Source organism: Terrabacter sp. NPDC000476, assembly GCF_040300125.1.
Classification (GTDB): Bacteria; Actinomycetota; Actinomycetes; order Actinomycetales; family Dermatophilaceae; genus Terrabacter.
The window spans coordinates 1170597-1284599 of sequence record NZ_JBEPDF010000001.1; the positions used below are offsets into that span (position 1 = coordinate 1170597).

Here is a 114003-nt window from a genome sequence, read left to right on the forward strand (position 1 = left end):
GCCGAGCAGCGCGTCGGTCCACCGGTTGAGCGCCTGCCCCGGGCTCGCGACGAGCGCCGCGATGACGATGCCCTGCACCGCCGACTGCGTGACGACCACGGGGCCGCCGTCGAGCAGCGTCGCGAGCGCCATCGAGACGAGCACGACCGCCGCGATCTGCCACGGGCCGCTGCCGGCCAGGTGGACGAAGACGTCGGCCGTGAAGACCCCGACGGCCACCCCGACGGCGACCTCGAAGACGCGCCGGAGCCGCTGGCCGTAGGACATGCCGAGGCAGATGACGGCGACGATCGGCGCGAAGAACGGCGACGGGTGGCCCACGACGTCGGTCGCGAGCCACCACGCGACGCCCGCCGAGACGGCGCACTGCACGAGCAGGAAGCCGCGGGCGCGTACCCTCGACAGCCGGGTGCGCACGCTGAGCCGGCTCCGGTCCCAGGCGCGGTCGAGCGCCTCGACGACGGGAGCGTCGCTCCTCAGGTAGTCGTCCACGACTCTCACCTCTCGGTCGGGCGGCCTACAGCTTCAGGGCAAGGATGGCATCGAAGATCTTCCGCACCGCAGGGGCCGCCACCTTCGAGCCCGAGCCACCCTGCCCGACGACGACCACGACGGCATACTTCGGCCGGGTCGTCGGCCCGTACGCCGCGAACCACGCGGTCGCCTCCTTGCCGAACACCTCGCCCGTGCCCGTCTTGCCCGCCACCGGGTAGCGGTCCTGAGGGAACCCGGTGAAGGCGCTGCCGGCCGACCCGCCGGGGCGCGTCACCTCGCCGAGCGCCGAGCGCACGTAGGCGAGCACGTCGCGGCGCAGCGGCACCGTGGCGACGCGGCGGGGCGCGACCGGCGTCGTGGCCCCGGCCGGGGTGCGGTAGGCGGCGGCGAGCTGCGGCTGCCACAGCGTGCCGCCGTTCGCGATGGCCGCGTAGACCCCCGCCATCTGGAGGATCGTCGTGGCGGTGTCGCCCTGGCCGATCGAGAAGTTCACGGCGTCGCCCGCCCGGTACTGGTAGCCCGCGGTGCAGTTCTCCCGGGCGAGGCGTGTGAGGTAGGCCGCGCGCGCCGGGTCGGTGCGCGCGACCTCGGGGTAGCCCGTGCCCGCCCGGCGGCACGTGTCGGCGCGGGTGGCGAGCCAGTACTGCTCCTTCCACGCCCGGTCGGGCACGCGTCCGGCGCTCTCCCCCGGCAGGTCGACCCCGGTGCGCCGCCCGAGCCCGAAGGCCCGCGCCATCGAGACGAACGGGTCGGGGGCCGCGACGGGGGCGGCGAGGCCGCCCTGCTCCACCCAGGCGGCATACGCGAGGCGGTAGAAGACGGTGTCGCACGAGACGACGAGCGCGCGGTGGAAGTCGATGGGGCCGTAGCCACGCGACTCGAAGTTGTGAAAGACCCGGCCGCCCACGGTGACGCTCGGCGAGCAATCGTAGGTGCCGTCGAGGCGCGCCCCGGCGTTGACGGCCGCGGGGACCGAGACGACCTTGAGGGTGGAGGCCGGCGGGAAGGTCTCGGCCGTGAGGCGTGAGCGCAGCGGCGTGCCCGCGCCCTCGTCGGTGAGGCGGGCGAGCTCGGCCGAGCTGATGCCGCCGGAGAAGACCGAGGGGTCGTAGCTCGGGTAGCTGGCCGCGGCGACGACGGCGCCGTTCGTCACGTCGAGCACGACGGCGGCGCCGGTGTCGGCAGGCAGGCGCTGCGACCGGGCGGAGGCCACCGCCGACGCGAGCGCGGCCTCGGTGCGGGCCTGCAGGCGCGCGTCGAGGTGGGTCACGACGTCGCGCCCGGGCACGGCCGGCGTCGTCCCGACGGTCCGCGTCACGAGGCCGCGCGGGTCGACCGCCACGACCGTGCTGCCGTTCGTGCCGCGCAGCACCGCGTCGTACTGCTCCTCGAGGCCCGAGCGGCCGACGACGTCGTCGGCGTCGATGCGCCCCCGGCCGCCCGCCACGTCGTCGGCGCTCGCGCGGGCCACCCAGCCGAGCACGTGCGGTGACCGGGCGCCCAACGGCTCGGGGTAGGCCCGCACCGGACGGCTCGTCACGCCGACGCCGGGGTAGCGCTCGGGGCGCTCGAGCAGGCTGAGCGCACGCTTCGCGTCGACGCCCGCGGCGAGCGGGATAGGCACGTAGGGCGAGCCGTTGAAGCAGGCGGGCGCGCGCGGCGCCCCGGCCGTGCCGCAGAGCTTCGTCTTGTCCCACAGCCGCGCGAACGGCAGCCCGAGCGCCGTGGCCACGGACCGCACCAGGGCGGCCCCGCCGTCGGGCGCACCGACGAGCGTCGAGCGCTCGACCGTGACCACGGTGTCGAAGGTGTCGCGCACGAGGGGCGCGCCGGTGCGGTCGAGGATGCGCCCGCGCAGCGCGTGGTCGGTGACGGTCCGGGTGTTGGCGGCCGCCGCCGCGCGCGCCTGCTGCGGCCCCTCGACGAGCTGCAGCTGCCCGAGCCGGCCGAGCAGCAGGCCGAAGAGCGTCAGCAGGAGCACGAGCACCACGCCGGCCACCCCGACGCGGCGGCGGGCCCTCACCCGAGCCTCCGGCGCACGAGGGTCCGGTCGACGCCGAGCAGCGCCGGCAGCAGCGCCGCTCCGACGACGACGGTGGCGACGAGCCGGGTGAGGTCGTCACCGGGCTCGAGCCTCCCCTGCGCGAGGACGGCCACGACGACACGGGCGACGAGAACGACGGTGGCGGCCGCGACCAGGGCGAGCGGCGCGCGCCACCGCGACCTGGACGAGCCGCGCCGCAGCAGGCCCGCGGCGAGCCCTGCGAGCATCATGACGAGGGGCGTCAGCCCGACCGGGCCGGAGACGGGCGGCACGAGCTCGACGACCCAGCCCGCGAGGAGTCCGGTCAGGGCGCCGTGCACGGGGCCGCGCAGCACGGCGGTCGCCACGACGCCGACGAGCACGAGGTCGGGCACCCACGGGGCGGGCACGCCGAGGCGCGGCAGCACCGTGGCCGTCCCGAGCGCGGCGACGACGACGTATGCCGTCCGCAGCAGTCCCAGCAGCGTCGGCCTCACCGCGTCCCTCCCCCGCCGCCCGACGTGGCGGCGCCCGACGTGGCGGCGCGTGGCGTCCGGCGGGACTGCGGCACGACGATCCCGACGACGTCGAGCGCGTCGACGTCGACGGCCGGGCGCACGGTCGCGGTGCGGGTGGGCTGCCCGAGGTCGGGGTCGACGTCGGTCACGGTGCCGACGACGATGCCGGCGGCATACGGGACGTCGTCGACGCTGCCGAGCGTGCGCACGGTGTCACCGACGACGGGCGCGCCGGGCGCGATGACCGACAGCGTCAGCGCTCCGCGGGGGCGGGGCTCGGCGTCACCCGGCGCGGGCGCGGCCACCGTGCCCAGGGTGCCCGCCGGGCCGGTGCGCACGGCGACGACGGAGCCGGTGCTGCCGACGACCTGGACGTCGCTCGTCCACGGCGAGACCGACACGACGCGGCCGACGAGGCCGTCGGCCGCGACGACGGTCGAGTCCGCGCGCACCCCGTCGCGCGACCCGGCGTCGACGGTGACGCTCCGGCCACCGAGGGGCGCCACCGTGGTCGCCACGACGCGGGCGGCCACGAGCCGCCGGTCGGCCGTCGGCCCCGACCCGAGGAGGGTGGCGAGCCGGGCGGCGGCGTCGAGGCGCTCCTGCTGGTCGGCCGCGAGCGCACGCAGGCGCACGTTCTCGCGCTCGAGGTCGGCGAGCTCGTCGCGGGGCGCCGCGGCCAGCGCCCGCTGCACGGGCCCCAGCAGCACCCCACCGGCCCGGCGCACACCGTCGGCCACCCCGGCCCCGGCGAGGTCGGCGAGCAGGAGCGCGAGGGTGAGCGCGGCGAGGACGACGAGCAGGCGCCGACGCGCGAGCTGACCCATGGCCTAGAGGCGGTGGTCGCCGACGAGCACGCGCTCGAGGCCGGCGAAGTCGTCGACGCAGCGGCCGGCGCCGCGCACGACGGCGCGGATGGGGTCCTCGGCCACGCGGACGGGCACCCCCAGCTCGTGGCGCATCCGCTCGTCGAGCCCGCGCAGCAGCGCGCCACCGCCCGTCAGGGTGATGCCGCGGTCGAGGATGTCGCCGGCCAGCTCGGGCGGGCACACGTCGAGCGTGGCCCGCACGAGCTCGATGATCTGGAGCACCGGTGCCTCGATGGCGCGGCGCACCTCGGCGGAGCCGACCTGCACCGTCTTGGGCAGGCCCGTCACGAGGTCGCGCCCACGCAGCCGCGTCGTCAGCTCCTCGCGGAGCGGGAACACCGAGCCGACGGCGACCTTGATGTCCTCGGCGCTGCGCTCACCGACGAGGAGCGAGTACTCGCTCTTGACGTGGCTGATCAGCGCCTCGTCGATCTCGTCGCCGGCGATCCGCAGCGAGGTCGACGTCACGATGCCGCCGAGGCTGACGACCGCGACGTCGGTCGTGCCGCCGCCGATGTCGACGACCATGCTCGCGGCCGTCTCGTAGACGGGCAGCCCGGCGCCGATGGCCGCCGCCATCGGCTCCTCGATCATGTAGACGCGACGGGCGCCGCAGCGCGTGGCGGCGTCCTCGAGGGCGCGGCGCTCGACGCCCGTCACCTCGCTCGGGACGCACAGCACCATTCGCGGACGCACGAGCCGCGACGTGCGCACCTGGTCGATGAACCAGCGCAGCATGCGCTCGGTCTCGTCGGCGTCGGAGACGACGCCGTCGCGGAGCGGCCGCACGGCGCGGATCGTGCCCGGCGCGCGGCCGAGCATCTCCTTGGCTCGCGAGCCGGCCGCGACGAGCCGGCCGGTGCCGACCTCGACGGCGACGACGGAGGGCTCCTCGACGACGACACCCTGCCCACGCACGTGGATCAGGGTGTTCGCCGTGCCGAGGTCGACCGCGAGGTCACGCCCGAGGGGCCGCAGCCACGGTCGGGTGGTCATCGGCGAGGGTGCCCCGTCAGGCGCCGAGGTGCGGGAACCAGATCGCGATCTCGCGCGCGGCGGAGTCGGCGGAGTCCGAGCCGTGCACGATGTTCTGCTGCACCTTGGTGCCCCAGTCGCGACCGAGGTCGCCACGGATGCTGCCGGGGGCGGCCTCGGTGGGGTTCGTGGCGCCGGCGAGCGAGCGGAAGCCGCGCACGCAGTCCTGGCCCTCGATGACGACCGCGGCCACCGGGCCGGAGCTCATGAACTCGACGAGGGGCTCGTAGAACGGCTTGCCCTCGTGCTCGGCGTAGTGCGCGGCGAGCTGCTCGCGGGTCGGCGTGACGACGGCGAGGGCGGCGAGCGTGTAGCCCTTGCCTTCGATCCGGCGCAGCACCTCCCCGGTGAGGCCGCGCTTGAATCCGTCGGGCTTGACGAGGACGAGGGAACGTTCGGTGGTCACCCGTCCACCCTATCGGCCGCCGGGTCGGCCTCCGCCGCGGCTCGGCGCGCCATCTCGGCGTCGATCTGGGTGCCCTTGACGAGGCAGGTGACCCACAGCGCGAGGAAGAAGACGCCGACGACGAGCATCATCGGCACGACGAGCGCGCTGAGCAGCGTCAGGGCGTGGACGACCCAGCCGAGGGTGACGCCCCACGGCCGGCGCAGCGTGCCGGCGGCCACGACGCAGAGCGCGCCGAGCCCGAAGCCGACGACGAGGTATGCCGTGCCGCGGGCTCCCCCGTCGTCGCTGGCCGCCACGCCACGGGCCACGAGGGCGCCGAGCAGGATGCAGATCGACTGCCCGCCGAGCACCGTGGCGAGCATGCGCCAGGTGAACTTGCCGGTCTGGCCGTAGAAGATGATGGAACGCATTCGTGGTGCCCTCGTCCGGTGGTGGTCAGTAGTCCTGGGTCGTGTCCCAGGTGCGGATGATGGCCTGGGCCTCGGTGGGGCTCGCGCCCGTGGCCTCCGCGTAGAGGCTCATCGCGTCCTCGCGGCGTCCGGCGAGGATGAGCTCGCTGATGCGCGCGCGTGCGGTCTCGGTCAGGCGCCCCTCGCCGAACGAGGCCGCGGCGTCGCGCACGCCGGGCCCCTGCCCCGGCACGAACCAGGCGTCGACCGCCCGCTTGGCGTCGGCCAGGGGTGCCCCGGTCGCGTCGCGGTAGAGCTTGATCGCGTTGATCTTGTGGCCCGCGCTCAGCTCGCGGCTGATCCGGGACCGCACGCCGTCGGTGAGGCCGACGAGGCTGCGGTCGGGGTCCTTGCGCCCCATGACGCGCCCCCAGACCACGACGACCACGGCGACGACGACGAGGATGAGGACGAGCTTCATCAGGGGGTGCATGGTTCCAGCCTAGGTGCGGTGGCGGTCGGGAGGGCCGGGGCTCAGACGTCGGTGCGGCCGAGGAGCATCCGCACCTCGCCCGCCGTGATGACCGAGCCGGTCGCGATGACGCCCCCGCCCATGCCGTCGGCCTCCGCGAGCGTCACGGCCTGCTCGAGCGCGTCGGGCAGGTCACGCACGACGGTCACCCGCGACTCGCCGAAGATCTCGACCGCGAGCTCGCCGAGCTTCTCGGGGGCGAGCGCCCGCGGCGACGAGCTGCGCGTCACGACGATGTGGTCGAGGGCCGGCTCGAGCACCTCGAGCATGCCGGCGGCGTCCTTGTCGGCCACGATGCCGACGAGGCCGACGAGCGTCGTGAAGGCGAACGCCTCGCCCATCGCCGTGACGAGCGAGCGCGCCCCGTGCGGGTTGTGGGCCGCGTCGACGAGGACGGTCGGCGAGCGGCGCACGATCTCGAGGCGTCCGGGCGAGGTCATGGCCGCGCAGGCCGCGGTGAGCACCTCGGCCTCGACGGCCTGGGTGCCGCCGCCGACGAAGGACTCGACCGCCGCGACCGCGGTCGCGAGGTTGCTCGCCTGGTGCGCGCCGTGGAGCGGCAGGAACAGGTCGGTGTACTCGCCCGCCAGGCCGCGCAGCGACACCTGCTGGCCGCCGATGGCGACCTCGCGCGCGAGGACGCCGAAGTCGTTGCCCTCGAAGACGATGCGGGCTCCGCCGACCTCCTCGACGCGGTCGAGGAGCACGCGCGCGACGTCCTCGTCCTGCACGCCGCTCACGGTGACGGAGTCGGCCTTGATGATGCCGCTCTTCTCCTCCGCGATCGACACGACGTCGTCGCCGAGCAGGTGCGTGTGGTCGAGGTCGACCGGGGTGATGACGGCGACCTGCGCGTCGACGACGTTCGTCGCGTCCCACGAGCCGCCGAGGCCGACCTCGATGATCGCCACGTCGACGGGCGCGTCCGCGAAGGCCGCGTAGGCGAGGGCGACGAGCACCTCGAAGAAGTTCATGCGGCGGCCGCCCGACTCGAGCGATCGCGCATCGACGAGCTCGACGAGGGGGGCGATCTCGTCGTAGGCGGCGATGAACTTGTCGCGCGGGATCGGCTTGCCCGACAAGCTGATCCGCTCGCGGATGTCGTGCAGGTGCGGCGAGGTGAAGCGGCCGGTCGACAGGCCGCTCTCGCGCAGGATCGTGTCGATCATCCGGCTCGTCGACGTCTTGCCGTTCGTGCCGGTGAGGTGGATCGAGGGGTAGCTGCGCTGGGGGTCACCGGCGAGCTCCATCACCGCCCGGATGCGCTCGAGCGACGGGCCGATGTCGTTCTCGGGGGCCCGCGCGAGGATCTCCTCCTCGATCTCGCGCACGCGCTTCATCTCGTCGAGGTTGCGGGCGGCCTCCTGGGCCGCCTCGTCGGGACGACCACTCATGACTGCTCCCTCTCTCCCAGCTCGCGGGCCATCCACACGCTCTCGGGCAGGCCCGATCCCGGCGTCTCGCGGTGCGTCTCGGTGAACCCGCGCCGCGTGTAGAACCGGGCGGCCTGCTCGTTGCCCTCGAGGTAGGAGAGCGTGATCCGGTCGTGCCCGCTCTCCCGGGCCTGCTCGACGACCTCGTCCATGAGGCGCGAGCCGATGCCCAGGCCGTGGTGGCCGGGCAGGACGTAGAGCTTCCACAGCACGACGGCGTCGTCCTGGGGGCCGAAGGTGGCCACCCCGACGACCTCGTCGCCGAGCACGGCCACGAGGGTGCGGCCCTTGCGGATCGCGTCGGTGACGACGTCGCTCGTCCACCACTTGGCCAGCCCCATCGCGACGTACTCGGGCCCGGCGATGGGCTCGTAGGTCGCGAGCCAGGTGCGGTGCCCCACCGATATGATGCCGGCGAGGTCGTCACCGACGGCCCCGCGCACGACGACCTGGTCGTCGACGGCGCCGCGCTCGAGGTCACCGTTCGTGGCGATCATCGCTTCACCACCAGGATCGAGGCCGGGTGGTTGTCGCCGACGACCACCTCGGCCGGGCTCAGGCCGGCGGGCAGCGGGTGCTCGGGGCCGGCCGATGCGAACTGCGTGGCGAGCGTCTCGCCGACGATGAGGTCGCGGTGGGTGACGGTGGCCTCGAAGACCTCCGGGCCACCCTGGATGGTCAGGCTGATCCGGTCGCTGACGTGCAGGCCGGTGTCGCGCCGCGCCTGCTGCACCGCACGGACGAGGTCGCGCGCCACGCCCTCGGTGGCGAGGGCCGGGGTCACGTCGGTGTCGAGCACGACGAAGCCGCCCGAGGCGAGCATGGCCGTGGCGCCGTGGTCGGCCGCGTCGCCGGCCACGACCGTCTCGAGGGTGAACTCGCCGTCGGCGAGCTCGAGCCCGCCGGCGGTGACGGTGCCGTCGTCGGCGACCGACCAGTCGCCCGACTTGCTGCCCTTGATGGCGCGCTGCACGTCCTTGCCGAGGCGGGGCCCCGCCGCGCGGGCGTTGACCGTGAGGCGCTGGCTGACGCCGAAGTCGGCCTCGCTCGCGGTGGCGACGTCGACGAGGGTGAGCGCCTTGACGTTGAGCTCGTCCTGGATGAGCGCCCGGAACGGCTCGAGGCTCGCCGGGTCGGCCGTAACGACCGTCAGCTCGGCGAGCGGCAGCCGGGCCCGCAGGCCGCGGGCCTTGCGCAGGCTCGACCCGACGGAGCAGACCTCGCGGGCCCGGTCCATGGCCACGACGAGCTCGTGGTCGGCGGGCAGCTCGGCGGCCGCGGGGTAGTCGGCCAGGTGCACCGACCGGCCGCCGGTCAGGCCGCGCCAGATCTCCTCCGTGACGAGCGGCAGCAGCGGGGCGATGGCGCGGGTCACCGTCTCGAGGGTCGTCCACAGCGTGTCGAACGCCGCGAGGGACTCCTCGGACTCCCCGCCCCAGAAGCGGTCGCGCGAGCGCCGGATGTACCAGTTGGTGAGCACGTCGAGGAAGCTGCGCATGGTGTCGCAGGCGGCGGCGATCTCGTAGTCGTCGAGCTGCTCGGTCATGTCGCCGACGAACTCGCTCAGCTTGGCGAGCAGGTAGCGGTCGAGCACGTCGGTCGAGGCGGTCGACCGCTTCGCCTCGTAGCCCGCGCCGTCCCGCGCCGTGTTGGCGTAGAGCGCGAAGAACGACCACGCGTTCCACAGCGGGATGAGCACCTGGCGCACCCCGTCGCGGATGCCCTGCTCGGTGACGACGAGGTTGCCGCCGCGCAGGATCGGGCTGCTCATGAGGAACCAGCGCATGGCGTCCGCGCCGTCGCGGTCGAAGACCTCGCGCACGTCGGGGTAGTTGCGCAGCGACTTGCTCATCTTCTGGCCGTCGGAGCCGAGCACGATGCCGTGGCTGACGCACGTCTTGAACGCGGGCCGGTCGAAGAGGGCGGTCGCGAGGATGTGCAGCGTGTAGAACCAGCCGCGGGTCTGCCCGATGTACTCGACGATGAAGTCGCCGGGGAAGTGGTGCTCGAACCACTCGGCGTTCTCGAACGGGTAGTGCACCTGCGCGAAGCTCATCGACCCGGAGTCGAACCACACGTCGAGCACGTCCTCGACGCGGCGCATCGTCGACCGGCCCGACGGGTCGTCGGGGTTCGGTCGGGTCAGGCTGTCGATGAAGGGACGGTGCAGGTCGGTGACCTCGACGCCGAAGTCACGCTCGAGCTCCTCGAAGGAGCCGTAGACGTCGAGGCGCGGGAACTCCGGGTTGTCGGACTTCCACACGGGGATCGGGCTGCCCCAGAAGCGGTTTCGCGAGATCGACCAGTCGCGTGCATTGGCGAGCCACTTGCCGAACTGGCCGTCCTTGATGTGCGACGGCGTCCACTCGATCTCCTGGTTGAGCTCGAGCATCCGCTCCTTGATCTTCGTCACCTCGACGAACCACGACGAGACGGCCATGTAGATGAGGGGCTCGCGGCAGCGCCAGCAGTGCGGGTAGCTGTGGTCGTAGGTCTCACGACGCAGCAGCACCGTGCCGGGCGTCACCGAGCCCGTCTCGCCCTCCCCCCGGGTCGCGGCCTTGAGGTGGTCGATGATGTGGGCGTTCGCGTCGAAGACGTGCATGCCCTCGTAGTCGGTGACGGGCCAGAGGAAGCGGCCGTCCGGGCCGACCGGCACGACGGGCTCGATGCCGGCCGCATCGGTGACGATCTTGTCCTCCTCACCGAACGCGCCTGCGGTGTGGACCAGCCCGGTGCCGTCCTCCGTGGTGACGAAGTCGGCCGGGAAGACGCGGTGCGCGCGCTCGTGGCCCCGGTAGTAGCCGAACGGCGGGGTGAACGAGCGCCCGAGCAGGTCGGCGCCCGTGAGCCGCTCGACGACGCGGTCCTCGAGCGAGCCGAGGTCGACGTCGCTGCCGAAGAGGTCCTTGGCGTAGGCCGCGAGGCGCGCCGCACCGATGACGTAGCGCTCGGTGGTGCCGGTGACGTCCGACTCGACGACGACGTAGTCGATGTCGGGGCCGACCATGATGCCGAGGTTCGCCGGCAGGGTCCACGGCGTCGTCGTCCAGACGAGCGCGAGCTCGCCCGTCTCGAGGCGCAGGCCGATCGTGACGGCCGGGTCCTGGCGCATCTTGTAGACGTCGTCGTCCATGCGCAGCTCGTGGTTGGACAGGGGCGTCTGGTCGTTCCAGCAGTAGGGCAGCACGCGGAAGCCCTCGTAGACGAGGCCCTTGTCGTGCAGCTGCTTGAAGGCCCAGATGACCGACTCCATGTAGCCGGGCTCGAGGGTCTTGTAGTCGTGGTCGAAGTCGACCCAGCGGGCCTGGCGCGTCACGTAGTCGCGCCACTCGCCCGTGTACTTGAGCACCGAGCTGCGGCACGCGTCGTTGAAGCGGTCGATGCCCAGCTCCACGATGTCCTGCTTGGTCTTGAGCCCGAGCTGGCGCTGCGCCTCGAGCTCGGCCGGGAGGCCGTGGGTGTCCCAGCCGAAGCGGCGCTCGACGCGCTTGCCGCGCATCGTCTGGTAGCGCGGCACGATGTCCTTGACGTAGCCGGTCAGCAGGTGGCCGTAGTGCGGCAGGCCGTTGGCGAAGGGCGGACCGTCGTAGAAGACGAACTCGTTGTCGCCGTCGGTGCCGGCCTCGCGGGCCTCGACCGAGGCGATGAACGTGCCGTCCTCGTCCCAGTACCGGAGCACGCGCTTCTCGATCTCGGGGAAGCGCGGGTTGGACGGCACGCCGGCGTTCGTCGCGCCGGTGGCGCCGTCGTCGTTCGTGGTGACCTTGGGGTAGGTCATGCTCGTGGTCTCCTGCGGTCGCGTCGGGTGTCGCTCGGTCCTGACACGAGGACGACTGCCTGCCCGGCTGCCGCGGTACCACCCCGCTTGCCGCACCGCACCGCCCGAGGGAGGCACCGCGTACGACCGCTCTTGTCCCGGGCTCTGACGGGCCCACCCGTCCGGTTCTACTGGGGCCCCGTGCGTGACGGGACCCGTTCTTCCGGAGGCTCGCCGCTGATGACGGCTCGAACGCCTGTGCCCCGAGTCTAACGTGTCGCGCGGGCAGGTCGCCCCGAGCGACGGCCCGGATGCGACGCCGTCGTGGCTGGGTCGCAGGCGGAGGCGCGGGTTAGCGTGGTGGATGGCCGCCCGCCCCGCCGCCCTCCTCGCCACCGCGCGCGCTGCTGTGGTGGCGCTCGCGGCTGCGGTCGTGCTCGCCGGGTGCACGCAGCCCGCAGGGCCTCCCGCGGCCTCCGGTGCCACCTCACCCGCTGCCACGCGCGCTGCCACCTCAGCCGGAACCGCCGCGACCCCGAGCATTCCTGCTCCGACGGACCCGACGGGCCGGACGCCCGTCCCGGTCTCCCCCACCCCGCGCCCTCGACCGGCCCGGCCGTTCGACGCGGACCGCGTGCTCGCCGGCATCCGAGCCCTGGCCGCCATCGGCCCCCGCGACGCGGCCTCCCCGGCGAGCGACCGCGCGGCGGCCTACGTCGCCGACCGGCTGCGCGCCGAGGGCTACCGGGTCTCCCTCGTGCCGTTCAGGGTGCCGGCCGGGGTGTCGTGGGGCGTGCGGGTGCCCGCGGGCACGTCCGTCGACGTCGTCGCCGACCCGCCCGGCTTCGACCCGCTCGCGCCGCACGTCGTCGTCGGGGCGCACCTCGACACGGTGCCGCAGTCGCCGGGCGCGGAGGACGACGCCTCGGGGCTCATGGTGCTGGCCGAGCTCGCCCGGATGGCGCGCGAGCAGCCCGGGCGACTGCCGGTGCGCTTCGTCGCCTTCGGCGCGGAGGAGGCCCGCGGCGGTCGCGGCACCCTGTACGCGTTCGGCTCGCGCCACCTCGTCGGCACGCTGGACGCCGCCGGACGTCGCGCGGTGCGGGGCATGGTCGCCCTCGACCGCGTCGGGGTCCGGGCCGCGGCGGTGCCCGTGTGCCACGTCCCCGGTGGCGACCGCGCGCTCGCCGACGCGATCCGCCGGGCGGCGCCCGTGCGGACGACCGCGTGCGAGAACCGCGCGAGCGACCACGTGTCCTACGCCCGCGCGGGCATCCCCGCCGCGCGGCTCGGCAGCGTGCCGTATGCCGGCTACCACTCCGAGCGCGACGTGCCCGCGGTCGTCGACCGGGGACAGCTCGCGAGGTCGGGCGCCGTGGTGTGGGCCTGGCTCCGGTCGGTGCGGTGACCGCGCCGGCTCGCGTGGACCCCGACGGCATACGGCCCGCCGGTTTGACAGGATGGGTCCATGAACGAGACCGAGACGACGGGCGCCTGGCTGAGCCGCGAGGACCTCGAGGACGCCCGCGACCGGCTGCCCATGCTCTACGTGCACGCCGTGCCGGTGCGCGTCGACGACCGCGGCCAGGTGACGCACGTCGGTCTGCTGCTGCGCGCCGACAGCGACGGTGGCATCGGGCAGGAGGTCGTCGGCGGCCGCGTGCTCTACCACGAGCGCATCCGCGACGCCCTGCTGCGGCACGTCGAGGCCGACCTCGGCCCGATGGCGCTGCCGCGCATCCCGCTCTCGCCGCAGCCGTTCACCGTGGCCGAGTTCTTCCCGACGCCCGGCGTGACGCCGTTCCACGACTCGCGCCAGCACGCGGTCTCGCTCGCCTTCGTCGTGGCCGTCACGGGCGACTGCCGCCCGCAGCAGGACGCGCTCGACCTCTCGTGGGTCACCCCCGAGGAGGCCGCGTCGCTCGCGGCCCGCGGCGAGATGCCCGGCTCGCACGGCGTGCTCGTGCGGCAGGCGCTCGCGCACGTCGGCTACCCCGTCTGAGTCGGCCCGTCCCCGAGGGCGCACGGGTCGGTGGTCGAGGTCCTCGCGCCGCTGACGGTCGCGAGGTAGACGAACCAACGGCCGTCGTGGTTCGCGGCCAGCCGGCACCGCGGCGCCCAGCCGGCGACCTCGAAGACCGGCGACCCGGCGGGCACGAAGCCGGCCGAGTGCTCCGTCTCGGGCGGGAGCTCGGACCGGGTGAGCTCGTTGAGGGTCTGGAACGTGCACGTGACCCGGAAGACCTGGCCTCCCCGGCGCGGCTCGGCGTCGGCCGGTGCCTGCAGGTCGGCCTGGTACTCGACGCCCCCGTGGACGAGGAAGTCGCTGTAGTCGGCGACGACGGAGCGTCCCGGCACGATCGTCACGGCCGGGCAGCCCGGCACGACGGTCGTGCTCCGCCCCTCCACCGGCACGACGCGGGCCTCCGGTGCCACGCACGCGCCTGCAGCAGCGGCCGCCAGCACGAGGGCTGCGGCCGGTCCCACCGAGCGACGGATCACCCTCCGAGCATAGGAGCCGCTGAGGTGGCGGTCTCTCCCCCAGTTCAGTCGAGGGTGGCGCGCAGCGCCGGGTGCGCCGTCGGGGTGAATCCCGCCCGCTCGTAGAGGCTGCGACCGTCCTCGGTGGCCATCAGCTCGACCCGCCCGACGCCCGTCGACGCGGCCCAGGTCATGACGGCCTCGAACGCCGCCCGCCCGTGGCCCCGACCGCGGTGGGCAGCGGTCGTGCAGACGTTGCTGACGAGCACGTCACGGCCGGCCGGCGCGCCCGGTGAGGGCGCGGCGTCACGCACGGCCCCCATGGCGCACGCGACGACGCTGCCGTCCTGCTCGACGACGAAGATCCCGTATGCCGGGTCGTCGAGGCGGGCGCTGAACCACCCGTGGGCGTTCGCGAGCCACGACGTGTCGGCGCCGGCCACCCCCATCGCCTCGAACATCTGCGCCCGCAGCGAGACGAGGGCGTCGAGGTCGGGCGGCCCGGCCCGGCGGGGTGCAGCGTCCATGCGGCCCAACCTAGACGCGCCGCCACCTTCAGGACGACCGGGCTGCTGGCGCACGGGGCAGGGCCCGCGTCCTCGACGCGGACCCCGCCTCTTCGGGTGGTGCTCAGCTGCCGGACGACTCGGTGCTCGTCCCCGGCGCCTCCGGGGTCGTCGGGGCCGCGGGGGCCGCAGGAGCGGCCGGCCGGCTGCCCTGCGTGCCGTCCTGCGTCGTGCCCTGGCCGCCCTGCGTCGTGCCCGGGCCGCCCTGGGGCCCCCCGGCAGGGGGCGTGGGCGCCTGGCCACCCGTCGGCGGGGCAGGCGGGGTCGGCGGGGTCGGCGCCTGGTCGCCGGTCGGCGGCTGGGGCGCCGTGTCGCCCGTCCTGTCACCGGCCTTGTCGCCGGCCTTGCCACCGGTGGGCGGGGTCGGCGCCTGGTCGCCCGTCGGCGCCTTGGGCGCCTTGTCACCGGCCTTGGGTCCGGCGGGGCCACCGGCCTTGGGTCCGGCCGGGCCACCGGCGGGCCCGCAGCCGGGACCACCGGCCGGCGGGGCGGGCGGCGTCGCGGCGGCGCTTGCGTCGCCGGATCCGCCACCCGCACCGGGTGCGGCCGGGGCGTCGCCCGCACCGGTGCCGGTGCCCGAGTCGGTGGTCGAGCCGGAGCCCGAGCCGCTGTCCGTGCCGGTGCCAGAATCCGTGCCGGTGCCGGAGTCGCTCGTCCCGGAGTCGGTCGTGCCGGTGCCGGTGTCGCCACCGGCCACGAGCGAGGCGGCGGCCGGCCTCGAGGCGCTCGACTCCGGCGCGGAGCCCTGCGACGCGATGGCGGGAACGGCGATGGCCACCGCGATGCCGGCGACGCCGCCGATCGCGAGGCCGCGCCACAGGCCGCCGGAACGACCTCCGCGCCCGCTCGGTGACGCCGGCGAGAAGGCCGACACGGGCGGGGTGTCCTGCTCCCGCTCACGGGCCCGGCGCTCGGCCATCCTGCGCAGCTGCTCCCTGGGGTCCTCGGTGCTGGTCATGGGTCTACCTCCGTCGATGGTGCGAAGTCGGCACGGTCCGTGCCTCCACACACCGTCGGCGGCCCCACTCAAGACGACCTCAAGCACAGGTGGGTCACGGCTGGTTCTTGAGGAACTCTTGAGTTGCGCACGATGACATGGGCGGATGGGACGAGCACGGATCCTCCTCGTGGAGGACGACGACAGCATCCGCACGGCCGTGGGCGCCGCCCTGCGCGACGTGGGCCTCGACGTCGAGGCCATCCCCTCGGGGCACGGCCTCGAGCAACGGCTGGCCGCGTGGCGCCCGTCCCTCGTCGTGCTCGACTGGATGCTGCCGGGCCGCGACGGGCCGGAGCTGGCCCGGGTGATCCGCTCGGCGGGCACGGCCGGCATCATCATGCTGACGGCGCGCGAGGGCATCGACGACCGGCTGCACGGGTTCGCGACCGGCGTCGACGACTACGTGGCCAAGCCCTTCGTCATGGCCGAGCTCGTCGCGCGCGTGCGCGCCCTGCTGCACCGGCTCGGCGCCGTGCCGGCCACCGTCGAGGTGGCCGACCTCGTCGTCGACGAGGTCGGCGGCACGGCCCGCCGCGGGCCCTCGGGCCTGACGCTGACCGCCACCGAGTTCCGGCTGCTCGCCTACCTCGCCGAGAACCGGGGCCGGGTGCTCTCGGGCACCCAGATCCTCACCCAGGTCTGGGGCTACGACGACTACTCCGACAACCTCGTGCAGACCCACGTCAGCTCGCTGCGCCGCAAGATGGAGGAGCACGGCCCGCGCCTCGTGCACACGGTGCGCGGCCTCGGCTACGTGCTGCGGGAGACGGCGCCGTGAGGACCCCGTCGCTGCGGCGCCGCGTCACCGTCGTCGTGCTCGTGCTCGTCGCCCTGATGCTCGGGGTGCTGACGGTGACGACCGACGTCGTGCTCCGTTCGCGCCTCGAGTCGCAGCTCGAGCAGCGCCTCGTCGACCGCGCCACGGTCGGGGCCTCCCTCGCCGACCAGCTCTCCCCGGCCGAGCTCGCCAAGCGCCTCGAGGGCAACGGCATCTCGGTGCTCGTCGTCGACAAGGACGGCCAGGCCTACACCGAGGGGCCCCCGCCGGGCTCCGCCGACGGAGGGCCGGCGAAGCCCCCGGGCAAGCCGACGCCCCCGAAGGCCGATACCGCCACCCCGGTGCAGCGCTCGGGCGACACGCTCGAGGTGACCCGGGCCGTCGGCGACGGCGCGACGCTCGTGCTGACCGCCGACGCGGGCGACGTGCGCCGGGTGGTCGACCAGACCCGGATCGCCCTGCTCGTCGGCGCACTCGCGGTGCTGGCGCTCGCGGCCCTGCTCGTGCGGCCGGTCGTCGCGCGCACCCTCCAGCCGCTCGACCGGATGACCTCGCTCGCCAAGGGCATCCGGGCGGGTGACCGCGGCGCCCGGTTGAAGCCGGATCGGCCGGGCACCGAGCTGGGCTCCACCGCGCACGCGTTCGACGAGATGCTTGACGCCGTCGAGGGCGCCGAGCAGCACGCCATCGACGCCGAGCAGCGCCTGCGCCACTTCCTCTCCGACGCCGCGCACGAGCTGAGGACGCCGATCGCGGGCGTGCAGGCCGCGAGCGAGCACCTGTTGCGCGCCGACCCGCCGCGCGAGGAGCGCGAGCAGACCCTGACGACGCTCGTGCGCGAGGCGCGCCGCGCGGGACGGCTCGTCGACGACATGCTGCTCATGGCGCGCATCGACCGCGGGCTCGCGCTGCGCCCCGTGCCGGTCGACCTCACGGCGCTCGTCCACTCCGCGGTCGAGCCACGACGGCTGCGCCACCCCGGCGCCACGCTGACGGTCGAGGGCGCCCCGCTCGTCGTCACCGCCGACCCCGACCGCGTCGTGCAGGTCGTCGGCAACCTCGTCGACAACGCCGTGCGGGCCGCCGGCCCGACGGGCCGGGTGCACGTCGCCGTCCGCCCGAACGGCACCGCGGCCGGCACCGCAACCGGCACCACATCCGGCACCGCAGACACGGGCACCACCAGCCGCACGACCGACGGCACGAGCACGGATGCCGTCGTCACCGTCGAGGACGACGGGCCCGGCATCCCCGCCGGCGACCGCGAGCGCGTCTTCGAGCGGCTCGTGCGCCTCGACGACGCGCGCGCCCGCTCCGCCGACGCGACCTCCGGCGTCGGCGCCGGCCTGGGCCTGACGATCGCGCGCGGCATCGCGCGCGCCCACGGCGGCGACCTCGTGGCCACGGCGCCGACGGGCGGGGCGGGCGCCTGCCTGCGGCTGCGCCTGCCCCTCCGCCCGCCCGTCAGTGCTGGTGCTCGAGCAGCTCCTGCCGGCCCGATCCCAGCACCGTGAGCGGCAGCAGGGTCTTGCCGGTCGGGCCGATCTCGATCTCGGTGCCCATCTGGGGGCAGACGCCGCAGTCGAAGCACGGCGTCCAGCGGCAGTCGTCGACCTCGGTCTCGTCGAGGGCGTCCTGCCAGTCCTCCCAGAGCCAGTCCTTGTCGAGGCCCGAGTCGAGGTGGTCCCAGGGCAGCACCTCGGTCTCGCCGCGCTCACGCGTGGTGTACCAGGCGAGGTCGACGTCCCACGGCATGGCCGCGAACTGCTCCTCCGCGCAGCGCATCCAGCGCTCGTAGGAGAAGTGCTCGCTCCAGCCGTCGAACCGGCCGCCGTCGCGCCACACGGCCTCGATGACCCGGCCCACGCGGCGGTCGCCGCGCGAGAGCAGGCCCTCGACGATGCCGGGCTGCCCGTCGTGGTAGCGGAAGCCGATCGAGCTGCCGTAGCGCTTGTCGGCCCGGATCGCCTCGCGCAGCTTGAGCAGGCGTGCGTCGGTCTCCTCGACGCCGAGCTGACCGCACCACTGGAAGGGCGTGTGCGGCTTCGGCACGAACCCGCCGATGGAGACGGTGCAGCGGATGTCGCGGCGGCCCGACACCTGGCGCCCGGTCTCGATGACCCGCTTCGCGAGCTCGGCGATCTGCAGCACGTCCTCGTCGGTCTCGGTCGGGAGGCCGCACATGAAGTAGAGCTTCACCTGGCGCCAGCCCGCGCCGTAGGCGGCCGCGACGGTGTTGATGAGGTCCTCCTCGGACACCATCTTGTTGATCACCTTGCGGATGCGCTCGGAGCCGCCCTCGGGCGCGAAGGTCAGGCCGGAGCGGCGACCGTTGCGGGTCAGCTCGTTCGCGAGGTCGATGTTGAAGGCGTCGACGCGCGTCGACGGCAGCGACAGGCCGGTCTGGGTGCCCTCGTAGCGGTCCGCGAGGCCCTTCGTCAGGTCGGCGATCTCGGAGTGGTCGGCCGAGCTGAGCGAGAGCAGGCCCACCTCCTCGAAGCCGGTCGCCGCGAGGCCGCGCTCGACCATCTCGCCGATGCCGGTGATCGAGCGCTCGCGCACCGGGCGGGTGATCATGCCGGCCTGGCAGAACCGGCAGCCGCGCGTGCAGCCGCGGAAGATCTCGACCGACATGCGCTCGTGCACCGACTCCGCGAGCGGCACGAGCGGCTGCTTCGGGTAGGGCCACGCGTCGAGGTCCATCACCGTGTGCTTGGCGACCCGCCACGGCACGCCCGGCGCGTCGGTGGCCGGGGCCACGCGCTGGATGCGCCCGTCGGGCAGGTACGACACGTCGTAGAACGCCGGGACGTAGACGCCGCCGGTGCGGGCCAGGCGCAGCAGCACCTCGCGGCGACCGCCGGGACGGCCCTGCGCCTTCCACTCCCCCACGATGTCGGTGACGGTGAGCACGGCCTGCTCGCCGTCGCCGACGATCGCGGCGTCGATGAAGTCGGCCACCGGCTCCGGGTTGAAGGCGGCGTGCCCGCCCGCGACGACGATCGGGTCGTCGACGTCACGGTCGACGGAGTGCAGCGGGATGCCGGCGAGGTCGAGCGCCGTCAGCATGTTCGTGTAGCCGAGCTCGGTCGAGAAGCTGAGCCCGAAGAGGTCGAAGTCGCGCACCGCGCGGTGCCCGTCGACGGTGAACTGCGGCAGGCCCGCCTCCCGCAGCTGCGCCTCCATGTCGGGCCACACGGCATACGTCCTCTCGGCGAGCGCGTCGGCACGCTCGTTGAGGACCTCGTAGAGGATCATGACGCCCTGGTTGGGCACCCCGACCTCGTAGGCGTCGGGGTACATGAGCGCCCACCGCGTCGTCAGCTCCTCGCCGCCGGGGCCGTGGCCGCCGACGTGCCAGTCCTTGACCGTGGAGTTGAGCTCGCCCCCGACGTACTGGATCGGCTTGTTGACCCGTTCCAGCAGGGGCTCGAGGGCGTTGAACAGCGACTCTCCGGACATCCCTCCATGCTACGTGGGCCGCCGTCGCGGGCGAAAACGCTCAGGCGCCCTCGTACATCGCGTCGAGCTCGGACCGGTGCTTCTCGGTGACCGCCTTGCGCCGCAGCTTCATGCTCGGCGTCAGGTCGCCCTCCTCGATCGAGAGGTCGCGCTCGAGGATCGTGAACCTCTTGATCGTCTCCCACCGGTTGAGGCCGGCGTTGAGCCGGTCGACGTAGCCCTGCACGAGCGCGTGCGCCTGCGGGGAGGTCGCGAGCTCCGCGTAGGGGCGGCCCTCGAGGCCGACGGTCGGGGCCCACGCCGCGAGCGCGTCGGGGTCGAGCGTGACGAGCGCCGTCGCGTAGTTGTGCCCCGCCCCGTGCACGAGGAACTGGCTGACGAACGGGCACAGGCCCTTGAAACGCGCCTCGATCTCGGCCGGCGCGATGTACTTGCCGCCCGAGGTCTTGAAGACGTCCTTCTTGCGATCGGTGACGTGCAGGAAGCCCCGCTCGTCGATGCGGCCGATGTCGCCGGTGTGGAACCAGCCGTCCTCGGTCAGCACCTCGGCGGTCGCCTCGGGGTTGTTGTGGTAGCCGCGCATGACGCCGGGGCCGCGGACGAGGATCTCGCCGTCCTCCTCGGCGATGCGCACCTCGGTGCCGGGCATCGGCCAGCCGACCGAGCCGTACTGGTAGGAGCCGTGGTCGGGCGAGTTGACGGTCGTGCCCGACGACGTCTCGGTGAGGCCGTAGCCCTCCTGCACGAGCAGGCCGACGGAGCCGAACCAGCGCGCCACGTCGGCGTTGAGCGGCGCCGACCCGCTGATCATGAAGCGGACCCGGCCGCCGAAGCGCTCCTGCACCTTGTGCAGCACGAGCTTCGTGGCGAGCGCGTGCCGGCGGCGGAGGCCGGCCGAGGGCTGCTCGCCGGCCGCCAGCACGTCGCGCATCTCGCCGCCCACCCCGAGGGCCCAGTCGATGAGCTTCTTCTTGACGCCGGTCTCGCCGGCGAACATCAGCGCGATGCGCCCGTGGGCCTTCTCGAAGATGCGGGGCGGCCCGGCCATGAAGGTCGGCCTGATGACGGCCATGTGGTCGACGATCTTCTCGACCCGCCCGTCGACGGCCGTCGGGAAGCCGATCTGCAGCCCGGTCGCGAGGAGCATCTTCCCGAAGACGTGTGAGAGCGGCAGCCAGAGGAACTGGAGGTCGTCGACGGTGAAGGTGCCCATCGCGTCGATGACGGCGCCCTCGTAGACGACGCTGTCGTGCACGAGCCGCACGCCCTTGGGCCGCCCGGTCGTGCCCGAGGTGTAGATGACGACCGCGAGGTGCTCCGGGCCGAGCTGGTCGATGCGCGCGTCGACGAGGTCGGGCGTCGCGGCGAGCCACTCGCAGCCGCGCGCGGCGAGCTCGTCGCTCGTGATGACCCAGCCGTCGTCGCTGCCCGGGCCGGTGAGCGCGATCACCTGGCGCACGTTCGGGATCTCGGAGCGCACCTGCTGGAGCTTGGCGACCTGCGCCTCGTCCTCGGCGAAGACGATGCCGCTGCCGGAGTCGCCGAGGATGTAGGCGACGTCCTCGGCGATCGTCGTCGGGTAGACGGTGGTCGTCGCGCCACCCGCGCAGATGACGGCGAGGTCGGCGAGCACCCACTCGACGCGGGTGGTCGCCGCGATGGCGACGCGGTCCTCGAGCTCCACCCCGAGGCTGATGAGCCCGGCGGCCCACTCGCGCACGATCTCGTGCACCCCGCCCCACGTCAGCGTCGTCAGCTCGGTGCTGCCCGGGGCGAAGTAGAGGTAGGCCGGGGCGTCGGGCGTGGCCCGGACCCGGTTGCGGAAGAGCGCACCCACGCTCGGGGCTCGGTCGTCGAGCACGTCCTGGTCGACGGCTCTGTCGGCAAGGGCCTGCAGGGGCATGGGAGGACTCCTTCGTCGCGCGGCCGCCCGTCATCGGCGTCTGCGGGCCGCCGCCATGCCCGGATGATGTCAACAATCGGCGCCGGGGTCACGCATCCGGGCGTTTCTCCCCCGAACCGTGACCGTGCCCGCGCCCGCGGCCGCCCCCGGTCGGCGCCGCGCGCCGCCCGGGGTCAGCGCCGCGCGCCGGCCGCGACGTTGCCGACGAGCCCGAGGGCGAGCCACGAGGCGATGAGCGAGGAGCCGCCGCTCGAGACGAACGGCAGCGGGAGTCCGGTCACCGGCATGAGCCCGAGGTTCATCCCGATGTTCTCGAAGGCCTGCACGCCGAACCACACCCCCACCCCGACGGCCACGAGCCGCCCGAAGGCGTCGGCCCGCCGCGCGACGAGGAGGCAGCGCACGACGACGAAGCCGAGGATGACGACGAGGCCCGCCGCGCCGAGGAAGCCCAGCTCCTCCCCCGCCACCGAGAAGACGAAGTCGGTCTCCTGGAACGGGATGAAGCCGCCCTGGGTCTGCCGTCCGGCGAAGAGACCCTGGCCGTCGAGCCCTCCGGAGCCGATGGCGAGGCGCACCTGGCGGGTCTGGTAGCCGATGCCCTGCGGGTCGAGCGAGGGGTCGAGGAAGGCGCGCAGCCGGTTGCGCTGGTAGCCCGAGAGCACGGGCGTGAGGAACGCGGCGGCCACCGCCCCGGCCCCCGCCACGAGCACGCCCACCGTCCACACGGCCGGGGCGCCGGCGGCCGCGATGACGACGACCGACATCGCGACGAGCACGAGCGCCGAGCCGAGGTCGGGCTGGAGCAGCACGAGGAGCACGGGGATGCCGGCCACGACCCAGGCCAGCACGACGTCGAGGTGGCGCTGGCGCAGCCCGCGCTCGGCCCGGTCGGCGAGGAGCATCGCGAGCCCGATGGCGAGCCCCACCTTCATCAGCTCCGACGGCTGCAGGCTGAAGCCCCCGGGCAGGCGCAACCACGACCGGGAGCCGTTGACCGTGACCCCGAGCGGTGAGACCACGGCCGCGAGGCCGAGCACCGCCACGACGTAGACGACCGGCGCCGCGGCCCGGATGCTGCGCACGTCGACGCGCGTCAGGACGGCCGCGCCGGCCACGCCCACCCCGAGCGCCACGAGCTGCCGGAGGGCGGCCGAGCCGCCCGCCGACGCGCGCGTGGCCGACCAGACGAGCACGACCCCGAGCAGCGAGAGCCCGAGCGCGCCGATGAGCAGGCCGAGGTCGAGGCGCAGCCAGCCGGCCGAACCGCTCGGGCGCGACAGGTGCGGGCGCGTGAGGACGCGCGACGCGCGCGGGGCCCGCGGCCCCCGCGCGGTCAGGAGGGAACGATCGCCGAGAGGATCTCGCGACACCGGTCCACGTCCTGCGCCATCTGCGTCACGAGCGCCTCGATGGAGTCGAACCGCAGCGTCGGCCGCAGGAGCGAGACGAACTCGACGGCCACGCGCTCGCCGTAGAGGTCGAGGTCGGTGCGGTCGAGCACGTAGGCCTCGACGCGCCGCTGGTGCCCGTCGAAGGTCGGGTTGGTGCCGACGGAGACGGCGGCGGGCAGGGCCCGGTCGGTCGCGGACGCGTCGAGGTCGAGGCGCACGAGCCACCCGGCGTACACGCCGTCGGCCGGCACGAGGCCCTCGTGGTCCTGCGAGAGGTTCGCGGTCGGGTAGCCGAGCTCGCGGCCCCGGTGGTCGCCGTGGACGACGGTGCCGCTGACGCGGTGCGGCCGGCCGAGGATCTGCGCGGCGTGGCCGACCTTGCCGGCGAGCAGCTCGGCGCGCAGCTGCGTCGAGCTCCAGCGGGCGCCCTCGACCTCCGCCTCGCCGATGTCGTCGAGCGCCACGACGCCGAAGCCGTGGAGCGCACCGAGCGCCCGCAGCGTCTCGACGTCACCGGAGTTGCGCACGCCGAAGCGGGTGTCCTTGCCGACGACGACCGCGCTCGCGTGCAGGGCGTCGACGAACGTCGCACGCACGAAGTCCTCGGGCGTCTGCTGGGCGAACTCGGTCGTGAAGCGCAGCACGAGGACGGCGCCCACCCCGACGGAGGCCAGCGCGTCGAGCCGCTGCTCGAGCGACATCACCGCGGCCGGCGCGCGGTCGGGGTAGAGCACGGCGACCGGGTGCGGCTCGAAGGTGACCGCCACCGGCAGGGCTCCCCGCTCGGCGGCCTCGCGCACGACGCGCGTCAGCACCTCGCGGTGCCCGCGGTGCACGCCGTCGAAGTTCCCGAGGGTGACGACGGTCGGGCCGAGGTCGGCCGGGATGTCGTCGAGTCCGTACCAGCGCTGCACGGCGACCACTGTAGTGGCCCCCTCGTCGGGGTCGCGCACGCCGGTCAGCCCTTCGGGCCCGCGGGCGCGAAGACGACCTTCGCCCGCGCCGTCGCCCGGGTCTCGTCGAGCACCGCGACGAGGCGACCGTCGGGGTCGAGGGCCGCGACCGCGTCCTCGCCGACGACCGCGCTCGCGATGCGCTGCCCGTGGCCGAGGCGCACGGCCTCGGCCGCCGTGATCTCGTGCACCGGCAGCTGCGCGCGCGCCGCCTCGGCGATCGGGAGCAGAGGTATGCCGGCAGGCCCCCGGGCGTCCGCGTGCGCCTCCGTGGTTGCCTCCGTCGTCGCCTCCGTCGTCGCCTCGCCGGCCAGCGCCTCGAGCTCGTCGAGCGAGTGCGCGCCGTCGAGGCCGAACCGTCCGACGCGCGTGCGGCGCAGCGCGGTGAGGTGACCGCCGACGCCGAGCGCGGCGCCCAGGTCGCGCGCGAGCGCCCGCACGTAGGTGCCCGACGACACGTCGACGACGACGTCCACGTCGACGACGTCGAGGAGGCCGCCGTCGGCATCCGGCGTCGTCGACCGGCGCACGGCGAGCACGTCGAAGCGGCTGACCGTGACCGGCCGGCCCGGGAGGTCGACGGTGTCGCCCTGGCGCACGCGGGTGTAGCTGCGCACGCCCTTGACCTTGATCGCGCTGACGGCGCTCGGCACCTGCTCGATGTCACCCGTGAGTGCCGCGACGGCGGCCGGCAGGGCCGCCTCGAGCGCGTCGGCGTCGGCCACCCCCGTCGTCGCGGTCGCCTCGCCCTCGGCGTCGTCGGTGAGGGTCGCGACCCCGAGGCGGATCGTCGCCTCGTAGGACTTGTCGCAGCCGACGAGGAAGGTGAGCAGCTTGGTGCCCCGGTCGACGCCGAGCACGAGCACGCCCGTGGCCATCGGGTCGAGCGTGCCCGCGTGGCCGACCCGCCGCGTGCGGCAGAGCCGGCGCGCCCGGGCGACGACGTCGTGGCTCGTCCAGCCGGCGGGCTTGTCGACGACGAGCAGGCCGCCCGGGGCGGCGTCGCTCATCGGGCGTCGACGCCCTGGCCGCGTGCGGCGTCCCCGTCGGCCGCGTCGGCCGCGTCGGCGGCGTCGTCGTCCACGTCGTCCTCGTCATCGGCGTCGTGGTCGACGGGCTTGCGGTACGGGTCGGCGTCGCCGGCGTGCTTGGCGTTCGCGGCCGCCCGGGCGAGCTCCTCGTCGCGCAGGCGCGTCTGGGCGAGCAGGTCCTCGAGGTGCGCGGCGCCCTCGGGCAGCGCGTCGGCGATGAACTCGAGCGAGGGCGTCAGGCGGATGCCGATGCCCTTGCCGACGGCCGAGCGGATGCGGCCGCGGTTGGCCTCGAGGATCTCGGCCGTGGCCGCGCGCTCCTCGTCGGAGCCGAAGACGGTGTAGAAGACCGAGGCGTGCTGCAGGTCGCCGGTGACGCGCGCGTCGGTGATGGTGACGAAGCCGAGGCGCTCGTCCTTGATCCGGTGCTCGAGGTACTCGGCCACGATGACCTTGATGCGGTCTGCGACCTTGCGGGCGCGGGGGTGGTCAACCATGACGACCTCTCTCTCATCGATGTGGTGCGCCGGCCCCGGGGGCCGACTGACCAACCCTAACGGCGCCGGCGCGGTGCCCCGACACCCGCCCGCACCGGCCGGCCACCACGCGTGGCGGCACGGGCGCGCGCGACGGCCGACCCGGCATACGGCTTGGCATATGGCCCGGGGAACGGCCCGGGGAACGGCGACGGCGCCGACCCCCGAGGGGGCCGGCGCCGTCGCGCTGTCGTGCTGGTCGTGCGTCTGACGCCGGGACGTCAGGCGCGCGGCTTCTCGCGCATCTCGTAGGTGGCGATGAGGTCACCGAGCTGCAGGTCGTTGTACGACCCGAGGTTGATACCGCACTCGAAGCCCTCGCGGACCTCCGTGACGTCGTCCTTGAAGCGGCGCAGACCGGCCACCTCGACGTTCTCGGACACCACGACACCGTTGCGGGTGATGCGGGCCTTCGAGCCACGCTTGATCTCGCCGCTGCGCACGATCGAGCCGGCGATGTTGCCGAACTTGCTCGAACGGAAGATCTCGCGGATCTCCGCCGTGCCGAGCTCGACCTCCTCGAACTCCGGCTTGAGCATGCCCTTGAGCGCCGCCTCGACCTCGTCGATGGCCTGGTAGATCACCGAGTAGTAGCGGATCTCGACGCCCTCGCGCTCGGCGTAGTCGGCGTTCTGGCCCTCGGCCCGGACGTTGTAGCCGATGATGATGGCGTTCGAGGCCATCGCGAGGTTGATGTTGTTCATCGTGATCGCGCCGACACCACGGTCGATGATGCGCAGGTCCACGTCGTCGCCGACGTCGATCTTGAGCAGCGCGTCCTCGAGCGCCTCGACCGAGCCCGACACGTCACCCTTGAGGATGAGGTTGAGGGTCTCGACCTTGCCCGCCGCGAGGGCCTCGTTGAGGTCCTCGAGCGAGATGCGCTTGCGGGCCTTGGCAAGCACGGCCTGGCGGTCGGCCGCCTCACGCCGCTCGGCGATCTGGCGGGCCGTGCGGTCGTCCGGCGCCACGACGAACGTGTCGCCGGCGCGCGGCACCGAGCTGAGACCGAGCACCTGCACCGGGCGGGACGGACCCGCCTCGTCGACGTTGTTGCCGTGCTCGTCGAGCATGGCACGCACGCGGCCGTACGCCGAGCCGGTGACGATCGAGTCACCGACGTGCAGCGTTCCGGTCTGCACGAGCACCGTCGCGGTCGCACCACGGCCACGGTCGAGGTTCGCCTCGATCGCGACGCCGCGGGCCTCCTTCTCCGGGTTGGCCCGGAGGTCGAGGGCCGCGTCCGCCGTGAGGAGGACCGCCTCGAGGAGGCTGTCGATGTTCTGACCCTGGCGGGCCGAGACGTCGACGAACATCGTCTCGCCGCCGTACTCCTCCGCGACGAGGTTGTACTCGGTCAGCTGCTGGCGCACCTTGGCCGGGTTGGCACCCTCGACGTCGATCTTGTTGACGGCCACCACGATCGGCACGTCGGCCGCCTGCATGTGGTTGAGCGCCTCGATCGTCTGCGGCATGACGCCGTCGTCGGCGGCGACCACGAGGATCGCGATGTCGGTCACCTTGGCACCACGGGCACGCATGGCCGTGAAGGCCTCGTGACCCGGGGTGTCGATGAAGGTGATCGCACGCTCGACGCCCTCGTGCTCCCGGTGCACCTGGTAGGCACCGATGTGCTGCGTGATGCCGCCGGCCTCGCCTGCGACGACGTCCTCGTTGCGGATCGCGTCGAGCAGTCGCGTCTTTCCGTGGTCGACGTGGCCGACGACGGTGACGACGGGCGGACGGGCCTCGAGGTCCTCGTCGTCCTCGCCCTCGATGCCGGTCTCGAGGTCGATGTTGAAGGAGTCGAAGAGCTCCTTCTCCTCCTCCTCCGGGGAGACGACCTGGATGTCGTAGCCGAGCTCGGCGCCGAGCACCTTGAAGGTGTCCTCGTCGAGCGACTGCGTCGCCGTGGCCATCTCACCGAGGTGGAAGAGCACGGTGACGAGGGCGCCGGGGTTGGCGTTGATCTTGTCGGCGAAGTCGCTGAGCGACGAGCCACGACGCACGCGCACGACGGTGGAGCCGTTGCCACGGGGGACGCTGACGCCACCCAGGCTCGGCGCCTGCATCTGCTCGAACTCCTGGCGCTTCGCGCGCTTGGACTTGCGGCCTCGCACCGGACGACCGCCACCGCGGCCGAAGGCACCTGCCGTCGAGCCACGACCGCCGCCGCCACCGCGGGGACCGCCGAAGCCGCCGGGACGACCGGGGGCGCCACCGGGGCCACCACCGAAGCCGCCACGACCACCGGCACCACCGGGGCCACCACGGCCCGGGCCGCCGGCCGGGCGCTGGCCCGGACGACCGACGGTGCTGCGCTCCGGCATCATGCCGGGGCTGGGGCGCGGACCGCCGGGACGCGGCGCGCCACCGGCAGCACCACCGGGACGACCGCCCGCGGGGGCACCGGGACGCGGTGCGCCACCGGGTGCACCGGGGCGCTGGCCGCCGGGGCCACCCTGGCCGCCGGGACGCGACTGCGGACGCGGCATGCCCTGGCTCGGGCTGAACGGGTTGTTGCCCGGACGCGGAGCGGCGTCGCCACCGGGGCGCGGCGCACGGGTCTGGCCCATGCCCTGGCTCGGGGCGAACGGGTTGTTGCCCGGACGCGGCTGGCCCGGACGGGGCGCCGGACGCGGCGAGGACGGCACGCCGGAGGTCTGCTGACCACCGTCGCGGCTGGACTGCACCCGGCCGGGGGCCGGCGCAGCCGCCGCCGGAGCGGCGGGGGCAGCGGGAGCCGGCGCGGACGGAGCCGGCGCCTTGGGTGCCGGGGCAGCCGGGGTCGCCGAGGGCGCGGACGCCGCCGGGGCGGCGGGAGCGGCCGGGGCAGCAGTGTCACGCGCGGCCGGGGCCGCGGGGGCCGGAGCCGGCGCGGCGGGAGCGGCGGCCGCAGGCGCAGCCGGCGCGGGCGCCGACGGCCGGGCGGCCGACGGCGTGGACGTCTGGGGCGCGGCGGGTGCCGCGCTCGTGGGGGCAGCCTTGGGGGCTGCCGGCTTCGTGCCGCCACCGGACGAGCCTTCCCTCGGGAAGGTCTCGATGATCTTGCGGACGACGGGGGGCTCGATGGTCGACGATGCCGACCGGACGAACTCTCCCTGGCTCTTCAAGTGTGCGAGCAGGGTCTTGCTCTCGACTCCGAGCTCCTTGGCGAGCTCGTAGACCCGGACCTTAGCCACATTTCTCCTGTCTCGGTCCGGCCTGAACAGGAAGTGGCCGAACCGTGGGTTATCGCTGGGGCTTGCTCATCGCTGAGTACTCATCGGGTGCTCATAGCGTTTTCAACCCGCCTCGTGGTTCGTTGACTGATCTCTGACTGATCCGGCGCGCCCGTTCGCGGGTCGTGCCGGTGCGTGCTGCTCGTGGTGGAGACCGAGGTGTCGCGCGACCGCGCTCACGTCCAGGGCGACCTGCAGGCGCAGGGCACGACCGAACGCCTTGCGGCGCACTGCCAGCTCGAAACACTCGGGCGTCGGGTGCAGCCACGCACCACGTCCCGGCATCCGGTGTCGTGGGTCGGGACGGAGCGTGGCGGGAGGGGTGCTCCCGGGGTGCTCGTCCGTCGCCGCGACCACTCGCAGCAGGGCCGACCAGCTATCCGTTCCTCGACATCCCACACAGGTGCGGGATGGCTCGTCGCGGAGTCCAGTCCGGTCGGCCACACATCAGTCTACCGCGTCACCGCCGCGGGGCGTGCCACGGGTCGTCACGGACCGCCGATGCGCCCGGGATGTCCCGTATGCCGCGTGCAGCGGGGCGTGTGCCGCCCGCCCCGGGCGCGCGGCGGGCCCACGCCCACACCCTCGGGCGGGCGGCCGGCGGGTCAGGAGCTTGCGGCGGGCGCCTCGGTGTCGGGGCGGATGTCGATGCGCCACCCGGTGAGCTTGGCGGCGAGGCGGGCGTTCTGACCCTCCTTGCCGATCGCGAGGCTCAGCTGGTAGTCGGGCACGACGACGCGGGCCGTGCGGGCCGACGCGTCGACGATCTCGACGGACTGCACCCGGGCGGGCGACAGCGCGGCCGCGACGAAGGTGGCGGGGTCGTCGGCGTAGTCGACGATGTCGATCTTCTCGCCGCGCAGCTCGGTCATGACGGCGCGCACGCGGGCGCCCATCGGGCCGATGCACGCGCCCTTGGCGTTCACCCCGGCGACGCGGCTGTGCACGGCGATCTTCGTGCGGTGGCCGGCCTCGCGGGCGAGGGCCGCGATCTCGACCGTGCCGTCGGCGATCTCGGGCACCTCGAACTTGAAGAGGGTGCGCACGAGGTTGGGGTGGGTGCGCGACAGCCCCACCTGCGGGCCCTTCGGCCCGCGCTTGACGCTGACGACGAAGCAGCGCAGGCGCTCGCCGTGCACGTAGCGCTCGCCGGGCACCTGCTCGGCCAGGGGCAGGATGCCCTCGACCGTGCCGAAGTCGACGAGGACGTTCCGGGGGTCCTGGCTCTGCTGGATGATGCCGGAGATGACGTCGCCCTCGCGGCCCTTGAAGTCGCCGAGGATCGCCTCGTCCTCGAGGTCGCGCAGGCGCTGGACGATGACCTGGCGCGCCGTGGAGGCCGCGATGCGGCCGAAGCCCACCGGCGTGTCGTCGTACTCGGGCCCGGGCTCGCCGCGCCGGGGGCGCTCGCCCTCCTCCGTCACCGGGAGCAGCTCGCCCTCCTCGCGGGCCCACACGACGACGTGGCCCGTCTTGCGGTCGAGCTCGACGCGCGCGATGCGCTGGCTGCCGTCGGTGCGGTGGTAGGCGACGAGGAGAGCCTGCTCGATGGCCGGGATGAGCACGTCGAGGCTGATGTCGCGCTCCCGCTCCAGGGCGCGCAGGGCTGCGAGGTCGATGTCCATCAGATGTCCCTTTCCGGTGCGGACGGCGCGTCCGCGTCGTTCTCGTCGTTCTCGTCGTTCTCGTCGTTCTCGTCGTTCTCGTCGTTCTCGTCGTTCTCGTCGTTCTCGAGCAGCCCGTCGTGCTCGTCGTGCTCGTCGGCGTGCTGGCCGTCGGCGTCGCCCGTGGCGCCCGGACGGGTGAACTCGACCTGCACGGTCGCGCGCTGCACGCCGTCGAGGTCGAGCTCGACGCGGCGCGCCGCGGTCTTGCGCGTCGCCGGCACGTCGAGCACGAGCCGGTCGCTGCCCACCTCGGCGAGACGGCCGGTCTCGGTGCCCTCCGCGTGGGCCACCTCGACGAGCCGGCCGACCTGGCGACGCAGCTGGTCGCGCGAGGTCAGGGTGCGGCCCACACCGGGCGAGGAGACCTCGAGCACGTAGGGGGCCTGGCCCATCACGTCGCTCGCGTCGAGCTCGTCGCTCACGGCGCGGGTGGCCTCGGCCACGGCGTCGAGCGAGAGCGGCGGCACGGGGCTCGTGGTGTCCGCGACGTCGAGGGCGCTGATGTCGGTGTCGACGAGCACGCGCACGAGCCGGCGCTTGCCGGCCGGCGACACGGAGACGTCCTCGACGACGAGCCCGAGGGGCCCGAGCACGGGCTCGAGCGCCGCTCTGATCTGCTGGGCCGTGCTCATGCGTCGACGCCTCCTGCTCTTCTCGAATGTCCGGCGCCAGAGCCCTTTCGCAGGGATCCGTCGTCGCGTGCCCTCCACTCTATCGGCGTCGGGGGGTCCTCGCCGACCACCGCCGCCGTGCGAGGATCTGCGCATGGACGGCGACACCCGTGGGCTCGGGGCACGGGTGGGTGGGGGTCGCAGCACTCCGTCGCGGCGTCTCGTCCTGCTCGGCGGCGCCGGTTCGATCGCCCTCCTCGCCGGCTGCGGGTTGCGTCTCGACCTCCCCCAGCCGCCCCCTCCCGTGCCGACGCGTCGCCCGGCCACCGACGAGTCGTTGCTGCTCGCCGTCGTCACCGACGTCGCAGGTCTCGTCACCGCCGCGGGTCAGGTCCTCGCCCGCGGCGACGACCCCGACGCCTCGACGCTGCGCACGGTGCGTGCCGTGCGCTCGGTGCTGCGCTCGCAGCTCACCGTCGTGCGCGGCCGCCTCACCAACGCCGGGGTGCCGACCCGCACCGTCGACGCGGCGGCGCGGGCCGTCCCCGGCACCGCCGCCGTGCGCAGCGCCCCCGCCCTCGCATCGCGCCTCGACGCCGTCGGGGCCGCGCAGTGGCAGCGCGTCGCGGCCGCGTCCGCCGACACCCGACGACTGCTCACGACGGCGTATGCCGCCCGCCTCGCCTCCGGGGTGCTGCTCGGTGGCGACGTGGCCCTGAGCGCCCCCAGCCCCGCCCGGCCCGCGGTCGTGGCCCGCACCCAGCCCCTCGTCTACGCCTTCGAGGTCGTCGCGGCGCAGAGCTCGGGGCGCCAGCGCCGTACCGCGGAGACCACCCTCGAGGCGTTGACCCGGCTCGAGGCCGCGGTGTCGGGCTCGGGCACGAACCCGCCGGCCGGGTGGTCCCTGCCCTTCCCGGTGACGTCGTCGGCCGACGCGAGCAGGCTCGCCACCCACACCCTCTCGGCCGCCGTCGAGACCACCGCCTCGCTCGCCGGCACGAGCCCGACCGCCGCCGCCCTCGAGGACGTGGCGCGGTGGAGCGCCCACGTGCAGGCGCTCGCGACCCGCTGGGACCTGCCCCTGACCGCCTTCCCGGGAGCCACCACGTGAGCTACGACCCGATGTACGACCTCATCCCCGCGCACTTCGCCCACGCGGTGAGCGGCTACGAGCCGGACGGCTACCTCTCCGGCGACGACTGGATCGACGAGCTGCCCGGACTCATCCGGGCGCTGCTCGCCGAGTGGGAGCTCGAGCCCGTCGGGCGCAGCGAGAGCGGCGTGTGCGCCGTCGCCGTCCCGGTGCGCCTGCTCGGCGCCGGGCGCGACGCCGTCGGGGTGAGCGGCGAGGCGGTGCTCAAGATCTCCTGGCCGCACCCGGAGGCGGCCACCGAGCACCTGGCGCTGCAGGCGTGGGACGGCCGCGGCGCGGTGCGGCTCGTGCGGGCCGACCCCGCGCGCTTCGCCCTGCTGCTCGAGCGCGCCCACACGCGCGACCTCTCCCGCGTCGAGGTCGACGACGCGTGCGGCGTCATCGGCGACCTGCTGGCCCGGCTCGAGCGGCCCGCGCACGCCCGCGTGCCGAGCCTGACGGCATACGCCCACCGACAGGCGGAGGAGCTGCGCGCGGCCCCGGCGGTGCTGCCGCGTCGCTACCTCGACCAGGCCGCGTCGCTCGCGACCGAGCTCGTCGGGCGCGGCGCCCCGGAGCGACTGCTGCACACCGACCTGCACTACACGAACGTCCTTGCCGCCTACCGCGAGCCGTGGCTCGCGATCGACCCCAAGCCGATGAGCGGCGACCCCGCCTTCGAGGTGGCGCCCGCGCTGTGGAACCGCGCGGACGAGCTCGGCACCGGCTCGCAGATCCGCTGGTCGCTGCGGCGGCGGCTCGAGATCATCTGCGAGCGCGCCGGGATCGACGAGGAGCGGGCCCGGGCCTGGACCATCGTGCGCGAGGCCGACAACGCGGTCGACGCCGCGCAGGGCCTCACGGGCGACGACGCGGCCGACGCGTGGGCCCACGACCGGATCAGCCTGGCCGTCATGATCATCAAGGCGATGAACGACTGACCGACGCCCGCGCACGTCCCGCACGGGGGTCGCGCCGACGGCGGCCCGCCATCGCTCCGGACCGTGTCGGGCGGTGGTTCGGCGCACCCGGTCAAATCGTTTCGACTCCAGCGGCCCGAACACCTACGCTGGGACGCGCCGCCCCTGACGACCGACGCCGAAAGCCGTGCCCATGCCCCGCCCCGCCCTGTCCGCGTTCCGTGCTGCCCGAACGGTCCCGCCGACACCGGCCCGTGAGATCGCGCGCATCGCCGTGCCCGTGAGCATGGAGTTCGTGCTCATGCTCGTGCTCAACTTCGTCAACCAGATCGTCGTCGGCGGCCTCGGCGCCACCGCGATCGCGGCGGTCGGCTTCAGCAACAGCCTCACGTTCATCCTCGCCGTCACCCTCGGCTGCCTCGGCACCTCGGTCAGCATCCTCGTCGCGCGGGCGCACGGGGCGGGCCGCCGGGACGCCCTCGACCACACGGTCACCGCGGCGCTGCTCGTCGCGCTCGTGCTCGGCGCCGTCGTGTCCGTCGTGCCCTGGTTCTTCGCCGACCACCTCATGGGTCTCGTCGGCGCGTCACCCTCGGTGGCGGCGGCCGGCACCGACTACTTCCGCCTCACCGTGCTGGCCACCCTGCCGGTCATGCTGAGCGCGATCCTCTCCGGTGTGCTCCGCTCGGCCGGACGCCCGACGAGCCCGATGATCGCGACCATGGTCACGGTCGTCGCCAACTCGGCGATCGCCTACTCCCTCGTCGTCGGGCTCGGCCCGCTCCCCTCGCTCGGGGTCGCGGGCGCGGGCTGGGCGACCCTCGTCACGGCGGTGGCCAAGGCCCTCATCCTGCTGGCGATGACGTTCCGCCGCGGCGGCGTCGTCGGCTGGAGCCTGCCCGACACCGCGCTCCAGTGGCGCGCGGTCGTCGTGCCGCTCTTCGTCCTCGCGCTCCCCCTCGGTGTCACCGAGCTCTTCTGGACCGTGGGCACCTTCCTCTACAACGTCGTCTTCCAGCAGCTCGGCGACGCGGCCCTCGCCGCCGCGCAGATCGTCACGACGCTCGAGGGCGTCTTCGTCGTCGGCAGCATCGGGCTGATGAGCGCGACGACGACCCTCGTCGGGCGCTCGGTCGGCCGCGGCGACGTCGCCGACGCGACCGCCTGGGTGCGGCGCCTCACCCGCGCGGGCATCGGCACCGCCGCGATCTTCGGCGTCCTCTTCGCCGCCTCGGTGCTGCTCCTCGACGTCCTGTTCGGCGAGGCGGGCCGCGACGTGCGCGTCATGGCCGGTGTCGGCATCCTCATCAACGCCGCCTTCCAGGTCGTCAAGGTGCGCAACATGATCGTCGGCGCCGGCGTGCTGCCGAGCGCGAACGACGTGCGCGGCGTCATCCTCGGCGACGTCGTCGGCGCCTTCGTGGTCGGCCTGCCGCTCGCCGTGCTCCTCGGCCTGCACACGCCTCTCGGCTACGTCGGCATCTTCGTGGCCCGCATCGTCGAGGAGCTGGCGAAGCTCGCGATCTTCACGTGGCGGGCCCGGCGGATCCGCTGGGAGTCGCTCGTGACCCAGCGCTCGGACGTCGCGGCCGCGGCCTGACGCTCTTCGCGACGCGTCGGTGTGCGGGGGCCGCGCGGTCCCGGGTCGGCCCGACGTCGCCGGACCCACCGTCCGGGCGCGCGGGCGGCTAGTTTCACGGGAGGCTGTCGCATCCGACCCACCCCGTTCGTGGAGAGGGTGGACGGCGGCCGACCGGACCGCCGCAGCCGCGGGCCGCAGGGCCCGTCGCACCCCGAGGAGCGTGCCATGACAGAACACCTCATCACCGTCGACGACGAGCGGGTGCAGCCGCACCCGTGCGACCCGCCGCGCCCGACCGAGCCGGGGCGCTGACCGGCATGGCGCGCTACCTGCTGGCCGTCTACGGCCCGGACGAGCCGGGCGAGTTCGGGTCCTACCCCTCGAGGGAGGCGATGCTCGAGTCGTTCGCCGACACCGGAGCCTTCAACGAGATGCTCGAGCGACGCGGCCACCTCGTCTTCGCCGACGGGCTGGAGCCCGCGTCGACCGCGACGACGGTCGACGGTCAGGGTGCGAAGCCGGTGCTCAGCGACGGGCCCTACCTGGAGACGAAGGAGCACCTCGGCGGGTTCTGGGTCATCGAGGCCCCCGACCTCGATGTCGCGCTCGACCTCGCCGGCCAGGCCAGCAAGGCGTGCCGCGGCACCGTCGAGGTGCGCCCCTTCCGCTCGGCCGAGTCGGTCCGGGCGCTCGTCGAACCGTGACGTCCGACGCCGTCGACGAGGCGCTCACCCGGGTGCACCACGAGGAGTGGGCCCGGGTGGTCGCGGGGCTCGCGCGCCGCTTCCGCGACCTCGACCTCGCCGAGGAGGCGGCCGCCGAGGCCTTCGCCGCGGCGGCGGAGCGCTGGCCGCGCGACGGCGTGCCGCCCAACCCCGGCGGTTGGCTCGCGACGACGGCTGCGCGCAAGGCCATCGACTGGCTCCGCCGCGAGGCCCGGCGCGGCCCCAAGCACGAGGCGGCCCTGATGATCCACGACGACGCCCCACCGCCGTCGAGCGGACCGGTGGACGACGACCGCCTCCGCCTGCTGTTCACCTGCTGCCACCCGGCGCTGTCCCTGGAGGCCCGCGTGGCCCTGACGCTGCGACTCATCTGCGGCCTCACCGTGGCCGAGATCGCCCGCGCCTTCCTCGTGCAGGAGACGGCGATGGCGCGGCGCATCACGCGCGCCAAGGCCAAGATCGCGGCCGCGCACATCCCCTACCGGGTGCCCTCGTCGGACGACATCCGCGACCGGCTCGGCGGAGTCCTCGCCGTCGTCTACCTCGTCTTCAACGAGGGCTACCTCGCGAGCGACGGGGCGGACATGGTGCGGGTCGACCTCTCCGACGAGGCGATCCGCCTCGGTCGCCTGCTGCGCACGCTGCTGCCCGACGACGGAGAGGTGGCCGGGCTGCTCGCGCTCATGCTCTTCGCGGATGCCCGCCGCGCAGCTCGTGTGTCGCGCACCGGTGAGCTCGTCACGCTCGCCGAGCAGGACCGCGGCGCGTGGGACCGCGACCTCGTCGCCGAGGCGGAGTCGTTGGTGCAGGAGCGGATCCGGGCCGTCGCAGCAGGCCGGGACGTGGCGGGGCGCTACCAGGTGCAGGCGGCGATCAGCTCGCTGCACACGGCCGCCCCGACCGCGCAGGACACCGACTGGTCGGCCGTCGTCGCGCTCTACACGCGGCTCGCGGTGCTCGACCCGTCGCCCGTCGTGCGGCTCAACCGGGCCGTCGCGGTCGCCGAGCTCGACGGCCCCGACGTCGGACTCGCCGAGATCGACCCGCTCGCAGGCGTGCTCGAGGGATACCACGCCTTCCACGTCGCCCGGGCCGAGATGTTGCGCAGGCTCGGGCGCAGCGGCGAGTCGCAGACGGCATACGACCGCGCGATCGCGCTCGCGGGCAACCCGGCCGAGCGCGCCCACCTCACGCGACGCCGCGATCAGCTCACCGGCTGAGGACCACGCTGCACGCTCGACGAGGACCTCGCCCGGGCGACGGGCAGGGTCACGACGAGAAGGCGTTCCAGCAGATGGCGTCCCGGCGCTCCTGGTCCTCGAGGACGAGGGTGCGCACGGACTCGTCGAGCCGGGCCCGTTGCCAGTCGCGCTCGCGACGGCCCGCGGACCCGTCCGTGGGGTGCGCGGCCCGCACCGCACGGATCGCGTAGGCGGCCGCGCCGAGGTCGTGCTCGGCGACGTGCCCGACGCACGCCGCCTGCCCGGCGGCGTAGGCCGCGAACCGCGGCGCGCCCCGCAGCGGTCGCGCCGCCGCCATCGCGTGCCCGCCGAGCGCACGGGCCTGCATCATCGGGAGCTCCCCGCGCGCCCAGGCCCGGGCGGCCTCGACCGCGGCGCGAGGTCGCCCGTCCCCGGGCCGCTCGCCCTCGAAGAGGTCGAGCACGTGCTCCGCGCAGTCGGCCGCCCACCGGGCCAGGCGATGGTGGTCGTCGTCGGTCAGCGTGCCGCCGCGGCGGATCGTGACGAGGCGTGGGTCCCGCACCGCGGGGAGGATCATGGGCCAACCCTGCCACCACCAACCCTGCCACCACCGGCCGGCCGTGGCCGGACGCTCGGTGCCCGGGCACATTGTTAGGGTCGATCATGCTCGGACGCCTCCTCATCCTCCTGCTCTCGGTGCTGCCCAAGCACACCCTCAGCCGCGGCGCCGGCTGGCTCGCGACCCGACCGATCCCTCGTCCCCTGCGTGGTCGCGTGCACCGCGGCTACAGCCGGGTCTTCGGGGCACGGCCCGAGGAGGCCGCGCTGCCGCTCGAGGAGTACCCCACGCTCAACGCCTTCTTCACCCGCACGCTCAAGCCGGGCCTGCGGCCCGTGGCGGACGCGGCGATCGTCTCCCCCGTCGACGCGACCGTGGGCGCCTACGGGAGGGTCGAGGCCGACACGCTCGTGCAGGCCAAGGGCCGCGACTACTCGCTCACCGCCCTGCTCGGCAGCCGCGAGCTTGCCGACCGCTATGAGGGGGGCACCTACGCCACCCTCTACCTCTCGCCCAGCGACTACCACCGCATCCACGTGCCCCTGTCGGGCCGCATCACCGCGGCGACCTACATCCCCGGCGAGCTGTGGCCGGTCAACGTGGCCGCGGTCGCCAACGTCGCCAACCTCTTCGCCGTCAACGAGCGCATCGTCGTCGACCTGGAGACCGTGTCGGGCGGCCGTCTGGCCGTTGTACCGGTGGGGGCGACGATGGTCGGGATGACGCGTCTCGCCTTCGACGACGCCGTGCACACGAACGCGCGGCGGCGCGAGGTCCAGAGCCGCAGCTACGACCCGCCGGTGCGCGTCGAGACCGGTGATCCCTTGGGCCACTTCGAGTTCGGGTCGACGGTCGTGCTCGTCTGCTCGCCCGACGCCGGCTCCATCGACCCCCTGACGCCCGGAGCGACCGTGCGCGTGGGCGAGCGTATCGGCGCGCCCGGCGTGGGCGGCGAGTGACCGTGGCCAACCGACTCGCACACGCGACGAGCCCCTATCTCCTGCAGCACCAGGACAACCCGGTCGACTGGCGGGAGTGGGGCGAGGAGGCCTTCGCCGAGGCGCGCCGGCGGAACGTGCCGATCCTCCTCTCCGTCGGCTACGCCGCCTGTCACTGGTGCCACGTCATGGCCCACGAGTCCTTCGAGGACGACACCGTCGCCGCGGCCCTCAACGACCGCTTCGTGCCGGTCAAGGTCGACCGCGAGGAGCGTCCCGACATCGACGCGGTCTACATGTCAGCAGTCACCGCCACGACCGGACACGGCGGGTGGCCGATGACGGTCTTCCTGACGCCGCAGGGCGATCCGTTCTTCTGCGGCACCTACTTCCCCCGCGACCACTTCCTGCGGGTGCTCGCCGCCCTCGACGAGGCGTGGCGCACGCGCGAGGAGGAGGTGCGCGCCTCCGGCACCCACATCGCGACGTCGCTCGCCGAGGCGCTGCAGCCCCCGAGCCCGTATGCCGTCGAGCCCGGCGCGCTGTCGTCCGCCGTTGAGATCCTGGCGCGCCAGTTCGACCACCAGAACAAGGGATTCGGCGGCGCTCCGAAGTTCCCGCCGTCGATGGTGCTCGAGTTCCTGCTGCGCCACCACGCCCGGACGGGCGAGGCCGACGCCCTCGCGATGGCGGTGCAGACGCTCGAGGCGATGGCCCGCAGCGGCATGTACGACCAGCTGGCCGGCGGGTTCGCGAGGTACGCCGTCGACGCCGGCTGGGTGGTGCCGCACTTCGAGAAGATGCTCTACGACAACGCGCTCCTGCTGCGCGCGTGCACCTCGTGGTGGAAGGCCACGGGCGACCCGTTCGCCGAGAAGGTGGTGCGTGAGACGGCCGAGTTCGTCCTCACCGAGCTCGCCACCGACGAGGGCGGGTTCGCGTCGTCGCTCGACGCCGACGCCGACGGTGTCGAGGGGCTCACCTACGCGTGGACGCCGGAGCAGCTGCACGACGCCCTCGGGGCGGACGCCGACCGGGCGGCCGAGCTCTTCGGCGTCACCCCCGAGGGCACCTTCGAGCACGGTGCCTCGACGCTGCAGCTGCCGGCCGACGCCACCGACCCCGAGTGGTTCGCGGGGGTGCGCGCCCGACTGCGCGCCGCCCGGGACCTCCGGCCGCAGCCGGGGCGGGACGACAAGGTCGTCACGTCGTGGAACGGTCTCGCCGTCTCGGCCCTCGCGGGGGCCGGCGCGGCCCTCGGGGAACCCGGGTGGGTCGCGGCCGCGAGCCGGTGCGCCACGCACCTGCTCGACGTGCACGTCGTGGACGGCGAGCTGCGCCGGGCCTCGCGGCGTGGCGTCGTGGGAGCGGCCCGGGCGGTCGCCGACGACCACGGCAACCTCGCCGAGGGGCTGCTCGTACTCCACCAGGCGACGGCCGAGGTGCGCTGGCTGGACGCCGCGCGCCGGGTCCTCGGCGCCGCGCGCGCCTTCGCGGCCGAGGACGGCGGCTTCCATGACACGGCGGAGGGCGCGGAGCAGCTCTACCTGCGCCCCCGGAGCGCGGCCGACAACGCCGAGCCGTCGGGCCAGGCGGCGCTCGCCGGCGCCCTCGTCACGCTCGGCGCCCTGACGGGTGACGCGGACGCCCTCCGTGCCGGCGCCCGGGCGACGGAGGCCGGCCTCGGGCTCGCCGTCCGCGAGCCACGGTTCGGCGGGTGGTCGCTGGCCGTGGCCGAGGCGCTCGTCGCGGGTCCGCTGCAGGTGGCCGTCGTCGGCACCGGCGAGCGGGCCGACCGCCTCGTGGAGTGCGCCCGACGGTCACCCAGCCCCGGGCTCGTGGTCGTGCACGGGGAGCCCGACGCCCCCGGCATACCGCTGCTCGCGGGGCGACCGCTCGTCCGTGACGGTGGGGTCGCGTACGTGTGCCGGGGCGTGGTGTGCGGGCTGCCGGCGACCGAGGTGGAGGCGCTCCGAGCCCAGCTCTCTGCGCCGCCGGCTCCGCGCTGACGAGCCCGCGGCCCGCCGGGCGCGGGGCGTCGTGGGACAACACGCGGGCCCAAGATGCGGTTGGTGTAGGGCAAAGTCCGACATTCTGCAAGAATCAACCCATGATGGGTTCAGCACGCACCGCGGTCGTCGTCGAGGACGACGACGACATCCGCGAGCTCATCACGCACAGCCTCACGATGCAGGGGTTCGAGGTCAGGACCGCGGCCTCCGGGCAGGCGGGCGTCGAGCTCGTCATGGCGAGCGACCCCGACCTCGTGACCCTCGACCTCGGGCTGCCCGACCTGGACGGCATCGAGGTCTGTCGGCGCGTGCGTGACGTGAGCACCGCCTACGTGGTCATGATCAGCGCTCGCACCGACGAGATCGACCGCCTCATGGGGCTCGAGATCGGCGCGGACGACTACCTGACGAAGCCGTTCAGCCCGCGCGAGCTGCAGGCCCGGGTCAACGCGATGTTCCGGCGGCCCCGTGCCGCGCGCAACGAGGACCCCGCCGACGCCGCTTCGACCCCTTCGGCGACCGGCGCACGCGCCGACAACGGTCAGGTCGCGGCCGCCGAGTCGTCCGCGGCGTCCGCCGTCGCCGTCGACGAGGGACCGGCCCTGACGCGTCACGGCCGCCTGGCCGTCGACCCGGAGAGCCGCGTCGTCACCGTCGACGAGCAGGAGGCCGACCTCACGCGCACCGAGTTCGACCTGCTCGCCATCCTGCTGAGCGCTCCGCGCCGCGTGTGGTCGCGGGCCGTCCTCCTCGACAGCCTGTGGGGACCGGGCTGGAGCGAGGAGCACCTCGTCGAGGTCCACGTCGGCAACCTGCGCCGCAAGCTGAGCAAGCTGGGCCCGGCCGGCGGTCGCGCACCCATCCGCACGGTGCGTGGCGTGGGCTACCGCATGGAGGAGCCCGACGCGTTCTGAGCCCGACGCGTGCTGAGCCCGACCTCCCGGCCCGGACGTGTCGGACCGGGGCCTGTGGATGAGCGCCGAGGACTGTCGGTGGTCGCCGCTAGCGTGAGGTCATGGCAAGGGAAAACGAGACGCTCGAGCTCCTGAGGAGCCGGCTGGCCGCCATGGAGGCGGACCAGCACTCCCGGGCCGAGGGCGTCCCGAGCCCCTTCTGGGAAGGCATCACCGTCGGTATGCCGGCACCCTCCCCCGCGGCCACCTCCGGCACCGCGCCCGCCACGACGGACACCGACGCGACCTCCGCATCGCCGGGCCAGGGCGAACGGAAGGCTCGTCAACGCGCCCGCCAGATCGCCCCCGAGACCCGGCCGGTGCAGCGCGGCCACGGACCGTTCTCCGACCTGCCCCTCGCGCGCCTGCAGGACGCCGCACGTCTTGAGGACCTCGGCCGACCCCTACCGACGTCCGGGCCAGCGTCCGGGCCAGCGTCCGGACCGACGTCCGGGCCAGCGTCCGGGCCAGCGTCCGGGCCAGCGTCCGGACCGACGTCCGGGCCGACGCCCGGGCCGACGGTGCACCGGATGGGGCAGCAGCTCGGACCGGACGGGTTCGAGGCCATGGTCGACGACCCCGACTGGCTGCGCGCCATGGACGCCTACGCCGACCACCGCGCCGAGCAGATCGCCCGCGGCACCTACACCCCCACCTTCGAACCCGACGTCGGCATCCAGACCGACGCCCTCCTCGGCGCACCCCTGACCCGCCACCACGCACCCGACCTGACCCGCATGGCCGAATGGGTCACCCACCAACGCGCCAGCCACGAGATCACCCTCCTCGGCATCCTCACCGAGCTCACCGCCCGCGGCACCCAGCCACCCGAGGGCCTCTCCCGCATCGACTGGCTCCGCGCCCACGACGCCACCCTCACCGCCGGCCAGGCCCGCGCCTTCACCACCGTCGCCACCGCCTTCGCCGACACCTGCACGCACGCTGACACCAGCCCCACCGACGCCGGCACGCCTGGCATGAACGACAACGCCAGCGGCCGGTGGGCGCGGCTGCGGCTGCTCGTCACCACCGGCCTGGTCACCGTCGCCAAGGCCGCCCAGATCATCGACTTCCACACCCGCACCGCCCCCGTCGCCGACCCCGACGACCTCACCACCGCCCTGACCGACCTGACCGAGCACGCCACCCGACTCCGCCCCGAAGAGCTCGCCCAGCTCGTGCGCCACCACACCGAGCAGATCCGCCCACCCCGCGACGAGGACGCCCTCGACCGGCGCCGCCGCAACGCCCGCGGTCTCTGGTTCGACCAGCCCACCCCGACCGGCATGGTCGGCATGCGTGCGACCCTCGATCCCGAGGCGGCCGCCATCCTGCACGCCGCCATCGACCCGCTCTCCGCGCCCGCCCCGACCACCGACGAGCAGGGTCACACCGAGCTGGACGAGCGCACCGCCGCCCACCGCAGACTCGATGCCCTCACGACCATCGTCCAGCGGGGTGTCGCCGCGGCCGACGGGGTGCCCGTCACCGACAAGAGCAAGGTCGTCGTCATCCTCGACTACGACACCCTGGTCGGTCAGGGCCCCGGTGCCGCACGGACGCTCACCGGCCAGGTCCTCTCCGCCGGGGTGGCCCGCCGCCTCGCCTGCGACGCCGGCATCATCCCCGCCGTCCTCGGCAGCGAGAGTCATCCCCTCGACGTCGGGCGCACTCGCCGCCTCTTCACCCCCACGCAGCGACTGGCGCTGACACTGCGTGACAAGGGATGCAGCTACCCCGGCTGCAGCGTGCCTGCCACCTGGTGCGACGCGCACCACGTGACCCACTGGGTCCACGGCGGCGCCACCACCACCGACAACGGCGCCCTGCTCTGCCCCCGGCACCACACCACCGTGCACGAGCTCGACCTCGCCGCGACGATCACCCAGCGCGGGGTCGTCTGGCACGTCGGCACGGCCCATCCCTGACGGCGGCGCCCCGCACCCCGCCCAACCGGGCGGGGCCACCGGCGTGTCGAGACGCGGACGCACCGGCCGGTTGGTTCGGACGAGGCCAGGCTCGCGGACCGAGCTCGGGAGCGCCGGTGCTCAGCCGGGCTGCACCGACCAGGCGAGGTCGAGGTGGGCGCGGAGGGCCGAGCGGGCCGCAGCCGCGAGACCGGCGAGGCGGGCGCCGCGCACGCGGGCCAGCTCGGCCTCGCCGCGCCGTACGGCCTCGATGACGCACAGGACGGCCGACTCGAGGCGCATGAGGCCGACCGTGCACGACGAGACGCGCAGGCTCAGCAGGACGTCCATGGCCGCGACCTCGTCGCGGCTCTCCAGCGCGGTCTCGGCGCGCGAGAGGCGCGAGTCGAGCATCCGGAGGTAGGTGTTGGCGATCGAGCGGGCGAGGTCCTCGCTCTCGAGCTCACAGGCGAGCCGGGCGAGCGCCAGCGGGTCGAGCACGCACGTGGACGGTTGGGAGCATCCGCTGCATCCCACGCACACGGTGTCCGGCGCTGCTTCGAGACCCACCGCCGACTCAGCGGCCACGAGCGGTGGCATGACGCACCGCACTGCCGCCCGGTCGCACCGCGCGCACTGCGCGATCGCCTGGGCGGCGGGGTCCGGACGAACGTGCCGGGCCCGGGGCGGACGCACCTCCCACCTGGTGGCCCGCCCCGGCCCAGTTTCCTCCCCCCACCGGAGTCCTCGAGGTGGCCCGCCGACCGGGGAGGGCGCCAAGGCCGCGCATCGTCACCGCAGGGTCGATGGTGATGCTGCTGGTCATGGCGCTCCTTCCCCGGATCGGCGGGCCCTCGCCCGAAGGTCTCTGTGTCCAGCAGGCTCAGCCCCCCAGCCGTTCCTGCTGCTGAGGAAGACTCTGCTCCGCCAAGCGCAAGACGCACGACCCGCAGGGCGCAGGTTTCCCGCAAGAAAGGTGCAAGCCCGATCGACGGCGAGCCAGGACGGCCGCTAGAGCGCCGTGGACCGGTAGTCGGGCGCCGCCGCGGCGAACGCCTCCCGGGTCGCCGAGCCCCCGACGAAGAGCGCGGTGGCCCAGATGTCGGCCCACAGGAGCGTCGGGCCGGTCACGGTCACCGATCCCGGGCGGCCCACGAGCTCGCCGGCCGCCGGGTCGTAGAGGTGCGCGCCCCGGGCCGCCGTGCCGGACGTCGCCACCGCCCCGCGCGACAGGGTCAGCGTCGTCGCGATGCGGGAGCGGTCGGACGGGTCCTCGACCCCGACGCGCCACGAGATCTCGCCGGGCCCGCTCGACGGCAGGTCGGGGTGCGCACCGACGAGGATGTCGCCGCCGGCGTTGATGCAGTACGAGATGCCGCGCAGCGCGCTGAGCGGCGCCGAGGCGAGGTCGACCGCCCAGCCCTTGACCAGACCCGTCGGGTCGAAGGCGAGGTCCCCCTCGCCGGTCGGCAGCAGCGTCGTGAACGCGCCGCGGGTCAGCACCTCGGCCTCCTGCCCGATGCGCAACGACTCCTCCACGAGCGGGCTGCACTGAGTGATGCCGACCTCCTCGCGGCGCAGCCGCATGAGGTCCGAGTCCAGCCGGTACGTCGAGAACACGGAGTCCATCTCGCGCAGCACCCGGAACGCCTCGGCGACGGCCTGCTGCGCCGGCACCTCGTCGACGCCCGTGCCCCGCAGGTGGATGCTGACGGGCATCCCCATGATGTGCTCCACCCAGGCCCGTCGCTGCGGCGGGCCTGCTGCCGGTTCCGCGCTCTTCGCGGCATCCATCCTGGGCTCCTTGGTCACCTGCGTGGTCGTGGTCGGCGTCGGCTGTGTGTTCACGGCCGAACTCAGAGGTTGGCCTGGTCGATGGCGGACTGCAGCGACTGCGTGTAGCCCTCCCACGTGTAGGTGGCGCCCGAGACCACGTCGATCTGTGCCGACTGGGCGTCGACGGCCTCCTGGTTGTAGACGGGGACCGCCTGCGAGTTGATCATCTGGTCGTGGCGGTCGTTCCACGGCACCTGGAGGACGTCGGCAGCCGTGATCTTGCCGTTCTCCACGGTGATCTGCACCTGGACGTTGCCGAAGCGCGTCATCACGGCGTCACCGGCATACGTCTTCGTGGCGCTCGACGCCCCCGAGCCGGAGGCGCTCGACCCGCTCGAGCCGCTCGAGCCGCTCGAGCCGCTCGACCCGGAGGCGTCAGACGAGCCGGACGAGTCGGAAGACCCCGACGTGCTCTCGTCGGCGGCCGGCTCCTGTCCCGCGGAGTCGGAGGAGCTCGCCGAGGAGGAGCCCGAGCCCGACCCGGTGCTCTCCGACGTCTTGCTCGTCGTGGTCACCTGGCGGGTCTCGGCGGCCACGACGGGTGAGGAGCTGCGGGAGGTGCTGTAGCTGAAGAGGAGGACGAGCACGGTCACGGTGCTCATGGCCCAGAGGACGACGCGTCGCATGGAAGGCTCGTTTCGGTTCTGTTTCGAGGGGTCAGTAGGTGAAGCGCTCGGAGTGGATCGCCTCGGCCGGGACGCCTGCCTCGTGGGCGGCGGCGACCACGGCGTCCATCCAGCGGGGATGACCGCAGACGTAGACGTCGCGCTCGGCGATGTCGGGCACGATGCGGGTCAGGGCCTCGGAGTCGCCGAGGTGGCTCGAGTCGACGGGCAGCCAGCTCGCCCGCTCGCGGTTGCGGTGCCCGACGACCGCGACCACGCGCCCGCCCTTGGCCCGCGCGAGGTCGAGCAGCTCGTCGGCGAGCACGATGTCGGCCTGGCTGCCGACGCGGTAGATGACGACGACGCCGTCGGGCGACGCCGGCAGCTCCTCGAGGATCGCGCGCAGCGGCGTGATGCCCATGCCGGCGCCGACGAGCACCGTCCTGACCTGCGTGCGGACCCCCGTGTGCAGGCGTCCGTAGGGGCCCTCGAGGAGCACCCGGGTGCCGGGCCGCAGGGTGGCGAGCCGCGCGCTGGAGTCGCCGACGGCCTCGGCCGTGATCCGCAGCGACCGGCCGTCCGGGGCCGCGGAGAGGGAGTAGGGGTTGGCCCGGGTCCATCCCGGCCCGTCGAGGAAGCGCCACTGGAAGAACTGGCCGGCCCGCACGGGCAGCCGGTCGAGCCGGCGACCCGTCATGACGACCGAGGTGACGGTGGGCGACTCGGCGACGACCTCCGAGACGACCAGGCGGTGCCGGCGTGACCGCACCACGGGCAGCACGACCCGGTAGGCGAGCACGGCGGCGAGCGACGCGGCATACAGGCCCCACCAGAAGATGGTGGCGACAACGTTGCCCCGGAAGTCCTGCCCGGTCCAGAGCTGGTGCGGCAGCGCCAGTCCCGCGCCGAGGTAGGCGTAGAGGTGGAGCAGGTGCCACGACTCATAGCGGAGGCGGGCGCGCGCCTTCCTGATCGACGTGACGACGACCATGACGAGGGCCACGGTCCCGGCGAGCGCGAGGAGCATGCCGGGCGAGTGCAGCACCTGGTCGACGAAGGTGGCGACGACCCCGAGGTCGGTCCCCGCGCTGTAGCCGATCGTCACGAGCACGATGTGCACGACCATGAGGTTGAACGAGGTGAACCCGACGAGGCGGTGCACGCGGGCGAGCTCGTCCTGGCCCCAGGCCTGCTCGACGACCGGGATCCGGGCCATGAGGAGCACCTGCTGGAGCATCAGCACCGATGCGATGAGCCCGCTCAGGCGACCGACGTTGGTGACGCCCTCACCGAGCGAGCCGAAGGCGCTCAGCCCACCGCCGGCGACCCACAGGGCGACGACGAAGAGGATCGTCGCCCAGGCGAACACGGCGGTGGCGTCACGCCACCAGGCGGGCGTCGGGCGGACGGCGTGGCGCTGCGCGGCCGGCACCGAGAGGTCGCGGCTCTCGGGGAGGGCGAGTGAGGTCATGGCACTCAGGTTCGCGACGCACCCTGTGGGTGTGCTGTGCCCGTCGGATGGCACGGGTGTGAGTCGTCACGACGGGGGCTCGTCACGCCGGCGCACGCCCCACCGTCCGGGACCGGTCAGGGCCACCAGCCGAGCAGGCTCCCGCCGATCTTGACGACGAAGGCGCCGACGACGACCACGAAGACGATCCGGACGAAGCCGCTGCCCCGGGCCACCGCGGTGCGGGCACCGACGTAGCCGCCGAGCAGGTTCGTCGCGGCGATGACGAGGCCGACCTTGAGCAGCACGAGCCCCATGGGGGCGAAGACCGTCAGGGCGCCGAGGTTCGTGGCGAAGTTGGCGATCTTCGCCTTGGCGCTCGCCTCGAGGAACGTGTAGCCGAGCAGGCCGACGAGGGCGAAGACGAGGAAGCTCCCCGTGCCCGGTCCGAGGGCCCCGTCGTAGCCCCCCACGACGAAGCCGGTCACCATCGCGAGCGCCGTGTGACGGGCCCCGTGGAAGCGGCGCAGCGACTCCGTTCCGAGGTCGGGCTTGAGCAGCGTGTACGCCCCGACGACCACGAGCAGCACGAGGATGATCGGGTTGAAGGCCGACTTGGGGATGTGCAGCCCGATGAAGGCGCCGCCGATCGAGCCGAGGTAGGCGACCGCCGCCATCGGCAGTGCGGTGCGCAGGTCGGGCCGCACCCGGCGGTAGAAGGTGACCGAGCTCGTCGCGGTGCCGAAGATCGAGCCGAACTTGTTCGTCGCGAGCAGCTGCGCCGGGCTGGCGCCCGGGAGGCCGACGAGGAGGGCCGGCAGCTGGACCAGCCCTCCCCCGCCGACGACGGCGTCGATCCAGCCCGCGACGAACGCGGCCGCGCCGAGGAAGGCCAGCGTCGTGACCGTCGGGTCGGTCACGCCCCGTCGCCCGCGGCGGCTGCCTCGTGCGCCGTCGCCCCGTGCGCTGTCGCCCCGTGCGCCGTCGCCCCGTGCGCCGTCGCCTCGTGGTTCCACAGCGCCACGATGCCGGCGACGTCGAGCAGCTCGTCGGCGACCGCATCCGGCCGCGCGTCCACGGCCGTGCGCTGGTTCGTCGGGATGTCGGAGTGCGGCACGAGGATGGCGCGCATCCCGACCTGCTGGGGTCCGTGCACGTCCTCGAACAGGCGGTCGCCGACGTAGACGGCCCGCTCCGGAGCGACCCCCAGCGCGTCGCACACCGCGTGGAACGCGTCGGGGTGCGGCTTCACGACGTGGATCTCGGAGGAGTAGACGTCGGCGTCCAGCAGGTCGAGCACCCCGTCACGGGCGAAGACCTCGCGGTGGTAGTCCCGCGTCCAGATGGTGTTGGACAGCACGCCGATCCGGATCCCCTTGCGGCGCAGCGACTCCCAGAGCGGTCGCACCTGCTCGTCGGTGTGCGTGTGCGGCTCCCAGAAGCGCTGGTAGGCCGCGAGCGCGAGGTGGTGCCGGTCGTGCTCGGGGTCGACGCCGGCGGCGTCGAGGATGTCGGCGAGCGACGCGCTCTCGTGCGTCGCCCGTCCGCGCTTCCAGGCGCGCTCCTCCGCCTCGTGGATGCGCAGCGCGAGCGAGTCCGCCTCGGCGAGGTCCTCGGCCGGCATCGCCGGGTCCTCGACGGGGAGCCCGTGCACGGTGCGGGCGAAGACGCGCCACTGCTGGGGCAGGTCGACCTCGTGCCACGGGGTCAGGGTGCCGCCCCAGTCGAAGACGACGGCCTCGACCGACTGGCTGCCGGACGTCACGAGCGCTCGACCTCCGCCGTGACCTCGGCCGTCAGGTCGGCGACGGCGTCGTCGACCGCGACCTCGCGCCGCTCCCCCGTTCGCCGGTCCTTGATCTCGACGGTGCCGTCAGCCAGGCCGCGCCCGATGACGAGGATCGTCGGGATGCCGATGAGCTCCGAGTCCTTGAACTTCACGCCGGGGCTGACGCCCTTGCGGTCGTCGACGAGGACGGTGAGGCCCTGCACCTCGAGCTCGCGGGCGATCTCCTCGGCCTTGACGAAGAGCGCCTCGTCCTTGCCGGCGGCCACGATGTGGACGTCGGCGGGCGCCAGCTCGCGCGGCCACACGATGCCGGACTCGTCGTGGTTGCCCTCGACGACGCAGGCCACGGCGCGCGAGACGCCGACGCCGTAGGAGCCCATGACGACGGTGACGAGCTTGCCGTTCTGGTCGAGCACCTTGAGGTCGAGCGCCTCGGCGTACTTCGTGCCGAGCTGGAAGACGTGGCCCATCTCGATGCCGCGGGCGGTCGAAAGGGTGTGGTCGCACGTGGGGCAGGCGTCGCCCTCGCGCACCTCGGCGGCCTCGATGGTGCCGTCGGCGGTGAAGTCCCGACCGGCGACCAGGTCGATGACGTGCTGGCCGGACACGTTCGCACCGGTGACCCACCGGGTGCCCTCGGCCACGCGCGGGTCGAGCAGGTAGCGGATGCCGCTCGTGCCCTCGAGCCCGAGCGCCCCGGGCCCGATGTACCCCTTGACGAGCGCCGGGTTCGCCGCGAAGTCGGCCTCGGTGAAGGCCTCGACCTCGGCCGGCTCGACCTGCGCGCCGAGGCGCTTCTCGTCGACCTCGCGGTCACCCGGCACGCCGATGGCGAGCGGCTCGCGCGTCCCGTCGGGGTGGACGAGCATGACGATGACGTTCTTGAGCGTGTCGCCCGCCGTCCACGCGCGGTCCCCGCGCGGGAAGTGCTCGTCGAGGTGCGCGACGAGGGTCTCGATCGTCGGGGTGTCGGGGGTGTCCTCGGCGTGCGCCGCCGCAGTGCCCTCCCAGCCGACGGCGTCGGGCGCCGGCACGCGCACGGCCTCGACGTTGGCGGCATACCCGCAGCTCGTGCAGTGCACGTAGGTGTCCTCGCCGACCTCGGCGGTCGCGAGGAACTCCTCGCTCTTGCTGCCGCCCATGGCCCCCGCCATCGCCTCGACGATGACGTAGTGGAAGCCGAGGCGGTTGAAGATGCGGACGTAGGCCTCGCGGTGCAGCTGGTAGCTCTTCTCGAGGCCTGCGGTGTCGACGTCGAAGGAGTAGCTGTCCTTCATGACGAACTCGCGACCGCGGAGGACGCCGGCGCGGGGACGCGCCTCGTCGCGGTACTTCGTCTGGATCTGGTAGATCGAGAGCGGGAGGTCCTTGTACGAGCTGTAGAGGTCCTTGACCGTGAGGGTGAACATCTCCTCGTGGGTCGGGCCGAGCAGGTGGTCGGCGCCCTTGCGGTCCTGCAGGCGGAAGATGTTGTCGCCGTACTCGGTCCAGCGGCCGGTCGCCTCGAAGGGCTCCTTGGGCAGCAGCGCGGGGAAGAGCAGCTCCTGGGCGCCGATGGCGTCCATCTCCTCGCGCACGATCTTCTCGACGTTGCGCAGCACCCGCAGGCCGAGGGGCAGCCACGTGTAGACGCCGGGGCTGACGCGACGCACGTAGCCGGCGCGCACGAGCAGGCGGTGGCTCGGGACCTCTGCGTCCGCCGGGTCCTCACGAAGGGTTCGCAGGAACAGGGACGACATGTGCAGGGCCACCGGGACTCCTCGTGTGGTGCAGGGTGCAGCCCCGCGCTCTCCGGAGCGCGCGGGTGCGGAACCCCGGCAGGATATCTGTCACTCGGCGGTCCTCGTCGACCCGCACCGTCCGCGGGCAGCCGGGCGCGCGATCGGTGCCGCGGAGTAGCGTCCACGCATGACGGACGTCTACCTCCACGGGCACCACACGAGCGTCCTGGCCGCGCACGGCACGCGCACGGCAGCCGACTCGGCCGCCTACCTGCTCCCGCACCTGCGTGAGGGCCTGACGGTGCTCGACGTCGGGTGCGGGCCGGGCACCGTCACGCTCGACCTCGCCGAGGCCGTGGGGTCGAGCGGCCGGGTCGTGGGCGTCGAGAACGTCGAGGCTCCCCTCGCGCAGGCACGGCGGCACGCGCAGGAGCGAGGCGACACCCGCACCCGCTTCGCGCTCGCCGACGTCATGGCGCTCCCGTATGCCGCCTCCTTCGACGTCGTGCACGCCCACCAGGTGCTCCAGCACCTCCCCGACCCCGCCGGCGCGCTCCGTCAGATGGCCCGCGCGACCCGGCCGGGCGGCCTCGTCGCGGTGCGTGACGTGGACTACGCCTCGATGGTGTGGCACCCGGCGTCCGACGGCATGACCATGTGGCTCGAGGTCTACCGGCGGCTCGCGAGGCTCAACCACGCCGAGCCGGATGCCGGACGCCACCTGCTCGCCTGGGCGCACGCGGCCGGCCTCACCGAGCTGACCCCGTCGGCGTCCGTCTGGACGTACGCGACCGCCCAGCACTGCGCGTGGTGGGGCGACACCTGGGCGAGGCGCGCCCTGGAGTCGACGTTCGCCACCCAGGCGATCGAGCACGGCCTTCTCACAGCCGCGGAGCTCGGCGAGGTCAGCGCGGCCTGGCGGCGCTGGTCGACCCACCCCGACGCGTGGTTCGCGATGACGCACGCCGAGCTGCTGGCCCGGGTCTGATCCAGCCCGCTCTCCCGTCGGGCAGTGCCGTCGAGCTCTCCCGTCGAGGTACGCCGTCGCGCGCGGTCGCGAGGGATCACCTCGACCGCGCCCCCGGGCCCTCGGGTCGAGGTGATCCGTCGGGCCCCGCCGCGACCATTCACCTCGACCGTGCTCAGCCGTCGTCGGCCTCGGCCCCCTGGACGAGCCGACGTCCGCGCGTACCGACGGCGGCGTGCCAGACACCCGCGAGCGCGAGCAGTCCCACCGCGACGCCGAGGCCCCCGACGACCACCGCCCGCACGAGCAGCCGCTCCGGTGCGACCTGGTCGAGGCCGGCCGGATCGGGCACGAGGGTGAGGACGCCGAGCAGCAGACCGCAGAGGCCGCCGGCGACGGGAAGCGACCGCAGCGCGGGCCGCAACCACCGCGCGCCGTTCCTCCGACCGCTCCCGGGGAGAGCCGCCGTGTTCCCGGATACAGCCGCGGTGTTCCCGGGGACAGCTGCTGTGGTCCCGGGGCCGCCGGCCGGCGGGTGCCGGTACGCGACGCGGTCGGCGGCCCCTGCCTGCTCGAGGCGCCGCCGGCGCTGCACCGCCCACCACCACGCCCACGACCACGCCCACCACCCGAGGATGCCGACGAGGCCGCCGATGCCCGAGAGGTACTGCAGCCACCGGGTGAGCGGCCACGGCCCCACCGTCGTCGCGAGCCACGGCAGCAGCTCGGAGCCCCACCGACCGGCGTGCGTGAAGGCGTCCCACACGACGTGCGTGACGGAGCCGACGACGACACCGGCCACGACCGACACCCACCACCGCAGCCGGTGCCACCCGGGCACGTCGAGCCGCAGGTGCCGGCGCACCGCGTCGGGCAGGACGTCGACGACGGGTGCGCGCAGCACGGCCCACCACGTCGTGACCACGACGAGACCGACGGCGAGGTCGGTCGTGACCACCCCGGTCGCCGAGTGCGTGTGCCGGTAGGAGAACAGCCCCGGGAGGAACATCGCGGCGTCGGGCGCCATGGCCCCGACGGCCACGGCCGCGAGCGGCAGCCCCAGACGGCGCAGCGGGATGGCGACGACGGCGTGGCTCGGGGTGAAGGGCACCGCCCGATCGTGGCACCGGACCTGCCGCCGGCGGGCCCGGGACGCGGCGCGCGTACGCAACCTCCACACGACACCCACAACCTGCTCACGCCCGCGCCGGCGCGGGCCGCCTGCACGAGGATGGGCGTATGCCGTCCGCGCCCTGCACGTTCACGCTCGTCACCGACCCGGAGCAGGTCCTGCGACTCGTGGAACCGCTCGTCGCCACGGATCCGGAGGCGCTCAGCGTGCTCGCGAGCGTCACCCGCTCGCTCGTCGTCGACCCGGGTCGACACCTCGAGCCGCGGTGGTGGGTCGGGACCGACGCGAGCGGCCAGGTCGTCGCGGCGGCGATGCACACACCCCCGCACCAGGTGCACATCGCCCTCGCGACCCCGGACCAGGCCCGCACCCTCGCCGCAGGCCTCGCAGACCTCGCAGGCAGTGCGGGCCTCGCCGGCCGTGCAGACCTCGCCGGCCGAGCAGACCTGCCGGGCGTCGGTGGGCTGCGCGCGCCGGCCGAGGCCTTCGCCGACGAGTGGACGGCCCGGACCGGGGCGTCGGCGACGGTGGCGATGGAGGTCGGGCGCTTCGGCCTGCCGACCCGTCCGCGGGTGCCGTTCGCGGTCGCCGGTCGCTACCGGGTCGCCGAGCCGGGCGACATGGCGGTCGTCGACGCCTGGCACCAACAGTTCGTCGACGCGGTCGAGGGCGGTGGCCGCCGCGCCGGTGCACTCACCGAGCACCTCGCGGACGGCCGGATCGGGCTGTGGGAGGACGACGGCCGGCTCGTCTCGATGGCCTACGCCTCACCCGCCAGTGGCGGGGTGACCCGGATCTCGGGGGTGTGGACGCCACCGGCGCTGCGCGGCCACGGCTACGCGAGCGCCCTCGTCGCAGCCCTCAGCCGGGCCCGTCAGGACGCCGGCGAGGCCTGCATGCTCTACACCGACCTCGCCAACCCGACGTCGAACGCGATCTACCGGGCCATCGGCTACCGGCGCGTCGGCGACAGCATCAGCATCGCGTTCAACGCCGCCACCGGCAGCATGCCACCCGGGGGCGGGTCAGCGCAGGACGCCACCGGCACGTAGCGCCGTGCGGATCATCGGCCACTGGAGCGGCAGGCGCGCCACCGTCGCGGCGAAGTAGCCCTGCCGCTTCGTGTCGTCCGGCTTGCGGTCGAGCCGACGCTTGGCTGCCGTCGTCATGACGACGTTGGCCGGGAAGACGCCGACGAGCAGGGCGGCCGACGCGAGACCGGCGGCCTTGCGCGTGCGCGGCACGAACAGGCCGACGGCGCAGGCGATCTCGAGCGCGCCGGACGCATACACGAGACCGCGGCGGGCAGGCAGCTGCCGCGGGACCATGGACTCGAACGGCTCGGGCCTGACGAAGTGCATCGTGCCGGAGGTGAGGAAGAGGCCGGCGAGGGCGATGGCGTCCTTGCCCAGCGGTGCGTTCGTCGTGGTCTTCATGAGCCCACCCTAGGTGTCGCTCCGGCGGCTACAGCAGGACGGTGGTGAACGCCCCCACCTCGTGGAAGCCGCAGTGCTCGTAGGCGGCCCGGGCGGCCACGTTGAAGTCGTTGACGTAGAGCGAGACCTCGTCGGCCATCCCCGCGAGCACCTGCTCGACGACGCTGGCCATGGCGGGCACCGACAGGCCGCGACCGCGCAGGCGCGGGTGCAGCCAGACGCCCTGCACCTGCGCGCAGCCGAGGGCCAGGGAGCCGACGTCGGCCTTGAAGACGACCTCGCCGTCCTCGACCTTGACGAACGTGTGCCCGGCCCGGACGAGCGAGGCGATGCTCGCGCGGTAGCCGCGGTCCGAGCCGAAGTAGGGCGGGTAGCCGATCTCCTCGGTGAACATGTGGGCCGCGGCGGGCAGCACGAGGTCGACCTCGTCGAGGCGTGCGGGGCGCACGTCCGGGTCGATCGGGATGCCGAGCGCGGAGGGCGGCCGCCGGGTGGCGAGCAGCGGCTGGTGGGCGCGGATCGCGCGCACCGGTCGCCACGTCGGGCTGAGCCGGTCCCACAGGCCCACGACCTGCGCGCTCGGCCCGAAGAGCGACGCGCACTGGCGCCGCATCCGGACGATCCGTGCTGCCACGGCGGCGACGCCCTCGTCGTCGAGCTCGACGGGGACGACGTTGGCGCTGACCCACGCCAGCCCCCTCAGCTCGCCGTCGCTCCAGTGGCCGAGCAGCGAGCCGGGCGCGGCGCGCAGCGAGCCCTCGACGATGCGGGCCGCGACGAAGACGTTGGCCACCCGGTCACGCGCGCACACCTCGAGGGCGGCGTCGTGGTCGGCAGCCGAGAGCGGCCGCACGGGGAGGCGTTGGCGGAGCACCTCCCCACTGTGCCCGTCCGCGGCCCGGGTGTCACCCCGGCACGCCCGCCCGCCTGTCAGCGGTGCCCCTGCAGCGCCGGGCGGTCGAGGTCGGCGTTGTCGAGCACCCACGTCGCGTGCCCGCGTGGGTCGGCGTCCGCGAGGTAGAGCCGCTGGCCGCCGACGTAGCGCCGGTTCGACTCGGCCTCCGGATCGGGGTCGTGCTCGTGCCGGCGGGACCGATCCTCCGGCTGGTCGGCGGGTGCCGCGAAGCGCGCGTTGCCCCGGGGCACCGAGACGGCGAAGGGCACCTCGAGCCAGACGGTCGCGTCCCAGACGTCGGCGAGCTCGGGCCGCTGCAGGAAGATCCCGTCGACGAGCAGCACCGTGTCGGCCCCGACCGCGACGGGGTCGGGGTGCACCGGGCGGTCGGCCTCGACGTCGTTGACCGCCGGCGTCACCGGCTCGCCAAGGCGGAACGGCTCGACGACGGCGCGCCGGAACGCCGCGTAGTCGTAGGAGTCCTCGTAGAACGTCTCCGGCCCGCGGCCCCGCGCGATCCGCTGCGCCCGTGGCCGGTGGAAGCCGTCGATCCCCACCCGGAGCACGTCGCGCGGACCGGTGCCCGACCCCTCGAGGGCGCCGATGACCTCGGCGAGCTGGTCGGCGAGCACCGTCTTGCCGGCGCCGTCGAACCCGTCCACCGCGACGGCGACCCGCTCCCCCGGCCGCAGCGCGACGATGCGCTGCGCGAGGTCGCGCAGGACGGCATACCGGAGGGACGTGCTCGGGCTCCGCGAACCCGGGCGCGGCTCGGCCCCGGCTCCACCCACGGTCGCGGTCACGGGTGGGCGCACCTCAGCCGACGGTGACGCTCGGCGCCCCGGCGGACTCCTCGTCCACCGGCTCGCCCATCTCCTCGGCGAGGCGCATGGCCTCCTCGATGAGGGTCTCGACGATCTGCGCCTCCGGCACGGTCTTGATGACCTCGCCCTTGACGAAGATCTGGCCCTTGCCGTTGCCCGAGGCGACGCCGAGGTCGGCCTCGCGGGCCTCCCCCGGCCCGTTGACGACGCAGCCCATGACGGCGACGCGCAGCGGCACCGTCATGCCCTCGAGGCCGGCGGTCACCTGGTCGGCGAGGGTGTAGACGTCGACCTGCGCGCGGCCGCACGACGGGCACGAGACGATCTCGAGCTTGCGGGGTCGCAGGTTGAGGCTCTGCAGGATCTGGATGCCGACCTTGACCTCCTCGACGGGAGGAGCCGACAGCGAGACGCGGATCGTGTCGCCGATGCCGCGGGAGAGCAGCGCCCCGAAGGCCGTGGCCGACTTGATGGTGCCCTGGAAGGCGGGCCCGGCCTCGGTGACCCCGAGGTGCAGCGGCCAGTCGCCCCGCTCGGCGAGCAGCTCGTAGGCGCGCACCATGACGACGGGGTCGTTGTGCTTGACCGAGATCTTGAAGTCGTGGAAGTCGTGCTCCTCGAAGAGGCTGGCCTCCCAGACGGCCGACTCGACGAGCGCCTCGGGCGTCGCCTTGCCGTACTTCTCCATGATCCGCTTGTCCAGGCTGCCGGCGTTGACGCCGATGCGGATCGAGACGCCGGCGTCCTTGGCCTCGCGCGCGATCTGCTTGACCTGGTCGTCGAACTGGCGGATGTTGCCCGGGTTGACGCGCACCGCGGCACAGCCGGCCTCGATGGCGGCGTACACGTACTTCGGCTGGAAGTGGATGTCGGCGATGACCGGGATCTGGCTCTTGCGCGCGATGGCGGGCAGCGCGTCGGCGTCGTCCTGGCTCGGGCACGCCACGCGCACGATGTCGCAGCCCGATGCCGTCAGCTCGGCGATCTGCTGCAGCGTCGCGTTGATGTCGGTCGTCGGGGTCGTCGTCATCGACTGCACCGAGACCGGGAAGTCGCTGCCGACGCCGACCTTGCCGACCTGGATCTGGCGGGTCTGCCGCCGCGGGGCGAGGACCGGCGGGGGCAGCGGCGGCATGCCGAGGGAGACGCTCATGAGGTCATTCTCCACCCTGCGCCGACCCGTGCTCCAAGGGACCCGCCGTCCGGCCCGTCAGCCGAAGATGTTGATGGGCTTGACGATGTCGGCGTAGATGAGCAGCACCGACATCGTGATGAGCACGAGGCTCATGGCGTAGGCGACCGGCAGGCCCTTGGCGACGTCGACGAAGCCGGGGTCGGGGCGGTTGCGCAGGCGCGCCCAGCCCTTCTTGACCGCCTCCCAGGCCGCGCCGGCGACGTGACCGCCGTCGAGCGGCAGGAGCGGCACGAGGTTGAAGACGAAGAGCGCGAGGTTGAGGGACGCGATGAGCAGCACGAGCTGCTCGAGCTTGAGCCAGCTGCCGCCCTCGTCGGCGGGGATGTCCAGGGCGGCCACCTCGCCGCCGATGCGCCCGACGCCGACGACCGAGATGGGGCCGTTGGGGTCACGCTCCCCCGAGCCGAAGGCCGCCTGCACGACGCCGGCCATCTTCTGCGGGATCTTGACGATGATGGATGCCGTGTCGACCGTGCGGTCCCACACGAACTTGGGCGCCTGCGCGAGCGGCGTCGTGACGAGCTCCCGCCGCGGGGTGATGCCGGCGAACCCCATCGGGCTGAGCACCGGCTTGCCGTCCTTCGCGACCGGGTTGCCCTGGTCGTCGAAGGTGGCCCGCTCGATCACGGCCGGCGTGATGGTGATCGGCACCTGCTGGTCGCCGCGCTTCACGACCCACGACATGTCGCGGCCCTTGCTGTCACGGATGGCCGCGGTCACCTGGTCCCACGAGCTGACGGCCCGACCGTCGATCGAGACGATGAGGTCCTTCTCCTGCAGCCCGGCCGCCTTGGCCGGGGCGACGGGGTCACCGGGCTTGCAGACCGGCTGCGGGACGGCGAGCGTCGGCGTCGTGGTCGGCACGCACGTGGAGAGGAGTCCGACGCGGGGCACCACCTGCGGCAGGCCGAAGATCGTGATGGCACCGGTGATGAGCACGGTGGCGATGACGAGGTTCATCAGCGGGCCGCCGAGCATGATGACGATCTTCTTGCCGGGGCTCAGCTTGTAGAAGACCCGGTCCTCGTCGCCCGGCTGGATCTCCTCCATGGAGTCGGCGCGGGCCTGGTCGACCATCTGGCTGAAGCGGCCGGTCGAGAGCGTGCGCAGCTCGCCGGGCTTGTCACCGGGCCGGGGCGGCAGCATGCCGACCATCCGGACGTAGCCGCCGAGCGGGATCGCCTTGATGCCGTACTCGGTCTCCCCGCGCCGACGCGACCAGATGGTGGGGCCGAAGCCGACCATGTACTGCGTCACCTTGACGCCGAACTTCTTCGCCGGCACGAGGTGGCCGATCTCGTGCAGCGCGATGCTGAGCGCGACACCGACGACGACGACGAGGACCCCGAGGAAGAACAGCACGCCCCATTGTCACACCGCCGACCGGAAATTCCTGCGCGGTCGACGCGTGCCCCGGCGAGGATGGGGGCGTGACGACGCCGACCGACGACGAGTTCAGGGCCCTGGCGCGCTCCTCGCCCTGGCTCTTCACCACGCTCCACCTCACCCTGAGGCGCCCGGGGCAGGAGCCCGTCGAGGCGTGGCTCTCGCGGCCCGGTCGCCTGGCCGTGGAGGTCGGCGGCAGGCGGCACGTCGTCACGGGGGTGCCGTACGCCAAGGTGTTCTACGGCGGGGTCGGCGGGCGGCAGCCCGAGTGGGTCGTCTCACCGCCCCAGGACCACGAGCCGGTGCGGCGCGCCGACGGCCTCGTCGCCGAGCGGCCCGACCGGTTCGAGGTCGACTACGACGACCCGCTCTGGGGCTCCTACGACTGGGTGGCCATGCTCGACCCCGTCGAGCTCGCGACCGGCACCCGCCTCACCGGGCTGCAGGCCACGACTCGCAAGGGCCGCGAGACCTGGTGGGCGGTCGCCGTGGGAGTCGAGGGCTACGAGCCGCGGTGCTCGTGCTGCCCGCTCCTCTGGGGCGTCGAGTCCGAGCGCCAGGATGCCGGGGCAAGTGGGCGGGAGCTGCGAGCCGACGTCGACTACCCGGAGTGGCTCGTCGGGCTCGACCGCGGCACCGGCGTCGTCGTCTCGTGCGAGCCGGTGGGCCCGGTCGGGGTGCCGCACGGCTTCACCGTCGACCTCGACGAGGTCGACGTCGACCTCCCCGACGCCCTCTTCGACAGCTGACCCCCTCCCCCGATTCGATGTGTTCCGCGGTCACCACCGACCGTGCAATACATCGAACCGAGGGCGAGAGCGAGGGCGAGGGAGGCCGGGCGGGTCAGGGCCTGCCGACGACCTCTGCGGCGGTCTCGCGGGCCCAGGCATCGGCGGCGAGGACGTCGTCGAGCGTCAGGTCGCCGACCTGCGAGAGGGCGCTGCCGGCATACGCGTCGACGACCTGCGCGACGGTGTCGACGATGCCGACGAAGCCGAGCCGGCCCTCGTGGAAGGCGTCGACGGCCACCTCGTTGGCGGCGTTGTAGACCGCCGGCCACGTGCCGCCGGCCTCGCCGACCCCCCGAGCGAGCGCGACGGCCGGGAACGCCTCGTCGTCGAGGGGCTCGAACTCCCACGACTGCGCGCGCGTCCAGTCGACCGGCACGTCGGCGTCGGCGATGCGCTCGGGCCAGCTCATGCCGAGCGCGATCGGCACGAGCATGCGCGGCGGGCCGGCCTGGGCGATCGTCGAGCCGTCGACGAACTCGACCATCGAGTGGATCATCTGCTGGGGGTGCACGACGACCTCGATGCGGTCGAAGGGCACGTCGAAGAGCAGGTGCGCCTCGATGACCTCCAGACCCTTGTTGACGAGCGTCGCGGAGTTCGTCGTGATGACGCGACCCATCGCGAAGTTCGGGTGCGCGAGCGCCTGCTCGGGCGTCACGTCGGCCAGCTCGGCGCGGGACCGCCCGCGGAACGGCCCCCCGCTCGCCGTGACGACGAGCCGGCGCACCTCGTCGGCGCGGCCACCGCGGAGGCACTGCGCGATGGCGCTGTGCTCGGAGTCGACGGGCACGATCTGGCCGGGCGCCGCGAGCGCCTTGACGAGCGGGCCGCCGATGATGAGCGACTCCTTGTTCGCGAGCGCGAGGGTCGTGCCGGCGCGCAGGGCGGCGAGGGTCGGCTCGAGCCCGATGGCACCGGTGATGCCGTTGACGACGACGTCGGCCTCGCGAGCGGCGAGCCGCGTGCTCGCGTCGGCGCCGACGAGCAGCTCGGGGTCGTATGCCGTCACGCCCGCCGCGTCGGCCGCGCGCGCGACCGCTCGCGCCAGGTCGTCGGGCGTGCCGTCCGCCACCGCCACGACGGGCACCCGCAGCGCGACGGCCTGCTCGGCGACGAGGTCGAGGTTGCGGCCTGCCGAGAGCCCGACGACCTCGAACCGGTCGGGGTTGCGGCGCACGAGGTCGATGGCCTGCGTGCCGATGGAGCCGGTGGAGCCGAGCAGGACGATGCGGCGAGGACGTGCGGGGGTGTCGGTCACCCCGGCATTCTCGCGCAGCCTCCGACCCGGCGAGTCAGGCGGTCACGCCCCTCTCCCGGAGCAGCTCGTCGCGGTGGGCGGCGTAGGCGACGGCCCACGTCATCCGGAGGCGGTACATCCTGATGTCGTCTCCCCACGAGTAGGGACTGCTGCCGTAGTGGGCGGTCCAGTGCGCGTCCACCTCGTCGCGGTCGGCACCCGGCTCGACGAGCTCGGCTCGGCCGTGGCTGAAGAGCGCGAGCTCCTCGCCGTCGACGTGCGCCACGCTGACCGCCGGCCGCGCCTCGAGGTGCCTCGCCTTCGCCGACGACCCGGAGGTGCCGAAGGTCCACGTGCCGTGCAGGAAGTGCCCGTCGAGGGCGCTGATGCGCGGCTCGCCCCGCGCCGTGACCGTGGCGACCGAGAGCACCTTCATGCCCGTCAGCAGCGCGACCAGCTGCCGGGCGGTGAGGGTGCGGCCGTCGTCGATGATGCTCCGCAGGTGCCCCGTCGCCCGGCCGTGCGAGGCGTCGAGCAGCGACTGCAGTGCAGCGGTCTCCTCCGGTGTCTCCAACATCCCTCGACGCTAGCGCCGGGCACCGACGACGGGCTTGATCGTCCTTGCGGTCCCGACCAGGCCCGTCGTCGTCAGAGCGCCAGGCCGACGTACTTCGTCTCGAGGTACTCGTCGATGCCCTCGAAGCCGCCCTCGCGCCCGACGCCGGAGGCCTTGACGCCGCCGAAGGGGGCGGCCGGGTTGCTGACGATGCCCTGGTTCACGCCGACCATGCCGTACTCGAGCGCCTCGCTCACCGTGATCGCCCGCGATAGGTCCTTGGTGAACAGGTAGGCGACGAGACCGTACTCGGTGTCGTTGGCGAGCCGGATCGCCTCGGCGTCGGTGCGGAACGTCGTGACGGGCGCGACCGGGCCGAAGATCTCCTCGCGGGCCATGTCGGCGTTCGTCGGCACGTCGACGAGCACGGTCGGCTCGTAGAACCATCCGGCGCCCTCGGGTGCCGAGCCGCCGACGAGCACCTGCGCGCCCTTCGCGACGGCGTCGTCGACGAGGGCGGCGACCTTGTCGCGGGCCTTCTCGTCGACGAGGGGGCCGACGTCGACGCCCTCCTCCGTGCCCTGGCCGAGGCTGAGCGCACCCATCCGGCGGGCGAGGGCGGCGCTGAACTCGTCGGCGAGCGACTCGTGGACGTAGAAGCGGTTGGCGGCCGTGCAGGCCTCGCCCATGTTGCGCATCTTGGCGAGCATCGCGCCCTCGACGGCCTTGTCGACGTCGGCGTCCTCGAAGACGAGGAACGGTGCGTTGCCGCCCAGCTCCATCGAGACGCGCAGGATGCCCTGCGAGGCCTGCTCCATGAGCGAGCGGCCCACCGGCGTCGAGCCGGTGAAGGTGAGCTTGCGCAGGCGCGGGTCGCGGATGAGCGGCTCCATCACCTCACCGGTGCTGCCGTGCCCTGCCATGACGACGTTGAGCACGCCGTCGGGCAGGCCGCACTCGCGCAGCAGCTCGGCGAGCGCGAGCATCGTCAGCGGCGTCTGGCTCGCCGGCTTGATGACCATGGTGCAGCCGGCGGCGATGGCCGGGCCGATCTTGCGGGTGCCCATCGCGAGCGGGAAGTTCCACGGCGTGATCATGAGCGTCGGGCCGACCGGCTGCTTCATCGTCATGAGCCGGGTCGCGCCGTTGGGGGCGGTCGACCAGCGGCCCGAGATGCGCACCGCCTCCTCGGAGAACCAGCGGAAGAACTCGGAGCCGTAGGCGACCTCGCCGCGGCTCTCGGCGAGCGTCTTGCCCATCTCGAGCGTCATGAGCATCGCGAACTCGTCCGCGCGTTCGGTGATCTTCTCGTATGCCGCCCGCAGCAGCTCCGCGCGGTCGCGCGGCGCCGTGCGCGCCCAGTCCGCCTGCGCCGCGACGGCGGCGTCGAGCGCCGCCCGGCCGTCCGCCACGGTGGCGGCGGCCACGTGGGTCAGCACCTCACCCGTCGAGGGGTCCTCGACCGCGATGGTCTCCCCGTCGCTGCCGTCCCGCCACTGCCCGCCGATGAGCAGGCCCTTCGGGACCGATTCGATCACTGACTCGCGCGTCACAGCTGCCATGTCGCAACCCTATTCCTGTTCCTGTCGTGGACGTTCGCCGGTCGTCCCCACCCGACGAACGGCGTCGGGCAGGGCGAAGGTCGGTGACCCGCTGGGCGGGCACCGGTCGGGACGTGACCCGTCGCCTCAGGTCGACGACGGGCCCGCGGGCTCGAGCGGGACCGGCGTCCGCTCGTCGATCCCCCAGGGCGAGCCGTAGCCCTCGGGCTTCGGCGCCGCGAGCAGGTCGAGGAAGGGCACGGCGTCGAAGGCCTCGGGCCCGCGCACCCCGGATCCCTGCCACGAGCCGTTCGCGAGCAGCTCGAGCGCGACGACCGGGTTGACGGCCGTCTGCCACACGACGCACTGCGCGCCGTAGGCGGCCATCGTCTCGGCGTTGTCGACGACGTGGTGCAGGTAGGTCGCCCGGGGCCTGCCGTCCTTGCCGGTGCCGGTGACGAAGAGGCCTGCGCACGTCTTGCCGCTCATCCGGGGACCGATGGTCGCCGGGTCGGGCAGCACCGCGGCCACGACGTCGCGGGGCGAGACCTGCACGCCCTTGACCGTCACGGGCTCGGTGCGGTCGAGGCCGAGCGTGTGGAGCACCTTGAGGATGCCGATGAACTCGTCACCGAGGCCGTACTTGAAGGTGACCCGTTTCGCGTCGACCCAGCGCGGCATGAGGAGCACCTCCTCGTGCTCCACGTTGACGCACTCCACGGGACCGATGCCGTCAGGGAACTCGAAGACCTCCGGCTCGCTGAAGGGCGGCGTCGTGAACCAGCCGCGGTCCTTCTCCCACACGACGGGCGGGTTGAGGCACTCCTCGATCGTCGTCCACATCGAGAAGCTCGGCGCGAAGACCTCGTTGCCGTCCTCGTCGTGCACGACGAGGTTGGCACCGTCGCGCGTGCCGAGCTCGTCGATCTCGGAGAAGAGGTGGTCGGCGGCGTACCGGGCGAAGACGTCCGACAGGCCCGGCTCGACACCGATCCCGACGAGCGCGAGCCGACCGTCGGCCTCCCACGCGTCGGCGACGGCGAACTGCTCGTCGCCGAGCTTGACGCCCGTGACGGCATACGGCTGCTCGGGGTGCGGGTGCGAGAGGCTCATGGCCATGTCGAGGTAGTCGGCGCCGGCTGCCTTGGCGCCGTTGAAGATCGACATCGTGAACTTCGGGTCGACGGCGTTGAAGACGTGCGTGGCGCCGTGCTGACGGGCGAGCGCCGTGACGGCCTCCGCCGACGACGCGTCGACCTGGGCGGCGACGAAGCGCGACTCCCCCGGGTGGCGCTCGACGACGGCGGCCACGGTGCGCTCGGCGCGCTCGGCGTCGTAGTCCGCGACCACCCAGGCGTCGAAGAAGCCGCGCTCGGCGGCGATCCGGGCGGCGGCGTCACCGACGCCGCCCGAGCCGACCATGAGGACCCTCATGCCTTGTTCGCCCTCCTGGCGTTGCCGATGACCTGACCGGCGATGACGAGCAGCACCGCGATGGCGAACATCGAGAAGCCGATGACGTTGGCCTGGGCGGGGATGCCGCGCAGGTAGGAGGTGTAGACGAACTTCGGGAACGTCGTCTCGTCGCCCGACACGAAGTTCGTGATGATGAAGTCGTCGAAGCTGAGCGAGAAGGAGAGCAGCGCCGCGGACACGATGCCCGGGAGCACGAGCGGGAAGGTGACCCGCCAGAACGTGCCGCCGGGTCCGGCGTAGAGGTCCTGCGCGGCCTCCTCGAGGCGTGGGTCGAGGCTCTGCAGGCGCGCCTTGACCGTGACGACGACGAAGCTGATGCAGAACATGATGTGGGCGATGACGATCGTCCAGAAGCCGAGGCGCAGCCCGATGTTCGAGAAGCCCTGGACGAAGATCGTCAGGAGGCTCGCGCCGAGCACGATCTCGGGGGTCGCCATGGGGATGAAGACGATGAGGTTGCTCGTCGTGCGTCCCCGGAAGCGGTGCCGCACGAGGGCGAACGCGATCATCGTGCCGAGGATCGTCGCGATGAGGGTGGCGATGGCGCCCACCTGGAGCGAGACCACCAGCGACTCGCACGCCCCTTGCGCGCCACAGGGATTGGCCCAGTGCTTCGTGGTGAAGCCGACCCACGTGATGTTCGACTTGCGGTAGTCGTTGAACGAGAAGGCGAACGTGTAGGCGACGGGCACGAAGAGGTAGACGAGCACGAAGAGGGCGACGATCATCGCGAAGCGGTCGGCGACCCAGCGCCTGGCAGCGGTCACAGCAGCTCCTCCGTCCCGAAGCGCCGGATGTAGAGGAACACCAGCGCGAGGATCATGGCCATCAGGGTGAACGAGAGCGCGGCAGCTGTCGGGTAGCCACCGAGCACCCGGAAGAACTGGCTCTCGATGACGTTGCCGACCATCTTCGTGCTCCGGTCGGAGCCGAGCAGCTCGGCGTTGACGTAGTCACCGGCCGCGGGGATGAAGGTCAGCAGGGTGCCGGCGATGACACCCGGCATGCTCATCGGCAGCGTGACGGTGCGGAACGTCGTGAGGCCGTTCGCGTAGAGGTCACCGCCCGCCTCGATGACCTTGGGGTCGGCGCGCTCGAGGGAGGCGTAGATCGGCAGCACCATGAAGGGCAGGAAGTTGTACGTCAGGCCCGCGACGACGGCCACCCAGGTCTCGGTGATGTGCCCGCCCGGCAGCAGGTGCAGGGCGTTGAGCGTCGAGGCCACCGGGCCCTCGTCGGCGAGGATCTGGCGCCACGCGATGGTGCGCAGGATGAACGAGGTGAAGAACGGCGCGATGACGCAGATCATCATGACGTTGCGCCAGCGGCCGGCCTTGAACGCCATGGCGTAGGCGAGCGGGTAGGCGAGCAGGAAGGCGAAGAGCGTCGCGAGGCCGGCGAAGAGCAGCGAGCGACCGAAGTGGCCGGCGAACTCGGTGATCGCCGCGGCGTAGTTGCCGACGTTGACGTCGCGGTAGTAGTACCCGGGGTAGCCGGGGAACTGCGACTGCAGCGACACCGCGGCGAGCTGCACGAGCGGCCAGACGAAGAAGACGCCGAGCCACACCATGCCGGGCAGCAGGAGCAGGTAGGGCACCCAGCGCCGGCCCCGGTGCGTGGCGGCCGGATCGACGTCCGGCGCGCCGGCCGGTCCCGGAGGGGCGGCGAGACCCTGCGCGACGCTCACGAGGGCACCACCTCGGGTGCGTCCGTGCTGCCGACTCCCCCGTCCTGCCTCGCGGTGCCGGCGGACCCGTTCGCGGGCTGCTGGGCGGCCGGGGTGTCGGTCCGGGACACGGCGAACGCGTGCCCGGTCTCCCAGCCGAGCCAGACCTCGTCGCCCGCGCGCACCGTGTTGGGCTCGACGTCGAGGTTCTGCTCGTAGACGACCCAGGTCGCCCCGCTCGGCACCGTGACGAGGTACTGCGTCGCGACGCCCGTGAAGCTGACGTCGGTGACCGTGCCACGGACGTCGTTGCCGGCCCCCTCGGGGCGGCTCTCGTGCAGGCGCACCTTCTCGGGGCGCACCCCGAAGACGATGTCGTCGCCCTCGGCCGAGGACCGGTTGGTGGGGACCCGGACGCGCGTGCCGGCCACCTCGGCGACGAGGTGCTCGCCGTCGCGGTCGACGATGCGACCGTGCCCGAGGTTCGACTGGCCGAGGAAGTTCGCGACGAACGCCGTGCGCGGCAGGTCGTAGAGCGCCTCGGGCGCACCCATCTGCTCGATCCGGCCGGCGTTCATGACGGCCACGGTGTCGGCCATCGTCATGGCCTCCTCCTGGTCGTGCGTCACGTGGATGAAGGTCAGCCCCACCTCGGTCTGGATGCGCTTCAGCTCGACCTGCATCTCGCGGCGCAGCTTGAGGTCGAGCGCGCCGAGCGGTTCGTCGAGCAGCAGCACCTCGGGCCGGTTGACGAGCGCCCGGGCGAGCGCGACGCGCTGCTGCTGGCCACCCGAGAGCTGCGCCGGCTTGCGTCCGGCGAGGTGCGTCATCTGCACGAGCTCGAGGGCCTCCGCCGCCTTGCCGGCCGCGTCGGGCTCACCGCGACGCTTCGGGCCGAAGGCCACGTTGTCGCCGATGGTCAGGTGCGGGAAGAGCGCGTAGCTCTGGAAGACCGTGTTGACCGGCCGCTCGTACGGCCGCGATCCGGTGAGGTCGGTGTCGCCGATGAGCACGCGGCCGCTCGTCGGCTGCTCGAGCCCGGCGATCATCCGCAGGGTCGTCGTCTTGCCGCAGCCCGACGGGCCGAGCAGCGCGAAGAACGAGCCACGCGGCACGTCGAGGACGAGGTCGTCGACCGCGGTGAACGCGGCGAACTCCTTGGTGACGTGGTCGATCCGGAGGTCTCCGGACGCCTGGCGGAAGCCGCTCGACTTGCGGGCCATCAGTTCCCCACCACCTTCGCCCACAGGGCGCTGTAGTCCGCGTCCTCCTGCGACGTGAGCGCGCGGAAGCTCTGGACGTTGTTCTTCTTGATGTAGTCCTCGGACGGGAAGATGAACGGGCTCGCGGCGAGCTCCGGGTCGATCTTCTCCATCTCGGCCTTGGCGCCCTGGACCGGGCAGACGTAGTTGACGTACGCCGCGACCTCGGCCGCCACCGCGGGCTCGTAGTAGTAGTCCATGAGCGCCATCGCGTTGCGCCGGTGGGTCGAGGTGATGGGGATCATCATGTTGTCCGACCAGAGCGTGCCGCCGGACTCGGGGATGACGAACTGCCAGTTGTCGTTGCCCGTCTCGGCGCGCAGGACGAAGAGGTCACCGCTCCACACGATGCCGGCGACGGCGTTCCCGCTCTTGAGGTCCTCGAGGTAGCTGTTGCCCTTGATCCTGCGGATGAAGCCCTCCGAGACACGCTTGTCGACCTCGGCGAAGGCCTTCTCGACGGCCGCCTTGTCGAAGTTGCTCGTCAGGTCGACGCCCTGCTGCTGCATGATCAGGCCTGCGGTGTCGCGGAACTCGCTCAGCACGACGACACGGCCCTTGAGGTCGTCGGCCCAGAGGTCGTCGAGCGACTTGAGCTCGCGGCCCACCTTCTCGCGGTTGTAGCCGATGCCGGCGAAGCCCGACTGCCACGTCAGGGAGTTCTGCCGACCCGGGTCGAAGGAGACCTCCTTGAGCGACTCCAGCAGGTTCGGCGCGTGCGGCATGCGGATGAGGTCGAGCGGCTGCACGAGCTCGTCCCGGATGATGCGGTTCGCCATCCAGTCGGTGAAGACGAAGACGTCGCGGTCGATGTCCTGCTTGGCCCGCAGCTGCGGGGCGATCTTGTTGAAGTACGAGTCGTTGTCCTCGATGTCGACGTAGTAGCTCGCCTTGATGCCGGTGCGCTTGGTGAACGCCTCGAGCGTCGGGTACTTCGTCGCGTTCTCGTCCTGGTCGAGGTAGGCGGTCCAGTTGGCCCACCGGACGACCTTCTCGGTGTCGCTGACGTCCGTGGGCAGCTTGAGCGCCGACTTGCCCCCGGCGGGCGGCAGCGGCGGCGCGCACCCGGACAGGCCGAGGGCGGCGAGGCCGGCGGCCCCGCCGCCGAGCAGCGCCCGTCGGGAGAAGCCTGACGATGCGGCCATGGAGGCCAGCGCTCGGACGCCGGGGTCCGATGGGGGGCGACGCTTTCTCACGCCTTCTCCTTCACGTGCGGGTGAACGCCCCCGGCCCGGGTGGACCGGGAGCCCGGACGACGGTGTCCGTCAAGACTTCCCCTGGTGCTTCGGTGGCTGGTGCTTCGGTGGCTGGTGCTTCGGTGGCTGGTGCTCCGGTGGCTGGTGCTCCGGTGGCTGGTGCTCCGGTGGCTGGTGCTTCGGTGGCTGGTGCTGCGATGACGCCGAGGCGCGAGCTCCGTTCTGCCGGTGCGGTGGTCGAACAGGTGTGGGCCAGGGGTGGGTCGGAGGTGGTCAGGACTCGATGTTGGCCATGACGTGCTTGACGCGCGTGTAGTCCTCGAGGCCGTACATCGAGAGGTCCTTGCCGTAGCCGCTGTGCTTGAAGCCGCCGTGCGGCATCTCGGCGACGACCGGGATGTGGGTGTTGATCCAGACGCAGCCGAAGTCGAGCCTCTTGCTCATCCGCATCGCCTTGCCGAAGTCGCGGGTCCACACGCTGGAGGCCAGGCCGTACTGCACGCCGTTCGCCCACGCGAGCGCCTCGGCCTCGTCGCTGAACTGCTGCACGGTGATGACGGGCCCGAAGATCTCGTTCTGGATCTGCTCGTCGTCCTGGCGCAGGCCGGCGAGCACCGTGGGCTCGAAGAAGTAGCCGTCGCCCAGGCCCTCGGCGCGGCGACCACCGGCGGCGATCCGCGCGTGGTCGGGCAGTCGGTCGATCATGCCGCCGACGTGCGCCACCTGGTTGGGGTTGTTGACCGGGCCGAAGAGGGCGTCCTCGTCGTCCGGGCGCCCGACCTTGGCCGAGCTCTTCGCGTACTCCGCGAGGGCGGCGACGAAGTCGTCGTGGATGCGCGGGCCGGCCAGCACGCGGGTGGCCGCCGTGCAGTCCTGGCCGGCGTTGAAGTAGCCGCCGACGGCGATCCCCTCGACGGCCGCCTCGATGTCGGCGTCGTCGAAGACGATGACCGGGGCCTTGCCACCGAGCTCGAGGTGCACGCGCTTGAGGTCGCGCGAGGCGCTCTCCGCGACCTGCATGCCGGCGCGCACCGAGCCGGTGATCGCCACGAGGGCGGGCGTGCGGTGCTCGACGACCATCCGGCCGGTCTCCCGGTCGCCGGTGATGACGTTGAGGGTGCCCTCGGGCAGGAACTCCGACGCGAGCTCGGCGAGCAGGAGGGTGGTCTCGGGCGTTGTGTCGGACGGCTTGAGCACGATGGTGTTGCCCGCGGCGAGCGCCGGGGCGATCTTCCACATCGCCATCATCATCGGGTAGTTCCAGGGCGTGACCTGGCCGACGACGCCGATCGGCTCACGCCGCACGAACGAGGTGTGGCCCTTCATGTACTCGCCCGCCGACTTGCCCTCGAGCACCCGTGCCGCGCCGGCGAAGAAGCGCAGCTGGTCGAGCATCGGGGGCACCTCCTCGCTGCGCGTCAGGGCGTGCGGCTTGCCGGTGTTCTCGGCCTCGAGGCGGATGAAGTCCTCGGCCCGAGCCTCGATGGCGTCCGCGAACTTCAGCAGGGCGGCCTGTCGCTCCCCGGGCGTCGTGTCGCCCCACGTCTCGAACGCCGTCGCGGCCGCGGCGTACGCCCGGTCGACGTCGGCCTGCGTGCTGACCGGGGCCTGCGCGACGACGCCGGCGGTGGACGGGTCGACGATGTCGGTCGTGCGCTCGCCGTCGTGGTCGACGTACTGGCCACCGATGAAGTTGCGGAGCTGGCGGGGCTGGGAACTCATGCCGGAATGCTAGACGCTGGCCTTCGCAATCAGGAAGAGTTGGCGAGAAAAAACTTCGGAATCAGTCGCGCGGACACTTGCCAACCGCGCGTTCCACAGGACAGTATCGGCGCATGACGACGATCCGAGGTGTGGCCGCATCTGGAGGCAACCACCCCCGGAAGCCTGCCGTCAACCTCGACGCGGTGAGCAAGACGATCATCGAGCTGCTCCAGCACGACGGACGCAAGTCCTACGCGTCGATCGCGCAGCAGGTCGGGCTGTCCGAGGCGGCGGTGCGCCAGCGCGTGCAACGCCTCCTCGACGCCGACGTCATGCAGATCGTCGCCGTGACGGACCCGCTCCAGGTCGGGTTCCAGCGCCAAGCCATGGTCGGGCTCCGCGTCTCCGGCGACATCACGCCGGTCACCGACGCCCTCTCGGCCATCGACGAGGTCGGCTACGTCGTCACGACGGCGGGCAGCTTCGACGTGCTCGCCGAGGTCGTCTGCGAGGACGACAACCACCTCCTCGAGCTGCTCACGACCCGCATCCGGGCGCTGCCCGGGGTCACGGCCACCGAGACGTTCGTCTACCTGAAACTCAACAAACAGCTCTACAACTGGGGTACACGATGAGCATCAACCCGAACGAGGTCTGGGAACCCACCTCGGACCACCGCACGCCCGCCGGCACGCTCCACTCGGAGGCCGCGCGCGATCACCTGTGGATGCACTTCACGCGCCACTCGGTCTTCGAGGACCGCAGCGAGGGCGGCCTCGGCCACTCGGTCCCCATCATCACCAAGGGCCAGGGCTGGAAGATCTGGGACGACCGCGGCAACGAGTACATCGACGGCCTCGCCGGCCTCTTCGTCGTCCAGGTCGGCCACGGCCGCGAGGAGCTCGCGGAGGCGGCCGCCAAGCAGGCCAAGGAGCTCGCCTTCTTTCCGCTCTGGAGCTACGCGCACCCCAAGGCGATCGAGCTCGCCGAGCGCCTCGCCAGCCACGCACCCGGCGACCTCAACCGCGTCTTCTTCACGACGGGCGGCGGCGAGGCCGTCGAGACCGCGTGGAAGCTCGCGAAGCAGTACTACAAGCTCGTCGGCAAGCCGACGAAGCACAAGGTCATCTCGCGTGCCGTCGCCTACCACGGCACGCCCCAGGGCGCCCTGTCGATCACCGGCATCCCGGCCGCCAAGGAGATGTTCGAGCCCCTGGTGCCCGGCGCGCACAAGGTGCCGAACACCAACCAGTACCGCGCGCCCGAGCACCTGCGCGACGACGAGAAGGCCTTCGGCCGCTGGGCCGCCGACCGCATCGCCGAGGCCATCGAGTTCGAGGGCCCCGACACCGTCGCGGCCGTCTTCCTCGAGCCGGTGCAGAACTCGGGCGGCTGCTTCCCGCCGCCGGCCGGCTACTTCGAGCGCGTCCGCGAGATCTGCGACGAGTACGACGTGCTCCTCGTCTCCGACGAGGTCATCTGCTCCTTCGGGCGCATCGGCTCGATGTTCGCGTGCGACGACTTCGGCTACGTGCCCGACATCATCACCTGCGCCAAGGGCATGACGAGCGGCTACTCCCCCATCGGCGCGATGATCGCGAGCGACCGCCTCTTCGAGCCGTTCAAGAACGGCACGACGTACTTCCCGCACGGCTACACCTTCGGTGGCCACCCCGTGTCGGCGGCCGTCGCGATGGCCAACCTCGACATCTTCGAGCGCGAGGGCCTCAACCAGCACGTCAAGGACAACGCCCCGCTCTTCAAGTCGACCCTCGAGAAGCTGCTCGACCTGCCGCTCGTCGGCGACGTGCGCGGCGCCGGCTTCTTCTACGGCATCGAGCTCGTCAAGGACAAGAGCACCCGCGAGACGTTCAACGACGCCGAGTCGGAGCGGCTCCTGCGCGGCTTCCTCTCCAAGGCGCTCTTCGACGCCGGCCTCTACTGCCGCGCCGACGACCGCGGCGACCCCGTCATCCAGCTCGCGCCCCCGCTCATCATGGGCCAGGCCGAGTTCGACGACATCGAGTCGCGCCTGCGCTCGGTGCTGACGGAGGCCGAGAACCACCTCTGAGCAGTTTCCCAGCGCGCCGGTCCACGGCCGTATGCCGCCCGGCAGCACCGCACGAAGCCACCCGTCCGCGGGTGGCTTCGTGCGTCCCCGGCCCGGCGCAGGCCGTCGGAACGCTGGCGTCCGCCGTTCGTTGGGGTAGGTATCGGGCGAGTGCGACGCCGACGCACCGCCGACGCATAGGAGAAGACATGGGATTCCTCGACAAGCTCCTCGGACGTGAGCCGCTCCAGCAGCAGGCCCAGCAGCAGGGCCAGCGCCCGCCGCAGGCGCCGGCACCGGCTGGTGCGCCGTACGCCGTGCCCGCGCCCCGGGGCGGCGCCTCGAGCGAGGACGAGCGGGCCATCGCCCGCTACAAGTACCTGCTGCGCACGGCGCCGCCCGAGGACATCGAGCGCGTGCACACCGAGGCCTTCGCGAAGCTCTCGCCCGAGCAGCGCCAGATGGTGCTGCAGCGCCTCAACGAGGACCTGCCCGAGGCCGAGCGGCCGGTCAGCGACCAGCCCGCCGACCTCGCCCGCAGCGCCACGCGCGCCGAGATGGGCCGACCCGGCTACCTGCAGGGTGCCTTCGGTGGCGGACGCCCCGGCATGGGTGGCATGGGCGGTCGGGGCGGCATGGGCATGGGCGGCCTCATCGGCGGTTCCATGCTCGGCACCATCGCTGGTGTCGTCGTCGGCTCCGCGCTCGCCGACATGATGCTCGGCGGCTACGACTCCTCCCCCGAGGCGCAGGAAGCCGGGGACGCCGGGGCCGACTCGGGAGACGCGGGCGATGCCGGTGGGGACGCCGGTGGCGATCCCGGTGGGGATGCCGGTGGGGATGCCGGTGGGGATGCCGGTGGCAGCGACCTGGCCGGGGGCGATCTCGGCAGCGACTTCGGTGGCGGCTTCGGCGGAGGGGACTTCGGCGGAGGGGACTTCGGCGGAGGGGACTTCGGCGGTGGCGACTTCGGCGGTGGCGACTTCGGCGGCGGCTTCTGACGGAACCCGCGGTCGCGAGGCGCGGACCGGGTCCGGATCCCGTCGCGGTGGCACCCCGCCCCGCGACGGGATCCGGACCGCCGGCGCTGGTCCCGGCTCGCGCGCGGACGTGTCGGTTTCGTCCAAGACGGCGGGCGGGGCGGCGCGGCACACTCGGAGGCAGCAACCGCCGCTGACGAAAGGACCCGACATGGCCGTCGCCACCCTCAAGATGATCACGCTCGACAGCTCGGACGCCCGACGCGACGCCGCGTTCTGGTCGACCGTGCTCGGCTGGGACGTCGCGCACGTGCAGGACGAGTACGCGATGTTGAGCGGACCCGGCGGGGTCGCGCTCGGGCTGGGCCTCGTCGAGGACCACGAGCCCGCTGGATGGCCGAACGCGCACGGCAGCAAGCAGTTCCACTTCGACCTGGCCGTCGACGACCTCGACGCGGCGGCTGCGGAGTGCGTGACCGCGGGGGCGACGCTGCCGGACGAGCAGCCCGGCGAGACCTGGCGGGTGCTGCTCGACCCGAGCGGCCACCCCTTCTGCCTGACCCAGGCAGCCAACTGGGGCTGAGCCGCACGCGACGTCGCGACGTCGCGGCGCCGCGGTCGCCGGCCCGCCGTGGGCCGCCCGCACACCTGCGCGCGGATCGGCCGGGCTCTGCCCGTCAGACGCCGGCGAAGGCGTGGAAGAGCCCCGCGATGCCGACGATGACCGGCACCGACGCGAACGTGCTGACGAAGATGGCGTCACGCGCCAGGTTGACCTCGCGCCGGTAGCGGACGGCATACGTGAAGATGTTCTGCGCCGTGGGCAGCGCGGCCGTCACGACGACGGCGAAGAGCGCCTGCCCCCGCAGCCCGAGGGCCAGACCCACGCCGAGCCCGACGGCCGGCATGAGCGCCACCTTGAGCGCGACGAGGGTCCAGACGTGACCGGCCGTGTGCCCCGCTGCCGGGCGCGGGCCGCGTCGGAGCGAGATGCCGAAGGCGACGAGCATCGAGGGCACGGCCATCGCCCCGAGCAGGTCGATCGGGGCGGCGACGACGCGCGGCAGGTGCACGTCGAAGACGGCGATGAGCAGGCCGGCGACGGCGCCGAGGGTGATCGGGTTGCCGAGCATCCGCCGCAGGCTGCGACCGAGCGTCGGTCGCTCGCCCCTCGCGTCGCTGTCGAAGAGCGCCATGGCGATCGGCGTGATGACGAGCAGCTGCATGAGCAGCGTCGGGGCCACCCAGGCCACGTCACCGAGCACGTAGAGGGCGATGGGGATGCCGAGGTTTCCGGCGTTGACGTAGCCGGCGGACAGCCCGCCGATCACTCGGGAGCCGAGCGAGGCTCCGGCCCAACGGAGTCGGGCCACGACGAGGTAGACACCCACGACCGTGGCGAAGCTGATGAGCGAGGTGACGAGGTTCGCCGAGAGCACGGCGTCGAGGGGGGTGCGCTGCATGACGGTGAGCAGCAGCGCCGGGGACGCGACGTGGAAGGCGAGCCGGGAGAGGTTGCCCTGCGCGGACTCGTCGAGCACGCGCCGGTCGGCGAGCAACCAGCCGACCGCGACGATGACCGCGATCGTCGCGAAACCCTCCAGCACCCCGACCATGGCCCCGATCCTCGCAGCGCCGTCCGCGCGCTCGTCGGCCGGTCCGCCCGTCGGCACGCACGGCACCTCGACACGGGCCGCCCACGCGAGCGACGAGCGCGCGGGCGGGCAGGATGGGCGCATGGAGATCGAGACCCTCGACGAGCTGGACGACCACCTCGACTCGGGGGCGCCCGTGCGCGGACTGCGCCTGCAGGACCTCGACCTCACCGGCTACGAGGCGCGCCTCGCCGCACGGCGCGACCTCACCGGGCTGGTTGTGCTCGGCGGCACGGTGCCGCTGGGCGTCGGCGAGCTGCTGCTGCGACGGGGCGCCATCGTCTTCCCCGGCGTCGCCGACGCACCCGTCGACCCGTGGCGCGGGCTCTACCTGCCCGGCGACCTCTACGCCGGGCTGGAGCACGGGTATGCCGCCACGCCGGACGCCCGCGCCTACCACTGGTCGGTCGACGCCCGGCTGCGCAGCGACGCGTACTGCACCCTCGTGCGCGCCATCCACGACGACTCCGTGACCGACGAGCTGGACGAGTTCGTCGCGCGCCGCTCGGTCGTCGGGATCATGGGCGGCCATGCGCTGCAACGAGACTCGTCGGCGTATGCGGCTGCCGCGCTCCTCGGCCACACTCTGGCCGAGGCCGGCCACCTCGTCGCGACCGGTGGCGGCCCGGGCGCCATGGAGGCGGCGAACCTCGGCGCGCTCTGCCGCAGCCGGCCCGACGTCGACGACGCCCTGGGTCGGCTCGCAGGCGTCCCCGGGTTCCGCCCGGACGTCACCTCCTGGGCGCAGGTGGCCCTGTCGGTGCGCGCCGACGTCGCCGGTGGCGAGCCGGTCGGACCGACCGAGACGCTGGGCCCCTCCGCCCGGTCGCTCGGCATCCCGACGTGGTTCTACGGCCACGAGCCGCCCAACGTCTTCTGCGACGCCATCGCCAAGTACTTCTCGAACGCGATCCGCGAGGAGGGGCTGCTCGCGCGCTCGAACGCCGGCGTCGTGGTCCTCGAGGGCGCGGCCGGCACGGTGCAGGAGGTGTTCCAGGCCGTGACCCCGCTCTTCTACGCCCCCGAGGACGCCGTGCTGCCGCCGCTCGTGCTCGTCGGCCGGCGCCACTGGACCGATCGCGTGCCCGTCTGGCCGGCGGTCCGTGCCCTCGCGGCGGGACGACCGATGGAGCAGGCCGTGCACCTCGTCGACGCGCTCGAGGAGGTGGCGCCCCTCCTGCTGCCGAGCGCGCCCACCGCCCCGACCCCGCTCCCCTGACGCCGAGACCGCGCCGTGGCGCAGTTCCAGCCGCCCGAGGGCGCGATACGCAGCTGCAACCGCGCCGTGGCGCAGTTCCAGCCGCCGAGCGGGTTGCTCAGGTGGGGTCGGACGACCTGAGGACGGGGGCCAGGGTGTCGAGCACCGCGGCGTCCTCGATCGTGGCCGGCACGGCCGGGCTCTTGCCGTCGGCCATCTCGCGCATCGTCTTGCGCAGGATCTTGCCCGACCGCGTCTTGGGCAGGCCTGCCACGATGTCGACCCGGTGCAGGGCCGCGACCGGACCGACCTCGGCCCGCACGCGTGCCACGAGCTCCGACCGGATGCGCTGCCCCTCGCGCTCGGCGTCGATCCCCGACTTGAGCACGACGAGGGCCCGCGGCACCTGCCCCTTGAGGTCGTCGTGGACCCCGATGACCGCGCACTCGGCGACGGCCTCGTGCCCGGCGAGCGCCTCCTCGAGCGACCCGGTCGACAGGCGGTGCCCGGCCACGTTGAGCACGTCGTCGGTGCGACCCATGACGTAGAGGTAGCCGTCCTCGTCGAGGTGGCCGCCGTCCCCGGTCAGGTAGTAGCCCGGGAACGCGGAGAGGTAGGAGCTGACGTAGCGCTCGTCGTCACCCCAGAGGGTCGGCAGCGTTCCCGGGGGCATCGGCAGCTTGATGCAGATCGCGCCCTCGACCCCCGGGGCGACCGGCTCACCGGCGCCGTCGAGCACCGTCACGTCGTAGCCCGGCACCGGCACGGTCGGCGACCCCGGCTTGATCGGCAGCAGTCCGATCCCCTTGGGGTTGGCGGCGATCGGCCACCCGGTCTCGGTCTGCCACCAGTTGTCGATCACCGGCCTGCCGAGCGCCTCGGAGGCCCACGCATACGTGTCGGGGTCGAGGCGCTCGCCGGCGAGGAACAGCGCACGGAAGCGCGACAGGTCGTGACCGGCGAGCTTCGACGCGTTCGAGTCGTCCTTCTTGATCGCCCGGAAGGCCGTCGGGGCGGTGAAGAGGCAGACGGCGCCGTACTGCTCGATGACCCGCCAGAACGCGCCCGCGTCGGGCGTGCCGACCGGCTTGCCCTCGTAGAGCACCGTCGTCGCGCCGGTGAGCAGCGGGGCGTAGACGATGTAGGAGTGCCCGACGACCCAGCCCACGTCGCTCGCCGTGAACATCGTCTCGCCCGGCGCCACGTCGTAGACGTTGGCCATCGACCAGCGCAGCGCGACCGCGTACCCGCCGCTGTCGCGGTAGATCCCCTTGGGCCGGCCGGTCGTGCCGGAGGTGTAGAGGACGTAGAGCGGGTCGGTCGCCGCGACGGTGACGCAGTCGGCCGGCTCGGCGTCGGCGTCGACCTCGTCCCAGGTCATCTCCTCCCAGTCGGTGTCGCGCTCCCCCACCGCGGCCCGCAGCTGCTCGCGCTGGAGCACGACGACCGACTCGGGCTTGTGGCTGCTGCGGTGGAGCGCCTCGTCGAGCATCGGCTTGTAGGGCACGACGCGCGACGGCTCGACGCCGCAGCTGGCCGACACGACGACCTTGGGCGCCGCGTCCTCGATGCGCGCCGCGAGCTCCTGCGGCGCGAACCCGCCGAACACCACGGAGTGCACGGCCCCGAGCCGCGCGCACGCGAGCATCGCGACGACCGCCTCCGGCACCATCGGCATGTAGATGACGACGCGGTCGCCCTTCTCGACCCCGAGCCCGGCGAGGGCACCCGCGAAGCGGGCGACGCGCTCGAGCAGGCCGGCATACGTGATCGTCTCCTGCGTGCCGGTGACCGGCGAGTCGTAGTGGAGCGCGGGCTGCTCGCCGCGCCCGGCCACCACGTGCCGGTCGAGCGCGTTGAAGCAGACGTTGAGCTCGGCATCGGGATACCAGCGGTAGAACGGCGGACGCGTGTCGTCGAGGACGCGCGTCGGCGGCGTCACCCAGTCGATGCCGCGGGCGGCCTCGCGCCAGAAGCCTTCCGGGTCGCGCAGGCTCGCCTCGTGCATGCTCCGGTATGCCGTCACGGCACCGCCGTCCGCGTGCCCGCTCGCGCTCGTGTCCGCCGCTGGCTCGGCTCGTGCGTCCACTGGTGCGTTCGTCGTCGCGGCCGTGTCCGCGCCCGTCCCGTCGTCGATGACGTCTCCCATGGCCTCACTGTGCCGTCGGGGCCGCCTCCGCGCCAGAGTCCGTGCGCCGAGGTGACGCATCTGACAGACGAACGGTCGTGATCGCCACGCACAAGGCCGCGGCGACGAGGCAGAGCGCGCCTGCGACGTACCACGCGAGGTCGTAGGTGCCGAGCTGGTCGCGCACGAGGCCCGCGCCGACCGCCGCGACGGCCGCACCGAGCTGGTGCGCGGCGAAGACCCAGCCGAACACGACCGGGGCCCGGTCGCCGTAGGCGCTGCGGCACAGGGCGATCGTCGGGGGCACGGTGGCCACCCAGTCGAGGCCGTAGAAGAGGACGAACGCCAGCATGCTGACGTGCATCGTGTCGCCGAAGAGCGAGGGGAGCAGGAAGAGCGAGGCGCCGCGCAGGGTGTAGTAGGCGGCGAGCAGGACGCGCGGGTCGACGCGGTCGGTGAGCCAGCCGGAGAAGATCGTGCCGACGACGTCGAAGATCCCGACGAGCGCGAGCAGGCCGGCCGCCGTCGTCGTCGGCATGCCGTGGTCGTGGGCGGCCGGGATGAAGTGGGTGCCGACGAGCCCGTTCGTCGAGGCGCCGCAGACGGCGAAGCTGCCGGCGAGCAACCAGAACACCCGGGTGCGGGCGGCGTCGCGCAGCGTGGCCAGCGCGACGTGGACGGGGTGCGCCGACGGCCGCGGCGGGCGGGCGACCGGGGCGTCCTCCGGGGCGCCGTACGCGGTGCGACCGAGCACGCTCGGGTGGTCGTGCAGCCGGAGCACCACGAGCGGCACGACGGCGACGGCGACGACGGACGTCGTGATCGCGGCCGTGCGCCAGCCGTGGTGCTCGGCGAGCCACGCGAGGGCGGGCAGGAAGATGAGCTGGCCCGTCGCGCCGGCGGCCGTGAGGATGCCGGTGACGAGCCCGCGCCGCGCGACGAACCAGCGGCCCGACACGGTCGCGACGAGGCCCATCGACATGGCGCCCGTGCCCAGGCCGACGACGATGCCCCAGCACAGCACGAGCTGCCACGACTGCGTGACCCACACGGGCAGCAGCGAGCCGACCCCGACGAGGAGGAGGGCCACTGCGACGACCCGCCGCACGCCCAGGTGCTCCATCAGCGCGGCGGAGAAGGGCGCCGCGAGCCCGAAGAGCACGAGGTTGACCGAGACCGCGAGGCCGATGACGCCCATCGGCCAGCCGAACTCCTCGTGCAGGGGCGTCATGAGCACGCCGGGGGTCGACCGGAAGCCGGCCGCCCCGATGATCGTCAGGAACGTGACGGCGGCCACACACCACGCGGGGTGCACCCCACGGACTGCGGGCAGGGTGGGCGGGGCGGGCGGGGCGGGCAGGGCGGGCACGGGGGGCACGGCGTCGTCGGGGACGTCGCCGGCACGGCGGTCGGTGAGGCTCACGCGCCCACCCTCCGGCATCCGGGTGCCTCGACGCGAGTGGCCCGAAGGACACGATGTGCAAGAATCTGGCCATGCGCCTGCCGACCGACCGCTCCCATCACGTCGCGGTGCTCGCGCTCGACGGCGTCGTCGCCTTCGAGCTGGGCCTGCCGCACCGTTTCCTGCGCGCCGGGGCCCTCGAGCCGGGCGCGCCGGGCCGGCCCACGACCGGTCCGGCGCCCTACGAGGTGACGATGTGCACCCTCGACGACGGGCCGGTCACCACGTCAGCGGGCTACGCCGCGCTCCCGACCCACCCGCGCTCGGTCGTCGCGACGGCCGACACCGTCGTGGTGCCGGGCATCACGAACAGCCCGATCGTCTCCGAGGGCCGGCTGCCCGACGAGCTGCGCGCCCTGGCGGCGACCGCACGACCGGACGCCCGGTGGCTCTCGATCTGCACCGGCGCCTTCGTCCTCGCCGGCCTGGGCAGGCTCGACGGACGCGAGGCCACCACCCACTGGGCGCACGCCGCCGCCTTCGCCCGGCACTTCCCCGCCGTCACGCTCACCCCGGACGTGCTCTACGTCGACCACGGCGACGTGCTCACCTCGGCGGGCAACGCGGCCGGCATCGACCTGCTGCTCCACGTGCTGCGCCGGGACCTCGGCACCGAGGACGCCAACCGGGTCGCGCGCGGGGCGGTCGTGGCGCCGTGGCGGGCCGGTGGGCAGGCCCAGTTCATCGAGCGACCGGTGCCGGCCGGTCCCGGCCCCGGGGGCGCCTCCGCCACGGGATCGACGCGGGCGTGGGCCCTCGAGCGCCTCGACGAGCCGATCGGGCTCAGCGACCTCGCCGCGCACGCCGGCATGAGCGTGCGCACCTTCACCCGGCGCTTCCGGGACGAGACCGGCGAGACGGCGGGCGCCTGGCTCGGGCGGGCCAGGCTCGATCGCGCGCGGCACCTGCTCGAGACGACCGACCTGCCGGTCGACCGGGTCGCGGACGAGGCGGGGTTCGGCACGGCGGCCTCGCTGCGCCAGCACCTCGCGGCGGCGGTCGGGATGTCGCCGCTGGCCTACCGCCGCACCTACCGCGCCGAGCCCGCCTGAACGCCTACGACCCCGGGCGGCGACCGCGGGACGCGGGAGCCTGGCTGCGGGAGCGCCGCGGCGCACGACCCCGGCCGCCGCTGTCCGTGCCGTTGCCGTCGCCGTGGCCGTTGCCGTTGCCGGTGGCGGTGCCGTTGCCGGGGCCGGTGCCACCGCCTTCGCGGACGACCCAGCGCAGCTCGCTGCGGTGCTCGAGTCCCAGCTTGTCGAGCAGCGAGGCCATGTGCGTCTTGACCGTCGCGGGACCGATGCCCAGGGTCTCGGCGATCCCGACGTTGCCGGGGTCGCCGAGCGGACCGGTGACGAGCTCGACGACGGCACGCTCGCGGGGGGACAGCGCCGCGAGCGGGTCGGGCGGCGGCTCGTCGGCGACCGGACCGACGCGCGTGATGACGCTCGCCTGGATCTCGAAGCAGCGCGTCCCGATCTCGGAGAGCCGGCGGGCGGTGTCGGCGTCACCCCCGGTCTCGAGGGCCGTGGCGATCTCCTGGAGCTCGCGCGAGACGGCCGTCAGCTCACGGCAGGCCGTGTTGACGGCGAGCAGCAGGCTCGGGTCGCCCTCCCCCTCGAGCTCCGGGTAGACGAGGCCGAGGTTGAGGTTGCGCGACGGGTCGCTCGCGTGGACCCGGTCCACGACGAGGGCCGCGAGCCACTCCATGGCGGCCGCGCTCTCGTCGGTGAAGGCGCCGGGGGTGTCCGAGAGGGCCCCGACGACGCCGACGACGCGGGTGCCGTCGCTGCTGACCATCGGCACGACGAGCGCGTCCGCGGAGAGGTCGTCGTCGCCGAAGCGCGACCCGCGGTTGAGCAGCGCACCGCCGTCGTCGGCATACCGGTACGGGCGGCGCGACGCGAGCACCCAGGCCACGACGCCGGACGGACCGAACGTCAGCGTGCCGCCCTCGAGGTAGGCGCCGTTGCTGAAGACGTAGGGATAGCTGATCCGCCGGTCGGCCTCGTTGATGAGGCCGACGTAGAAGTCGTCGAGGGGCACGAGCGCACCGATGGCCGCGCGAAAGGCGTCGTAGGCCGTGAAGACGTCCGACCGGTCGGCCTTGTGGATGACCTCGTCGGCGTGACGCAGCGCCAGCAGGGTCGCGTCCGACAGCCTCGTGGTCCCCTGCGCCCTCGTCGCCACGTGCTGCCTTCCTGCGTCCCCGAACCGCCGCATCGCTGCGAGCTGCGAACCACTCCGAGGCACCCACGCTACCGACCCGGCAGCCCCAGAAGGGCGAGAGACCCTCCCCCTCTGGTGGAGCCGCTCCGTCCACCCACGGGGGATGCCGCGTGCACCCTCCCGGATGTCACCCTGTCTTCGCCGGTCGAACCGGCACAACAGGGCAGGGTCTAGGGGGGCACTCCGGCGGCGTCAGCCGTCGGTCACCACGTGTCGCGCCTTCAGGGGCGCGTGAGCACAGGGGGCTCCGGGCACACGGTGCACGGTTCCCCGACAACCTTGGTGCCGGAGTACGGCCCGGTTCCCGGCGGGCAAGGAGGAGTCCGCCGGGGACCGGACGGCATGTCAAACCTTCGAGAGCACCGGGTCGCGCGCACCGGGACGAGGTCGGCCACGGCGTCCGGGCGCGCGGAGGCGTTCTCAGGTGGCGATCGGCGCGTGCGGGTGCACGGCCGAGCGGCCCTGGAACGAGAGGATCGCCGGGTTCTGGATGACCCCGCCCCGGATCTCGATGGCGCGCCGGATCGTCGGCGAGGAGTCCCAGGTCTCCGGCCCGGCCATGACCGTCGGCAGGAACGGCAGCAGGGCCTCGCTGATCTCCCACGTGGCGGAGTTCCAGAGGTAGGACGGGCTGTGGTCGACCGCGTAGTAGAGCACGTGATCCCCCACGACGAAGGTCGGCTCGGCGAAGCTCGTCGGCCGCGCCCAGCTGAAGCCCATCCCCTCGTCGCAGGACACGTCGATGACGATGCTGCCCGGGGTCATCCGCTCGAGGTCGTGATCGTCCATGAAGACGAGCGGGGCATCGGTGTCCTGCAGGACGCAGTTGACGACGATGTCGTGGTCGGCGAGGAACTCGCCGAGCTCGACCCTGCCGTGCTCGGTCACCGCGTGGCTGGCCCGCACGGTCGTGTCGTCGGTGTCGAAGTGCACGATCCGGGCCGAGTGGATCGGCGCGGCCACGGCGGCGCGCTCCCGGTGCGTCAGCACGTCGACCTCACCGATGCCCAGGGCACCCAGGGCCGTCACCGCGCCCCGGGCGGTCGCGCCGAAGCCGATCACGACCGCCCGCCGGTGCGGCCCGTACGAGCCCGTCGTGCCGGCGAGCTGCAGCGCGTGCAGCACCGAGCAGTAGCCCGCGAGCTCGTTGTTCTTGTGGAAGACGTGCAGGTTGAACGACCCGTCGCGGTTCCAGTGGTTCATGGCCTCGAAGGCGATGAGGGTCAGCTGCCGGTCGATGGCCACCTGGGTCAGCTCGGCGTCCTGCACGCAGTGCGGCCAGCCCCACAGCACCTGCCCGATGCGCAGCCCCGTGATGTCCTGCAGCAGCGGCTTGGGCGCGAGCACGACGTCGCACTCGTCGACGAGCTGCTCACGGCTGCGCAGTCCCCCGACGAAGCGCTCGAGCTCGTCATCCGCGACGCCGTGGCGCTCCCCGTAGCCGCGTTCGAGGAAGATCCCCTCGCGCAGCGCTGCGGGCACGCGGTCGAGGTGGCGTGGGTGGATGGGCAGCCGGTGCTCGTTCTCCTTGAGCGACCGGCCGAGGACCCCGAGCGTCAGAGCTGGCGCCTGCACGCCGCCAGCGTACGCGCGTCAGGCGGTGGAGGCGGCGAGTTGCCCGCAGGCCCCGTCGATGTCCTGCCCGCGGGTGTCGCGGATCGTCGTCGGGATGCCGTGCGCGCGCAGCCGCTCGACGAAGTTCTGCTCGACGCCGGGGCGCGAGGCGGTCCACTTCGAGCCCGGCGTCGGGTTGAGCGGGATCGGGTTGACGTGCACCCAGCCACGGCCGCGCCGGTTGAGCTTCTCGCCGAGCAGGTCGGCGCGCCAGCCCTGGTCGTTCATGTCGCGGATCAGGGCGTACTCGATCGACACCCGGCGCCCGGTCGCCTCGTAGTAGCGGTACGCCGCGTCGAGCGCCTCGTCGACCGACCAGCGCGTGTTGATCGGCACGAGCTCGTTGCGCAGCTCGTCGTCGGGGGCGTGCAGCGAGAGGGCGAGGGTCACGGGGATGCCCTCCGCCGTCAGCTTGTCGATGCCGGGCACGAGGCCGACGGTCGACATCGTGATGCCGCGTGCCGAGAGGCCGAGCCCGTCGGGGGCGGGGTCGGTGAGGCGGCGGATCGCGCCGACGGCCGCCTTGTAGTTGGCGAGCGCCTCGCCCATCCCCATGAAGACGACGTTGCTGACGCGCAGCGGTGCCTCGCGGTCCTCGTCGCCGCCGCCGGCGAGCTCACCGCGGCGGAGGGCCCGGGCCGCCCACACGACCTGCTCGACGATCTCGCCCGCCGACATGTTGCGGGTGAGCCCGGCCTGGCCGGTGGCGCAGAAGGGGCAGTTCATGCCGCAGCCGGCCTGGCTCGAGATGCAGATGGTGACGCGGTTCGGGTAGCGCATGAGCACCGACTCGACGATGGCGCCGTCGTGCAGCCGCCATGCGTACTTCATCGTCTGGCCGTCGTCGGCCACGCGCTGCACGATCGGGGTGAGCAGCGTCGGCAGCAGGTCGGAGACGAGCTCGGCCCGGACCGCCTTGGGCAGGTCGGTCATCTGCTCCGGGTCGTCCTCGAGGCGCTCGAAGTAGTGGGTCGAGAGCTGCTTGGCGCGGAACCCCTGGTGCCCCAGCGACTCGACGGCCTCCTTGCGCTCCGCCGGTGCGAGGTCGGCGAGGTGGCGCGGCGGCTTGCCGCGCCGGGGCGCGCGGAAGGTCAGCTCGCCCGGCGCGGGACGCGCGGTCGTCGGCTCGGGCAGCGCGACGGGGGCCGTCGCAGGACCTGTCGCAGGCGCTGACGCGGCATCGGACGGCGCGGCGGGCTCGGAGGCGGGGGCGGAAGTGTCAGTCATCTCCCCACCAGTGTCTCAGGTGGAGTCAAAACGCGGTGCGCGCTGCTCCGCCACGGCGTTGCCGCCGTCGACGACGAGCACCTGGCCCGTGACGTAGGACGCCTCGCGGGCGGTGAGGAACGCGACGGCGGCGGCCACCTCGTCCGCGGTGCCGGAGCGCCCGAGCGGGGTGGCGCCCGCCTCGCGCGCCTCGTCGGGGGTCTGCGAGCCGGTGGCGACCCAGCCCGGCGCCACCGCGTTGACCGTGACGCCGTGCCGCGCCTCGTCGACGGCGAGCGCACGGGCCAGACCGACAAGCCCGGCCTTGGCCGTCGCGTAGGCGACCTCGGACCGCATCGCCATGACGGGGCCGGTGAGGCTGCTGACGAGCACGACCCGGCCCGAGCCCGACGCCCGCAGCGCGGTCAGCGACGCGCGCGTCACGAGGTAGGCGGTGTCGAGGTTGCGCGCGAGGGAGCGCCGCCACCGCTCCGGGTCGGTCGCGGCGAGGTCGCCGCCGAGGGTGTCGGGGTCGGCCGCGCTCACCATGCCGGCGTTGTTGACGACGGCGTCGAGGCGACCGTGCCGGGCGAGGCAGTGCCGCACGAGCGCGTCGGCGTCCTCGGGGCGGGTGAGGTCACCGGCGAGGCCCGAGGCCTCGATGCCCTCGGCGGCCAGCTCGTCGACGCGGGCCGCGACGCGCCCGGTCGTCGCGCCGAGCACGACCGCGGCGCCCAGCCGCCCGAGCAGCCGGGCGCTGGCGAAGCCGATGCCGGTCGCGCTGCCGGCGCCCGTGACGAGCACGACGCGGCCGGTGTGGTCGAAGGGCCTCGCCGGGCTCGCCGCCGCGGGCTGCTCGTCGTCTCCCACGGCTCAGGAGGGCTGGGCGGCGAGGAGCGTCAGCACGGCCCACACGACGGGCGCGACGACGACGAGGGAGTCGAGCCGGTCCATGATGCCCCCGTGGCCGGGGAGCACGTTCGACATGTCCTTGATGCCGAGGTCGCGCTTGATGAGCGACTCCATGAGGTCCCCGACGGTGGCCGCGATCGCCACCCCCACCCCGAGCGCGATGCCGATGACCCACGAGTGGTCGAGCAGCAGGTGCACCGTCAGGGAGCCGCCGACGACGCAGAGGAGCACCGACCCGGCGAAGCCCTCCCACGACTTCTTCGGGCTGATCGAGGGGGCCATCGGGTGACGGCCGAGGAGGACGCCCGCGGCGTAGCCGCCGACGTCGCTGCACACGGTCGTGATGAGGAAGACGAAGACGCGGCCCAGGCCGTCCTCCGGCGCGAGCAGGAGTACCGCGAACCCGACGAGGAAGGGCGGGTAGGTCGAGATGAAGACGCCGCCGAGCGCGTCGCGCCCGGCCCCTTCACGGCGACCGGCAGCACGCCAGACCACGACGGCGAGGCAGGTGAGCGCCCACGCCACGACGAGCCCGACGGGACCGTGCACGTAGGCGGCCCACAGCGTCGCGACCATGCCGAGCACCGGTGGCGCGAGCGGCGCGTGGACGCCGGCGTTGCGCAGCGCGGCCCGCATCTCCCAGATGCCGACCGCCACGGCGACGGCCACGAGGACGACGAACGACTCCTTGCGGATGAGCAGGGTCGCGACGATGAGCACGCCGAGGCCGACCCCCACGCCGATCGCGGCCGGCAGGTTGCGCCCGGCGCGGCTCTGCTTCTTCTCCAGCACCTGCTCGGGCGGCAGGCCGGCGAGGTCGTCCAGGGCAGGGTCGTAGGGCACGGGCTCGAGCAGCCCGTCGCCGTCGGTCTGCGGACCCCGCGTGGCGGGGTCCACGGGCTCCGACGGGGAGTCAGTCGTCATCATCGGGGACGAGCGTCGAGGTCACACCTCGAGCAGCTCGGTCTCCTTGGCCTTGACGAGACCGTCGACGAGGTCGGTGTGCTTCTTGGTGAGCCCGTCGAGCTCCTTCTCCGCGCGCGCCCCGTCGTCCTCGCCGACCTCGCCGTCCTTGACGAGCTTGTCGAGGTCGGTCTTGGCCTTGCGCCGGATGTTGCGCACGGAGACGCGTGCCTCCTCCGCCTTGTGGCTCGCGAGCTTGATGTACTCGCGGCGGCGCTCCTCGGTGAGCTCCGGCATGACGCAGCGGATCTGGTTGCCGTCGCTGCTCGGGTTGACCCCGAGGTCGGAGTCGCGGATGGCCTTCTCGATCTCGTGCATCGCCGACTTGTCGAACGGGATGACGAGGATGGTGCGCGGCTCGGGGTTCTGGAAGGACGCGAGCTGCTGAAGGGGCGTCGGGGCGCCGTAGTACTCCACCGTCAGCTTGTTGAACAGTCCCGGGTTCGCGCGGCCGGTGCGGATGCCCGCGAAGTCCTCCTTGAGGACCTCGACGGCCTTGTCCATCTTCTCCTCGGCCTCGAACATCGTCTCTTCGATCATGTGCCTGGCTTCCTCGTCGGTCGTTCGTCGTCGTTCGTTCGTCGTTCGTCGTTCGTCGTGCGTCGTGCGTCGTGCGTCACGGTGCTGCTGGGCCGGGCGACCGCGTGGTGCGGCGCCGGGCGGTCCTCGCTCAGGCGTTGGTGACCAGCGTGCCGATCTTCTCACCGAGCAGGGCGCGCGTGATGTTACCCGCGCCCTCCATGCCGAACACGACCATGGGCAGCTTGTTCTCCATGCAGAGGCTGAAGGCGGCCGCGTCGACGACCTTGAGGCCCTCGACGATCGCATCCTGGAAGGTGACGGTCTCGAGCTTCTTCGCCTCGGGGTTGGTGCGCGGGTCGGAGTCGTAGACGCCGTCGACGCCGTTCTTGGCGATGAGCACGGCGTCGCACTTGATCTCGAGCGCGCGCTGGGCGCTGACCGTGTCGGTCGAGAAGAACGGCATGCCGGCTCCGGCGCCGAAGATGACGACGCGGCTCTTCTCGAGGTGGCGGATGGCCCGGCGCGGGATGTAGGGCTCCGCGACCTGCTGCATCGCGATGGCGGACTGCACGCGGGTCTCGACGCCCTCCTTCTCGAGGAAGTCCTGCAGCGCGAGGCAGTTCATGACGGTGCCGAGCATGCCCATGTAGTCGGCGCGCGTGCGGTCCATGCCTCGCTGCTGCAGCTCGGCGCCGCGGAAGAAGTTGCCGCCACCGATGACGACGGCCACCTCGACGCCGCCGCGCACGGCGTCGGCGATCTGCTTGGCGATGCCGGCGACGACGGCCGGGTCGAGGCCGATGCTGCCACCCCCGAACACCTCACCGGAGAGCTTGAGAAGGACCCGGTGGAAGGGGGTCGTCTGGGCGTCTGTCATGGCGCAGGGCCTCCTCGTGGGCAGCGTTCCGGCGGTCGGTCGATCTTTCCACACCGGCACCCCATCGGTCGCATCGGGCTCAGCCGGGTCACCCGCCCGTCGCCGGACGCGCCGGCAGGCCGGCCAGCACGCCCGGCAGGGCGGCGGCGAGCCGCGCGTAGTCGTCCTCGTCGTTGTAGGGCGCTGCCGCGAGACGCAGGTAGCCCCGTCCGTCGAAGGCCACCGGCGGCACGACGAGCCCGGCCGCACTGAGGCGCTGCCACAGCTCCTCGGCGGCGTCGGTCGTCGTCGCCACGCCGTCCGGCAGCGCGACGAGGCGCAGGCAGGGGGCAGCAGGGATGCCGCCGTGCGGGCTCTGCGTGCCCAGCGCGGCGGCCACGTGGTCGGCGCCGCGCACGAGCAGCTCGGCGTTGCGGTCCACCTGCTCCCAGCCGCCGAGGTCGGCCCACGCCGCGAGACCGTCGGGCACCGTGACCCAGGCGGAGTGGTCGACGGTGCCCTGCAGGTCGAAGCGCTCGGGGAAGGGCAGCCCGTGGGCCCACGAGGTGACGAGCGGGCGCATCGCCGCACGGTGCGCGGGCGCCACCCAGAGCGTCGCGGCGGCCCGGGGCGTGTAGGACCACTTGTGCAGGTTTCCGGCCCAGAACGCCACCCCGAGGGCCTCGACGTCGAGGCCCGGCAGGGCTCCCGGCACGTGGGCGGCGTCGACGAGGACGGGCACCGGCGCGACGGTCTCGGCCACCTGCGCGACGGGCAGCACGATGGCGGTGGGCGAGGTGACCTGGTCGATGACGACGAGGCGCGTGCGCTCGGTCACGGCCGCCGCGAAGGCCGCCACGACGTCGGTGGGCCGGTCGTCGACGCCGAACGTCGCCGTGCGGAGCGTCGCGCCGCGCGCCTCCGCGCTCCACCCCGCCGTGAGGTAGCCGTGGTTGCTGACGACCACCTCGTCGCCCGGGCCGACGTCGAGGCCCTGCAGCACGACGCCGACGGCCTCGGTGACGTTGCGCACGAGGGCCGTCGACCCGGCGGCGCCGCCGACGAACCGGGTGGCCGCCTCCCGCGCGGCCTCGAGGGCGGCCGGCAGCTCGTCGCGGAAGGCCCGCATCGGCGCGGCCTCGATGCGGGCGCGGGCCCGGTCCTGGGCCTCCCGGACCGACCGGGGCACGGCGCCGAACGCACCGTGGTTGAGGTGGGTCAGGGTCGGGTCGAGCTCGAAGAGCTCCGCGATGTCGGCGCGCACCCGGCCCATCCTGCCGGACCGGCGGCCGAGCGCCGGGGCGGCCTTGGGCGCGGCGGCCCTCGGCGGGGCGGTCAGCGCTGCACGTCGGCGGTCCAGTACGTCTCGCACGACGGGCTGCCGCCCGGCGCGCGCCAGCCCGGCAGGTCCGCGGCCCGGCTCCGGCCGAGGTTGAAGGAGAGCACGTCGTCGTCGGCGGGCCGCCACTGTGCGGAGAGGATGCAGTCGGCGACCGACGCGGGCAGCGTGCCGTTCGCGATCGTCGGGGCCGCGTCGGGCCCCAGCGTGGCGAGGTAGGCGGCGTCGACGGCTCCCGTCGAGACGTAGCGGTCGAGGTTGCGCTGCGCCACCCAGGCCTCCGGGTTCGCGAGCCCACCGGCGAGCAGGAGGACGGCCGCGGAGAGCAGCGCGGCCCGGGGCAGCCAGGACCCGCGCAGCCGGATGCCCGCGACGAGCACGAGGACGACGAGCAGCCCGAGCCACAGCTCGACGGCGTCGACGAGCACGCGCAGCACGGTGAAGCCGTACGCCTGCTGGTAGAGGTCCATCCGGTGCAGCGCCGAACCGACGACGACGAGGGTGAGCGCGCAGAGCGCCCCGAGCACGCTGCGCAGCACGAGCCGGTCGCGGGCCGTCGCCTGCGGGGCCTTGCGGACGGCGAGCGCCACCGTCGCGAGCGTCAGCACCGTGGCGGCCGTGAGCTGCCCGAAGCCCTGGTGCACGTAGGCGGCATACGTGAGCCCCGTCGAGCGCTGGACGTAGGCGTGCCCGCCGAAGAGCGCGGCCGCCTGCGCGACGACGAACGCCACGAAGAGCGCCACGACGAGACCGACGGGCACGACCCACTCCCACACCCGGGCGACCGGACGGGCCCCCGGCAGGCCCACGCGGTCGACGCGCGGCGGGTTGAGGGAGAGGTAGCAGCCCGCGAGCAGGGCGCCGCCCATGAGGAAGCCGACGAACGAGCGCACGACGAGGCTGTCCCACGCGAAGCTCGGCACGAGGGCGCTCGCCCACGAGCCGAACACCGCGTCGCCCGAGGCGAACAGCCCGCCGAAGACGACGAGGGCCACTAGCGAGACGGCTGCCGTGCGCACGACCGGCCACAGGACCGCGACGCGGCTCGTCGCCGAGATGGTGCGCCCGAGGAGCGGGAGCCCGCGCAGGGCCGACAGCGGCCACGCGGCGAGGCCGGCGACGACGGGGAGCAGGCCCCGCGCGTTCGTCAGGGCGGTGGTGGCGACGACCGTGGCGACCCCGACGGCGAGCACGGCGAGCCACTCCGCCGCGCGGAGCACCGACAGCGCCGCGAGCGCCACGCAGAGCCCGCTGCTGACCGCGGCCCACCGCGAGCGCCGGAAGCGACTCGCCCGCCACAGCACGAACCCGCCCAGCACGAGCACCGCGAAGAACGCGAGGCCGAGGTTGCGGTAGGGCAGCACGACCGCGGAGAGCACCCCGACCCCGAGGCACACGAGCAGCACCCGGACCTGCGGGGCGAGCCCGGCCTCGGGCCAGAGGTCCCCGAAGAGGGTGTCGACGAGCGGCTGCGGCCGGCCCACCGGGACGGTCGCGGGCGACCCGGTCGAGCGTGACGCGGTGGAGGGCGTCGCGGTGGCGGGCACAGTGTGAGGCACGGTGTCGGGCACGGGCACGGGTGACTCCTCGGCAGGCGGACGGGTGGTGTGGTGCGCGTCGGACGGCGCGTCGGACGGCGCGTCGGACGGCGCGTCGGACGGCGCGTCGGACGGCGCGTCGGACGGGGCGCCGGTCCGGGGCGCAGGTCGGGGCGCGATGGGCAGCACGGCACGGATGCGGGCCCCCCGCTCCCCCGCCGGCGGCTGGACCGCGCTGATCGAGCCGCCGTGCAGCTCGCAGACCCAGCTCGCGATGGCGAGCCCGATCCCGGTGCCGCCGCCCGAGTCGTCGCCGGAGCCGAAGCGGTCGAAGACGCGGTCGGCCTGCGCGGCCGGGATGCCGCGGCCCTCGTCGGCGACGACGAGCCACCACCGGTCCGGGCCGTCGGCGCCGGCGCTCACCGTGACCGTGCCGCCCGGGGGGCTGTGCCGGTCGGCGTTGTCGAGCAGGTTGGCGAGCACCTGCGCGAGCCGGGCCGCGTCGGCGCTGACCCGCAGGTCGGCAGGCACCTCCACGACGTGCCGCGTGCCGCGGCGTGACACCCCGGCCTCGGCGACGGCGTCCTCGACGAGGGCCCGGACGTCGACGGGGGCGAGGGCGAGCGGCGCCTGCCCACCGTCGACCCGGCTGAGGTCGAGCAGGTCACCGACGAGCGTGCCGAGGCGCTCCGCCTGGGCCAGGGCGGTGCGCAGCACCGCGTCGTCGGCACGCACGACCCCGTCGACGAGGTTCTCGAGGAGCGCCTGCTGCGCCGCGAGGGGCGTGCGCAGCTCGTGCGACACCGTCGCGACGAGCTGGCGCCGTTGCCGGTCGGCGTCCGCGAGGTCGCCGGCCATCGTGTTGAAGGCGACGCCCAGGGCCCCGACCTCGTCGGCCGAGGTCGCCGTGACGCGCTGGGAGTAGTCGCCCGTCGCCATCCGCGACGCGGCCGCGGTCATCTCGCGCAGCGGGGAGGTCATGCCCCGGGCGAGCCACTGCGTGACACCGAGGGCGGCGACGACGGTCACGGGCAGGGTGATCCACCCGGGCACGCCGGCCCGGTCGCCGACCTGCGAGACGAGCGCCGCCGCGACGATGCTCGCGGCGACGAGCAGGGCCAGCTTTGCCTTGATCGACCGGATGCCGTCGAGCGGGCGGTCGCTGTTCACCGCTCCCCCTCGGTGCCGTCGGTCCGGTCGAGCCCCTCGCTCCCGACCTCCAGCGCGTAGCCGACCCCGTGCACGGTGCGCACGCGCGTGGAGCCGACCTTGGAGCGCAGCGACTTGACGTGGCTGTCGAGCGTGCGGGTGCCGCCCGCGTCGGCCCAGCCCCACACCTCGCGCATCAGCTCGTCCCGGGCGCGCACGGCCCCGGGCGTGGACGCCAGCGCGACGAGCAGGTCGAACTCGAGCGGCGTCAGGTGCACGGTCTCGCCGTCCACCTCCACCCGGCGGGCGCCCCGGTCGACGCTGAGGTCCCCGAGGGCGAGCACGGGCGGGCGTGCCTCGGCCAGCTCGCGGGCGCGGTCGACACGGCGCAGCAGGGCCCGGATGCGGGCGACGACCTCGCGCATCCGGAAGGGCTTGGTCACGTAGTCGTCGGCGCCGACGCCGAGCCCGACGAGCAGGTCGGTCTCGTCGACGCGGGCGGTGAGCATGAGCACGGGCACGGGCCGCTCGGCGTGGACGCGGCGGCACACCTCGAGCCCGTCGAACCCGGGGAGCATGAGGTCGAGGACGACGAGGTCGGGCGCGTGCTCGGAGTTCGCCGCCACGGCGCCGGGTCCGTCGAACGCCTGGACGACGCGAAAGCCCTCCGCGACAAGGCGATCGGTGAGCGCTCCGTTGATCGTCGGGTCGTCCTCGACGACGAGCACCGTGGCCGGCGCGGTCGCGCTCGGCGACGGCGCGGCATACCCCTGGTTCATGACCCCGAGCCTAGGAGCGCGCCCGCGGGCGCCAGGCGTGCGACGTGTGGAGATCCTGTGAAGGCCGGTCGGGCTGCCTGGAGCCCGACCGGCCGGTCGCGCTCCCGGCGCGTCAGATGAAGAGCAGCTGCGCGCCCTCCGTCAGCTCGATGAAGTCGGAGGCCGAGATGATCCCCTCGACGTCGTCGCGCAGGTCCGACTCGGTGAGGTGCTGCATGTCGGCCGACATGCGGCACGCCCACAGGTGCCCGCCCGAGGCCACGATCTGGTCGAGGAACTCCGGCACCTCCGGCACGTCGAGCTCGGCGATGCTCTTCTTCATCTGCGACGTCGCGAGGTGCGTCATGCCCGGGATGCCGCCGAGGCCCTGGGGCAGGTGGGTGGCGGTGTTGCCGAGCATCGTGAACTTCAGGTCGCCCGCGGTCCTGCGGTTGATCATGTCGAAGCCCCAGAAGGTGAAGAACAGGTGCGTCTCGATGCCCTCGCCCAACGCCGCGTTGGCGAGGATGAGGCCGGGGTAGGCCATGTCGAGGTTGCCCTTGCTGCAGATGATCGCGAGCCGGCGGCCCTGCTCGGCGGGCGCGTCGAACGAGGGCACCAGCGGCTCGGTGAGGGTGGACTGAGTGGTCATCACACACATCCCTTCGGCTTGGGCAGGCCGGCGACGTAGGCCATCTTCTTGGCCGGCTTGCCGGGGAACAGGGTGAAGAGGGACTTGACCGGGGTGCCGGTCTGGGTGCTGACCCGGCGCAGCGTCGCCGTCTCCCCCTGGCGGGTGAAGTCGTCGCGCAGGAAGTGGACGAGCCTCCAGTGCTCGTCGGTCAGCTCGATGCCGATGAGGCGGCCGAGCTCGCGTCCGAGGTCGTCGGACCACTGCTCGGGTCTGGTGAGGAAGCCCTCGTCGTTCACGTCGACGGCACGGCCGGCGATCGTCGTGATGGGCATGGTGTCGCTCCTTTCCGAGAGCTGCGGGCTCAGGCGGCGGGGACCTTCCCCGCCATCGACATGTGCGCGGGCAGGCCGAGAGGTCGTCCGGGGAGCAGGAGGTTCCAGTAGACGTGCCGGAACGCGAGCTTGCCGAGGTGGTTGGCCCGGGACTCCTTGAGCAGGGTCATCGGGCCGACGCGCGGCAGCGGGAACGTCCCGGTCAGCGGTTCGGTGTCGTAGTTGAAGTCGAGGAGCATCGCCTTGCCGCCGCCGGACTCCACGAAGCAGTTCGCGTGCCCGTCGAAGGAGTGCGTCATGGGGCGCCCGGCGACGTGCTCGAGGAAGTTGTCGACGAAGACCTCCACCGCGAAGTGCGCGACCGAGCCCGCCTTCGACGTCGGGATGTTGCTCGCGTCGCCGAGCACGAAGACGGACGGGTGCTCCGTGGACTGCAGGGTGTGCTTGTCGACGGGCACGTAGTTCAGCTCGTCGCCGAGGCCGGACCGGGCCACGAAGTCGGCCCCCATGTTGAGCGGCACGGTCACGAGCTGGTCGTAGGGGATCTCGCGCTCGTCGTAGGAGACGAGGACGCGACGCTCCTGGTCGACGTGCTCGACGAGGAAGTCCGTCTCGACGGTGATGCCCTTGTCGGCCAGCAGGTGCCCCAGTTCGCGGCTCGCGACGGGCTTGGTGAAGGCACCGTCGAGGGGCGTCACGAAGACGATCTCGACCTGCTCGCGCAGGCCCCGGCGGCGCAGGAAGTCGTCGGCGAGGAAGGTGAACTCGAGGGGCGCGACGGGGCACTTGATCGGCATCTCGGTGACGTGCACGACGAGGCGCCCGCCCGAGAGGCCGGCCAGCTGGTCGCGCAGCGCGAGCGCTCCGTCGTACGTGTAGAACTCGCCGACGCTCCGGTGCCATTCGGGCCCGAGCATGCCGGGCGTCTGGTCCGGCCGCGGCGTGGTGCCCGAGGCGATGACGAGCTGGTCGTAGCCGAGCCTGCGGCCGTCCGCGAGGTGGACCTCGGCGGCGGCGGTGTCGACGAGGTCGACGTCGCCGAGGACGAGCTCGACCCCGTCGGCGAGGAGGGCGTGCCTGCTGCGCCTCACCTGCTCGGGCGCGATGAGCCCGAACGGCAGGAAGAGGTAGCCCGGTTGGTAGTCGTGCGTGTCGTCCTTGTCGACGACGGTGATCCGCCACTCGTCGGTGGGGAGCCGGTGCCGCAGCTTGTTCACGACCATGGTGCCGGCCGTGCCCGCTCCCAGGACCACGAGTGACCTCATGGTGGTGGTCATGCTCCGAAGGTACCCCTGCGGGTATGCATCGCGCTGTGAGCGAGCAGACAGCCGGGCTGTGACGTGCGAGACAGATCGGCTGTGCCGCAAGGCTGCCCGCTCGTCAGACGCGGTCGGACGCGGTCAGGTGCGGGCGAGCCAGCGGCCGAAGAGGCGCGTGACGAAGGGCAGGAGGACGTAGGTCATCCACGGGGTGGCGAGGAGGGTGGTGGCCAGCACCCGGAGCACGACGGGCCAGCCCTCGGTCAGGGGCGCCAGCAGGTAGGCCAGCGCGAGGCTCGTCGGGAAGAACGCGATCCAGATGACCGAGGCCTGCTTCCACCGGGGCGGCGCCGCGGGCGCTCCTTCCCCGGTCTCGTGCACCGACGCCGACGCCGGCTCGTCGAACCAGCCCTCGATGCCGGTGCGGTACTCCGTGCGGCGGTGCTCGACGAGGTCGGCCGCCGAGCGCAGCCACCGCTGCCGCTCGGGCGACCGCTCCCACGCGTCCAGGGTCGCCCTCGAGGCGAAGCGGTAGAGCATGTGCCAGTTCTCGGTGCCCGAACGCACCCAGCCGGCACCGAGGAAGCCGTCGAATCGCTCGGCCATCGACGTGCCGGCGTGCACCCACGCCTGCATGAGCAGCTCGTCCTCGGGCGCGACCCTCCGGGTGATCGACACCGTGAGCGGACCGTCGAGGGTGATCGGTTCGGCGGTCATGGGGACTCCTCCGGCTGGCGGGGTGGACGCGACGATGCCGGCCGCCCCGAGGGGCGACCGGCATCGGTCCTCGTCGGTGCGCCGGTGCGGCGCGACGAGTGGTGCGGTGCGAGTGGGGTCAGGACCTCACTGGCCGACGCGGAAGCGCGCGAAGGACTTCGCCGTGGCGCCGCCCTCCTCGAGGACCTTCGCGACGGTCTTCTTCGGCTCCTTGGCGAACGGCTGCTCGAGCAGGACGTTCTCCTTGAAGTAGCCGTTGACGCGACCCTCGACGATGCGCGAGAGGGCGGCCTCCGGCTTGCCCTCCTCCTTGGCCGTGGCCTCGGCGACGCGACGCTCGTTCTCGACCGTCTCGGCGGCGACCTCGTCGCGCGTCAGCACGGTGGGGCTGAACGCGGCGATGTGCATCGCGACGTCGCGGCCCACGGTCTCGTCGCCACCCTCGAGCGCGACGAGGACACCGATCTGCGCGGGCAGGTCGGGGCTCGTCTTGTGGAGGTAGGAGACGACCTTGTCGCCCTCGAGGCGCGCCACGCGGCGGACCTCGATCTTCTCGCCGATCGTGGCGTTGGCCTCGTCGAGCAGCTCCTTGACGGACTTGCCGTCCTCGAGCGTGCTCGCGAGGAGCGAGTCCGCGTCGGTCGCGGCGGAGGCCACGGCCTGGGCGAGGACCTGGTCGGCGAGGGCGATGAACTTCTCGCCCTTCGCCACGAAGTCGGTCTCGCAGTTGACCTCGACGAGGGTGCCGACGCCGTCGCCGGCCTGGGCCGTCACGAGACCGTTGGAGGCCGAGCGGCCCTCACGCTTCGTGACGCCCTTGAGGCCCTTGACGCGCAGCACCTCGACGGCCTTGGCGCGGTCGCCGTCGGCCTCGTCGAGCGCCTTCTTGACGTCCATCATGCCGGCGCCGGTCTGCTCGCGAAGCGCCTTGATGTCAGCGGCGGTGTAGTTCGCCATGCTCTGTATCGCTCTTTTCGTCAGATGTGTGTGACTCGAAGTGGCTGGGGCCGTGCGGCCTCAGGCCTGCTCGGCACCGGCCGGGGCGGCCTCGGCGGGGGCCTCGGCGGCAACCTCGGCCTCAGCGGCCGGGGCAGCGTCGGCGGCCGGGGCAGCCTCACCCTCGGCGGCCGGAGCGGCGGCAGCGGCGTCGGCGGCAGCGGCGTCCGCGTAGAGCTCGCGCTCCCACTCGGCCAGCGGCTCCTCGGCCTGCGCGTCGGCGCCGGACTTGCCGGACGAGCGCTGGACGAGACCGTCGGCGACGGCGTCGGCGATGACCCGGGTCAGCAGCGTGACGGAGCGGATCGCGTCGTCGTTGCCGGGGATCTTGTAGTCGACCTCGTCGGGGTCGCAGTTCGTGTCGAGGATCGCGATGACGGGCAGCCCGAGCTTGCGCGCCTCGTCGACCGCGAGGTGCTCCTTCTTCGTGTCGACGATCCAGACGGCCGACGGGACCTTCGACATCGTGCGGATGCCGCCGAGGGTCTTGTCGAGCTTGTCCTTCTCGCGCTTGAAGATGAGCATCTCCTTCTTCGTGTAGCCCGAACCGGCCACGTCGTCGAAGTTCAGCTCCTCGAGCTCCTTGAGGCGCGTGAGGCGCTTGGAGATCGTCTGGAAGTTGGTGAGCATGCCACCGAGCCAGCGGTGGTTGACGTACGGCATGCCGACGCGCGTCGCCTGCTCGGCGATGGGCTCCTGGGCCTGCTTCTTCGTGCCGACGAAGAGGATGCTGCCGCCGTGGGCGACGGTCTCCTTGACGAACTCGTAGGCGTTGTTGATGTACGTCAGCGACTGCTGCAGGTCGATGATGTAGATGCCGTTGCGCTCGGTCATGATGAAGCGCTTCATCTTGGGGTTCCAGCGACGGGTCTGGTGCCCGAAGTGGACGCCGCTCTCGAGGAGCTGGCGCATGGTGACGACGGCCATGCCGTGTTCTCCCTAGTGTCGTGTTGTCAGTTGTCGCGGGCGGCCCGCCTGGCGTCGGTCCCGTGCACGCACGGGCCCGCGGTCGGCATACGCCCACTCCTGGCGCCTGACGCACCCCGCCCCACCGCACGCGGTGGGGACTGCCGTGGTGCGACCCGGTCCGGTGGACCGGCAGAAGACGCGCGAATTTCGGTCCCGTGCGACGAGCACACGTGACCGCAGACCATCGTAGGTCCTCCACCGGGTTGTGGAGAAATCGGCCCGAGCAGACAGAATGACCCGCATGGCGCACTGGGTGGAGACGATCCCGGCCTTCGTCGTCCTCACCGTGGTGCTCTTCCTGCCGGGCTGGCTGGTCGTGCGTGCGCTGGGCACGCGGGGCCTCGAGGCGCTCGCCGTCTCGCCGGCCGTGTCGGTGGGGGTCGTCGCCGTCTGCGCGACGCTCGCCCAGCGGGTCGGCATCCGGTGGGGGCTGCTGCCGCTGCTGGTCTCGACGGTCGTCGCGGCGGCGGTGGCGCTGCTCGCGATGCGCCTCGTGGGTCGCCGGGTCGGACGCCACGACACCGACCTCGGCCCGACCCGTCGCCTCCTCGGGCGACCACGACCCGACGCCGTCGTCGCGGTCGCCATCGGCGTGCTGCTCGCGCTGGCGACGATCGTGCCCGCCATCGGCCGGCCCGACGAGCTCGTCGACAGCCCCGACGCCGTCTACCACCTCGACCGGATCCGGCTCTTCCTCGACACCGGCAACTTCTCCATCGCCAACCCCACCTTCTACCCCAACGGGTTCCACGCCTGGATCGCGACGAGCCTGCTCCCCGGCGTCGCCGACGTGCTGCCGGGCACCAACGTCGCGACGCTCGTGCTGGCGGCCGTCGCGTGGCCGCTCGGGTGCGTGGCCCTCGTGCGCCACGCGCTGGGCACCTCCCGCCTCGTCACGTATGCGGCCGGGCTGGCCTCCGCCGCCTTCATCGCCTTCCCGACGATGCTCCTCGGCTGGGGCGTGCTCTGGCCCAACCTCATGGCGACCGCCCTGACGCCCGGGGCGCTCGCGCTCATGCTGCAGGCCGCCCGGTCGAGGCGGATCGGGCAGTGGCTCGGGTTCGCCGCGGCCATGCCGGGCCTCGCCCTCATCCAGCCCAACGCCCTCGTGGCGCTCGTGCTCTTCGCGCTCGTCTGGTTCGTCGCGGCGCGGCTGCGAGCGGGGCTGCTCGGGCACCTGGCCTGGTGGCGGGTGGCCCGCGACCTCGGCGCCGTCGCCGTGGTCGGGGTGGCTGGCCTCGTCGCCGCTCCGCTCGTCTCGGCGCGACTCGCCTCGACGCAGTCCTACGAGTGGGACGGGCGGGTGCCGCTGTGGACCGCGCTCGTCGAGGTCGTCGGTGGCCGGCTGCAGATCTCCGCCGTCCTCTGGGGCCTGCTCGTGCTGCTCCTCCTCGGCACCTGCTGGATCGTCCGGCGCGCACGTGCGGCACTGCCCGTCGTCGCGATGTGGGTCGCCTGCGTCGTGCTCTACGTCATGGCGGCGTCGTCGAGCTCGGCGTGGACCTCGCTCGTGACGGGCTACTGGTACAACGACAAGGTCCGGCTCGCCTCGCTCGCGGCCGTGCCGGGCGTCGTGCTCGTCGCCGCCTCGGCCCCCGCCCTGCGCGAGCTGCTGAGGCGCATCCCCCCGCTGCGCTCGCGGCCCCTCGTCGCGGGCGCCGTCGCCGTGCTGGCCATCCCGGCCCTCACGCTCGGGCTCGACGGCGTCACCCGGTTCCGGGTGCTCGACGGGTTCTTCCACCCGGGCGAGGCCCGCAAGGTCATCCTCTCGTTCGAGGCGCAGGACTCGCTCCGCCGCCTCGCCGCCCGCATCCCCGCCGGGGAGGGCGTCGTCGGCCGACCCGAGAACGGCTCCCCACTGATGTTCGCGCTCTTCGGCACGAACACGCTCTACCGCTCGATCCCCATCCCGACCACGGGTGACGAGATCGTCATCGGCACGGGCTTCGACGACATGGAGAACCGGCCGGACGTGTGTGCTGCCCTGGCCCGACACGACGTGCGGTGGGCCATCGACTCCACGCACGTCTACTGGCTCGACTACCCCGAGCGGTCCTCGGGCCTCACCGGCCTCGCGGACGTCTCCGGGGTCGAGCGGGTCGCGACCGACGGGGACTACACGCTCTACCGCGTCACCGGCTGCTGACCCTGCGAGGATCAGGGGCATGAGCTCCTCTACCGCCGCTCCTGACGCTGCCCTCGCCGCCGGTCCGAATCTGCGCGAGCCGGACTGGTGGCGCACCGCGGTCGTCTACCAGGTCTACCCGCGCAGCTTCTCCGACAGCGACGGTGACGGGGTCGGCGACATCCCCGGCATCACCGCGCGCCTCGACCACCTCGCGGACCTCGGCATCGACGTGCTCTGGCTGTCACCGGTCTACCGCTCCCCCATGGACGACAACGGCTACGACATCAGCGACTACCAGGACGTCGATCCCTCGTTTGGCACCCTCGCCGACCTCGACGCACTCGTCGCGGCCTGCCACGACCGCGGCATCCGGCTCGTCATGGACCTCGTCGTCAACCACACCTCGGACGAGCACCCGTGGTTCGTCGAGTCGCGCGACCCGCGTTCGCCGAAGCGCGACTGGTACTGGTGGCGGCCCGCGCGGCCCGGCCACGAGGCGGGCACCCCCGGCGCCGAGCCGAACAACTGGGGCGCGGCCTTCTCCGGGCCGGCCTGGCACCTCGACGAGACGAGCGGCGAGTACTACCTGCACCTCTTCTCCCCCAAGCAGCCCGACCTCAACTGGGAGAACCCGGAGGTGCGCCAGGCCGTCTACGCGATGATGCGCTGGTGGGTCGAGCGGGGCGTCGACGGCTTCCGCATGGACGTCATCAACTTCATCTCCAAGGACGTGACGCTGCCCGACGGTCCGGTGGCGCCGGGCGCGCCCTACGGCTCGGCGTTCCCCGGCTCGGCCAACGGCCCGCGCCTCGACGAGTTCCTCGCCGAGATGCACGCGGCGGTCGGGCTGGGCGAGCAGCACCTGCTCACCGTCGGCGAGATGCCGGGCTCGACGATCGAGGTCGCCCGGCGCGTCACCGATCCCGCTCGCGACGAGCTGAACATGGTCTTCACCTTCGAGCACGTCGACCTCGACGTCGTCCCGGGCGGCACGAAGTGGGACCTCGCCGACCTCCCGTTGCCCGTCCTCAAGCGCAACCTCGAGTCGTGGCAGCTCGGTCTCGCCGACGTGGGCTGGAACTCGCTCTACTGGAACAACCACGACCAGCCCCGGGCCGTGTCGCGCTTCGGCGACGACGGCCCGGAGCACCGCGTCAGCTCCGCCAAGACGCTGGCGACGGTGCTCCACCTCCACCGCGGCACGCCCTTCGTCTACCAGGGCGAGGAGCTCGGCATGACGAACGCCGGGTTCGCGCAGATCGAGCAGTACCGCGACATCGAGTCGGTCAACCACCACGCCGCAGCGCTCGAGCTGGGCGCGTCGGCCGAGGGCATCCTCCGGTCGCTCTCGGTCAAGAGCCGCGACAACGCCCGGACCCCCATGCAGTGGGACGACTCGCCGCACGCCGGTTTCACGACCGGGGAGCCGTGGCTCGCGGTGAACCCGAACCACACGTCGATCAACGTGGCCGCGGCGCAGTCCGACCCGGCATCCGTGCTCGCCCACTACCGCGACCTCATCGCGCTGCGGCACACCGAGCCGGTGGTGTCCGAGGGTGACTTCGAGCTACTGCTGCCCGACCACGAGCAGCTCTGGGTGATCCGGCGCACGCACGGTGGCCGGCAGCTGCTCGTCGTCGCGAACTGCTCGTCGCAGCCGTGCTCGCTCGCGGGTGACGCCGAGCCCTCGAGCGAGGGCGACCTCACCGCGCTGCAGGCGCTGCGGGCACTGGTGGCGGACGAGGACGTGGACGTCCTGCTGCCGACCCACCCGGACCGGCGGGGGCTCGAGCTCGCACCCTGGGAGTCGCGGGTCTACGCGTCCGGAGCCTCGGTGTGAGGGCGTGACCCGACGCGTCCTCAGCCGGGCGTCAGATGCTCGTGGTTGGCGGCGTAGCGACGGTCGAGCTCGCGCACGACCTGGCGCTCGCGCCGCTCGAGCTCGGCCCGTCGGTGCACCTGACCGGGCACGGGACGGTAGCCGCCAGCGGCAGCGTCACGATCGATGCGCTCCTGGAGCAGCGCCAGCTCGGCGATGAGCTCGCGGATCGACATCGCGTCGAGGGCGCGGGCCCGCTCGTCCAGCGGGTGGATCACGTCGGTCATGCCGGGACCCCTTTCTGTCCGACCGTCCCGACCGGGAGGAGCGGCGCTCCTCGTCGATCGGGGCCGACGACTTCATTCTGCGCCCGAGGAGGCGGCCCACGGGGCGAAAGAACACGCAGATTTCGCAACATTGCGGGCCGTGGCACGTAGGCGTGGGGCTGGCGCACGAGTACGTTCTGGCCATGGAGATGAAACTTGCGACGCACGGGACTGAGGTCCGGGCCATGGACCTGAACGCGAGCCACGTCGGGGCACGGTTCGCGTTCGACGACGTCGACAACCACCGCTACGTCTACGGCGTCATCGACGCCGTCGACATCGACGTCGAGGCCGTCTGGATCTTCGCCAAGGGAAATCTCGCCGGTGACAACCACATCGCCGGCACGCCGCTCCACCTCGAGGCCCACGACACGATCCACGTGATCGTCGACGACGGCCCGGTCGGTCGCGGCGCAGCGGCCACGGCCTGACGGGGTGGCCGAGCAGGGCGTCACGGCCCACGGTCCCCGACGGCCGGTGCTCGTGCCCCGGATGAGCGGCTTCGGCACGACCATCTTCGCCGAGATGTCCGCGCTCGCGGCGCGCACCGGCAGCATCAACCTCGGCCAGGGCTTCCCCGACACCGACGGTCCCGCGGCGATGCTCGACGCCGCCAAGGCCGCCATCGACGCCGGGCGCAACCAGTACCCTCCCGGTCCGGGCGTGCCCGAGCTGCTCGAGGCTGTCGCCGGCCACCAGCGACGCTTCTACGGTCTGGACCTCGACCCCTCCTCGCAGGTGCTCGTGACCGTCGGGGCGACGGAGGCGATCGCCTCCGTCGTGCTCGCGCTCTGCGAGCCGGGCGACGAGGTGGTCACCTTCGAGCCCTACTACGACTCGTATGCCGCCACGATCGCCCTCGCCGGTGCGACCCGCCGCACGTCCGTGCTGCGCTTCCCCGACTTCGCCGTCGACGAGGCATCGCTGCGGGCCGCCTTCTCGCCGCGCACCCGGCTCGTGCTGCTCAACACACCGCACAACCCGACGGGCAAGGTCTTCACCCGGGCCGAGCTCGAGCTCGTGGCCTCGCTCGCCCGCGAGCACGACGCGTGGGTCGTGACCGACGAGGTGTACGAGCACCTCGTCTTCGACGGCGCCGAGCACGTGCCTGTCGCGACCCTCCCCGGCATGTTCGACCGGACCATCACCATCTCCTCGGCAGGCAAGACGTTCTCGGCCACGGGCTGGAAGGTGGGGTGGCTCTCGGGCCCGGCCGAGGCCGTCGCTGCCGCCCGCACCGTCAAGCAGTTCCTCACGTTCGTCGGCTCCGGCCCGTTCCAGCCGGCTGTCGCCCTGGCGCTCGGCCTCGGCGACGACGTGTATGCCGGCATCTCCGACTCGCTCGAGCGTGGCCGCGACCTGCTGTGCGACGCGCTCGAGACCGCGGGCCTGGCCGTCTCACGGCCCGCCGGCACCTACTTCGTCGTCGCGGACGCGGCGCCGCTCGGCGCGGTCGACGGGCTCGAGTTCGCCCGGCGCCTGCCGGAGGTGGCGGGCGTCGTCGGGGTGCCCGTGTCGGTCTTCCACGACGACCAGGACGCGGCCCGCACCCTGATCCGGTTCGCCTTCTGCAAGCGGGACGACGTGCTGCGCGAGGCCGGCCGCCGGCTCGCCTCGGCTCGCCGGTGACCGGTCGTCCACACCCCCTCGCCGTTCCGGCCGGGCGTCCACAGCCCGCGACGTGACGGTGGCGGGGGTGCCGGGCGTCGGCGCACGCTGACGGGATGGATCTCGGAACCGTCCTGCTCGGCGCCGTCCTCGCCCTCTCTCCCGCCGTCCTGTCCCCCGCCGTCCTGTCCCCCGCCGTCCCGTCTCCCGCCGTCCTGGAGGGCAGTGACCTCGCCCGGGTCGAGGCCGCGGCACCGGCGAGGGCCGGGCCGTGGGCGTGGCCGCTGGAGCCGGCACCGGTCGTGGTGCGCGCCTTCGACCCACCCGAGCACCGCTGGTCGGCGGGCCACCGGGGTGTGGACCTCGCGGCGAGCGTGGGGCAGCCCGTGCTCGCCCCGGCCGACGGACGGATCGGCTGGGTGGGCCGCGTCGCGGGCCGTGACGTCGTCGTCCTTGTGCACGCGGGCGGCCGTCGTAGCAGCCTCGAACCCGCCTCCGGGGCTCCGCCCGTGGGCACCGTCGTGGCCCAGGCCCGGCCCGTGGGCGTCGTCACCTCGACGCCGGGTCACTGCGCCCCTCGCACCTGTCTGCACTGGGGCGTGCGCCGGGGTGAGGTCTACGTCGACCCGCTCGCACTCCTCCGGCGAGCGCCGGTCGTGCTGCTCCCTCTCGGATGAGCCGGGCTCCTCGGTACTGCTCCTCGCCCCTTGTCCGCCATGCTCCTCGACCCTGCGCGTGGGCTCGGGCAGCCCCAGCCGTCAGGCGCGCGGGTGGGCCTGCTCGTAGCTGCGGCGCAGGCGGTCGACGGACACGTGCGTGTAGATCTGCGTCGTTGCGAGGCTGGCGTGGCCGAGGATCTCCTGCACCATGCGTAGGTCCGCGCCACCCTCGAGCAGGTGGGTGGCCGCGCTGTGGCGAAGGCCGTGCGGGCCGAGGTCGGGGGCGTCGGGCAGGTGCGAGAGCAGCTCGTGCACCACGGTGCGCACCTGGCGGGCATCCACCCGGCGACCCCGGCGACCGAGGAAGAGGGCCGCGCCGGACTGCGCGCCGACCACCCGGGGCCGCACGGCCAGCCAGTCCTCCACGGCCCGGCCGGCCGGCACCCCGAAGGGCACGACGCGCTCCTTGGCCCCCTTGCCGAGCACCCGGACGACTCCCTGTCGCAGGTCGAGGTCGTCGACGTCGAGCGAGGCGAGCTCGCCGACCCGGATGCCGCTGGCGTAGAGCAGCTCAAGCATCGCGCGGTCGCGCACGTGGATCGGGTCGGCGTCGTCGGCGCGCACCGTCGCCAGGTCGAGCAGCTCGCCGGCCTCGTCCTGGCGCAGCACGCCTGGCAGGGTGGCACGGCGCTTCGGGGCCACGAGCCGTAGTGACGGGTCGCTGGGGATCCGTCCCGTGCGCTCGGCCCAGCGCAGGAAGGTGCGCGCCGAGGCCGCCCGGCGGGCGATCGTCGACCGCGCCGCCCCGGCGTCGGCCTGCTCCCCGAGCCAGGCGCGCAGGTCGGCGATGCGCAGCTCGTCGATACCGTCGATGCCGCGCCCTGCAGCGAAGACGAGCAGGTGGCGCACGTCACCGAGGTAGGCGCGCCGGGTGTGCTCCGAGCGCCCCCGCTCAGCACCCAGGTGGCGTGAGTAGGCGTGCAGGAGCTCCACGTGCTGCTCCAACACCAGGTCCCTCGGCGTCGTCGCGCCGTCCGCGCCTGCTTCGCTCGTCGTCACCTCCGTCACACCCGCACCATCGCAAACGCACAGGACTCCCGCAAGCACCACCCGAGCCGCATCCACCCCTAGCGGCTACGACACTGACCCGCAAAGCGGGTCACTGACGCAGCGAGCGCACCCCCACCACCCGCCCCGACATCCACCCCCGGCCGCTACGACACTGACCCGCAAGGCGGGTCACTGACGCAGCGAGCGCACCCCCACCACCCGCCCCGACATCCACCCCCAGCCGCTACGACACTGACCCGCAAAGCGGGTCAGTGTCGTAGCGTGCGCACCCCGCTCCGTCTCGGGGCTGGCCGCTCGGAGCTCGATGCCCGTCGCGGGGGCCTGATCATGGGCGCAGGGTCCGGGTGCCCGGGGTGCCCGGGGTGCCCGGGGTGCCCGGGTGCCTGGGTGCCCGAGTGCCCGAGTGCGCTCTTGCTGGTCCACGTCCCCGGGTCGACGTCCCGGGTCGTGGGGACCGGTCAGTCCTGCGGCCGGTGTCGGCTCCTGGGGCGTTTGCGCCAGGTGCCGGTCGACTCGGCGACGAAGCCGGCTCGCTCGAGGCGACCGAGGGCCGCCCGCACGATCAGGGGCGCCTGAGCCGTCGCGAGCACGAGGGCGTCGAGCGTCACGCCGGCGCGGAACGGCACGGCCTCGAGCACGGCGGCGTCCACCGGGGGCAGCTCGTCGCCCGGCTGGGCGGGGCCGCGCGCCGGCTCGCAGGCGTCGTCGCCGATGTCGCCGACGAGGTCGACGATCTCGGCGGCGCTCGTCACGAGCACGGCCCGCTGGTCGCGGATCTCCTGGTGGCAGCCCGAGGACGTCATCGACGTGATCGGCCCGGGCACCGCGCCGACGGGGCGACCGGCCTCGATCGCGTGCTTGACGGTGTTGCGTGAGCCCGACCTCAGGTCGGCCTCGACGACCACCGTGCCGCGGCTCATGCCGGCGATGAGGCGGTTGCGGGACAGGAAGCGCGAGCGCATCGGCGCCGAGCCGGGCGCCACCTCCGACACGACGAGACCCTCCTGCGCGATGCGGGCGAGCAGGTCGGCGTTGCCCGCGGGATAGGGCCGGTCGACGCCACCCGCGAGGACGGCCACCGTGGTGCCACCGGCTGCGAGCGCCCCGCCGTGCGCGCTGGCGTCGATGCCGAAGGCGGCGCCGGAGACCACGGCCCAGCCACGCTGCACGAGCCCCGCCGCGAGGTCGGCGGCGATCTGTGCCCCGTACGTCGTCGCCGCGCGCGACCCGACGACGGCGACCGACCGCTCGACCGACTCGGCGAGGTCGAGGTGGCCGCGCACCCACAGGCACCACGGCGGCGAGGGCACCTGCGAGAGCCGCTCGGGCCACTCGTCGTCGTCGGGCACGACGAGCCGTGCGCCCACCTTGGCCGCCACGTCGAGGTCACGGTCGGTGTCGAGCGCCGCCACGCGGGCCGCGAACCGGCGCAGGGTTCCCCGGCCCGCACGGATGCGGTCGACGGCCTCCACCGCGCCGACCTCACCCACGAGGGCCCCCGTCTCGAGGTCGCCGGCCTCGACGAGGCGTGAGAGCGAGGCCCTGGCGAACCGGTCAGCGTCCACGACCCACCTGCCCGACGAGGATCCCGCTCATGCCGCCACCCCGGCCCGGTGCCGCAGCGACAACGCGAGGTCGACCTGCTCCCGATCCGGCCTGACGAGGCCGGTGAGGTCGGCGATCGTCCAGGCGCATCGCAGCGTGCGGTCGTAGCCGCGCAGGCTGAGCGCCCCGGTCTCGAGCGACCGGTCGAGGGTCGCGGTGGCACCGGGTGGGAGCCGCCAGGGCCGCCCCCGCAGCACCGAGCCCGGCACGTCGGCGTTGGCGCTCCGGCGTCGCACGAGCACGGAGCGCCACCGCTCCCCCTGGGCGTCGCGCGCGGCCGCCACCCGGCGCGCCACGACCGCGGTCGGCTCACCGGACCCCACGCCGGCCATCGACAGGCCGGGCGGCTGCACGTGGACCTGCAGGTCGACCCGGTCGAGCAGCGGACCACTCAGCTTGCCGAAGTAGGTGCGGCGCATGAGCGGGGTGCAGGTGCAGTCGAGGCCCTTGCCCCACCCGTTGCCGCACGGGCACGGGTTCGCCGCGAGCACGAGCTGGAAGCGCGCCGGGAAGGTCACCGTCTCGTTGGCCCGGGCGATCGAGACCGTGCCTCGTTCGAGGGGCGTGCGGAGCGACTGGAGCACGGACTTGTCGAACTCCGGCGTCTCGTCGAGGAAGAGCACGCCACGGTGCGCCTGCGTGATCGCCCCGGGCCGGATGCGCCCGGAACCACCGCCGATGACGGCAGCCTGCGAGGCCCCGTGGTGCGGCGCGACGAAGGGAGGCCGCGAGATGAGGCGCACGTCCTCGCCGGAGCCGAGGGCGCCGAGCACCGAGTGGATGGCCGTCACCTCCATCGACTCCGCCTCGTCGAGCGGCGGCAGCAGCCCGGGCAGACGCTCGGCGAGCATCGTCTTGCCGGCCCCGGGCGGCCCGGCGAACAGCAGGTGGTGGCCACCGGCCGCGGCGATCTCGAGGGCGAGCTTGGCGTCGGCCTGGCCCACGACCTCGCTGAGGTCGCGCACCGCCTCCGGCTGGGGGGCCGGACGCTCCGGCACCGGCACCTCCTCGACGGCCCGTCCCCTGCCGAGCGCCCGGTAGCGCTCGACGAGCTCGGTGACCATGCCGACGGGGTGGACCTGCACGCCCGCGACGAGGCGGGCCTCGCCGGCGTTGGCGACCGGCACGACGACGTGTCGCACCCCGACGAGCGAGGCGGCCCGCACGAGCGGCAGCACGCCCGACACCGCCCGCACGGTGCCGTCGAGGCCCACCTCGCCGATGTGCACGACGTCGCGCACGACGCCGTCGGGCACGATCCGCAGGGCGGCCGCCACGGCCACGAAGATGGCGAGGTCGAAGGCCGTGCCGATCTTGCGCTCCCCCGCCGGCGAGAGGTTGACGGTGACCCGGCGCTGGCTCACCGGCATCTTCTCGATGAGCGCCGCGGCGGCCTTGATCCGGTCGGCCGACTGCTTGACCGCCGAGTCGCCGAGCCCGCTGATGGCGAACCCCGGCAGCCCGGTCGCGACGTGGGCCTCGACGTCGACGACGAAGCCGGCCACGCCGCGCAGCCCCACCGACCGGGTGCGCCCCAGCCCCTGGCCCATCAGCACACCCCGCGCAGGTGCTCGAGCACGGCCCGACCCCGGGGCGGGCGGAGGATGGAGATGACGTCGATGCGCAGCACGAGGCCGGCCGCGTCGTCGGGGTGGGCGTCGCGCCAGAGGCCCGCGAGGACCCGCAGGCGCCGCTGCTTCGCGCGGTTGACGGACTCGAACGGCGCACCGAACGACTCGTCCGACCGCGTCTTCACCTCGCAGACCACGAGGTCGCGCCCGTCGAGCGCGACGACGTCGATCTCGCCGCGGACGCAGCGCCAGTTGCGGTCGAGGATGCGCAGGCCGGAGTCGGTCAGGTAGCGGCAGGCGAGCTGCTCGCCGTACCTGCCGAGGTCACGCGTCGTGAGGTCCATGCCGACCAGCGTCGCGGCGCGGGACGCATCAGGACAGGCCCCGTCGCGCGGCTGTGGACAGGCCCGCCTGCCGTGCGAGGGGGTGTGGACAACGCGCTGGGAGACCCGTCAGGCCCCGCGCACCGTCAGGTGAAGTCGCCGCCCTCGGGCATCTTGATGTCGGGCTTGGGCAGCTCCTCGACGTTGACGTCCTTGAACGTCACGACGCGCACGTTCTTGACGAACCGGGCCGGCCGGTAGATGTCCCACACCCACGCGTCGGCCATCGTCACGTCGAAGAACACCTCGCCACCGTCGCTGCGCACCTTCACGTCGACCGAGTTCGCGAGGTAGAAGCGCCGCTCCGTCTCCACGACGTGGGTGAAGAGGCCGACGACGTCGCGGTACTCCTTGTAGAGCTGGAGCTCCATCTCGGTCTCGTACTTCTCGAGATCTTCCGAACTCACCTGATCGCCGTTCCTGTCTGCTCTGCCGGGATGGCCACCGGAGCCATGGTCTCCGTGCCCTCATTCAACACCCCGACGGGCTCCGGCACGTGCACGCCGGGCAGCCGCCACGAGCGTCGGTGCAGCTCGCACGGGCCGAGGCGGGCGAGCGCGTCGAGGTGCTCGGGCGCCGAGTAGCCCTTGTTGAGGCCCCAGCCGTATGCCGGGTGCTCGGCTCCCAGCGACACCATGAGCGTGTCGCGCTCGACCTTCGCGAGCACGCTCGCCGCAGCCACGGAGGAGCATCTCATGTCGGCCTTGACCATCGTCGTGACGGGCGGCGTGGCCGGGCCCTCGTCGTCGGCGAAGGCGAAGAGGCCGACGTCGGTGGCCGCCGTGAGCCAGTCGTGGTTGCCGTCGAGGATGACGAGGTCGGGCACGACCCCGAGTGAGCCGAGGGCACGCAGCCCGGCGAGCCGCAGGGCCGCCATGATGCCGATCTCGTCGATCTCGTCGGCGCCCGCGTGACCGACGGCGTGCGCGACGGCCCACCGCTCGATCCGCGGGACGAGCACGGTGCGCGCCCGCTCCGTCAGCAGCTTGGAGTCCTTGACCCCGATCGGCGCGGACCGCACCGTCTCGTCGATGACGACGACGCCGACGCTGACCGGGCCGGCGAGCGCGCCGCGGCCGACCTCGTCCATGCCCGCGAGGAGCCGGTGGCCGGAGCGCTGCAGCGCCCGCTCGACGCGGAGCGAGGGCTTCTTGGAGGGGGTGGGGCGGGGCACGTCGGTCCTTGCTGCGCTCAGCTCGCGGCCTTCGTCGCCGTGGCGCTGGGCTTCGTCGCCGGGCGGGTCGTCGCCTTGGGTCCCGGGTTGACGGTGGCCTTGGTCGACGGGGTCGTGGAGGGCGTCCGGGGCGTCGGCACCTGGGCGAAGGTGCGCTCGGGCACCCCGAGCCACGTCACGTGCTCGATGGGCCACACGACGAAGAGGGCCCGCCCGACGATCTTGTCGATGGGGACCGAGCCGGTGGCCCCGGTGCCGTCGTCGTGCCAGCGGCTGTCGGAGGAGTCGGAGCGGTGGTCGCCCATGACCCACACCCGGCCCGCGGGCACGGTGATGTCGAACTTGCGGCCCTCGCTCGGGTAGTCGCCCGGCTTGATGTAGGACTCGGTGACCTCGACCCCGTTGACGCGGATCTTGCCGGTGTCCCCGTCGGCCTGCACGCGGTCGCCGGGGAGGCCGATGACGCGCTTGATGAGGTGGTTCTCGGAGTCCTCCGGGAGCAGCCCGACGAAGACGAGGGCCTCGTGGAACGGGCCACCGACCGTGCTCGGCTGGTCGTCGAGGCCCGCCAGCCACGGCGTGGGGTCGCCCGGGTCCTCGAAGACGACGACGTCGCCACGCTTGAGGTCGAAGGGGCCCGGGGTCAGCTTGCTGACGATGACGCGGTCGTCGCGCACGAGCGTGTTCTCCATCGACCCGGAGGGGATGTAGAACGCCTGGAAGAGCCACGTCTTGACGACGAAGGAGAGCGCCATCGCGAGCACGATGACGATGACGATCTCCTTGATGCCGGCGAGGATCGTCGCGCCGAAGCCGCGCCGCTCGTCGTCGTCGTAGTCGTCGTCGAAGTCGTCCGCGTCGTCACGCGCGCCGGCCGGCGCCCGCCCTGCTCGCGCGTCCCGCTCGTCGGCGCCGTACGGGTCGTCGATGCCGTCATCCGGATGCCCGCGCGTCGGGTCTTCGGGGCGTCCGGTGTACTGCGACATCACTCACCATTTCGTGGGACGGAGGATCCTTGACGGCCTTCAGTCGAGCGGCCCGAGCCGATCGAGCGGCCAGTATCGCACCCAAACCTTGCCGATGATGTCGTCCCCGGGCACCGTGCCGCCACCCGGGTCGCCGAGGTGGGCGCGCGAGTCCGCCGAGGAGCCACGGTTGTCGCCCATCACCCAGAACCGGTTCGGCGGCAGCGTCACGTCGAACGTCGTGCCGCTCGGCGCCTCTCCCGGGGCGAGGTAGGGCTCGGTCACGGCCACGCCGTTGACCTCGAGGCGGCCGTCCGCCGCGCAGCAGCGCACCCGGTCGCCGGGCACGCCCACGACGCGCTTGACGTAGTCGGTGGGGCGCCCCTCGCCGACGAGGCTGAGCACGGCGTCGAGCACGCTCCGGAGCGGCCCGCCCTCGGGCGCGGCGAGGTGGAAGGCCGCCGAGGCGTCGAAGACGACGACGTCACCGCGACGCAGCTCCTCCGGCGGGGTCAGCCGGCTGACGAGGATGCGGTCGCCGACACGAAGCGTGTCCTCCATCGACTCGCTGGGGATGCCGAAGGGGGTGACGACGAGGGCGCGCAACGCCACGATCGTGACGAGCACGAGCGCGGGGGCCACGAGCCAGCGGCGACGGTGCACGGCGGCATACCTGCTCGGACCCGAGAGCGGCGCCCCACCGGCGGCCGACCCCGGGGACGCGTAAGGCGCGGTGGTCCCCTCGGGCCGGGGCGTCCCGGGACTCGTGTCCGGGTCGGCCCGTCGGGGGTCCACCGCGCCTCGCGTGATCAGGCGGACGTCTGCGTGGGCAGCGTCGTCAGCTCTTCTTGGCGTCGGCCTTGGCCGGCACCGCGTCGCGCTTCTCGCGGATCTTGGCGGCCTTGCCGCGCAGGCCGCGCAGGTAGTAGAGCTTGGCGCGACGCACGTCACCGCGCGACACGAGCTCGATCTTGTCGATGACGGGCGTGTGCACCGGGAAGGTGCGCTCGACGCCGACGCCGAAGGAGATCTTGCGGACGGTGAAGGTCTCGCCGACGCCGCCACCGTGGCGACGGATGACGACGCCCTGGAACACCTGGACACGCGAGCGCGTGCCCTCGATGACCTTGACGTGCACCTTGAGGGTGTCACCCGCGCGGAAGTCGGGGACGTCGGACCGCAGCGAGGCGGAGTCGATCTCGTCGAACGTGTGCATGATGCTTCGCTTTCCTGGGCGCCACAGGTCACCTCGTCACAAGATGGGTGTACGCGTCCGCCGGGCCGCGTGGGGCCACCGAGCCGTCGTGCTGCTCGTCGTGGTGACCCGACTCCCCCTGTGGCAGGGGCCGTCGTGTGCGGACGCAATGACCAAGTCTGCCAGAGCACCCGGCATACCTGAAATCGGCAGAACGGCACGACCCCCTAGCGTGGGCCCGTGGACGTCTCCCCCGGCTGGCCCGTCATCGCGTGCCTCCTCATCCTCCTCGTCGTCACCGTCGTCGCGAACCGTCTCGGCGGCCTCGGGCTGGCGCGCGCGTCGGTGCTCGCCGGTGCCCGCGCCGTCGTGCAGCTCTCCCTCGTCGCACTCGTCATCACGGCCGTCGTCGGCTCGCTCGCGCTCTCGTTCGTCGCCGTCGCGGTCATGTTCGCCATGGCCGTCGTCACGACGTCGAGGCGGGTCGGCGCGCCGCGCGCCTGGCCGTGGGCGGCGGCGTCGATGGCCTGCGGCATCGTGCCGGTCGTCGCCGTCGTGCTCGCGACCGGCGCCGTGCCGCTCACCGGCATCGCCGTCATCCCGGTGGCCGGCATCGTCATCGGCAACACGATGACGGTGCACACGCTCGTCGGCCGGCGCACCTTCTCGGCCCTGCGCGAGGAGCACGGCCAGTACGAGGCCTCGCTCTCGATCGGCTTGACGTCGTCGCAGGCCATCGACGAGGTGATCGCGCGGCGGGTGCCCGAGGGCATCGTGCCGAGCCTCGACCAGGTGCGCACGTCGGGGGTCGTGACGCTGCCCGGCGCCTTCATCGGGGTCATGCTCGGCGGCGGCAGCGCCGTGCAGGCCGCGACCGCGCAGGTGCTCGTGCTCTTCGCGATCATGGCCACCCAGGCGATCACGGCGGGCGTGCAGGCGCGCCTCATCTGCCGGCGCAACCTGCTGCCCCCCGACCTCGCGGCGTCGCTCGTGTCGTGAGCCGACGGTGGCGCTGCGGCTCAGCGGCGGCGCTTGGTCAGCGTGACCGCTCCCTCGATCGGGGCCGCGTCCGCGCTGCGGCGGTAGCCCGCGCGCTTGTACATCCGCAGGTTCCCCTCGCTGCGGGCCCCGGTGTGCAGCACGAACGTGCGGATGCCGTCCGGTGCGGTCGACTCGGCGTGCTCGAGCAGGCGCCGGCCGAGTCCGCGCCCCTGCAGGTCGGGCACGACGCAGAGCCGCCCGATGAGCCACTCGTCCGGGCGCTCCGGCGGGACCGACGTGCGCACGGCCCCGACGAGCCGGCCCGCGCTGCGGGCGAGCCAGGTCTGCGTCTGCTCGAGGCCCGCCCGCACGTCGTCGAGGCTCTCGTGCAGGGCCGGGATGTCGAGGGTGTCGTTGGCGACGGCCTCCTGCACCCAGCAGGCCCGCATGAGCACCGCGAGCTCGGGCACGTCGCCGGGGGTGGCGGCGGAGATCTCGACCTCCGGGCCGCCCTCCCCACCGGGGGCGTGCGAGGCGTGCAGCAGGTCGGGGCGGCGGGCCGCGGTGCGCGCCAGCCGCTGCTCGTGGCGCCACGCCGCGATGGCGCCGTGGTTGCCCGACAGCAGCACGGGCGGCACCGGGCGGCCGTTCCACGTGCTCGGCTTCGTGTAGATGGGGTACTCGAGCAGGCCGTCCTCGTGGGACTCCTCGACGAGCGACTCGGCGTTGCCGATGACGCCCGGGACGAGCCGCCCGATGGCCTCGACCATGGCGAGCACGGCGACCTCGCCGCCGTTCAGCACGTAGTCGCCGAGGCTGACGACCGACACCTCGAGCCCGAGCTCCTCGCGGGCGTGCTCGTAGACGCGCTCGTCGATGCCCTCGTAGCGCCCGCAGGCGAAGGCGAGCCACGGCTCCTGCGCCAGCTCGCGCGCGAGGGCCTGGGTGAAGGGCTGCCCGCCGGGCCCGGGGACGATCAGCCGGGGCTTGGCGGCATACGGACTGCCTTGCGCGAGAACGTGGTCGAGTGCCTCGGCCCACGGCTGCACCTTCATCACCATGCCGGCGCCGCCGCCGTAGGGCGTGTCGTCGACCGTGCGGTGCCGGTCGTGCGTGAAGTCGCGCAGGTCGTGCACGCGCACGTCGAGCAGGCCGTCCTCGCGGGCCTTGCCGATGAGCGAGAGGTCGAGCGGCGAGAGGTAGTCGGGGAAGATCGAGACGACGTCGATGCCGAGGGCGGGACGTCGGGGGGCCTGCGTCACTCGGTGCCCTCGCGGTAGAGGTCGAAGAGGCCGGGGGGCGCGTCGACGACGACGTGGTCGTCGGCCACCGTCGGCACGATCCGGCGCACGAACGGCACGTAGGCCGTCACGCCGTCGGTCAGCGTCAGC

Annotated in this window: 106 protein-coding genes (2 of these 106 running past the window's edge); 28 read left to right on the forward strand and 78 right to left on the reverse strand. The window is 73.3% G+C overall.

From position 1 onward, the window contains the following. The 11 genes in view from ABT295_RS05475 to ileS are tightly spaced (at most 41 nt apart) and all read right to left on the reverse strand, a layout consistent with a single transcriptional unit that may run on beyond the window. Positions 1 to 492: the 5' portion of an FUSC family protein gene (locus tag ABT295_RS05475; RefSeq protein ID WP_352393391.1), read on the reverse strand. It extends 645 nt beyond the left edge of the window; 492 of the gene's 1137 nt are visible here — the first part of the coding sequence; the start codon lies at positions 490 to 492; its stop codon lies off the left edge, out of view. 25 nt (positions 493 to 517) lie between these two features. Beyond that, the gene (gene mrdA / locus ABT295_RS05480) at positions 518 to 2518 is read right to left on the reverse strand and encodes a penicillin-binding protein 2 (protein ID WP_352393392.1); all 2001 of its coding nucleotides are present in this window, start codon (positions 2516 to 2518) and stop codon (positions 518 to 520) included. Continuing rightward, positions 2515 to 3015: a rod shape-determining protein MreD gene (locus ABT295_RS05485; RefSeq protein ID WP_352393393.1), complete on the reverse strand. Its 501-nt coding sequence runs from the start codon at positions 3013 to 3015 to the stop codon at positions 2515 to 2517. The genes mrdA and ABT295_RS05485 overlap by 4 nt, the downstream gene beginning before the upstream one ends. Continuing rightward, positions 3012 to 3863 carry a rod shape-determining protein MreC gene (mreC, locus tag ABT295_RS05490; RefSeq protein WP_352393394.1) on the reverse strand — a complete coding sequence of 284 codons (852 nt, stop codon included), beginning with the start codon at positions 3861 to 3863 and terminating at the stop codon, positions 3012 to 3014. The genes ABT295_RS05485 and mreC overlap by 4 nt, the downstream gene beginning before the upstream one ends. A gap of 3 nt (positions 3864 to 3866) precedes the next feature. Continuing rightward, on the reverse strand, positions 3867 to 4901 hold the full coding sequence (locus ABT295_RS05495) for a rod shape-determining protein (RefSeq protein ID WP_352393395.1): 1035 nt from the start codon (positions 4899 to 4901) through the stop codon (positions 3867 to 3869). Between the two features lie 16 nt (positions 4902 to 4917). After that, positions 4918 to 5346: a nucleoside-diphosphate kinase gene (ndk, locus tag ABT295_RS05500; RefSeq protein ID WP_345506753.1), complete on the reverse strand. Its 429-nt coding sequence runs from the start codon at positions 5344 to 5346 to the stop codon at positions 4918 to 4920. Continuing rightward, entirely contained in the window at positions 5343 to 5759 is a 417-nt protein-coding gene (locus ABT295_RS05505; protein WP_352393396.1) for a DUF4233 domain-containing protein, read from the reverse strand. Before ABT295_RS05505 ends, ndk begins: the two co-directional genes overlap by 4 nt. 25 nt (positions 5760 to 5784) lie before the next feature. Next, complete coding sequence (locus ABT295_RS05510; RefSeq protein ID WP_352393397.1) at positions 5785 to 6231, reverse strand: hypothetical protein; 447 nt, start codon at positions 6229 to 6231, stop codon at positions 5785 to 5787. 41 nt (positions 6232 to 6272) lie between these two features. Next, a complete protein-coding gene (locus ABT295_RS05515) occupies positions 6273 to 7664 on the reverse strand; it encodes a bifunctional folylpolyglutamate synthase/dihydrofolate synthase (RefSeq protein ID WP_352393398.1) in 1392 nt (463 codons plus the stop codon). Beyond that, on the reverse strand, positions 7661 to 8200 hold the full coding sequence (locus ABT295_RS05520) for a GNAT family N-acetyltransferase (RefSeq protein WP_352393399.1): 540 nt from the start codon (positions 8198 to 8200) through the stop codon (positions 7661 to 7663). The genes ABT295_RS05515 and ABT295_RS05520 overlap by 4 nt, the downstream gene beginning before the upstream one ends. Next, on the reverse strand, positions 8197 to 11484 hold the full coding sequence (ileS, locus tag ABT295_RS05525; RefSeq protein WP_352393400.1) for an isoleucine--tRNA ligase: 3288 nt from the start codon (positions 11482 to 11484) through the stop codon (positions 8197 to 8199). The genes ABT295_RS05520 and ileS overlap by 4 nt, the downstream gene beginning before the upstream one ends. Before the next feature lie 343 nt (positions 11485 to 11827). On the opposite strand from ileS, the gene ABT295_RS05530 reads away from it, so the two are divergent. After that, a complete protein-coding gene (locus ABT295_RS05530) occupies positions 11828 to 12871 on the forward strand; it encodes a M28 family metallopeptidase (protein ID WP_352393401.1) in 1044 nt (347 codons plus the stop codon). Positions 12872 to 12931: 60 nt separating this feature from the next. Then, positions 12932 to 13465: an NUDIX hydrolase family protein gene (locus ABT295_RS05535; RefSeq protein WP_345506747.1), complete on the forward strand. Its 534-nt coding sequence runs from the start codon at positions 12932 to 12934 to the stop codon at positions 13463 to 13465. Here the strand turns inward: ABT295_RS05535 and ABT295_RS05540 are convergent. The 3 genes from ABT295_RS05540 to ABT295_RS05550 all read right to left on the reverse strand — a co-directional run bounded on the left by ABT295_RS05540 (position 13453) and on the right by ABT295_RS05550 (position 15468). After that, on the reverse strand, positions 13453 to 13965 hold the full coding sequence (locus tag ABT295_RS05540; protein WP_352393402.1) for a hypothetical protein: 513 nt from the start codon (positions 13963 to 13965) through the stop codon (positions 13453 to 13455). The two genes, ABT295_RS05535 and ABT295_RS05540, sit on opposite strands and share 13 nt — an antisense overlap. 44 nt (positions 13966 to 14009) lie before the next feature. Beyond that, entirely contained in the window at positions 14010 to 14471 is a 462-nt protein-coding gene (locus tag ABT295_RS05545) for a GNAT family N-acetyltransferase (protein ID WP_352393403.1), read from the reverse strand. A gap of 103 nt (positions 14472 to 14574) precedes the next feature. Continuing rightward, complete coding sequence (locus ABT295_RS05550; protein ID WP_352393404.1) at positions 14575 to 15468, reverse strand: hypothetical protein; 894 nt, start codon at positions 15466 to 15468, stop codon at positions 14575 to 14577. 145 nt (positions 15469 to 15613) lie between these two features. Here ABT295_RS05550 and ABT295_RS05555 point away from each other — a divergent pair, with 145 nt between their 5' ends. Together ABT295_RS05555 and ABT295_RS05560 are read left to right on the forward strand one after the other, a co-directional pair. Then, a complete protein-coding gene (locus ABT295_RS05555; protein ID WP_352393405.1) occupies positions 15614 to 16288 on the forward strand; it encodes a response regulator transcription factor in 675 nt (224 codons plus the stop codon). Further along, complete coding sequence (locus tag ABT295_RS05560) at positions 16285 to 17802, forward strand: sensor histidine kinase (RefSeq protein WP_352393406.1); 1518 nt, start codon at positions 16285 to 16287, stop codon at positions 17800 to 17802. The genes ABT295_RS05555 and ABT295_RS05560 overlap by 4 nt, the downstream gene beginning before the upstream one ends. Here ABT295_RS05560 and ABT295_RS05565 read toward each other — a convergent pair. The 10 genes from ABT295_RS05565 to rimP form a co-directional block, all read right to left on the reverse strand. After that, positions 17753 to 19750 (reverse strand): TIGR03960 family B12-binding radical SAM protein, encoded by a 1998-nt coding sequence (locus ABT295_RS05565; protein WP_352393407.1) that lies wholly within the window; start codon positions 19748 to 19750, stop codon positions 17753 to 17755. The two genes, ABT295_RS05560 and ABT295_RS05565, sit on opposite strands and share 50 nt — an antisense overlap. Positions 19751 to 19790: 40 nt before the next feature. Then, positions 19791 to 21653, reverse strand: coding sequence for an AMP-dependent synthetase/ligase (locus ABT295_RS05570; RefSeq protein WP_352393408.1), 1863 nt, complete (start codon positions 21651 to 21653; stop codon positions 19791 to 19793). Between the two features lie 173 nt (positions 21654 to 21826). Then, positions 21827 to 22936: an FtsW/RodA/SpoVE family cell cycle protein gene (locus tag ABT295_RS05575; RefSeq protein ID WP_502991129.1), complete on the reverse strand. Its 1110-nt coding sequence runs from the start codon at positions 22934 to 22936 to the stop codon at positions 21827 to 21829. 53 nt (positions 22937 to 22989) lie between these two features. Then, entirely contained in the window at positions 22990 to 23961 is a 972-nt protein-coding gene (locus ABT295_RS05580) for a bifunctional riboflavin kinase/FAD synthetase (protein ID WP_352393410.1), read from the reverse strand. A gap of 44 nt (positions 23962 to 24005) precedes the next feature. Next, complete coding sequence (gene truB / locus ABT295_RS05585; protein WP_352393411.1) at positions 24006 to 25010, reverse strand: tRNA pseudouridine(55) synthase TruB; 1005 nt, start codon at positions 25008 to 25010, stop codon at positions 24006 to 24008. Further along, positions 25007 to 25528: a 30S ribosome-binding factor RbfA gene (gene rbfA, locus ABT295_RS05590; RefSeq protein WP_352393412.1), complete on the reverse strand. Its 522-nt coding sequence runs from the start codon at positions 25526 to 25528 to the stop codon at positions 25007 to 25009. Before rbfA ends, truB begins: the two co-directional genes overlap by 4 nt. Positions 25529 to 25788: 260 nt before the next feature. Beyond that, complete coding sequence (gene infB, locus ABT295_RS05595; protein WP_352393413.1) at positions 25789 to 28749, reverse strand: translation initiation factor IF-2; 2961 nt, start codon at positions 28747 to 28749, stop codon at positions 25789 to 25791. Positions 28750 to 28851: 102 nt separating this feature from the next. After that, complete coding sequence (locus ABT295_RS05600; RefSeq protein ID WP_352393414.1) at positions 28852 to 29232, reverse strand: YlxR family protein; 381 nt, start codon at positions 29230 to 29232, stop codon at positions 28852 to 28854. A gap of 161 nt (positions 29233 to 29393) precedes the next feature. Beyond that, complete coding sequence (nusA, locus tag ABT295_RS05605) at positions 29394 to 30413, reverse strand: transcription termination factor NusA (protein WP_352393415.1); 1020 nt, start codon at positions 30411 to 30413, stop codon at positions 29394 to 29396. Further along, a complete protein-coding gene (rimP, locus tag ABT295_RS05610; RefSeq protein WP_352393416.1) occupies positions 30413 to 31087 on the reverse strand; it encodes a ribosome maturation factor RimP in 675 nt (224 codons plus the stop codon). Before rimP ends, nusA begins: the two co-directional genes overlap by 1 nt. Positions 31088 to 31220: 133 nt before the next feature. Between rimP and ABT295_RS05615 the strand changes: the two genes are divergently transcribed. The 5 genes from ABT295_RS05615 (at position 31221) to ABT295_RS05635 (ending at position 36645) form a co-directional block, all read left to right on the forward strand. Next, complete coding sequence (locus ABT295_RS05615) at positions 31221 to 32177, forward strand: hypothetical protein (protein WP_352393417.1); 957 nt, start codon at positions 31221 to 31223, stop codon at positions 32175 to 32177. Then, positions 32174 to 33139 carry an aminoglycoside phosphotransferase family protein gene (locus ABT295_RS05620; protein WP_352393418.1) on the forward strand — a complete coding sequence of 322 codons (966 nt, stop codon included), beginning with the start codon at positions 32174 to 32176 and terminating at the stop codon, positions 33137 to 33139. Before ABT295_RS05615 ends, ABT295_RS05620 begins: the two co-directional genes overlap by 4 nt. 172 nt (positions 33140 to 33311) lie before the next feature. Continuing rightward, the gene (locus tag ABT295_RS05625) at positions 33312 to 34718 is read left to right on the forward strand and encodes an MATE family efflux transporter (protein WP_352393419.1); all 1407 of its coding nucleotides are present in this window, start codon (positions 33312 to 33314) and stop codon (positions 34716 to 34718) included. 257 nt (positions 34719 to 34975) lie between these two features. After that, entirely contained in the window at positions 34976 to 35404 is a 429-nt protein-coding gene (locus ABT295_RS05630; protein ID WP_352393420.1) for a YciI family protein, read from the forward strand. Then, the gene (locus ABT295_RS05635) at positions 35401 to 36645 is read left to right on the forward strand and encodes an RNA polymerase sigma factor (RefSeq protein WP_352393421.1); all 1245 of its coding nucleotides are present in this window, start codon (positions 35401 to 35403) and stop codon (positions 36643 to 36645) included. The genes ABT295_RS05630 and ABT295_RS05635 overlap by 4 nt, the downstream gene beginning before the upstream one ends. A gap of 49 nt (positions 36646 to 36694) precedes the next feature. Here ABT295_RS05635 and ABT295_RS05640 read toward each other — a convergent pair whose 3' ends face one another. Next, complete coding sequence (locus ABT295_RS05640) at positions 36695 to 37204, reverse strand: putative immunity protein (RefSeq protein ID WP_352393422.1); 510 nt, start codon at positions 37202 to 37204, stop codon at positions 36695 to 36697. Between the two features lie 86 nt (positions 37205 to 37290). On the opposite strand from ABT295_RS05640, the gene asd reads away from it, so the two are divergent. From asd to ABT295_RS05660, 4 genes are all read left to right on the forward strand, one after another. Then, the gene (gene asd, locus ABT295_RS05645) at positions 37291 to 38145 is read left to right on the forward strand and encodes an archaetidylserine decarboxylase (RefSeq protein ID WP_352393423.1); all 855 of its coding nucleotides are present in this window, start codon (positions 37291 to 37293) and stop codon (positions 38143 to 38145) included. A gap of 2 nt (positions 38146 to 38147) precedes the next feature. Beyond that, entirely contained in the window at positions 38148 to 40133 is a 1986-nt protein-coding gene (locus ABT295_RS05650) for a thioredoxin domain-containing protein (protein WP_352393424.1), read from the forward strand. Positions 40134 to 40234: 101 nt separating this feature from the next. Continuing rightward, the gene (locus tag ABT295_RS05655) at positions 40235 to 41050 is read left to right on the forward strand and encodes a response regulator transcription factor (RefSeq protein ID WP_352393425.1); all 816 of its coding nucleotides are present in this window, start codon (positions 40235 to 40237) and stop codon (positions 41048 to 41050) included. 569 nt (positions 41051 to 41619) lie between these two features. Further along, positions 41620 to 43017 carry an HNH endonuclease signature motif containing protein gene (locus ABT295_RS05660; RefSeq protein ID WP_352393426.1) on the forward strand — a complete coding sequence of 466 codons (1398 nt, stop codon included), beginning with the start codon at positions 41620 to 41622 and terminating at the stop codon, positions 43015 to 43017. 120 nt (positions 43018 to 43137) lie between these two features. Here the strand turns inward: ABT295_RS05660 and ABT295_RS05665 are convergent, their stop codons facing one another. From ABT295_RS05665 to ABT295_RS05695, 7 genes are all read right to left on the reverse strand, one after another. Beyond that, positions 43138 to 43497, reverse strand: a complete 360-nt coding sequence (locus ABT295_RS05665) for a hypothetical protein (RefSeq protein WP_352393427.1) — start codon at positions 43495 to 43497, stop codon at positions 43138 to 43140. A 510-nt stretch (positions 43498 to 44007) separates the two neighbouring features. Next, positions 44008 to 44844 (reverse strand): FAD:protein FMN transferase, encoded by an 837-nt coding sequence (locus ABT295_RS05670; RefSeq protein WP_352393428.1) that lies wholly within the window; start codon positions 44842 to 44844, stop codon positions 44008 to 44010. An 8-nt stretch (positions 44845 to 44852) separates the two neighbouring features. Beyond that, complete coding sequence (locus ABT295_RS05675; protein ID WP_352393429.1) at positions 44853 to 45458, reverse strand: FMN-binding protein; 606 nt, start codon at positions 45456 to 45458, stop codon at positions 44853 to 44855. A gap of 31 nt (positions 45459 to 45489) precedes the next feature. After that, on the reverse strand, positions 45490 to 46908 hold the full coding sequence (locus ABT295_RS05680; protein WP_352393430.1) for a ferredoxin reductase family protein: 1419 nt from the start codon (positions 46906 to 46908) through the stop codon (positions 45490 to 45492). A 116-nt stretch (positions 46909 to 47024) separates the two neighbouring features. Further along, complete coding sequence (locus tag ABT295_RS05685) at positions 47025 to 47807, reverse strand: TSUP family transporter (RefSeq protein ID WP_352393431.1); 783 nt, start codon at positions 47805 to 47807, stop codon at positions 47025 to 47027. Continuing rightward, positions 47804 to 48652: an HAD family hydrolase gene (locus tag ABT295_RS05690; protein ID WP_352393432.1), complete on the reverse strand. Its 849-nt coding sequence runs from the start codon at positions 48650 to 48652 to the stop codon at positions 47804 to 47806. The genes ABT295_RS05685 and ABT295_RS05690 overlap by 4 nt, the downstream gene beginning before the upstream one ends. After that, complete coding sequence (locus ABT295_RS05695; protein WP_352393433.1) at positions 48649 to 50427, reverse strand: proline--tRNA ligase; 1779 nt, start codon at positions 50425 to 50427, stop codon at positions 48649 to 48651. The genes ABT295_RS05690 and ABT295_RS05695 overlap by 4 nt, the downstream gene beginning before the upstream one ends. 157 nt (positions 50428 to 50584) lie before the next feature. Between ABT295_RS05695 and ABT295_RS05700 the strand changes: the two genes are divergently transcribed. Then, a complete protein-coding gene (locus tag ABT295_RS05700; RefSeq protein WP_352393434.1) occupies positions 50585 to 51385 on the forward strand; it encodes a methyltransferase domain-containing protein in 801 nt (266 codons plus the stop codon). A gap of 154 nt (positions 51386 to 51539) precedes the next feature. Here ABT295_RS05700 and ABT295_RS05705 read toward each other — a convergent pair whose 3' ends face one another. Continuing rightward, positions 51540 to 52475 (reverse strand): DUF4184 family protein, encoded by a 936-nt coding sequence (locus ABT295_RS05705; protein ID WP_352393435.1) that lies wholly within the window; start codon positions 52473 to 52475, stop codon positions 51540 to 51542. Positions 52476 to 52603: 128 nt separating this feature from the next. Here ABT295_RS05705 and ABT295_RS05710 point away from each other — a divergent pair, with 128 nt between their 5' ends. Then, positions 52604 to 53548: a GNAT family N-acetyltransferase gene (locus ABT295_RS05710; protein WP_352393436.1), complete on the forward strand. Its 945-nt coding sequence runs from the start codon at positions 52604 to 52606 to the stop codon at positions 53546 to 53548. Here ABT295_RS05710 and ABT295_RS05715 read toward each other — a convergent pair. The 5 genes from ABT295_RS05715 to ABT295_RS05735 are packed head-to-tail and all read right to left on the reverse strand — an operon-like array spanning position 53522 to position 58208. Continuing rightward, the gene (locus tag ABT295_RS05715) at positions 53522 to 53932 is read right to left on the reverse strand and encodes a DoxX family protein (protein ID WP_352393437.1); all 411 of its coding nucleotides are present in this window, start codon (positions 53930 to 53932) and stop codon (positions 53522 to 53524) included. The genes ABT295_RS05710 and ABT295_RS05715 overlap by 27 nt on opposite strands. Before the next feature lie 28 nt (positions 53933 to 53960). After that, positions 53961 to 54806, reverse strand: a complete 846-nt coding sequence (locus ABT295_RS05720) for a GNAT family N-acetyltransferase (protein WP_352393438.1) — start codon at positions 54804 to 54806, stop codon at positions 53961 to 53963. A 56-nt stretch (positions 54807 to 54862) separates the two neighbouring features. Next, positions 54863 to 55630, reverse strand: a complete 768-nt coding sequence (locus ABT295_RS05725) for a nucleoside/nucleotide kinase family protein (RefSeq protein WP_352393439.1) — start codon at positions 55628 to 55630, stop codon at positions 54863 to 54865. Between the two features lie 13 nt (positions 55631 to 55643). Next, on the reverse strand, positions 55644 to 56804 hold the full coding sequence (gene ispG / locus ABT295_RS05730) for a flavodoxin-dependent (E)-4-hydroxy-3-methylbut-2-enyl-diphosphate synthase (RefSeq protein WP_352393440.1): 1161 nt from the start codon (positions 56802 to 56804) through the stop codon (positions 55644 to 55646). Between the two features lie 57 nt (positions 56805 to 56861). Continuing rightward, entirely contained in the window at positions 56862 to 58208 is a 1347-nt protein-coding gene (locus tag ABT295_RS05735) for a M50 family metallopeptidase (protein WP_352393441.1), read from the reverse strand. Between the two features lie 68 nt (positions 58209 to 58276). Here ABT295_RS05735 and ABT295_RS05740 point away from each other — a divergent pair, with 68 nt between their 5' ends. Next, positions 58277 to 58981: a hypothetical protein gene (locus ABT295_RS05740; protein WP_352393442.1), complete on the forward strand. Its 705-nt coding sequence runs from the start codon at positions 58277 to 58279 to the stop codon at positions 58979 to 58981. Between the two features lie 94 nt (positions 58982 to 59075). Here ABT295_RS05740 and dxr read toward each other — a convergent pair whose 3' ends face one another. The 9 genes from dxr to ABT295_RS05785 all read right to left on the reverse strand — a co-directional run bounded on the left by dxr (position 59076) and on the right by ABT295_RS05785 (position 69679). After that, entirely contained in the window at positions 59076 to 60281 is a 1206-nt protein-coding gene (dxr, locus tag ABT295_RS05745) for a 1-deoxy-D-xylulose-5-phosphate reductoisomerase (protein ID WP_352393443.1), read from the reverse strand. A gap of 34 nt (positions 60282 to 60315) precedes the next feature. After that, positions 60316 to 60837 carry a pyridoxamine 5'-phosphate oxidase family protein gene (locus ABT295_RS05750; protein ID WP_352393444.1) on the reverse strand — a complete coding sequence of 174 codons (522 nt, stop codon included), beginning with the start codon at positions 60835 to 60837 and terminating at the stop codon, positions 60316 to 60318. Between the two features lie 71 nt (positions 60838 to 60908). Beyond that, entirely contained in the window at positions 60909 to 62378 is a 1470-nt protein-coding gene (locus ABT295_RS05755; protein ID WP_352393445.1) for an NAD-dependent succinate-semialdehyde dehydrogenase, read from the reverse strand. Positions 62379 to 62504: 126 nt separating this feature from the next. Further along, on the reverse strand, positions 62505 to 63791 hold the full coding sequence (locus tag ABT295_RS05760) for a saccharopine dehydrogenase family protein (RefSeq protein WP_352393446.1): 1287 nt from the start codon (positions 63789 to 63791) through the stop codon (positions 62505 to 62507). Continuing rightward, the gene (locus ABT295_RS05765) at positions 63788 to 64561 is read right to left on the reverse strand and encodes an ABC transporter permease (RefSeq protein ID WP_352394695.1); all 774 of its coding nucleotides are present in this window, start codon (positions 64559 to 64561) and stop codon (positions 63788 to 63790) included. The genes ABT295_RS05760 and ABT295_RS05765 overlap by 4 nt, the downstream gene beginning before the upstream one ends. 35 nt (positions 64562 to 64596) lie before the next feature. After that, positions 64597 to 65520, reverse strand: a complete 924-nt coding sequence (locus ABT295_RS05770; protein ID WP_352393447.1) for an ABC transporter permease — start codon at positions 65518 to 65520, stop codon at positions 64597 to 64599. After that, complete coding sequence (locus ABT295_RS05775; protein ID WP_352393448.1) at positions 65517 to 66722, reverse strand: ABC transporter ATP-binding protein; 1206 nt, start codon at positions 66720 to 66722, stop codon at positions 65517 to 65519. Before ABT295_RS05775 ends, ABT295_RS05770 begins: the two co-directional genes overlap by 4 nt. Then, on the reverse strand, positions 66722 to 67906 hold the full coding sequence (locus ABT295_RS05780) for an ABC transporter substrate-binding protein (RefSeq protein WP_352393449.1): 1185 nt from the start codon (positions 67904 to 67906) through the stop codon (positions 66722 to 66724). The genes ABT295_RS05775 and ABT295_RS05780 overlap by 1 nt, the downstream gene beginning before the upstream one ends. 324 nt (positions 67907 to 68230) lie before the next feature. Beyond that, positions 68231 to 69679: a gamma-aminobutyraldehyde dehydrogenase gene (locus tag ABT295_RS05785; protein ID WP_352393450.1), complete on the reverse strand. Its 1449-nt coding sequence runs from the start codon at positions 69677 to 69679 to the stop codon at positions 68231 to 68233. 113 nt (positions 69680 to 69792) lie between these two features. Here ABT295_RS05785 and ABT295_RS05790 point away from each other — a divergent pair, with 113 nt between their 5' ends. The 4 genes from ABT295_RS05790 to ABT295_RS05805 all read left to right on the forward strand — a co-directional run bounded on the left by ABT295_RS05790 (position 69793) and on the right by ABT295_RS05805 (position 73274). After that, positions 69793 to 70296 carry an Lrp/AsnC family transcriptional regulator gene (locus ABT295_RS05790; RefSeq protein ID WP_345507110.1) on the forward strand — a complete coding sequence of 168 codons (504 nt, stop codon included), beginning with the start codon at positions 69793 to 69795 and terminating at the stop codon, positions 70294 to 70296. Beyond that, positions 70293 to 71732, forward strand: a complete 1440-nt coding sequence (locus ABT295_RS05795) for an aspartate aminotransferase family protein (RefSeq protein ID WP_352393451.1) — start codon at positions 70293 to 70295, stop codon at positions 71730 to 71732. The genes ABT295_RS05790 and ABT295_RS05795 overlap by 4 nt, the downstream gene beginning before the upstream one ends. A gap of 188 nt (positions 71733 to 71920) precedes the next feature. Then, entirely contained in the window at positions 71921 to 72712 is a 792-nt protein-coding gene (locus ABT295_RS05800) for a hypothetical protein (RefSeq protein ID WP_352393452.1), read from the forward strand. Positions 72713 to 72902: 190 nt separating this feature from the next. After that, positions 72903 to 73274 (forward strand): VOC family protein, encoded by a 372-nt coding sequence (locus tag ABT295_RS05805; RefSeq protein ID WP_352393453.1) that lies wholly within the window; start codon positions 72903 to 72905, stop codon positions 73272 to 73274. Between the two features lie 94 nt (positions 73275 to 73368). On the opposite strand, the gene ABT295_RS05810 is transcribed toward ABT295_RS05805, so the two are convergent. Further along, positions 73369 to 74364 (reverse strand): AEC family transporter, encoded by a 996-nt coding sequence (locus ABT295_RS05810; RefSeq protein WP_352393454.1) that lies wholly within the window; start codon positions 74362 to 74364, stop codon positions 73369 to 73371. A gap of 64 nt (positions 74365 to 74428) precedes the next feature. On the opposite strand from ABT295_RS05810, the gene ABT295_RS05815 reads away from it, so the two are divergent. After that, positions 74429 to 75565: an LOG family protein gene (locus tag ABT295_RS05815; protein WP_352393455.1), complete on the forward strand. Its 1137-nt coding sequence runs from the start codon at positions 74429 to 74431 to the stop codon at positions 75563 to 75565. A gap of 97 nt (positions 75566 to 75662) precedes the next feature. Here ABT295_RS05815 and ABT295_RS05820 read toward each other — a convergent pair whose 3' ends face one another. Together ABT295_RS05820 and ABT295_RS05825 are read right to left on the reverse strand one after the other, a co-directional pair. Beyond that, the gene (locus ABT295_RS05820; RefSeq protein ID WP_502991130.1) at positions 75663 to 77552 is read right to left on the reverse strand and encodes a propionyl-CoA synthetase; all 1890 of its coding nucleotides are present in this window, start codon (positions 77550 to 77552) and stop codon (positions 75663 to 75665) included. A 145-nt stretch (positions 77553 to 77697) separates the two neighbouring features. Further along, entirely contained in the window at positions 77698 to 79095 is a 1398-nt protein-coding gene (locus ABT295_RS05825; protein ID WP_352393457.1) for an MFS transporter, read from the reverse strand. 71 nt (positions 79096 to 79166) lie between these two features. On the opposite strand from ABT295_RS05825, the gene ABT295_RS05830 reads away from it, so the two are divergent. Beyond that, positions 79167 to 80186, forward strand: coding sequence for a GlxA family transcriptional regulator (locus ABT295_RS05830; protein WP_352393458.1), 1020 nt, complete (start codon positions 79167 to 79169; stop codon positions 80184 to 80186). A 4-nt stretch (positions 80187 to 80190) separates the two neighbouring features. Here the strand turns inward: ABT295_RS05830 and ABT295_RS05835 are convergent, their stop codons facing one another. The 16 genes from ABT295_RS05835 to rpsB all read right to left on the reverse strand — a co-directional run bounded on the left by ABT295_RS05835 (position 80191) and on the right by rpsB (position 97085). Further along, a complete protein-coding gene (locus ABT295_RS05835; RefSeq protein WP_352393459.1) occupies positions 80191 to 81324 on the reverse strand; it encodes a LuxR C-terminal-related transcriptional regulator in 1134 nt (377 codons plus the stop codon). A gap of 459 nt (positions 81325 to 81783) precedes the next feature. Next, the gene (locus ABT295_RS05840) at positions 81784 to 82938 is read right to left on the reverse strand and encodes a N(5)-(carboxyethyl)ornithine synthase (RefSeq protein WP_352393460.1); all 1155 of its coding nucleotides are present in this window, start codon (positions 82936 to 82938) and stop codon (positions 81784 to 81786) included. A gap of 18 nt (positions 82939 to 82956) precedes the next feature. After that, positions 82957 to 84204, reverse strand: a complete 1248-nt coding sequence (gene rlmN / locus ABT295_RS05845) for a dual-specificity RNA methyltransferase RlmN (RefSeq protein ID WP_352393461.1) — start codon at positions 84202 to 84204, stop codon at positions 82957 to 82959. Positions 84205 to 84219: 15 nt separating this feature from the next. Beyond that, a complete protein-coding gene (locus ABT295_RS05850; protein ID WP_352393462.1) occupies positions 84220 to 85053 on the reverse strand; it encodes an SDR family NAD(P)-dependent oxidoreductase in 834 nt (277 codons plus the stop codon). A 3-nt stretch (positions 85054 to 85056) separates the two neighbouring features. After that, on the reverse strand, positions 85057 to 86022 hold the full coding sequence (locus ABT295_RS05855) for a phosphatidate cytidylyltransferase (RefSeq protein ID WP_352393463.1): 966 nt from the start codon (positions 86020 to 86022) through the stop codon (positions 85057 to 85059). 18 nt (positions 86023 to 86040) lie between these two features. Continuing rightward, entirely contained in the window at positions 86041 to 86598 is a 558-nt protein-coding gene (frr, locus tag ABT295_RS05860) for a ribosome recycling factor (protein WP_345507096.1), read from the reverse strand. A 130-nt stretch (positions 86599 to 86728) separates the two neighbouring features. Next, on the reverse strand, positions 86729 to 87457 hold the full coding sequence (gene pyrH, locus ABT295_RS05865; RefSeq protein ID WP_352393464.1) for a UMP kinase: 729 nt from the start codon (positions 87455 to 87457) through the stop codon (positions 86729 to 86731). A gap of 88 nt (positions 87458 to 87545) precedes the next feature. Beyond that, complete coding sequence (locus tag ABT295_RS05870) at positions 87546 to 88700, reverse strand: aminotransferase class V-fold PLP-dependent enzyme (protein WP_352393465.1); 1155 nt, start codon at positions 88698 to 88700, stop codon at positions 87546 to 87548. Between the two features lie 71 nt (positions 88701 to 88771). Next, on the reverse strand, positions 88772 to 91483 hold the full coding sequence (locus ABT295_RS05875) for a DUF4153 domain-containing protein (protein ID WP_352393466.1): 2712 nt from the start codon (positions 91481 to 91483) through the stop codon (positions 88772 to 88774). Continuing rightward, entirely contained in the window at positions 91480 to 92241 is a 762-nt protein-coding gene (locus tag ABT295_RS05880; RefSeq protein WP_352393467.1) for a response regulator, read from the reverse strand. The genes ABT295_RS05875 and ABT295_RS05880 overlap by 4 nt, the downstream gene beginning before the upstream one ends. A gap of 112 nt (positions 92242 to 92353) precedes the next feature. After that, positions 92354 to 92872, reverse strand: a complete 519-nt coding sequence (locus tag ABT295_RS05885) for a DsrE/DsrF/DrsH-like family protein (RefSeq protein ID WP_352393468.1) — start codon at positions 92870 to 92872, stop codon at positions 92354 to 92356. Further along, positions 92872 to 93186 (reverse strand): TusE/DsrC/DsvC family sulfur relay protein, encoded by a 315-nt coding sequence (locus ABT295_RS05890; protein ID WP_352393469.1) that lies wholly within the window; start codon positions 93184 to 93186, stop codon positions 92872 to 92874. The genes ABT295_RS05885 and ABT295_RS05890 overlap by 1 nt, the downstream gene beginning before the upstream one ends. 29 nt (positions 93187 to 93215) lie before the next feature. Next, a complete protein-coding gene (gene sqr, locus ABT295_RS05895; protein ID WP_352393470.1) occupies positions 93216 to 94463 on the reverse strand; it encodes a type III sulfide quinone reductase, selenoprotein subtype in 1248 nt (415 codons plus the stop codon). A gap of 123 nt (positions 94464 to 94586) precedes the next feature. Further along, the gene (locus ABT295_RS05900) at positions 94587 to 95162 is read right to left on the reverse strand and encodes an antibiotic biosynthesis monooxygenase (protein ID WP_352393471.1); all 576 of its coding nucleotides are present in this window, start codon (positions 95160 to 95162) and stop codon (positions 94587 to 94589) included. Between the two features lie 126 nt (positions 95163 to 95288). Further along, on the reverse strand, positions 95289 to 96119 hold the full coding sequence (tsf, locus tag ABT295_RS05905) for a translation elongation factor Ts (protein WP_352393472.1): 831 nt from the start codon (positions 96117 to 96119) through the stop codon (positions 95289 to 95291). A gap of 60 nt (positions 96120 to 96179) precedes the next feature. After that, a complete protein-coding gene (rpsB, locus tag ABT295_RS05910; RefSeq protein WP_352393473.1) occupies positions 96180 to 97085 on the reverse strand; it encodes a 30S ribosomal protein S2 in 906 nt (301 codons plus the stop codon). Positions 97086 to 97368: 283 nt separating this feature from the next. Here rpsB and ABT295_RS05915 point away from each other — a divergent pair, with 283 nt between their 5' ends. Both ABT295_RS05915 and ABT295_RS05920 read left to right on the forward strand, forming a co-directional pair. Continuing rightward, complete coding sequence (locus ABT295_RS05915; RefSeq protein ID WP_352393474.1) at positions 97369 to 99273, forward strand: DUF6541 family protein; 1905 nt, start codon at positions 97369 to 97371, stop codon at positions 99271 to 99273. 19 nt (positions 99274 to 99292) lie between these two features. Then, positions 99293 to 101095 (forward strand): glycoside hydrolase family 13 protein, encoded by a 1803-nt coding sequence (locus ABT295_RS05920; protein WP_352393475.1) that lies wholly within the window; start codon positions 99293 to 99295, stop codon positions 101093 to 101095. 20 nt (positions 101096 to 101115) lie between these two features. Here the strand turns inward: ABT295_RS05920 and ABT295_RS05925 are convergent, their stop codons facing one another. Continuing rightward, positions 101116 to 101361: a hypothetical protein gene (locus tag ABT295_RS05925; RefSeq protein WP_352393476.1), complete on the reverse strand. Its 246-nt coding sequence runs from the start codon at positions 101359 to 101361 to the stop codon at positions 101116 to 101118. Between the two features lie 182 nt (positions 101362 to 101543). Here ABT295_RS05925 and ABT295_RS05930 point away from each other — a divergent pair, with 182 nt between their 5' ends. From ABT295_RS05930 to ABT295_RS05940, 3 genes are all read left to right on the forward strand, one after another. After that, a complete protein-coding gene (locus ABT295_RS05930) occupies positions 101544 to 101831 on the forward strand; it encodes a hypothetical protein (protein WP_352393477.1) in 288 nt (95 codons plus the stop codon). A gap of 61 nt (positions 101832 to 101892) precedes the next feature. Continuing rightward, the gene (locus tag ABT295_RS05935) at positions 101893 to 103029 is read left to right on the forward strand and encodes a pyridoxal phosphate-dependent aminotransferase (RefSeq protein WP_502991131.1); all 1137 of its coding nucleotides are present in this window, start codon (positions 101893 to 101895) and stop codon (positions 103027 to 103029) included. Positions 103030 to 103124: 95 nt separating this feature from the next. Continuing rightward, positions 103125 to 103685, forward strand: coding sequence for a M23 family metallopeptidase (locus ABT295_RS05940; RefSeq protein ID WP_352393479.1), 561 nt, complete (start codon positions 103125 to 103127; stop codon positions 103683 to 103685). An 81-nt stretch (positions 103686 to 103766) separates the two neighbouring features. Here ABT295_RS05940 and ABT295_RS05945 read toward each other — a convergent pair whose 3' ends face one another. From ABT295_RS05945 to rplS, 9 genes are all read right to left on the reverse strand, one after another. Next, a complete protein-coding gene (locus ABT295_RS05945) occupies positions 103767 to 104660 on the reverse strand; it encodes a tyrosine recombinase XerC (protein WP_352393480.1) in 894 nt (297 codons plus the stop codon). A gap of 536 nt (positions 104661 to 105196) precedes the next feature. Further along, positions 105197 to 106303 carry a DNA-processing protein DprA gene (gene dprA / locus ABT295_RS05950; RefSeq protein WP_352393481.1) on the reverse strand — a complete coding sequence of 369 codons (1107 nt, stop codon included), beginning with the start codon at positions 106301 to 106303 and terminating at the stop codon, positions 105197 to 105199. Positions 106304 to 106330: 27 nt separating this feature from the next. Then, positions 106331 to 107893 carry a YifB family Mg chelatase-like AAA ATPase gene (locus ABT295_RS05955; RefSeq protein WP_352393482.1) on the reverse strand — a complete coding sequence of 521 codons (1563 nt, stop codon included), beginning with the start codon at positions 107891 to 107893 and terminating at the stop codon, positions 106331 to 106333. Continuing rightward, positions 107893 to 108258 carry a YraN family protein gene (locus ABT295_RS05960; RefSeq protein ID WP_352393483.1) on the reverse strand — a complete coding sequence of 122 codons (366 nt, stop codon included), beginning with the start codon at positions 108256 to 108258 and terminating at the stop codon, positions 107893 to 107895. Before ABT295_RS05960 ends, ABT295_RS05955 begins: the two co-directional genes overlap by 1 nt. A 125-nt stretch (positions 108259 to 108383) precedes the next feature. Continuing rightward, the gene (locus ABT295_RS05965) at positions 108384 to 108704 is read right to left on the reverse strand and encodes a DUF2469 domain-containing protein (RefSeq protein WP_352393484.1); all 321 of its coding nucleotides are present in this window, start codon (positions 108702 to 108704) and stop codon (positions 108384 to 108386) included. Next, positions 108701 to 109471, reverse strand: coding sequence for a ribonuclease HII (rnhB, locus tag ABT295_RS05970; protein WP_352393485.1), 771 nt, complete (start codon positions 109469 to 109471; stop codon positions 108701 to 108703). Before rnhB ends, ABT295_RS05965 begins: the two co-directional genes overlap by 4 nt. 17 nt (positions 109472 to 109488) lie before the next feature. Continuing rightward, on the reverse strand, positions 109489 to 110457 hold the full coding sequence (lepB, locus tag ABT295_RS05975; RefSeq protein ID WP_352393486.1) for a signal peptidase I: 969 nt from the start codon (positions 110455 to 110457) through the stop codon (positions 109489 to 109491). Between the two features lie 39 nt (positions 110458 to 110496). Beyond that, positions 110497 to 111099, reverse strand: a complete 603-nt coding sequence (gene lepB / locus ABT295_RS05980; RefSeq protein WP_352393487.1) for a signal peptidase I — start codon at positions 111097 to 111099, stop codon at positions 110497 to 110499. A gap of 175 nt (positions 111100 to 111274) precedes the next feature. After that, a complete protein-coding gene (rplS, locus tag ABT295_RS05985) occupies positions 111275 to 111652 on the reverse strand; it encodes a 50S ribosomal protein L19 (RefSeq protein WP_352393488.1) in 378 nt (125 codons plus the stop codon). A 219-nt stretch (positions 111653 to 111871) separates the two neighbouring features. Here rplS and ABT295_RS05990 point away from each other — a divergent pair, with 219 nt between their 5' ends. Next, positions 111872 to 112630 carry an ABC transporter permease gene (locus ABT295_RS05990; RefSeq protein ID WP_352393489.1) on the forward strand — a complete coding sequence of 253 codons (759 nt, stop codon included), beginning with the start codon at positions 111872 to 111874 and terminating at the stop codon, positions 112628 to 112630. A 20-nt stretch (positions 112631 to 112650) separates the two neighbouring features. Here the strand turns inward: ABT295_RS05990 and trmD are convergent, their stop codons facing one another. Further along, positions 112651 to 113874 carry a tRNA (guanosine(37)-N1)-methyltransferase TrmD gene (gene trmD / locus ABT295_RS05995; protein ID WP_352393490.1) on the reverse strand — a complete coding sequence of 408 codons (1224 nt, stop codon included), beginning with the start codon at positions 113872 to 113874 and terminating at the stop codon, positions 112651 to 112653. Further along, a protein-coding gene (gene rimM, locus ABT295_RS06000; protein WP_352393491.1) for a ribosome maturation factor RimM crosses the window boundary here: on the reverse strand, positions 113871 to 114003 show its 3' portion. It continues 419 nt past the right edge of the window; only the last 133 of its 552 coding nucleotides appear in the window; its start codon lies off the right edge, out of view; the stop codon is at positions 113871 to 113873. Before rimM ends, trmD begins: the two co-directional genes overlap by 4 nt.

Excerpts from the sequence above, each read along its gene's own strand:
- ABT295_RS05535 (WP_345506747.1), top strand. The coding sequence starts at position 12,932 with ATGAACGAGACCGAGACGACGGGCGCCTGGCTGAGCCGCGAGGACCTC.
- ispG (WP_352393440.1), bottom strand. The coding sequence starts at position 56,804 with ATGAGCGTCTCCCTCGGCATGCCGCCGCTGCCCCCGCCGGTCCTCGCC.
- ABT295_RS05885 (WP_352393468.1), bottom strand. The coding sequence starts at position 92,872 with ATGACCACTCAGTCCACCCTCACCGAGCCGCTGGTGCCCTCGTTCGAC.
- ABT295_RS05750 (WP_352393444.1), bottom strand. The coding sequence starts at position 60,837 with ATGTTGGAGACACCGGAGGAGACCGCTGCACTGCAGTCGCTGCTCGAC.
- nusA (WP_352393415.1), bottom strand. The coding sequence starts at position 30,413 with ATGGACATCGACCTCGCAGCCCTGCGCGCCCTGGAGCGGGAGCGCGAC.
- ABT295_RS05775 (WP_352393448.1), bottom strand. The coding sequence starts at position 66,722 with ATGGCCCGCAAGTCGAGCGGCTTCCGCCAGGCGTCCGGAGACCTCCGG.
- ABT295_RS05815 (WP_352393455.1), top strand. The coding sequence starts at position 74,429 with ATGGAGATCGAGACCCTCGACGAGCTGGACGACCACCTCGACTCGGGG.
- asd (WP_352393423.1), top strand. The coding sequence starts at position 37,291 with ATGCTCGGACGCCTCCTCATCCTCCTGCTCTCGGTGCTGCCCAAGCAC.
- ABT295_RS05520 (WP_352393399.1), bottom strand. The coding sequence starts at position 8,200 with ATGATCGCCACGAACGGTGACCTCGAGCGCGGCGCCGTCGACGACCAG.
- ABT295_RS05855 (WP_352393463.1), bottom strand. The coding sequence starts at position 86,022 with ATGATGACGACTGACTCCCCGTCGGAGCCCGTGGACCCCGCCACGCGG.
- ABT295_RS05755 (WP_352393445.1), bottom strand. The coding sequence starts at position 62,378 with ATGGCAGCTGTGACGCGCGAGTCAGTGATCGAATCGGTCCCGAAGGGC.
- ABT295_RS05680 (WP_352393430.1), bottom strand. The coding sequence starts at position 46,908 with ATGACCTCACTCGCCCTCCCCGAGAGCCGCGACCTCTCGGTGCCGGCC.
- frr (WP_345507096.1), bottom strand. The coding sequence starts at position 86,598 with ATGATCGAAGAGACGATGTTCGAGGCCGAGGAGAAGATGGACAAGGCC.
- ABT295_RS05625 (WP_352393419.1), top strand. The coding sequence starts at position 33,312 with ATGCCCCGCCCCGCCCTGTCCGCGTTCCGTGCTGCCCGAACGGTCCCG.
- ABT295_RS05495 (WP_352393395.1), bottom strand. The coding sequence starts at position 4,901 with ATGACCACCCGACCGTGGCTGCGGCCCCTCGGGCGTGACCTCGCGGTC.
- rpsB (WP_352393473.1), bottom strand. The coding sequence starts at position 97,085 with ATGGCCGTCGTCACCATGCGCCAGCTCCTCGAGAGCGGCGTCCACTTC.
- ABT295_RS05820 (WP_502991130.1), bottom strand. The coding sequence starts at position 77,552 with ATGCACGAGGCGAGCCTGCGCGACCCGGAAGGCTTCTGGCGCGAGGCC.
- ABT295_RS05565 (WP_352393407.1), bottom strand. The coding sequence starts at position 19,750 with ATGTCCGGAGAGTCGCTGTTCAACGCCCTCGAGCCCCTGCTGGAACGG.
- rplS (WP_352393488.1), bottom strand. The coding sequence starts at position 111,652 with ATGCACACGTTCGACGAGATCGACTCCGCCTCGCTGCGGTCCGACGTC.
- mreC (WP_352393394.1), bottom strand. The coding sequence starts at position 3,863 with ATGGGTCAGCTCGCGCGTCGGCGCCTGCTCGTCGTCCTCGCCGCGCTC.
- ABT295_RS05780 (WP_352393449.1), bottom strand. The coding sequence starts at position 67,906 with ATGGCCGCATCGTCAGGCTTCTCCCGACGGGCGCTGCTCGGCGGCGGG.
- ABT295_RS05615 (WP_352393417.1), top strand. The coding sequence starts at position 31,221 with ATGGACGGCGACACCCGTGGGCTCGGGGCACGGGTGGGTGGGGGTCGC.
- ABT295_RS05570 (WP_352393408.1), bottom strand. The coding sequence starts at position 21,653 with ATGCCCCTGCAGGCCCTTGCCGACAGAGCCGTCGACCAGGACGTGCTC.
- ABT295_RS05655 (WP_352393425.1), top strand. The coding sequence starts at position 40,235 with ATGATGGGTTCAGCACGCACCGCGGTCGTCGTCGAGGACGACGACGAC.
- ABT295_RS05890 (WP_352393469.1), bottom strand. The coding sequence starts at position 93,186 with ATGCCCATCACGACGATCGCCGGCCGTGCCGTCGACGTGAACGACGAG.
- ABT295_RS05510 (WP_352393397.1), bottom strand. The coding sequence starts at position 6,231 with ATGCACCCCCTGATGAAGCTCGTCCTCATCCTCGTCGTCGTCGCCGTG.
- ABT295_RS05710 (WP_352393436.1), top strand. The coding sequence starts at position 52,604 with ATGCCGTCCGCGCCCTGCACGTTCACGCTCGTCACCGACCCGGAGCAG.
- ABT295_RS05940 (WP_352393479.1), top strand. The coding sequence starts at position 103,125 with ATGGATCTCGGAACCGTCCTGCTCGGCGCCGTCCTCGCCCTCTCTCCC.
- tsf (WP_352393472.1), bottom strand. The coding sequence starts at position 96,119 with ATGGCGAACTACACCGCCGCTGACATCAAGGCGCTTCGCGAGCAGACC.
- rimP (WP_352393416.1), bottom strand. The coding sequence starts at position 31,087 with ATGAGCACGGCCCAGCAGATCAGAGCGGCGCTCGAGCCCGTGCTCGGG.
- ABT295_RS05955 (WP_352393482.1), bottom strand. The coding sequence starts at position 107,893 with ATGGGCCAGGGGCTGGGGCGCACCCGGTCGGTGGGGCTGCGCGGCGTG.
- ABT295_RS05795 (WP_352393451.1), top strand. The coding sequence starts at position 70,293 with ATGAGCATCAACCCGAACGAGGTCTGGGAACCCACCTCGGACCACCGC.
- ABT295_RS05700 (WP_352393434.1), top strand. The coding sequence starts at position 50,585 with ATGACGGACGTCTACCTCCACGGGCACCACACGAGCGTCCTGGCCGCG.
- rlmN (WP_352393461.1), bottom strand. The coding sequence starts at position 84,204 with ATGACTGACACTTCCGCCCCCGCCTCCGAGCCCGCCGCGCCGTCCGAT.
- ABT295_RS05515 (WP_352393398.1), bottom strand. The coding sequence starts at position 7,664 with ATGAGTGGTCGTCCCGACGAGGCGGCCCAGGAGGCCGCCCGCAACCTC.
- ABT295_RS05785 (WP_352393450.1), bottom strand. The coding sequence starts at position 69,679 with ATGAGTTCCCAGCCCCGCCAGCTCCGCAACTTCATCGGTGGCCAGTAC.
- ABT295_RS05880 (WP_352393467.1), bottom strand. The coding sequence starts at position 92,241 with ATGAACCAGGGGTATGCCGCGCCGTCGCCGAGCGCGACCGCGCCGGCC.
- ABT295_RS05660 (WP_352393426.1), top strand. The coding sequence starts at position 41,620 with ATGGGGCAGCAGCTCGGACCGGACGGGTTCGAGGCCATGGTCGACGAC.
- ABT295_RS05930 (WP_352393477.1), top strand. The coding sequence starts at position 101,544 with ATGGAGATGAAACTTGCGACGCACGGGACTGAGGTCCGGGCCATGGAC.
- ABT295_RS05935 (WP_502991131.1), top strand. The coding sequence starts at position 101,893 with ATGAGCGGCTTCGGCACGACCATCTTCGCCGAGATGTCCGCGCTCGCG.
- ABT295_RS05830 (WP_352393458.1), top strand. The coding sequence starts at position 79,167 with ATGCGCCTGCCGACCGACCGCTCCCATCACGTCGCGGTGCTCGCGCTC.
- ABT295_RS05550 (WP_352393404.1), bottom strand. The coding sequence starts at position 15,468 with ATGACCAGCACCGAGGACCCCAGGGAGCAGCTGCGCAGGATGGCCGAG.
- ABT295_RS05925 (WP_352393476.1), bottom strand. The coding sequence starts at position 101,361 with ATGACCGACGTGATCCACCCGCTGGACGAGCGGGCCCGCGCCCTCGAC.
- ABT295_RS05800 (WP_352393452.1), top strand. The coding sequence starts at position 71,921 with ATGGGATTCCTCGACAAGCTCCTCGGACGTGAGCCGCTCCAGCAGCAG.
- ABT295_RS05760 (WP_352393446.1), bottom strand. The coding sequence starts at position 63,791 with ATGAGGGTCCTCATGGTCGGCTCGGGCGGCGTCGGTGACGCCGCCGCC.
- ABT295_RS05555 (WP_352393405.1), top strand. The coding sequence starts at position 15,614 with ATGGGACGAGCACGGATCCTCCTCGTGGAGGACGACGACAGCATCCGC.
- truB (WP_352393411.1), bottom strand. The coding sequence starts at position 25,010 with ATGAGCGACGCCGCCCCGGGCGGCCTGCTCGTCGTCGACAAGCCCGCC.
- ABT295_RS05715 (WP_352393437.1), bottom strand. The coding sequence starts at position 53,932 with ATGAAGACCACGACGAACGCACCGCTGGGCAAGGACGCCATCGCCCTC.
- ABT295_RS05545 (WP_352393403.1), bottom strand. The coding sequence starts at position 14,471 with ATGGACGCTGCACCCCGCCGGGCCGGGCCGCCCGACCTCGACGCCCTC.
- ABT295_RS05805 (WP_352393453.1), top strand. The coding sequence starts at position 72,903 with ATGGCCGTCGCCACCCTCAAGATGATCACGCTCGACAGCTCGGACGCC.
- ABT295_RS05640 (WP_352393422.1), bottom strand. The coding sequence starts at position 37,204 with ATGATCCTCCCCGCGGTGCGGGACCCACGCCTCGTCACGATCCGCCGC.
- ABT295_RS05765 (WP_352394695.1), bottom strand. The coding sequence starts at position 64,561 with ATGATCGTCGCCCTCTTCGTGCTCGTCTACCTCTTCGTGCCCGTCGCC.
- ABT295_RS05790 (WP_345507110.1), top strand. The coding sequence starts at position 69,793 with ATGACGACGATCCGAGGTGTGGCCGCATCTGGAGGCAACCACCCCCGG.
- ABT295_RS05505 (WP_352393396.1), bottom strand. The coding sequence starts at position 5,759 with ATGCGTTCCATCATCTTCTACGGCCAGACCGGCAAGTTCACCTGGCGC.
- ABT295_RS05900 (WP_352393471.1), bottom strand. The coding sequence starts at position 95,162 with ATGACCGCCGAACCGATCACCCTCGACGGTCCGCTCACGGTGTCGATC.
- ABT295_RS05675 (WP_352393429.1), bottom strand. The coding sequence starts at position 45,458 with ATGCGACGCGTCGTCCTCTGGGCCATGAGCACCGTGACCGTGCTCGTC.
- lepB (WP_352393486.1), bottom strand. The coding sequence starts at position 110,457 with ATGTCGCAGTACACCGGACGCCCCGAAGACCCGACGCGCGGGCATCCG.
- sqr (WP_352393470.1), bottom strand. The coding sequence starts at position 94,463 with ATGACCACCACCATGAGGTCACTCGTGGTCCTGGGAGCGGGCACGGCC.
- ABT295_RS05915 (WP_352393474.1), top strand. The coding sequence starts at position 97,369 with ATGGCGCACTGGGTGGAGACGATCCCGGCCTTCGTCGTCCTCACCGTG.
- rbfA (WP_352393412.1), bottom strand. The coding sequence starts at position 25,528 with ATGGTTGACCACCCCCGCGCCCGCAAGGTCGCAGACCGCATCAAGGTC.
- ABT295_RS05920 (WP_352393475.1), top strand. The coding sequence starts at position 99,293 with ATGAGCTCCTCTACCGCCGCTCCTGACGCTGCCCTCGCCGCCGGTCCG.
- ileS (WP_352393400.1), bottom strand. The coding sequence starts at position 11,484 with ATGACCTACCCCAAGGTCACCACGAACGACGACGGCGCCACCGGCGCG.
- pyrH (WP_352393464.1), bottom strand. The coding sequence starts at position 87,457 with ATGACAGACGCCCAGACGACCCCCTTCCACCGGGTCCTTCTCAAGCTC.
- ABT295_RS05960 (WP_352393483.1), bottom strand. The coding sequence starts at position 108,258 with ATGGACCTCACGACGCGTGACCTCGGCAGGTACGGCGAGCAGCTCGCC.
- ABT295_RS05530 (WP_352393401.1), top strand. The coding sequence starts at position 11,828 with ATGGCCGCCCGCCCCGCCGCCCTCCTCGCCACCGCGCGCGCTGCTGTG.